We start from the raw sequence: 82,329 nt of genomic DNA on the forward strand, positions 1-82,329 counted from the left end.
ATTTCTTAACGGCGTTTATTATAAAAAAAGGACCAGAGAATACCTGATCCTTACCTGCAATCGATTCGTTTCACGAAGTTTGTTTAGGAAACGACTTGGGTTTTCTGTTGGCCAGTTCGGTAGAGGTAAATCCCAGCCACAACAAGGCAAACAATCCCTATGGCATAGTAGGCCCATCCCACATCAAAGTAACCCAAAACCAAAAACCCGAAGAGTAATCTGGTGATTTCCATGGCTCCCGCCCAAGATTTGTTTTCAATTAAGGCATTGATGGCAACAAGAGAGAGTGTCACCCAAACCGTCACAAGGATTTGTGATACCAAACTGAATTTTGGAACAAAGAGTAAAAAGGCAAAGGAGAGAAGTAAAACCAAAACAAACCAAGTGGTCGTATAGGTTTTCACTTCCGATGCAGGTTTTGGGTCATACTTTTGGAACGTTGTGGGACTCACTTCAGGGATTGGTAAAAATCCGGCGGGTTTTTGCCCTTGCCTTGGGATCCAACCTGGAGGTTTGAAAAACACAAGGATTTTGTCTAAGAAATATTCTGCTTGGAAAGACTGTTTCAGAAGTTCCCAGTAATAATGGAAATTGGCATATACTGGATTAAAACTCCGAAGGGGTTTTACGGTTCCATACACACATGGTTCGGTCTCTTCTCGGAACGTGCCAAACATCCGATCAAAGATGATAAAGATTCCCCCATGGTTTTTGTCGATGTAGATCGGATTGATCGCATGGTGCACCCGGTGGTGGGACGGAGTGGAAAGGATGTATTCTCCAATCTTTCCGATTTTGCCAACGGCCTTGGTATGGACCCAAAATTGGTAAATCAAATTGATTTGTCCACTGGCAAGGTACATCCAAGGGTGAAACCCGATGAGTGCCAAAGGCACGTAAAAGATCCAAGAAACAAGTCCGCCAAGACCCGTTTGTCTAAGAGCAACCACTAAGTTGTACTCTTCGCTGTGGTGGTGGATGACGTGCCCTGCCCAAAGGAAATTCACTTCGTGAGCCAAACGGTGGGACCAGTAGTAACAAAAGTCCTGACCAACAATGCAAAGCACCCAAGCCCAAGGGTTCGTCATAGCGAATTCAAAAACACGAAAGTGTTCGTAGATATAAAAATAGGCGAAGAGTCCAATCCCTTTTTGGAAGAGGCCCCAGATCTGTGAGATGATCCCTGTACTTAGGTCAGCAATGGAATCATTCAACCGGTATAAGTCTTTGTTTTTTCGGTAACCAATGTATACCTCAATCCCAATCAATAAAAAGAAAACTGGTATGGCGAAGGTAACAATTTTGGGAGCTGTGAAATTCTCGAACATGGCGGTATAGATTTGACATCATTTTGACAAAATGTCAAGCAAATGTTGACCGAGATTCAGAAATTGTTCTTGGTTCAATTCTTCTGGTCGTTTGGTTGGAGGTATGGCAGACAGGGAGATCGCTTCCGCCAATGCCTCCCGAAATTTCGGGTCATCAGAAAACGGAGATTCTCGTAAACTGACTTGGATTTGCTTTCGTTTCCCCCAAAAAAGGGTTCGTAACATCCGAGACCAGATTGCCACTTCTTCCTCAGATTGCGGGGACCAATGGTTCTTGCTTTTTTCTGATTTGGGTGTGAGTAAAATCAAAGCGGAGTGGATTTTTGGAATCGGGAAAAAACAATTTTTGTGAACAGTTTTGAGGTATTTTACATCACAAAACGCAGATAAAAAAACAGATAAGGAGGATGTTTCTTTCGCGAGGCGTTCGGCAAATTCCTTTTGCACCATAAAAATTCCACCTTGGAACATCCGGCAGTGGATGAGAAGGGTACTGATGATTTCCGTTGTCAAGTGGTAGGGTAAATTTCCAAAAACAAATACTCGTTTGGGAAAGATATGGAATAAATTCTCTAAAGCATCTCCTGCATAAAGATGGGCATTTGGAAATTTTGGTAAAATTTCTTCCTTTGCCAGTTGGATGTATGCAAAATCAATTTCGAAGAGATCGGTTTCTTTTTGTAGGCTTAAGATAGGATAGGTTAATGTCCCAAGTCCAATTCCAATCTCTGCCAGTGTAATCTCTGGTTCAGTAAACAAAGGTTTTGCGATATTGACAATGTAATCCACAATGTTTTGGTCGATAAGGAAATTTTGACCAAATTTTTTTTGGGCACGGATTCCTTTTGATTCAAAGAAGGTTTGGATTTGTGAGATTGTGGAGTAAGGGGATTTCAAAATGATCCTCAACGATGAAGATTTCCCAGGCGTTAGAAATCCCAAGTAGTTTTTGGTAGGTGATCCATTCTTTCGCTTCCTTTTTTTTCCATGGAGGGAAATCCAAAACCAAGATTCCCTTCCAGTTTTCTTTCATATTTTTTCTTTTGATTTCGTGTAAAGAACGTAATAGGGATTGAATTTCCTTGGGATTGCCATCAAAGCGAAGCAGGCTAAGTTCACTTGTGATGGTGTGCCCAAGTGGGAGTGAAGATTGGATTTGGATTCCATCTTTTTCCAAAACTGGCTGAAACGGGGAAGTGAGTTTGTCATACCAAATGGTGTTTTGGATTCCATGTTTCTTTTTTAGCCTAAGGACAGTTTGTAAACAGGATTCGGATTCAAATAAAATTGTTTGAATTTTATCTTTGGTGTTTGGAAGTTCCAAACGTTTGTATGTAGAACAATTTCCGTATAAGAAAAATTGATCTCGTATCGTAATCGAAAAATAACCTTTCCCTTTTTGGATAAAAACTGGTAAATTTCCTGAATGCGGATAAAAATAAACCAAGGGAAAAAATGAAATGAGTAGGATGGGCAGAATCCACTTTACAATTGTTTTTTGGTGTAAATTGTATCGATATACGGACCATGTGAAAAAAATAAGAATCAAAGAATACAGAACAAACGAATCTGTAAACTCTTCCCAAAATCGAAAACCTCTCCCTCGAGTTGATAGGAATTGAAAGAATTGTAAAAATAAAGAGAGGAAATACGAAGTTGGTGTCCAAATCCAATCAGAAACGAATCCTTCCAATTGATCTGGAAGGATTGATTGGATAAAAATTGTCATATAAATACAAGGAAGTAAAATTCCAGCCAAAGGTACCAAACAAAAATTGATCCATATCCCTCCAAAAGAATAGGAATGGAAATAATAAACAAGGACGGGAAAGCTGCAAAGGGAACAAACGATTGTTAGTGTAAAATTTTCTTTAATGAATGAATGAGAATTTGGCATCAAAATTTGATCTAAACATGGTTTGAGATAAAAAATTCCAAATACAGCTCCAAACGAGAGTAAAAATCCTATACTTAAGAAATCTGAAAATAAATAAAAAGCAATTCCCGCCGATGAGATGATGAGTAAATCACTAACAGCGATTTTGCGATAGAAAATGGAGGACAATAAGGTAAAAAACGCAAAACAATATGCCCGGACAAAAGAAACGGGGAAATTTAAAAGATACAAATAATACCATCCGAGGGCCAAAGATAGGAGAATTGAAATCCATCTTCTTTTGGCAAAGATAAGATTTCCAAAAAATTGAATGCTACCAATAAAAATACCTAAGTGCAATCCAGAAGCGGCAAAGAGGTGAAGGATTCCTGATTCTTTGGCAATTTCTTTAAAGTCTTTCGGAATTTCTTTTGTGGAACCAGTTACTAAACCAATGACAATTCTCTGTTCTAACGGGGAAAGAGGGGACTGTTTGCAAGTATCGATGAGAATCGATCGAAACCATGGTTTGGGTTGTCTTGGCAAAGAAACTTGTCCCGTATCCGCAAATAAAATAAAAACAAACGAGGCAATGGCAAAGGAACGAATTCGCCTCTCCCATCTTTTGGGGAAAAGTGGAGGGAAAACAAAGATGATGGAAAGGCAGAGAACCGAAACTGAAAATGCGATGAGATAAAATCCAGGGATGAATGAACCAAATTTAAAAAGAGAAGCTGAGGCACAGATGCCAAAACAAAACCAACCAAACGAAGAACTCGGTAGAAGTTTTGCGTTCACTTTCACAAGTGAATGAGGTTGTAAATTTAAGTTTTGGTCTCTTAGAATTTAGAAAGGGTAGATGCCGAGTGTGTTACGCACTTCGTTTAATTTTTTTTCGGCTACTTCTTTTGCTTTTTCCTTTCCGGATTTCAAAACAGAATGCACATAATCTAAGTTTTGTGTGAGTTCTTCTCGTTTGGATCGGAAAGGGGCAAAATGTGAAAGGACCGATTCTAAAAGGTCTTTTTTTAGGTCCCCATATCCAATTCCACCGTTTGTGTATTTTAGTTTTTGGGATTCTTTTTCTGTCTCAGATAAAAACAAGGAATGGATTTGGAAGATCACTGATTCTAAGGGATTTTTTGGTTCTTCGATGGCCTTCGAATCACTCACAATCGACATCACTTTCTTTTTGATTTCTTTTTCTGTCCCAAAAAAGTCGATGGTATTGTTGTAAGACTTAGACATCTTAGCTCCATCCACTCCAGGAACCGTTGCAGTGTTTTCGTCAATATCAGGTTCTGGGATGGTTAAAACGGAACCGAATTGTGTATTGAACCTTTCGGCAATATCACGTGCAAATTCTAAATGTTGTTTTTGGTCTCTTCCCACAGGGATTTTTTCTGCCGAAAACAGTAAGATGTCACTTGCCATCAGGATGGGATACGTAAAAAGTCCAGCTCCCGGAACAAACCCTTTTGCCACTTTGTCTTTAAAGGAATGGGCAAGTTGTAATTGTGAGACAGTGATCGATTGAGATAAGTACCAGGTGAGTTCTGTGACTTGAGGCACATCACTTTGTACCCAAAACACAGTTTTGTTTGGATCAACACCAAGCGCCAGTAAGTCGATTGCACATCCTAAAGTGTATTCCTTTAATTCTTCTTTGGAACGAAAAGTAGTGAGAGCATGAAGGTTTGCTATAAAAAGGAATAACTCTTCTTTGGATTGGTAATCCAATATTTTTTTGATCGCTGAAAAATAATTTCCTAAATGTAATTTCCCAGAAGGTTGTAAACCAGTAAGGACTCTCATCATTCTCCTTTCGTATCAGAAAGATCAATAGGATCTGAAGTATTTTTATTTTCAACTGATTCGTCTTTTTTATCTTCTTCATTTCCCTCGCCATTAAAAGTAGAATAAGTTAGTCTCTCATATTCTTTGTTTAATTTGATGAGCTCTTGTTCTATTTTTCTATGAGCAGTGAGTTTGGATGTTGTGGTTGGATCTTTAAAGATCACAGCATAATTATACAAATACTTTGTAAATTGCATAAACACATCTTCCACTTTCATGCCATTGATTCGCTCTTTTGCAACTACTGCCTTGTCATAATGAGGAATGAATCGTTGTGCAATTTTTACTTCTTCAATGACTTTGTCTTTTGTAGAAGCGATTTTATCATTCGCCTTACCTTTAGATTCGGTGACTTTGGCCATCAAATGGTTTTCGATGATGATATTGAGTTTTCCAGCAAAACTTCCAAAAAATTCGGAAGCTTCTTGGAGAGCCTGCACGATGGGCCCAGCAATTTGGTCACTCGCAGCATTGCCAGTGCTATAATCCATTCCATATTGTTGGAAACTGTATTGGAAACTTGGGAATTTTTTGTTAAAATTATCAATGGTCCTAACGAGGGTATTGAGTTCGTCGATTTCATTGCGAAACAAACCCGGTTGGATGATGAGGAGTTCTTGGTTTTGGTTTTTATCACCTAACCGCACGTATCCTTCAATTAAATTCACATAAACTGTTTGTAAGTCACGGAGTAATAAATAAACAAGCCTGTGTGGTTGTGATTTATAACTATTTTTTACCGTTTGGCTTTTTGCCGATTCTGGCATGTGGTGTGCCATGTAGTCGTCAACCACTTGGTTTAAAAAATCAAAACTAATTTTACCTTTATCATCAATTGAAAAGTAACGTGATCTTAAGTTTTGCAGTTCTTCTTTTTTAAACGTTCTTGTATTGATGTCGTCAGAAATTTTTGCTACGGTGATTTCCACTTCCTTTTGGATTTCACGAGCTGCTTGGAACTTGTGTTCTTGGATGGGTGGAACACGTAAGTCTGTTACAATCTCAGGCCAAGTAAACATTTTCTTTTTGGCAACAATGTAAAACGCTGTAATTGCATCGGATAACTTTGGTTTGTTGTTTTCTAAACCTAGAGCATAGTTCACACCTTCCATGATTTTGTTTAGTTTTGGTGTGAGTTTATCATCCATTTTAACGATGTCTGGTAAATTGGATAAAATAATATCTTTCGCATCATCTCTCTGCAAAAAACGTACGTAAAACATCTGCATCTTAAGTGATCGTTCTAAAAAGATGTCTGCTGAAATTTTATCCAAGATAAGTGCATCGAGTGATGCAAATGCATTAAAGAATTTATTAAAATTATTGATGATATTGTAAACGAGTGGAGTCCAAATCCTCCAACCTTGTTGTTCTGAAACACGAAGGGCTTGGATGGTAGGTATGAGGACATCTTCTTTGAGCCCACGGAAAATCTTTTCTACATTATTAGAAATGGATGGATTACGACCGAACAATCCTATGTCAATGGTTCCGGTTTCTTTCGCAAATTTTGCAATCGAACTATTGGCATTGTTCCCTCCACCAAATAAACCAGCAAGAAGACCACCACCTTGTTTTTGTTCGTTGCCTTTTTTTCGTCCAGGATTTTGTTTTTGTTTGGCGCTGTCGATGGTAACGAGGTCACTCGAACGTTTGGGTTTTGGTTCGGGTGTAGAGGGCCTAGAGATCACTTCCCTTCGGGGTTGTTCCTTTTCTGGTAAACCTCGATCGCGGTTTTCTTCTTTTTTAGGTTTGTTTTTGTTTTCGTAGTCTTCGTCAACTTTACGAATGAGATCAATACGGATGAAGACATCATTCGATTTTAAGATCGCTTCATCGATGAGCTGTTGGTGTTCGGGTGTCCGGGTTTTACGGTACAAATCCGCAAACACGCGGTGGGCTTCTGTACGCGAGACTGGTGTCACAATCACTCCTTTTGGTTGAGAGGGTTCTCAACAATCTGTGAGCTTGTGGGTGGTTGGAAGTTAAAAAGTCCTGTTCCGAGACCAATATTGGTCGCTATGCCAGAAAAAGCAATTTCAGTGATTTCATCGTCGGAACGTTTCATTTTGAGTACACGAGGGAGGTCGTTATCTGAGACGACCAAAATGATTTCATTATAACGTTTGGTAGTCGATGTGAGGCGAAATGTTCTGCCACTCACCGTTACATTTTCATACCCGGAAAGGAGTCCACCAAGTCCCCCTGAAACACCTTTTAGGTCTTGTTTCCCTGCAATGGAGGAATCGGGATTGTAAAACCATAAAATACGGCCATTGGAAGAAATGATCCTTCCGTCGCTGAACCGAACATGGAGTTGGTTTGGGCTTTTGTAAGAAACGACACCGGTTAGGCCACCATTTAAGGTCACAGAAGCGCGAAAACTTTCAAGGGAGTTCATTCTGCCGATGACGGCGTTAAGACGGTCTCGTCCATCCTCTGCCCAAAGGGAAACCATTGGGGCAGAGAAAAGGAGAACAATCTGGATTTTGAGAAGGAAATTTCTCAAAGTAAGATGGTTCGTATTGGGAATTAACCCAATACTTTTTTGAATTCAGAAGTGAGTGCAGGCACTACTTCAAACAAATCAGCGACAACACCATAGGTTGCTACTTTAAAGATCGGAGCATCTCCATCTTTGTTGATCGCAACGATGTATTTGGAAGATCCCATACCCGCTAAGTGTTGGATGGCTCCGGAAATTCCGCAAGCGATGTAACAGTTAGGGGAGACAGTTTTACCTGTTTGGCCCACTTGGTGGGAGTGAGAAATCCATCCCGCATCTACTGTTGCACGAGAAGCACCGAGTGCTGCACCGAGAGTGTCTGCTAAGTCTTGGATGATAGGCCAGTTTTCTGGTCCTTTGATCCCACGACCACCAGATACGATGATGGAAGCATCCGCTAACTGCACTTTGTTTCCACCGGAAAGGTCTTTGGAAAGTGATTTTGTTCTCACTTCACCAGCAGAAGCTCCCGATTTTTCAACAGCACCAGCTCCGTCTTTTGGAGTTACTTCTTGTGAGTTTGCACGCACAGTGAACATTTGGATGTCAGAAGAAACTTTAAAGTTTGCGTAAGCTTTACCAGAGTAAATTGGTTTTTTTGCTACTACTTTTCCACCGTCTACAGAAAGAGCCACTGCATCCGCAACGATTCCCGCATTTGCTTTGATCGCCACTCTTGCAGAGTATTCTTTTCCTTGCGCGGAGTGTGGCATAAGGACCACTGCAGGTTTTTTCTCTTGGATTACGGCAAAAATTCCGTTTGCATAACCTTCTGGTGAAAATTCACCGAGGTTTGCACCAATCACTGCATCAGCACCAACTGCTTTCAAATCACCAGCAAACGCGTCAACGTTGTCAGTGATGATGAGAGTATGAACTTTACCACCGATTGCATCCGCAATTTTACGAGCTGCAGAAGTGAGTTCTTTTGAGATTTTTTTAAGTTCGCCGTTTTTTAATTCACCAACTACTAAAACATCAGCCATGTTCGTCTCCTTAGATGACCTTCGCTTCTTCGCGAAGAGCTTTTACAAGTTGAGATGCAAAACCTTGTGCATCTGCTGCTTCCAGTTTTCGACCAGCGATACGTGGAGGAGGTGGTTCGAGAGATACTACTTCGAGTTTGGAACCAGTAGCACCGAGTTCTTCTGGTTTTTTCACATCGACTGGTTTTTTCTTCGCAGACATGATTCCTTTTAAACTTGGGTATCTTGGTTCGTTCAAACCTTTTTGTGCAGTCACTGCAAGAGGAGCAGAAGTTTCAACAACTTCAGTTCCACCTTCGATTTCGCGAGTGGCAGTTACTTTTTTACCGTCAAACTCAAGTTTGAGGGCCATAGCTACGTGAGGGACATTCAATCTCTCTGCAATTTGAACCACAACTTGTGAGCTGTCAGTATCGATTGATTGACGACCACCAATGATTACATCTGCATTTTCTGCTTTGATGAAATTAGCAAGGAGTTCGGAAGTGTATGTAGAATCAAACGTTACATAGTCATCCACTTTTACATGAACGGCTCTGTCGACTCCCATAGCGTAGGCAGTGCGAAGTGCTTCTACGACACGGTCCGGACCGAGGGAGACAGCGATGACTTCTCCACCGCTTTTTTCACGAATTCTAATTCCCTCTTCGATAGCGAATTCATCATAAGGAGAGATGATCCATTTTACGCCAGCTTCGTTGATCGATTTGTCACCGACCTTGATATTGGTTTCCGTATCCGGAACCTGCTTTACTAGAACAACAATTTTCATTCCTTAACCCCGTTTTCGTGGATTACCTTAAGACCAGAAAACGAGAGGGAAGTCATAAGGGAAGTAATTTATTCTCGAAAGAAGCTGTATTTGGACCAATTATAAGCCCAAATGATGCCAACGATGACCACAAGGACGTTTGCATCGGACCTGAGGTAAAACTGAAACCCGACAGTGAGAGGGAGGAGTAAAAACAAGAGAAACGCGATGAGGAGGACTTGGTGGGGTGTTTTTTTCCAATCTTTACTGGCATTTTGAACTTCTAGGAGGAGATTCCCTTTTGGTCCCTCCGCAAGCGAACGAAACCGGAACCAGTAGAGCGAGCTAAAGAGTAGAAATAGGAAAAGATGCAAGAAAAGAAAGAACATAAACCCAAGCTTATTTTTTAGGGGAGTCCAGAGAAGAAAAAAATGATCTGAGGTAAAAACATCGGAAGGTAGGAAAGCTCGGCCAAGGATTTAAGGGTGGTGGTTTTGTATGGAAGGAAGGTCGTAACGAAAAGCCAAACATAAGAAGTACCCAGTGCCAATCCAAAGGGATATGAGATTGTCTTCGAGAATGCAGTGAAGCATAGGAAAAAAAATCCCAAGATGAGGCAAATCCGTAACAAAATGTTCATTCCGTTGTATGAGAGAAATCGGCTAAAAACCATTGTGTTTTGCCTTCGATCCAGGTCTCGGTCTAAGTTGTAAGTGAACAAAACATTGGCAAATACATGAAGGAAAAAGAGGAAGGTGATTTCTCTGTGGTTGTTTTCAAAGGGAAAGGGGAGGAGAATCCCCCAAGTATAAAAAAAGGAAACCAAGAGTTCCTTTGGGACCGGCGAAATTCCTTTCACAACCAAAAGGAGGATGGCTCCAAACGAAAGGAAAAACATTAGGTTTTCGAATACAAAATCCCTTACCCAGAAGATTCCAAGTGAACTCGAAACAAAAAATGAGATTCCAATCAACCACTCGATCTTTGTTTGGTGGCGCAGGAAAAACTTGGACCTTTCTCTGATTGGATCCATTTCTTTTTTGGCATCCCAAAGGTGGTCCAAAAGATACAACACCCATACCGAAACTAAATAATAAAGAAGCAGTGGAATCCGAAATGGGATTTGGTAGAGGGTAGAAAAAAAACAAAAGTTGGCAAAAACAGAACTGACCACATCCAATGATGCATATGAAATCAAAAGGAGAGAATGGGACGTTCCACTTGTTTGCCTTGATTGGAACATAGTTCATTTATCCTGTTTCGGAATCCTTTGGCAAAAAGAAAATTCCCTTGCCACAAAAACTTTTACAGTCTGAATTGTATGCCAATGTTCCGCTCCATTCGTAATGCCGTCCAATCTGTCTATTGTATCCGTGACCAATTTCCCAAATACATGTCGGAACTCCTTTTCGAAGAAGAGGCGATGGGCGCATTATTTGCAGTTCGGTTTCGCTATGTAATCGGATTTGCTCTGATTGCGAGTGCGATTGCGAATGTGAGTCATATTGAAACGATATGGGGTCATTTAGTCAACTTCATTGCAATTGCAGTATATTTTACCAATACATTTATACATTTGCATATTCTGAAAAAGAAACAAAGTAAATGGAAAACAAAATATGACTACATAAGTCTCCTTGTGGACAATGTATTGATTACCATGACTATTCTCAATTGGTATTGGATCAAGGGAGATGGAAATCCCAATTTTTTAGTGAAAACTCCACTCATGATCTTTTATTTATTACCTTTGTCTTTGTGTCTCTTTCAATACCGATTTTCACTCGTTGTGTTTTCTTTTGTTTGTTTTTTGATTAGTTATTATGGATTTATCGCCGCAGCATTACATGATCCTGATGCCATTGTCAGTTTGGATTGGCATAGTTATGTATTAGGTGATGAAATCATCCTTTTAGATGCCCTTGTTTCCAAACCTGTCATTTATTTGATCCTTGTGTTTGCGATCTCATATGCCATCTTCCGTTCCTTAAGGATGTTACTTAAATTTGCGGCCTCCGAGACACAGAAAACCACTCTATCTCGTTATTTTTCTCCTGATTTGGTGTCTGAAATTGTTTCGGACCCAGAGGTGTTAGGTAAAGGCAAACGACAAAAAGTGACAGTGCTCTTTAGTGATATCCGTGGTTTCACTCAGTTTTCAGAACTTCTTGATCCTGAAGAATTATCAATTTTTTTAACAGAGTTTCGAAGGCGTATGGTTCGTGTGATTTTCCAAAACAAAGGTAGTTTGGATAAATTCATTGGGGATGCTGTCATGGTGACATTTGGAACACCGCTGCCTTCAGAAATTTTAGGAGAAGATTCGCGAAATGCAGTGGTTGCCGCCAAGTCGATGTTAGAGGAACTTAAATCTTGGAATGAGGAACGAAAAACTTTAGGACAGGTGGAAATCAAAATTGGAATCGGTATCCATTCTGGTGAAGTGTTTTGCGGTAGCATTGGTTCTGAAGAAAGAATGGAATACACAGTGATTGGTGATACAGTGAACACTGCTTCACGAATTGAATCAGCTTGTAAAACCATAGGTTCTCCACTTTTAATTTCCGAGACTGTGTGGAATGAGATAGGAAAACCAAACGAGTGGGTAAAAAACGAAGGGATTTTGTTACCAGGAAGGGAACAAAAAATCAATTTGTATTCGGTTAAGAACCACCCATAATTAAGAATTGAGATTTAATTTATACACGGCTTCGTGTAAGGCGGGGTTTAACTCTGGATCAATCGTATAAATCACACGAGTGGTTCCTGCTTGTAAGGCTAAATCCATAATTGCTTTTCTTCGATCAATTTTGATACTCTTCAAATCGAAATCTGCAATTTTGAATTTGATCCCTTTTTGGAACACAGGATTGATGCTACAGATCCTTTGGAGTTTGGGTCTTGTTTGGTAACGACCCACATCAAGGACAAGGCAAATATCAAAATGGGCACGTCTCTCCGAGTCTACTGAAGCCGTGATCACAAAATCCCCAAAGTTGATGATGTTTTCATTATTTGTAAGGGAACTTCCAACATAATCGAGGAGGTGGCGGATATTTTTATTACTATAGGAGAAAAATGAATCGTTTAAAATCATTTTAAGAGCGGTTGATGATTTAAACGCAGGCCTCCAAGGTTGGTTTGACGTGAGGGATGCGTATTCACTTGCCAAAGACAAAATTGCAATATCTTCTTCGAAACTGGATGAAGTAACATTGTTTTCTTGTAAGTGCAATTGTAACTCGATGTCTTGTGTGATCCTTTCTTTTCCCACTTCACGATTGTATTTATCTCGAACTGACATGAGTTTGGTGAAGAGAGACCTTGGGTCTGGGAAATTATTATTCACCCCATTGCCACGATAAGGTCTGTGATGATTTAAGATGAGAGTTCTAACATGAGATTCCACTTCTGGCGCAGGGAGTGTCATTAAGTAACTGATGATCGGATGTTGTTGTACAACGGCGTATTCTTCTTTAGTGAGTTTCGGAGTTTGTTTGACTTCAAGTCTTGAGTAACCAACATCCATCAAATAACTTGCCATCATAAGACTTAGATGGTCTTTTTTGTTGGATTCTTCTTTACCTTCGTTAACGATCTTTCGTGTTCGCACTTTCATTCCCATTGCTACTACAGTTCGTTTTGTCATAAGTTCTGATTCTACAGAAACTCCAGCAACACTTAAGATTTCTAAGATATTAAAGATCCCAAGTTCAAAATCTGGGTTACTAGTAAAATCGGTTAGCAGTTCATTTACGGAGTTTTGTACAAAAACTGCCTGGTCAGAGGAAAAGGAAGTTTTTCGTAAATCTTCGATAAGCGCCTGAGATTGTTTGGCGAAACGAGCTGTTTTTTCTACATCAAATAATTTTGTAGTTCGTCCAGGTTCTAAGTACTGTTTTTCATTTCCGTTGGGTTTATTTTTTTTCAGTTCTGAGATGAGAAAGTAAACCCCTTGCATTTCAAATTTAAGGAGTTTACCGAAGTCTGCTTCGGTGGGATTTCTTTTTTTATGAATTAAAATTTGGCCGTCTTTATTGTACAAATCAAGAGGAATGTTTTGGTTTTTCCGAAAACTATTTAATGATTCTTCGGTTAACTCAAATTTGGCGAGCTTTTCTCTGGGTACTATATTTGTATCGTTTATGCTCATGATTCTACACTCATTCGACTGGAAAAAACTTTCTGAATGTTTAAGCGATATTGGTGTTTCTTCTTTAAATTGTAAATTCATTCCTAAATTTTTAATTTCATTTTTATGTTTTAGGGAATTGCCGTAGGTAGTAATCCTAAACTATAGTAGTAGATGTTTCCTTTCGTGAATGAAATGTAATATGTTTTGAAAAGATGTGTCAGGATCTAAATATCTACTAATATACGTTAGTTTATCTCCTAAAAAAAATGAGAGAGTGTCCATTGGATCAGAATGGTAGCGTTCGTTTTTGAAACAAAATGATGCCAACGAGTGCATTTCTCTCTGATTTTTTCGTTTACAGTTTCAGGAAAAGTACGAGAAAATCTTCCTCATGAGTATTGTTACGACCAAAAAATCCTCTTATGATTTATTCAATCCAACAGAAGACCACTTAAGCTTAAGACAATCCGTTGCTTCTTTTGCAGAACGTGAACTCGATGACCAAGCGAAAGAAAATGATGAAACAGAATCCTTTAATGAAATTTTATTCAAACGTTTGGGTTCGGAACTTGGAATTTTTGGTATCACTGTACCGGAAGAAGACGGTGGGCATGGACTCGATCCTCTTGCTTCAGTGATCATCCATGAGGAGATGAGTCGTTTTGATCCAGGTTTTACTTTATCTTATTTGGCTCACGAAGTTCTATTTGTGAATAATTTCTTTTATAGTTCCAATCCTTCACAGAGAAGTCGTTATCTAAGCAAAGTGATCACCGGTGAATGGATAGGTGGAATGGGGATGACAGAACCTGGAGCTGGGACTGATGTTTTGGGTATGGCGACCCACGCCGTGAAAAAAGGAGATCGATATATCATCAATGGAGTGAAACAATACATCACCAATGGTTCCGTTGGACAGGTATTTGTATTGTATACGAAATTAGAAAAAAACGCAAAGAAAATGACATCCTTTGTCATAGAGTCGTCTTACAAAGGTTTTTCGGTAGGGAAAAAAGAAGAAAAAATGGGAATGCGTTCCTCTCCGACAACACAACTTGTATTTGAAGATATGGAAGTCCCCGAAGAAAATTTGTTGGGCGAAGAAAATGGAGCCATCACACACATGATGCGGAATTTGGAGATTGAACGTGTAACACTTGCTGCACAATCACTTGGCATCGCACGCCGCTGTGTGGATATTATGTGTGATTATACTGTTCGCCATAGAGAAGCTTTTGGGAAAAAGCTAATGGAATTTGGCCAAATCCAAAGGTTGGTCGCAGAGTCGTATGCAGACTACCAAGCAGCGAGGGCACTGGTTTACCAAGTGGCAAGTGAACTCGGTCCTGATGTCCGCAATTCACTGGGTGCTGCTTCTGCAAAACTTGTTGCCACTCAAATGGCAGAACGAGTGTCTAGAAATGCCATACAGGTATTAGGTGGATATGGTTACTGCCGTGAGTATCCAGTGGAAAGGTTGCACAGGGATGCGATCCTTTTGAGCATAGGTGGAGGAACCAATGAAGCCATGCAAAAAAAACATCGCGAGTGATTTAAAAAAACTTTGGTCCGAGTGATTTTTACATAAACTCTTAACAAAACGTTTCCCATTCGATTTTCAATAACAGTCTACAGGTTACATGGAAAAAGAATGGGATGTAATTGTCCTTGGTTCGGGACTTGGGGGGCTAAGTGCCGCTCTTTCGTTTGCAAAAAAAGGCAAACGAGTATTAGTCCTGGAAAAAGGAATTTCACCTGGCGGGTCTGCCTCTAGTTTTCTAAAAAAGGGATTTGTGTTTGAATCAGGTGCCACCACCCTTGTGGGCTTTGAAAAAGGTTACCCAATGGATCGGCTTACAAAAGAATTTGAGGTCCAGTTTCCCATCCTTCCCATCAAACGTTCCATGATCGTCCACCTGAATGGTAAAACCATTGAAAGGTACAAAGATAGAGAGTTGTGGACAAGAGAAGCCTTACGCGTATTTGGTGGTGGAATTCGTATGGTTTTCTTTTGGAAAATCTGTTTTTTTATAGCGGATAAACTTTGGGATTTGTCAGGCCGATACAAATTTTTTCCTTTTCGTAATCTTCGAGATGTCTGGCAGGGTTTCAAAAATTTTCGTCCATCTGATATTCTTGTTTTTTGTTTTTCATTGGTATCTGTCCGTTTTGTGCAAAAGATTTTGTTTTTGCATCGAAATGAGGAATGGAATCGGTTTTTAGATGAACAACTTCTCATCACAAACCAAACTATTGCAAAGGAATCTCCTTTCGCCATGGCCGCGGCAGGTCTTACGTATCCAAACTTACAAAATTATATCGTTGTAGGTGGGATGGTGGAACTTTCAAATGTTCTAATTACCAGATTACGAGAGTTTGGTGGTGAGTTTTTAACGAAACAGGAAGTTAGTAAAATTACCAAAAAGGACCATACGAACAAAGTTGAATTTACCAACTCACAATCGATAGATGGGAATGGATATCAACTCTCAGTTGGATCTTCTCATTGGGAAGTGACTTCCAAAAATCGAGACAATTCTGTTTTCATCGCTCCCATCCTTGTATCAAACCTTCCGATTTGGAACCTTGTCGAACTTACAGATGCCTTACCACAACTGCAAACAAAAGCAAAATCTATGGAAGTGGGCATTTGGGGTGCATTTACAATGGGAATTGCCATCGAAGTGGAGATGGACCAAAGCACATGGAAGGATGGATGCCTCCACCACCAAATCCATTTGGAACAAGCACTCCCTTATGGTGGTGGTCATTCTGTGTTTGTCTCTCTGTCTCATCCCGAAGATTTGATTCGGACCAAGAACCGAACAAGGATCCTATCTATTTCGACTCATATTGCGAATCCTGAAACTTGGAAACGAGATACAAGTTACCCCAAACGTAAAAAAGATATTGAATCCATTATCATTTCTGCTTTGGAAAAAACCTTTCCTTGGTTTTTACGAGAAAAGATTGTTTTTACTCACTCTGCAACACCTGTTACGTGGCGGACATGGACAGGGCGAAAATGGGGGAGAGTGGGAGGTATCCCTTCCTCCTATTTTTTCAATCCTTTTCGGATGGTATCCAATCGTTCCGAAGATCCCAATCTTTTATTAACTGGTGACACCGTGTATCCAGGGCAAGGGATCCCTGCCGTTGTGCTTGGGGGTTTGCATGCAGTGGAACAATTCTATATGAGAAAGAGAGGTTGATTTTCGAACCGAATCTAAGAGCCTGGGCGAAACGATGGTTCGCCTACCTAAGATTCTCATCCAAGTTCCAGGAACATCCGCCAATTTAGGACCTGGTTTTGACCTAATGGGCCTTGCCCTTGGCATTCATAATGAATTTGAATTCCAATTTTCCAAAGAAATTACGGAAACCAAAACAGAAATGAAAAATGGTGATCTTCTGCCCTTCACCAAAAAAGAAAATTTAGTGGAAGAGGCATATCGTTCTTATTTTTCAAAATTTGCACCAAAATTGATTCCTCCACCTTATCATTGTAAAATGACACTTTCCTTACCTTTAAAAGGGGGACTTGGATCGAGTGCCTCAGCCATCGTGGCGGGTCTTTCTCTTGCGAGGGAAGTTCATAAACGAATGGAAAAAGAATCTTTGCCTTCGGAACAAGAGTTTACTCAATTTTTAGCTGAGTTTGAAGGCCATCCCGATAATACATTGCCTGCATACCTCGGTGGTTTTGTTTTTGCATATTCCACATTCGGTGAACCAATTCGTTACTTTCGTAAAAAATTCCCATCATCAGTTGCTATTTTTGTTCTCACACCGGAATTTGCAGTTTCAACAGAAGAGTCGAGAAAAACCCTCCCCAAGAATTATGTGACATCCGATGTAATTTTTAATTTATCTCGAATTGGGGCCTGGATGCATTTTTTAGACAAACGTAAGTTTGGTGATCTTTTGGTTGGGCTCGAAGATAAAATGCATACTCCTTACAGAATCCCAAATTCTTCACCACTGTTTCCCTTAGCAGACACTTTAAAACAAGAAGGGATTGGGTATTGTTTATCCGGATCGGGACCAAGTTTACTCATATTTTTAGAGAGAAAATCTTTAAAAACCAAATTAAACGAATTGGAAAAGAAGGTAGCGAGTGTTATGTTGGATGCTGGAATCAGTTACAAATTTCGTCGGGTGAAACCAGACGGACTTGGAGTTAGGATCCAAATTAAATAAAATTGGATATAAGGAACGAATGGAGTGAAAAGAAGTTTCCGCTTCGTTCAATCTTCATCAGCTCCTTCCTCTTTTCCAAATCCGTATACATCTCCGCGAAAGCGAACCTTTCGGTTGATCCCTGGTTGGATTTTTCCCACTTCAAATGTAAACTTCATCCTTTCCTTACCGGAACGATTGAAGTAAAAAGAAGAAGTAAGTGATATTTCGATAAAGTTTACCATACGATCTTTGGTAATTTTATCGGAAATTCGAAATTCAGCTGGATGGCCAATGATTTCATAAGAATCAAAACTTTCCTTTGATTCCATTTTACCATAATGTTCCATACGAGGAGGTTTGTAGAAACTTGGTCCATTTTTTAAAACTGTAATCGTATAATCTTCGCTATCTCTACTTTTTTTAAACTGAAAGATCAGATGGTCTTCGGTAATCGCATTGCAACGAGTCGCCAAATTTCCTGTTTTGCAACCTACATGAAAACTGGCAAATCGAGAGAGTTCATCGACTACTAAATCGTATTTATCACCTGTTTGTACTGGGATAAACCGATCCGATTCCTTTCTCATAAAAATGGGATGGATGAATTGGTTGTATACAACAAATCCCAGTCCAATCAGGGAGATGGTTAATACCCCACTTAGGACCAGGACAAAACTATCTAAGATGGCAATGCTTAAATACAAAATTACCTTTTTGTATCAACCTTATGGGATTTAGATTCCGGAAGAGGGGTCCTTGTCACAAGGGAAAGTAGGTCTTTCACTTCTTCGGGGGAAATGATTTGGTTTAGTTTTTCCTCCAAGGACGCAGGTGTTGGTTTTAAGACCAAATCCTCTGGTTTTACCTTTGGTTCCGATTTGAGTTTGGAAACTTGGTTTGTCACATCTTGGTTTGATTTGTGGGGGAGAGAATCCTTTCCATCCTCCGACTGTTTCCCTGTTTGGGTGGGCAAAGTGGGGGGAATCGATTGGTGGAAATTCCCTTGGGTATTGATTGTATTCATAATTCCCAAACCTCCGTGTTCAGGATCGATCTCTTGGGAAAAAACTTTCCTTTTCCCTCCTTCAGATTTTCGGTTTTTTCCTGGTTCGCTTTAGCGAAAATCGAAGAATTTTTTAGGATTTTTCCGTTTGATTGCCCGCTTTATGGGCGGGAAGCTGGCAGAGATGGAAAATTATTTTAAATCTTGGATGGCTCACCCCATCTCCAAAATCTTCATGGCAACCAATTTTATCTTTGCCGTGTTATTCATTGTCAGTGTACCTTCCTTCGTGAAAGAACACATCACTCAGGATGCAGTTAGCATCGGTGGTAAAAAATATGACTTAAGTGATGTCAAAGAGTCCTCTCCCATTGCGTATTCCAAATTCCAATCAGAATACAAATCCCTTCTCAAAAATACCTATGGAGAGTTTGCCCAAGACAAGTTATTCGAATTGGTTGCCAAAGAAAAGAATTTAAAACCATCTGAGGTATTAACACAAGGATTGGTGGTAAAAGAGCCATCAGAAGAAGATATAATCAATGTGTATATGGCAAACAAAGATCAGTTAGGTGGAAAATCACTTGCTGAAACCAGAGACAAAATTGTTGGATTTTTGAAAAACCAACAAGAACAAGAATTTAGCAGAAATCGATATAAAGAAATCATTACTAAATACCCAGTAGATTTTTTAATCAAAGAACCAGATATTGTTCGTGTGACAGTCGCAGAAAAAAACAATCCAAGTATTGGACCAAAAGATGCAAAAATCACAATCATTGAATTTTCAGATTTTGAATGTCCATTTTGTAAAAGAAGCCAAGATGTGAATCGGCAACTCCGTGAAAAATACAAAGGTCAAATCCGTTGGGTTTTCCGTGATTTCCCTCTTCCTTTCCACCAAGATGCTATGTATGCTCATATGGCGGCCAATTGTTCGATCGAAGAAGGAAAGTATTGGGATGTATTCAATGTATTATTTGAGAACACTGGAAACTTAAGTAAGTCCAATGTTGATTCATTAGTTTTGAATACTGGTGTTTCCAAAACCAAATACCAAAGTTGTATGAAAAACCAAAACAAACTCAAAGCCGAAATTGAATCCGATATCCAAGATGGTCAAAAAGTTGGGGTAAGTGGAACACCTGCCTTTTTTATCAATGGGATCTTCGTTTCAGGAGCATTGCCTTTTGAAAACTTTGATGAGATCATCCAAAAAGAACTTAAACAATAAAGATTTATAAATCAAAAAAGGAAAAATATTATGAGCAAAAAAGTAAAAGTTGCTGTCACAGGTGCTGCCGGACAAATCGGATACGCACTCCTATTTCGTATCGCTTCAGGACAAATGTTTGGACCTGACACAGCCGTAGAACTCCAATTATTGGAATTGGAACAAGCACTTCCAGCAGCAAAAGGTGTCATTATGGAATTGGACGACTGTGCATTTCCATTACTTGAAAAAGTAACTGTATCATCTAATATTGATGAAGCGTTTCGTGATATCAACTGGGCTCTGTTAGTTGGTTCTGTTCCAAGAAAGGCAGGAATGGAACGAGGAGACCTTTTAAAAATCAACGGTGGTATCTTCACAACACAAGGCAAGGCAATCGAAAAAAATGCAGCAAGTGATGTAAGAGTTTTAGTAGTTGGTAACCCTTGTAATACAAACGCTCTCATTGCAATGAACAATGCAAAAGGTGTTCCATCTGACAGATGGTTTGCGATGACAGGACTAGATGAAAATCGTGCCAAAACTCAGTTAGCACAAAAAGCTGGAGTTCTTGTAAAAGATGTATCCAACGTTGCAATTTGGGGAAATCACTCTGCAACCCAATACCCTGACTTTTTTAATGCAAAAATCAAAGGAAAACCTGCAACAGATGTGATCAGCGACCATGATTGGTTAAAAGGTGACTTTATCTCAACTGTGCAAAAACGTGGTGCAGCGATCATTGCTGCTAGAGGTGCATCTTCTGCTGCATCCGCTGCGAATGCTGTTGTGGATACAGTGCGTAACATTGTGACTCCAACGAAACCAGGGGATTGGTTCAGTGCTGCATGCCATTCTAATGGTGAGTATGGTGTGGACAAAGGACTTATCTTTGGTTACCCTCTTAAGTCCGATGGGAAAAAAGTAGAGATCGTAACAGGTCTTGAAATCAATGCATTCGGTAAGGAAAAATTTGACATCACTCATAATGAGTTAAAAGAAGAAAGAAACGAAGTCAAAGACATGTTAGGTTAAAAACAAAACATCTCCTCCTAAATCAGTTTAGGAGGTTTGGTATTTCTGCAAAAGCTCGTATCCATTTGGATTCGGGCTTTTTTCATGGGATTGCTGAAACGAATTCCTCGGGCCTTTCGTAAAATGGCAAATGCCCACAGTGGTCCATCACTCGTTTTTTCACACCAGGGAATCGTTGTAAGATGGGATCCCAAGTATAGTGGGGTGCCACTTGGAAGTCATACCTTCCTAACACCAATGTGATTGGACATTTGATTTCGGAAAGGTAGTCATCTACCTTGATATCGACAAACACTTTGCCAAACAAAAAATCGAATGCGAGTTTGTTGGTTTTCACACCTTCCCAAAGTGTGGTTGAATCAATCGACAAATCATAAAAACCTAAAGCGTCTTGGCTTACACAGTACAAATTGAAAAAATCCACCAATCCTTCGGGGTTTGATTGTATTTGCGTTTGGAATTTGGATTGGAGTAACCGGTGTTTTTCTTTCCTTTCAACACTTGCCAATGCTTCAAAATAAGATTCCCTCTCTTGCAAAGGCGCTCCGTGGCTTGGGCCGGTGGCAACGAGTAGAAGTTTTGTCACAAGATCTGGGTATTTTTTGGCATATGCTAATGCCATATAACCGTGCCCAGAATGGCCAAGGACGAGGCAGGGTGGAATTTCTAATAGGTTTTGGAAAAAGTGAAAATCATTGAGTACAGTTTCCAAATCATAAGTGGATTCACTTTCCGGAGTTGAGAGATTGCGTTTGGCAAACCCTCTATGGTCGACAATTGTCATCTTAAATTCTTTTGCCAATGTTTCGGGGATGACCCTTGGGTAATAAAGGGCACTGCCCAACCAAAATAGATGTGGTCCATCCGAATCGTTTTCTGCAATAAGGAAGGAAAATCCTTCCCTTTCGATTGTTTTGTATTTCCATTCCATACCATTCCCTCGTTTTTTATCTCTGTTTTTATATTTCAGATTAGGATTTAGTTGCAATATGCAACAATATGGTTGTATATTGCAACTAAAAAACTTGCCAAAAAAGAAACAAAATTTAAATTTGAAGGATGTTAGAGATCACATCACTGCTCGGAATCCATTTTAGCCAAACTTTACTCTTGATGAGGAGGTATCTTTCCAATCAATTCGAGATTCAAAAAATAGGGATGAAATTTGAGGAATGGATCCAACTCCTTCCCTTACAATCGAAAGAAAGTACCAACCAAAAACAATTAAGTGAATTGTTAGCAAAAGACAAAACCACCATATCGAGATTAGTGGATGGTTGGGTGAAAAAAGGTTGGGTGAAACGAATCCAAGTGGCAGAGGATAAACGAGTTTATGTTCTAAAACTTAGCACAAAAGGTAAAAACATCTGGGAAAAAGGTATTCCAGTCGTGATCGCCGCAGACAAAGTGTTTAAACAAAATTTGAATGAAGGAATGGAAAAGGAACTATTTCTGACTTTATTTAAGATTCAAACTGCGATTCAGTTTTCAGAAACAAAAAACGTTCTTTCATAGAGCTATCAAGAATTCGTTTCGCGGAAACAAATCCAAGTGATAAGGCCAAACTTTCTAATTCTTGGATATAACCTGGATGTGTTTCCATTAAAAACCAACCACCTGGTTTTAATCTTTGTTTGGCGGAAAAAAACAAAGCCTTATGGAATTCGAGGATATCTTCTACGAATAAAGCTAGATGAGGTTCGTAATCCAAAACATCTGGCATAATTTCTTTTTTTTCTGTCTCTGGGATATAAGGTGGGTTGGAGACAATGATTTCAAATTGTAAATCGGTTGGGAGTGAGTTGTCTAAATTGGAAACAAAAAAGGAAACATCTTGGAGTTGGTATTTCTCTGCATTCCGTTTGCTTATGTCGATTGCCTTTTCTGAAATGTCCGATAAAACTACTTTTTGGGGACTGAGTAATTGGGCAAGGCTTAGGCCAATACAACCGCTACCAGAACACAAATCCCAAATGTGAAATCCAGTTGGAAACTCTTTGGTGAGAGTATCTTTTTGTTTGAACAAATAATCAACTAACTCCTCCGTTTCTGGTCTTGGGATGAGCACATCTTCGGAAACAAAGTATTCAAATTGGTGAAACCCCTTTTTTCCGATGATGTAAGCAACTGGTTTTCGTTTGCTTCGCTCAACGATGCGTTCCCGGTACAAATCAATTTCCTTTGGAGAAAGAGGCATTTCAAATTGAGAGTAGAGTTTGATGCGAGGGAGATTTAAAAGATCGGAAAGGATCCACTCGGCGTCAACACGAGGGTTTGGAATTTCCTTTTTTTCCAGAAATTCTGTGGAACGTTTGAGATAAAAAAGTAAGGTTCCTGGTTGTTCCGCCATAATCTTTGCCCCCAACAGGATTCGAACCTGTGTCCCCAGTTTAGGAAACTAGTGCTCTATCCACCTGAGCTATGGGAGCTTTACGTAGGTTTACGTTTCTGATTCACTATCCTTTGGAAATCGGAGATATTGTGAATAACAATTTTATCTGGATAGAGGTCAAGTTTGCCTGTTTTTACATATTGCATCAGGACTTTTTGGACTTCACCCACTGGTTGGGCACACCAATTGGCAATGTCATCCACGGTGGCAGAAAGTATGATTTCATTATAAACATCATTATTATACTGTTTTTCGTATAACATCACAAAGACGTCACAGACCTTCCCAACGATATCATCCATTAGTAGGATCATAAGCCTTCTTTTTTGGTCATAAATCCGAAAGGAAAAAATATGGAGTAATTTCATCGCAAGTGCAGGGTTTTTCGTCATCAACATTTCAAAATTGGCACGATTGAAATTGAGGGCTTTGACTTCTGTAACGGCGATGGCTGTCGCAGATCTGGGTTGTTCTTCTAAGATTGCCATCTCACCTAAAATGTCTCCCGCTTCCAAAACATCTAATGTTTTGATACTGGTCCCAATTGTTTTTGTGATTTTGACTTTTCCTTCTTTGATGAGGTAAAAATCATTTCCAGGTTCGTATTCACAAAATAAAACTTCGTTTGGTTGGAATACCTTTCCAAACTTCCCAAACATTGCTTCTAACATTTGGTCGTTCACTATCTACCTCCTTTGAGTTTGGATTTGGCATCTTCGGAAATGCTGTCATCCATCGGAGGCATTTGGGTTACCTTTTGGAAGAGTTGTTTTGCTTTTTCCTTATCCCCTGAGGCTTCTGTCGCAAGGGCTAAATGGTAAAGGTTTTCTTTTAGTAACAAACCTTTTGGGTAACGTTTGATAAAATTGGAAAAATGAGAAATGGCACTTGGATAGTCTTTGGCCTTGAAACTCGATTTCCCCATATAGAAGAGTGAGTTTTCCACAAATTGTTCTTCTTCTTGGGTGACTGAGTCAGTACGGTCTGATACGGTTTTGAACATATCAATGGCTTCAGCATACTTTCCTGCATTCATGAGAGTTGATGCTTTGTCATACTGAGAAAGGATCGAATTCGGATCTACACTGGAAGTAGGGTTGGAAGCGGGCACTGCCATTGTTTTTAACATTTCTTGCAGTTTACCAGTTTGGGATCCAGGTTCTGGTTTATAAACTAACTCTTGTATGGTGAGAGGGAAAGGAGTTTTTTTACGAGCTAAATCAATGAGTTGTTTGGCACGGTCAATGTACATTCCGTCCGGATAATGTTGGATGTATTTTTCGAATGCATAGGCTGCATGTTCAAAGTTACCGTTTTTGTAAAATACTTCGGCAACATTCATCAGTTCAAATGCTGGGTTTTTTGCCTCGCCTTGTCCGAGGATTTCCCTAACCTGTCTGTGGACTTGCCGCAGTTGGCTTGAGAATACTTTTAACATTTTGATGATGAGATGGGTTTTGTCTGAGACAAATTTTTCAAATTCAGGGACTTTGAAGACAAGAACGGTTGCGGCACCAATGACTTGAGCCGTTTCTTCTCTGGGATAGCGACCAATGGCACTCTTTACACCAAAGAACTCACCAAGTTTGACATCCTCTTTGAGTTCTAAGCCGTTGATATTCGTGTAAGTTAGTACAACTCTTCCTTTTTGTAGTACAAAGATATCCTCTGCCTTATCTTTTTCGAAATAGACAATGGAACCACCTTTGTAATTGCGTACTATAGGACCTGACAACTCATGCCTCGCTTGGGCTTCATTTTCAAAAATTAGGTAAAAAAGCCAAACTCTTTTTGTAACCGACACTGTCAGAAACTTGTTTCATGAGTTTTTTTGGAGAACCGGCAACCAACATGTTTTTCCCTTCGATCGAAAATTCTTCTGTACCCAAACCAAACTCTTGGAAGAGTGACAAAAATTCACTCGATCCATAAATGGGATAACCATCGATTACAACCAAATCAATATGTTTCCAATGTAAATCTGATACATTTAGTTCGGAAGATTTTTTCCCATCATTTACAACAACAAAATCACATTTAAGTCCAGGCATCAGTGCATTTGGATTCCCCATTCGAAATGCCTTTCTTGGATTTTCTGTGATCATCTTAAGTATTGTTTCTTCTGGAAGTTCTTCTCCATACAATCCAAAATAAATGGATTTTGTTGTCCTAAGTTCTTCTAATAAATGATTGGAACCACTTGGAGATGAGTCTGTCCCCAAACAAACGTTAATTCCTCTTTCTAAAAAGAGTTTGATATTGGTAGTTTTTCCAAAGACATGTAAGTTGGAAGTAGGGCACCAAACGACTGAAGCTCCTTTTTCTGCAATTTTATCTGCTTCTTTTGGGCCAAATGGCAAACAATGGACAAGCACGGAATGTGGGCCTAGTGCATCCATTTTTTCTAAATAACGTAAGGATTGTTTGGAATCATCATCCAATCCTTCAGCTAAGTGTGTGACAAAAGGAAGGCCTGCATGTTCTGCCATTCGGTATTCTAGTGCTGGGCCTTCTCCCCAATCCAAACTATAATTACCAACGGAATGGGCTAAGGTATAATCCGAGATCAATTTGACAGGTAATATCCCACGGAATGGGTTTTGCACAAAATGTGGGATGTGATCAAAAACCGAGGTAACTCCCGCAAACAAATTTTTATATGCGCCAAGGTAATATAAAATTTCAGGATCAATTTGTTGGCGTTCTGCAAACACACCTGAACTTTTATACAAGTTATCATAAGACAGCCAAGATAAATGTTTTTCCCCGCCACCAACTTTTGGTAGGTAACTTGCGAGTAAATGATCGTGTGAATTGATAAAACCAGGATAGAGTTTTTTCCCTTGTAAGGAAATGGTAAACAAATCTTTGTTAGATGGAATGGTAGGTTCTATCTTTGCGATTTTTTCACCTGAAAAAAGAAGGTCCATGGTTTCCATTTTCCCATTATGAAAGAGAGACGCTGATTGTAATAGAATGGGTTTTGTCATTCGGCCCCTCTTTCTAAAATAAATTCTGGATTCAAAATGGTTTTGTTTTGGTTGATTTGAAAATACAATCCTTTGTCTTTTGCTAGGATTCCCAATCGGTCTTTTGCGTTCACTTGTTGCCCTTCTGTGACTTGGATCCGTTCCAAATTCCCATAAACCGAATACAGTCCGTTACTATGCTCTAAAATCACAAAATTTTCGTAACCATCCATATAATCCACATGTACGACCTTTCCCCCAGCACTTGCTCTCACCAGAGAAGAATTCCCCCGTTTGAATTGTACTCCCTTATAAGGATCGTAGGTGAGTTCCGAGAATTTTTTTTGGACTTTTTCCCTTTGTGTGAGTGGAAAGAGAAACCGTTCTGTTAACTTCGTTTCTTGTGTTAGGGATTTGCTTTCATTCCCATTGGGGATTCGTAATTTTTCGTTTTCGTATAAATTTTCGTGAATGGTGCGGCCATTCAACTTGGCCAAACTTTCTGGTGATACCTTCATTTTCCGCGCAATTCCATACCAAGAATCACCTTTGGTGACCCGGTATGTGGTGGTTTGGTTTTCTTTACCTTTGGGTTTGGGGTTTTGTTTCGAAAGGAGAGGGGAAAAAAGAAGGAAAAGTCCCAAAGAAAGGATGATACCATGATTTCGCATAAATTCCCTAAGGCAAGTATCGACCAGAAAAAGGGAGAGGGCAATAAAAAAGGCGGGAGAACCCGCCTTTTCCAAAATCAATCCGATGCAAACCGAAGTTTTAATCTTCTTCTTTGTTATTGACTTTGTATTTTTTCATCAATTCTTCTGCCACGTTTCTCGGAACGGGAGCATACTTGGAGAATTCCATCGCAAACTCTGCTTTTCCTTGTGTCGAAGAACGAAGCACAGTAGAGTATCCAAACATATCAGCAAGAGGGACTTCTGCTTCAATTTTTGCATATCCATTCTCTTCGGTTGTATTTAGGATCATACCACGTCTTTGGTTCACAGAAGCAAGGATGGCTCCTTGGAATTCGGTTGGTCCTTCTACTTCCACACGCATGATCGGCTCAAGGATGATCGGAGCTGCTTTCGCAAATCCTTGGCGGAATCCATAACGAGCACCAATTTGGAACGCCATATCGGATGAATCCACATCATGGTAAGCACCATCGTTGATCACACAACGAACTCCAATGATAGGGAATCCAATGAGGGATCCTCTTTCCAAACAAGAACGAAAACCCTTATCACAAGATCCGATGTATTCGCGAGGGATGGAACCACCCACGATTTTATCCACGAATTCGTAGTCTTTTCCTTCTTCTTGTGGGATTGGTTCAATGTATCCTGCCACACGAGAGAACTGACCTTGACCACCCGTTTGTTTTTTATGCGTGTAATCAAATTCTGCCGACTTGGTAATCGTTTCTCGGTAAGCTACCTGAGGTGCACCGGTTACAAGATCCACACCGTACTCTCGTTTCATACGTTCGATGTACACTTCGAGGTGGAGTTCTCCCATCCCTTTGATGATGGTTTGACCAGACTCTTTATCAATTTCTGTTTGGAAGGTTGGATCTTCTTTTGTGAATCGGTTAAGGGCCTTTGCAAGGTTTGGAAGTTGTTTTGATTCTTTACATTCAATTGTAAGCGAGATCACAGGGTTTGGAACAAACATAGACTCCATTGTGAGTTTTGTTTTTCCATCAGTAAACGTATCCCCTGATGCACAATCGATACCGAAAAGAGCAACAATGTCACCCGCTTCTGCTTTGGAAATATCTTCCATTTCGTTTGAGTGCATACGAACCAAACGTCCAATGTTATGGCGTTTGTTATTGGATGAGTTATAGATCGTCATCCCTTTTTCCAGTCTACCTTGGTAAACGCGAACGTATGTTAACTGGCCGTAACGACCGTCTTCCAGTTTGAAGGCAAGGCAAACGAGTGGTTTTTCAGGATCGGAATCCAAAACAAGTTCGTTTTCTTCGTTTCCAATTTCTTTTGCAGTGTTTTCAACGTCGTAAGGAGATGCGAGGTAATCAGCAACTCCATCAAGAAGTCTTTGCACTCCTTTGTTTTTGAACGCAGAACCCATAAACACAGGAACAAATTTAAGTGCAAGAACACCACGGCGAATTGCTTCTTTCACGCGAGCTTCCGATGGAGTTCCCTCTAACATCTCTTCTGTGAGTTCGTCACTGAAAAGGGAAACTGCATCAAGGAGTGCCTCACGTTTTTCGTTTGCTTGGTCTTTTAACTCATCTGGAATGTCAGTGATTTTGATGTCTTGTCCGTTTGGACCTTCAAAGTAATATGCCTTCATTTCCACAAGGTCAACAACCCCTTTCAGGTCGTTTTCAAGACCGATGGGTAGTTGCACTGCATGTGCATTGAGGTGGAGTTTTTCACGGAGTTGTTCGATCACTCTCCATGGGTTTGCTCCCGTTCTGTCGAGTTTGTTGATAAAGGCAACACGGGGAACGTTGTAACGTTTCATCTGACGGTCAACCGTGATGGACTGAGACTGAACTCCTGCCACACCACAGAGAACCATAATCGCAGAGTCAAGGACACGTAAGGAACGTTCTACTTCGATCGTGAAGTCAACGTGGCCCGGAGTATCGATGATATTGATGGTGATGTCTTTCCAAGTCGCGTAGGTAGCCGCTGATTGGATTGTGATCCCTCTTTCTCTTTCGAGGTCCATACTATCCATAGTGGCACCCACACCGTCTTTTCCACGTACTTCATGGATGGCATGGATTTTGTTCGTATAAAATAAAATACGTTCTGTAAGGGTAGTTTTCCCTGAGTCAATGTGTGCGGAAATCCCGATGTTACGGATTCTTTCCAATTTTGGATCACGTTTAGTTGCTTGCGTCGCAGAGGTCATATTTTCCTCAAAAATAAGGTTAAAGTTGAATTGATTCTACCAAAATCTGAAATGGACTGCGTTTGTAAAGTACTTGGGATTTTTGGTTAGAGGGAAAATCCTGGAGAAAGTAGAGAATCAGAAAATATGCCACTTGCTCGTTTCAAACGATTTTTTCGGACCCTGTCATTTGCCAGAGTGGTTTGCCTGGGGTTTTTTGCGGCAATTTTCCTTGGTTCCTTTGCCCTCTATATTTCGGAAAGTGGGGAACTGTCCTATGTGGATACCCTTTACCTCTCGGCTTCCTCGATCTGTGTCACAGGCCTTTCTCCGATCCCCCTTTCAGGACTCAGCCCAAGCACCCATTGGATCATGTTATTCCTCATCCAACTCGGGGGCCTTGGGATCATCAGTTTTACTGTGATTGTGGGATTTCTCATCACGAAAGGGATTTCTCGGAATGCTCGATTCAATGCCTTTGTGGGTGCCGCCATTGATACCCAAACCGAAACCGAATCGCTCGAAACAAGTGAGGTAAATCGCATTTTACTTTCGGTCATCAATATTTCCTTTTCCATTGAAATTTTGGGAGCGATTGGATTGTACCTCCATATGCCAGAGGGAGTGGAGGGAGAGAATACAAGATGGTTTTATTCCCTTTTTACTGCTGTCTCTTCTTTTAATAACGCTGGTTTTTCGATCACAGATGACCTAAGTGCCCTAAGGCTCGATCCGTTTTCTCTCTACATTGTTTCAGGCCTTGTGATCTTTGGTGGGATTGGATTTCCCGTGATCATCTTACTGGAAAAAGTTTTACTTACAGTTTTTGTTCGAATTGTTTATCGCATCGAGGTATTGGCGGAAACTCTGATGATGGAGAAGGCTTTAAAAACAGGAAATGTTCCTAGGTTTTTGTTATTACCAGCACAGTTTTCTGCCATTTTAGAAAATCGAATTGAAGAATATAATAAACACTTACGCGGAGAAACAACAAGGATCCAATCCAAACTTTTGGTGTACGGATCGTTCGCATTGTTACTTTTTGGTTTTGTTGGAATTTATTTTTTAGAACGCTCCAATCCCCATACCTTTCATAATTTAGAATTTGTAGATAAAATCTCAAATGCATTTTTTATGTCGGTCTGTTCGAGGACAGCTGGTTTTTCTACAATGGATCTCGGACATTTGAATGATGCCACTGTGATCATCATCACCGTACTCATGTTTATTGGTGGAGGTCCCCAAGGAACTGCCGGTGGTATCAAAATCACTACATTCGTTTTGTTACTCGCTTATTTAAAAAATGTAATCCAACCTGCGAAACCCGTAATGTTATTTGGGGAAACTGTATCTAAAAATTCCGTTGCTGTTGCCATTCGAGTTTACTTTTTAGCGACGGTTGCCCTTGCTTTTGTTTTCATTTTACTCGGTATTTTAGACCAAAACCAACATTCCCTCCATGTAATCTTCTTTGAATTGATATCCTCTTTTTCGACAGTTGGTTTCAGTTTGAACCTTACTTCTCAATTGGGTGATATTGAAAAAATATTATATGCCGCTGTGATGTATGTGGGTCGTGTGGGAATCTTTACAGTTCTCATCGCAGCAACAGGCCATTCCGGTGTTCCAAAAATGGGAACTGTAGACGATGGTGTAAAAATCCAAGTTGGTTAAAATGGATCAAAAAATCAGTTTTAGTAATTTTAGGTACAAGAAGGATTGGTAGTTGTGAATATGTCGTTCAAAGAAATATTGTTTTCGACTTGGAAATCCCCTAAAATAAGCGCAGAAGAATCTCAGTTTGAGGAAATCAAAAAAGAGAAAAAACAAAAATTAAACCAAATGGAATCTCGGTTGGAATCACTTGAGATTCTGATTTCCAATGACAAGTTAGAAGATGCCAATATTTTGATGAAATACCTAATTTATGATTTGGTGAATTTTTACCAATCACTCTCTGGAAACAAAACCATTCCCTTTGAAGGGGATTTGAGTTTGTTTTCCATCCCTGAATCCAAAACGAAGGCATTTCAATTCCTTTCCCAAGTTTCAAAAGAAGGGACAACCGATGAAACTAAGTTAAACGATCTATTTGAGTCTTGCCTCATTACGTATGATTTTTTATTAGGTGAATCCAAAAAACAATTTCGAACGAAGTGGTTCACAACGTTGGATCAGTTCAAAGCCATTCGTAAAATCAGGATCATCCTCATCACATCCATCCTATCCTTTTCAGTTTTTGGCGTTTTGTATTACCAATACAAATTCCCAGTGATGAAAGACCAGAACATCAAATTGTATAGTTTTGCCGACAGAGAACACCCACAAACATCTGAATCACAAATGGTGTCCATGCCTGTTTCCAAACAAAAGATTGGGGAATGGAATGAGTATGTTTTTGTCTTACCTGATTCGATGGCAAAATTTGGTGGTCTCAGAATTGATCCATTAGAACAAAGAGGGATTCATTTTGTATTGGATGAATTCCAAGTTTTGGATGGGAAAGGAAAACCTCTCTATTCCAAAAAAATCGTCGTAAGCCAAAACCTCCTCCCAGAAGATTACCAGGACTTCTTAAAAATCTCTGATATCAAAACTGCAGGCAAACAACTACCTGGTGAACTTGTGGAAATGGTGACAACAGGAAGAGACCCACAAATCCTTTTGGTTTTCCCACCAGTGGATGGAGCAAAAACAATTAAAATCAAAATGAAATACATCGAAGCACATAAGTTAAAGAAAAAATGATAAAACTATACTTAAAACTCATGCGGATCCCTCAGTGGATCAAAAACATCATTCTATTTGCGGGACTCATTTTTTCAAAACGAATCTTTGACCTTCCTTCATTTACAAAAGTATGTTTGGCGTTTTTGTTTTTTTCACTTGTTGCTAGCTGTCAGTATGTTTTCAACGACTTCCTTGACCAAAAAGAAGACGCTACCCATCCGGAAAAAAAACACAGACCGCTAGCGAGTGGTGATTTGGATTCGGGCATCGCACTAGCAATCACAGGTGTGATCTTACCAGTTGCGCTCATCGGATCTTATAAACTCTCACCTGTTTTCTTTTACCTAACAATCTTTTATCTTCTGTTCAATATGTTATACAGTAAGGTCTTAAAACACATTGTGATTTTAGATGTAATGAGTATTTCCATTGGGTTTGTACTACGAGCGATAGCAGGAGCTGTTGTCATTGGTGTTGAGTTTTCCCATTGGTTATTACTTTGTACGTTTATGTTGGCTCTCTTTTGGGGATTTTCCAAAAGAAGAGGGGAGATCAATATCCTCAAAACCGATGCAGGCAAACACCGTAAAATTTTGGAAGAATACTCAATCGAATTTCTTGATTTGATGATGGCTGTTGTTGCAACGTTAACGCTTGTTAGTTATGTGATGTATACAGTTAGCCCAGAAACAGCAAAAAGTTTAGGTACACCATATATGGTGTACACTGTGCCCATCGTTGTGTATGCGATTTTTCGGTCTCTTTACATCATCTACATCAAAAACATGGGCCATAATCCCACGCGGGCGATTCTCACGGATGTGAGTGTGCTTGTTTCCGGTTTCATTTGGTTATTACTCATCTTATTTTTAATGTTTGGGAACTTATCAGGCCAACCACCAGTCTACCAATAGAGATGATGAAATTCTGGAAACACTTGCCGTATGGTTGGAAGGTCGTTTTTGCCTTTGTTTTCTTTTTTTCAACGACCTTGGGCTTTGCCTATTTCAAAGCCCGAGATACAAATCCTGCGATCCCCATTGAGGCCCTGGCCACTACGCCAACCGAGGCCAATTCTTGGAAGGGACACCCCAAGGTTGTTTACTTCTGGGCAACTTGGTGCACCGTTTGTAAGGCGTACGCTCCCATCCTAGAGGCAAATTTGAAGTTTTTGCCAAAGGGAACCTTATTTTTGTCGGTTTTAGAATCCGAAGATTCAGAAGAAACGAAAGAGTTACTCGAAAGACAAACAAAAGAAAACCTTCGTCCCCTTTACACAGCAGACTATCGGATGTTAAAGGAATGGAGGGTTTCGGCCTATCCTACCACTTTATTTTTGAATGGAGAGGGGAAAGTGGTTTTTGCCGATTCAGGAATTGTCAGTCCCATTGGATTTTGGATCCGCACTTTTCTTTTGCGTTTTTTTTAAAATGTCGATAGTATAACATGGACTCGAGCTTCAAACCCAAACCGCTTTTGAATAAGTCGGAACTTCGCCAAATCAAACGAAGTAAAACAAGGGTGGAAGGGAAAAAAGTCATCACTGATGACGTAAAAAAACTAAAGTCCCTTAAAGTCACACCGGAACTCAGTTTCCAAGAATCGATCGATTACTACAAAGAACCGATTTGGATCGAATACTACATCCCCAAAGAATCCAGGTTTGCGTTTGAGACCAAATACCTATTCATTTACCTCGTGGATCCTATAATCACAGATGAAACTTGTGATCTAGCACGAAAAGAAGCAAAAGAAAAGGGCGAGATCGTTGACATCTTTGCTTACATGGAATCACACCCTGAATCCATACGCCTCATCGAAGATTCATACCATTCCACCATGTCCATGCATGAGACAATCCACCATATCTACCGCAATTATAAAGAAACTGGTGCGACAGAAGATTTAAAAACAGCTTGTTATTTGACAGAAGCCCTACTGAAATATGAACCCACCATTGCAGGGCTCACGTATTTCCGAGATTATAGTATCTATAATTTAAATTATTGGATCCGAACACTCAATCGTTTAAAAATTGATTTTGCATTAGAAGATGCCACTGTATCGCTTCTCATCAAACGTAGGAATGAAATTTGGGAATTGGAAAATAGGCAAGAAGATGAGGATTTTGATTTACTTGCGGCTTTATTTTTCGAACAAGCATTTCCGAATCGGGGAGCAGGAGAACTTTCGAGTGATGATATGTTGTTATTTGAATGAAGTGAAAACTATCATTTTTGCAACACAAAACAATCGTTAAGAATCAATTTGATACCGAGGATAACCAACGAAACAAATCAATACGATGGACATGGTCTTCTTGGATTGGATTTGCTTTTAGAATCGTTGTTTCCGTTTGTTTCATGGAAACAGGGATTCGTTTTTCTTGGAAACTAAAACTAAGTTTTGTAATGGCGTAGGATGATTCTTTCCATTGTTTTATTTCTGCAAACTCTTCGGAAAGTGGGAAACTTTCTAAAAAAATATTCCAAAACTCTTTCATTCCAACGAGCACTTCCGAAATTACGCTGATCCCCATCTTTAGATCTCGATACAAATGTTCTTTGTCAAAGTCTTTGATTCCAAGAGAAAGGAATGGTTTTTCCCTTTTGATTTTTTGTAAGGATGGGACAAGAGTTTTGGCATCCAAATTGTCCCAATCCAAAATTAAAAAATGACATGGACCAACTAACAATCTTTTGATTAGATATTCTGGATTGACTTCTATAAATACTTGGTACCCCAAAGATTTTAAAAATGTGGAAATGTTTTGGTCAAAGTTAGGATTTTTTGTACAAACAATCCAAGTTAATTTTTTTTCAGGTAATTTGTGGATGGGAAAGCTATTGATTTGGGAAAAGGGTTTGTCCCAAAGTAAAGATACTCCTGCACTTTGATAATACACTTTTTCTTCTTGAGAGAATTTTCCGCATAAGATTGGTTCGATGCTCCAATCTAATAGTTCTTTTGTAAGTTCAGGTGATGGTTTCGAAAACAATCGGATGGAATCGGGAAAGTCTTTCCAGTTTTTGTATGTACATTCTTTCACTACGGACCCATTTACTTGTAACCAAGAAATCAAAAGATTTTTTTCAAGATCTGGAAGTTGTGTCAAAACGGCACCGAATAGTGAGTCCATACGATTGTATTTTAGTTGACCCCCTAGGCTTGAAAGTCATTTTAAAAAGCATCTCCAATGAAGCTCCTCAAGCGATACGCAAACCGCAGGCTGTATGATCCGGAAACCAGCTCCACCATCACTCTAGAAGATGTGGCAAAGATGATCATCGGCGGTGAAGAGATCAAAGTCCAAGACAATCTTTCGGGAGAAGACATCACACCCAAAATTTTGGGGCAAACATTTTTGAAGGTGAGCCTTGGACAAAGGAACGAAGATTTTTCCAATTTTATGTTAACCTCCCTCATCCGGGAAACAGGCAGGGATGTCTCCGGCCTATTTGAACGATTGGTTTTGGGAGGAATCGGCGCCAACTACCTGACCCGCGAACGATTGGAAAAAATTGTCAATTCCATGGTCGAACTTGGGGAATTAAAAGAAGTGGATTTTAGCCTCTACCGAGAGGATTTACTCCGTAAAATGGCTTCTCGTGCGAGTGAAAAAAAGGAACAAATCCAAAAGGATTTGGAAAAATTCAGCCAATCCATTTTGGAAGAGGATAAGGCAACCCTCGGCGACCTTTCTGAAAAATTAAAAGAAGTCGCAGAAAAATTAAAAGAAAATTAAACAAAATCGGTTATGATGTCCTCCTATTTCAGGGGGAGTGAATGAAATTCCACTATGTTCTGTTACTCTTAATTTTGGGTAACATTGGATTGTTTTCCGAATCAGAAGAAGTCTTTTTTGAAACACAAAGAAAACGACTCAACTCGTCTGATATTTTTGAAATCAGGGATGCAATCGATCGACTAACATTTATTAAATCAAGTCGAGGTGTAAGAGACATCCTTACGGTTTTGGAGGGTAATCCCAATTTTCCTACGAGTGAAGCCAACGCCCCTGCTGTAAAATTTTATGCTAGTAAAGCGATGGCCAAAAAAGGGGACAAAATTGCAGTTCCTGTTCTCATCAAAACTTTCCAAAAAGAATCCGAGAAGTTAGTCGAACACAATCCACCCAAACAAAGAAAGATTAGCGATGGAGTCGCTGACAGGCATTCCAATTCCAGTCCCTATTTTTATGAAGATGGTGAAATTTCTATGGTTTTGGCATGTGGTGAAATCTTACGGGCATTAGGTTCTTTGCCATTTTCGGAGGCATCGGAGGGAACGATCAAACAAGCATTGGCACACCCTAATTTTTATATCCGCAGTTCGGCGGCAGATGCCATGTTTGAGTCGAAACGTAAGGAATTTTTGCCTTCACTCTCAGAAGCCCTCGGAAAAGAACAAATTCCTTACGCAAAAATTGCAATTTTGGCGGGGATTGTTGGGATCGAAAGACTTCCCAATCAAAATTTTAAATCTGTCACCGAGTTCCTTTCCGATAAGGATCCAGAGGTGCGAAAAAAAGCATCCGAGGCTTTACGTCGTTTGGACCTACGGATTGCAGCACCTTACTTAGAAAAGGCGATTCAAGTGGAAAACCATCCAATTGTTTTATCACAGATGAAAGAAGATCACTCTTACCTAATTTCATTTCGTAGCCCGTAGGGACTAGTGAATTCATTGTGGACAAATCTAGATTTTTTTTAAAAATGTGATCTAAACGGAGAAATTATGAAATTTAATAGTATTTTAGATGCCATTGGCAACACACCTCACGTAAAATTGTCTCGTTTGTTTGGAACCGATCATGAAGTTTATATGAAACTAGAAAGACAAAATCCAGGTGGGTCCATCAAGGATCGGATTGCTCTTGCTATGATCGAAGATGCAGAAAAATCAGGAAAACTTAAAAAAGACTCCATCATCGTGGAGCCAACCTCTGGGAATACAGGGATTGGACTTGCTATGGTTGCAGCTGTGAAAGGTTATGCGATCACTCTGGTGATGCCAGAACATATGTCTGTAGAAAGACGACGAATTATGGCAGCTTATGGTGCAAAATTTGAACTCACTCCGAGAGAAAAAGGAATGCCTGGTGCCATTGCCAAAGCACAAGAAATGGTAGCTGCCAATCCAAATGCTTGGATGCCACAACAGTTTGAAAATGAAGCAAACATCCAAGTCCATAGAGAGAAAACAGCAGAAGAAATTGCAAAAGATTTTCCGGATGGATTGGATTATATCATCACGGGAGTTGGTACTGGTGGGCATATCTCAGGTTGCGCTGAAAATTTGAAAAAACGTTTTCCAAAACTCAAAGTATTTGCCGTAGAACCAGAAGGTTCACCTGTTCTCAGCGGAGGAAAACCAGGCCCACACCCATTACAAGGGATAGGCGCAGGTTTCATTCCTAAAAACTGTAAAACAGAACTTTTAGACGGAATCATCACTGTAGGAAAAGAAGAATCTTTTACAATGGCTGTGCTTGCTGCTAAAAAAGAAGGTATTTTCATTGGAACTTCCTCAGGTGCAAGCCTAGCTGCTGTTTCCAAAAAATTAAAAGAAATCCCTGCTGGTTCCAAAGTGTTAACTTTCTGTTATGACACAGGAGAAAGATACTTATCAGTAGAAGGTCTATTCGTATAATTATTGTTTAGTGAGATTTTAAAATCACCAATCTATTAATTGTCGAATCCCCAACAAAAGCAGCTACCATCACTTCTTATTTAGGTAAGGATTGGGTGGTGGTTGCCACAAAAGGTCATATCAAAGACCTACCACCCAAATCCTATGGAGTGGACTTCTCCAATTCTTTTGAACCTGAATACGAATGGCTAAAAGGTAAAAAAAGTCTTTTTCAGTCAATCCACACAAAGGCAAAAAAATCAACGGCGATTTATATCGCAAGTGACCCAGATCGTGAAGGTGAAATAATCGCCAAACATTGTTTTGATGAACTTAAAAAGTTAAAAAAACCAATGTATCGATTGCGATTAAAAGAGATCACAAAAGTTGAATTAAAACTTCAATTACAAAAAAAAATGGGACTGGATTTGCAATCCATAGAATCTCAAATTGCAAGGCGTGTGGTAGACCGGATTTTTGGATTTGAAGTGTCTCCAGATTTATGGAGAAAATTAAAAATTCCAACCCTTTCTGCCGGTAGAGTTCAATCCACTGTATTACATTGGATATGCGAAAGAGAAAAAGAGATTCAACGATTTTCCAAAGAAACGTATTACCAACTAAAATTGATTGGGACTTTTTTAAATCAGAATATTGAACTCAAATACCATTCGAAAGATAAATTGAACTTTCAGGATACCAATCAAGTTTTAAAAGATCTACAAATTCTTCCAGAACCTTCCAAGTTAAAAGAATTGGTTTTAACTCACATCAAAACTAAAAAAATCAATCGGAATCCTCCGAAGGCCTTTTCCACAGCCAGTTTACTTGAATCTAGTTTTCGTAGTCTTAAATTTGATTCAAAAAAAACAATGAGGATAGCTCAAAGTTTATTTGAAGGTAAAAAATTACAATCAGGGGAAACAGTCGGTCTTATCACTTACATGCGAACTGACAGCACTCGTATATCTGACTCAAAACGTGAGTTAGGTGAAGTTTTTCTAAAAACAAATTACCCAAATCTTTTATTAGAAGGGAATCGTAAAAACCAGAAACAAAAAAAGTTTTCACAAGACGCCCATGAAGCAGTCGTACCGATTGATCCCAATCTGCGACCTGAATTGATTAGATCTTATTTAACTGCTGATGAATGGAAATTATACCAATTGATTTGGGAACGTTTTTTAATCTCCCTTATGAAACCCGAAATCGGTGAAGAGGTGATTTATGAATTTCCAATTGGGAAACATATGTTTTTGTATTCCTTTGAAACTATATTTGATTTTGGTTTTAAAAATTTTTATGGTACAAACGAAAAACGAGATCAAAAGAATCCGTTAGGAAAAGTTGGGGATCAATTTTTTTATCAATCGTATGCCATAGAAGAAAAAGAAACAGAACCACCGACTCGATACACCCAAGGCAAATTGATCCAAAAAATGGAAGACACGGGAGTGGGAAGGCCCTCCACCTATTCAAGTATTCTGGAAACTTTGTTAAAGAGAAAATACATTGTAGAATACCAAAAAAACATTGGGCCATCTGCTCTAGGTATGAAAGTGGACAACTATTTATCTTTGAACTTTCAGGAAATGATTGGAGAGTCATTTACAAAAGATTTAGAAACTAAACTCGATCAAATCACAGAAAAAAAAGAATCAAGAGTCCAATTGGTCTCATCTTTTTACCATCAACTGCAATCGATTTTAAAATCACCGAGAAAAAAGAACGATGAAGCCATTGGAAAAAGTCCAAACCAATCGGAAGATGAAAAAAAGAGTCAACCAAAGTCACATCAAAAATCAAATGATTCAATTCATACAAAGATTGAAAACAATAGGGCACCAAGTAAGTCCAAGTTAAGTCTAAATCAAGGAATGAGCCAAACTTGCCCAAATTGTTTGGAAGGTTTTGTGAAAACCAAACTCGGGAAAAATGGAAAAACCATTTATTTTTGCTCGCGATACCCACATTGTGACTACATCACTTATGACAAATAAAGAAGAGAAAACATTGATATTAGTAAACTTAGGTGGGCCTAGGTCATCTAGTGAAATTGAAATTTTTTTAAGAGATTTATTTTCTGATCCCTTTGTATTTGATTTGCCACTGCCTGAATTTTTAAGGATCAGACTTGCTCGTTTCATCGCCAAAAAAAGAGCTCCTAAGGTAAAAAAAACATACGAATCGATGGGTTTTGGTGGTGGTTCACCTCTTGTTACCGAAACAGAAAAACAAGCAAAGGTATTGGAGGGAATCTTAACCAAATGTTCTGGCACACCGTGGAAGGTAAAGGTGGCGATGGCATGTGGTTTTCCTAATATTAGAGATTCTGAATTTACAAAACCAAATCCCAATACATTGTATTTACCATTATACCCGCAGTTTTCACGATCAACGGTTTTATCCGCCCTTGCTATATTAGAAGAGAAGTTTGGTGAATGCCCAGTGGGAAGTGGAGGGTATGTACCTCATTTTGGATTAACGTCTAAATTCCACGAACTCACGGCTCAATTTATTTATGAATTTTTTACAGACCAACTTAAAAAATTTCAATTTCTACATTATCCTGAGGATAAACCGAATTGTGATTGGAAAGAATTGGATATCGTCTTTTCAGCTCATGGGGTTCCGATGCGACTCATACAAAAAGGTGATCGTTACATGGATGAAGTGGAAGTATCGGTAAATGGAATTGTAGCCGAACTTCGTAAATATGGTTTTAACGGATCAGTACATATCTCCTATCAAAGTAAAGTAGGGCCCGCAAAGTGGACAGAGCCAAGTACGATTCAAAAAATTTCAGAACTTGCAAGCAATGGCAAACACATCGCTGTGTATCCAATCAGTTTTGTGAGTGATCATTTGGAAACCTTAGAAGAAATTGGAGAACAATTCAAAGAACTAACTTTGGAAAAAGGTGGGAAGTCTTTTGTTCGAATCCCTGCGTTGGGAGTGTATGAACCATTTTTACAATTTTTAGCAGAACAGACATTAGCTGCTGATAATTCCTTGCAACATTGTATCTGTAAGGAAAGAGGAGGAGAATCCTTAAGGCATTGTCGTTTCAAAAATTGATCTAAGACCAATACCTCTTCTGTAATTACCTAAAAATTGAATGTCCAATCCATTTTTTTTCCAATTGGTTTCCATTTGATCGAATTTTTGGTTACATAAAAATAGATTTCGGTCGTAAGCGGGGAAAACACCTTCCCAAGTGGTTTTGTAAATTGCTTTTGCTTTTTCCTTTTTTTTGGTGATCATAGCTCTGTCTGATTCGAGAATGAATTCGATTTCTTTCTCTGAAGAAAAACCGTCTAACTTCGGATAAATCCAAGTTTCAGAATGGGAACTGTCTTTCACTCTTCCATCAAATATATCAGAATTACATAGAACTCCAAGTGCTCTTACCCCTTCTTCTTTTCCGAAAAGGACTCCAAAACATGGTTTTTTGGTTAGTCTTGTCTCACCAAACCTTGTGATGGTGGAAATTGTAAGTAAATTTGGTGTTTCTTCTGGGTTAAGTGAGTTTCCTAAGATTGGAACTAGATTTTTTAAAGAGATACAAATCCGAACTGAACCTTTTAGATTCTCCATCTGCGAAATACTCGAAAGAGAAACTCCTGTTTGGATCTTGATTTTTGGCTTTAGATAGGATACCAAATGTGAGACCAAGTCTCCCATTCCATTTGCAAAGGATACAGTCCCATACGATTTTTTTTTATTTTTAATGATTTCTTTGAAAATGGTACTCGTCCCACTCCCATCCCACTTAGAAAAAATAGTGTCTGCATGTAATTCGTTTAATCGTGTTCCGTAAATTCCACCTAATGCCGGTTCAATAATATTTTTCGTTACAGATATACCAAATGTATCATTACTCCATTCTTCAAAATTTAGATTGGGATTAAATTTTAGTTTTTTTAGGAAAATGGTGTATATTAGTTTGGTTCCATCTAAAATTGAAATTGGAAATTGAGATAATTTCTTATTGATAAAAAAATACCTACGTTTGGATGCTTTTTTAGGATATAAAGGAGTTAGGCCTATTTCATCTAACATAGATTTAATGTCGTTTGTGAGAAGGATTCCGTTGGCAGCCTGCTCTACCAAACCTTCCTTTACTGTTTTTGTTCCAATAACACCACCTAGTGTATTGTTTTCTTCATAGAGAGTGACCAGGTCACCACGTTTTACATGATGGTATGCTAAAAATAAACCAGTGATTCCTGCTCCAAAAATATGAATTTCTTCTTTCATATCGCTTTAGAGAATACTGGGCCTGTAGGTTTTGTATTTTGTAATTTTTCGTCGAAAGCCATTGCTACGATTCTTAGGTAAGGTTTACCAAGTTCCGTTACCGTTAACGTTCCATTTTGCCAAGTTACAAGTTGATCGTTTTCCATTTCGGATAAAAATTCTTTGGTATGAGTATGCAATTCGTTTGGAACCTTTACTTGCCATGTTGTCATCAGTTCTAAAATTAATTGTTTTCTCAATCGGTCAGAATGAGTGAGTTTGTGACCTCGGAAAATTGGTAAGTTGTTTTCTGTAAGTGACTTACGATATTTCATTTCAAGTTTGATGTTTTGGAAAAAGAGATTCGGTGTTTCTGAAATTGCAGAAGAACCTAATCCTAACATTACATCTGTTTTGGAATCGCTATATCCCATGAAATTACGGTGTAATCCTCTGTTATGGAAAGCCTTCCATAATTTATCATGAGGGAGAGCAAAATGATCCATTCCGATTTCTCGGTAACCTTCTTTTTCTAAAATGGACCTTCCCATTTCATATAACTCACGTTTGACTGTTGGTGCCGGTAAATCTTCTTCTGTGAAAAGTCGTTGGGATGCCTTAATCCACGGTAAATGGGCATAAGAATAAAACGCAATGCGATCTGGTTTTAGTTCCAAGGTTTTGTCCATCGTGTATTTCATCGAATCTAAGGATTGTTTGGGAAGGCCATAAATTAAATCAAAATTAACAGAATCAAAACCAAGACTCCTTGCTTCCAATGTGATATTCTCTGTGAGTTCGAAAGGTTGGATTCGATTAACGAGTCTTTGGACTTCAGGGTCAAAATCTTGCACGCCGAGGCTGATTCGTTTGAACCCTAATTGGTGTAAAAGTTTGAGTTGAGAGACTCTTGTCCTTCTTGGATCGACTTCAATGGAATACTGTGGTTCTTTGGATGAGGATAACTGATTTAAAATGAACTCAATTGTAGATTGAAGGTTGTAGTCAGATAAGTAGGTTGGGCTTCCTCCACCTAAATGAAGTTCACTTAACTCTTTACCTTTTAAATTGGGTACATTTTGGATGTACAATGTAAGTTCTTTTTGGATGGCACTCACATAGGGCTCTTCGACTGAATGATTTTTGGTGATTGATGTATTACACCCACAAAACGTACAAAGAGTCTCACAGAATGGAATGTGTAAATAAAGGGCAAGTTTCGATTCTTTTGGAGCAAGGAATGTGTTTAAGGATTCAATACAATCTTCTGTAGAAGGTGAGTCTGTCCAATAAGGGACAGTTGGGTAGCTGGTATACCTTGGTGCCGGTGTGTCATATTTTTCGAGTAAGTGTTTCATGTGCCAAACACCTTTCTTGTTGTTTCGATGAGTAAGTGAACGGATGTTTCTGGAGTGAATTGTAATACACCGTGACCAAGTCCCGCTACCCAACCCACTCGGTCTTCAGGATCCAAATCTTTCATCGGTGCAAGATACTCATTTATTTTTTGTTTTAAAGTGGAAGTGTCCGCAAATAATAGTTCTTGGTCAAAGTTCCCTTGTAGAAATCCCTTCCCTCCAAATTCCTTAAGCACTGTTTGCATGGAAAAGCGATGGTCCACACCAAACCCAACTAAATGAGGGATCGAATGGATTTGAGTCATTTGATTTTCTGTTGAATTTTTTGCATAATAACCAATTTGGTTTGGAAATGTTTTAGTGAGCTCCGTGATCGGATCTGTTACATAACGACGGAAATTATTTGGATCTAACATTCCTGCGGCTGTGTCAAATACCATCACAACTTCCGCGCCACCTTGCAATTGTAATTCGATGTTTTGTTTTAAAAGTGGTAACAGGATTTTGTAAAATTCATCTACAAAGTTTTGATTGGTTTTGATAAAGGATAAATTTCCATCATGTTTCCCGATACTTGCATACGTCATTAGCGTAAATGGCCCACCAACAAATCCAATAAGAGAAACATCTTTTGGTAAAACTTCTCTAGTTTGTTTTACCGCTTCTTTTTGGAAATACAATCCTTCAATTGCATCATCAACCGGTTTTAGTTTGTTTAAATCTGTAATTGACCTCAGTGAAAAGGATAATTTGGGACCAGGATCATATGTTAATCCCATACCGAGAGCTTCTAAAGGAAAGAGAAGATCTGAAAATAAAATACTTACATCAAATCCAAATTCTTTCACTGGACCCAATGCTACTTCTGCTGCTAGATCTGGATTTTTACATAATTCCATAAAACTGTAAGATTCTTTCAGTTTACGGTAATGAGAATGGTATCTTCCCGCTTGGCGCATAAACCAAATGGGAGGAATGTTTTGAGGCACTAAATTTATCGCGTTTGCAAATCGTTCGTTGTGGTATTTTGTTGAAATCAAGTGTTGGCCTCTAATGCTTTTTTTGTTTTTTCAAGTGTTAGATCGATGATGTCTTGGGTGTGAGCTGTTGATAGAAAGCCCACCTCATAACCGCTAGGTGCCAAGTATACACCTTGTTTGAGGAGTTTATGGAAAAGGATTGCAAAGTTAGATTTATGTGTCGCTGGAATTTCAGAAATGGTTCGTAAGGGTTTGTCTGTTTTTCCTTTCAGCCAAAATAAACTTCCAAAGTTGACAGCTTCCCAATGCGAATCTCCATATTGGGATAAAAGATTCAAAATTCCATCAGTTAAATGTTTGGTGGTTTTCTCTAAACTTGGATAAGGATTTTCCGTCCAAGCTTTGGTAAGGGTTTTCAGTCCCGCTCGCATCCCAATTGGATTCGCTGATAAAGTTCCTGCTTGGTAAACAGGTCCACTTGGAGCAACAAGATCCATGTACTCTCGTTTTCCAGCATAAGCTCCAACAGGGAATCCACCTCCAATGATTTTTCCATAACAGACTAAATCAGGTTCGATACCGGTGATACCAGCCATTCCTTGAAAGGAAACACGAAAACCAGAGATCACTTCATCAAATAATAATAACACTCCATACTTTGTTGTTAACTCGCGGCATTTTTTTAAAAATTCAATTCGTTGTGGTAGTAATCCATAATTTGCAGGTAATGGTTCAATCGCCAAACAAGCGATATTTGAACCTTCTCTTTGGAATAACTCTTCCATTTTTGTTTCATCGTCAAGTGGGAGGACAAGAGTGTTTTGGATGATTTCTGGACCGATTCCTTTACTATCACTTGAACTAAGTCCAGCAAGTCCAGATCCGGATTTTACTAAAAGTTGGTCGAGGTGACCATGGTAACAACCATCAAATTTTAAAATTTTATTTCGTCCTGTAGCGGCTCTTGCAACGCGAAGTGCACTCATCACCGCTTCTGTGCCAGAATTCACAAAACGAATTTTTTCTACCCATGGGATTCGTTCGGTGATAAATTCGGCAAGTTCTAAAGAGTAAGGTTCACAAGCACCAAAAGACCAAGCTTTTTTCACCGTATCTTCTACCACTTCTTGTATCTCTGGATGACGATGTCCAAATAATAAGGGACCAAAACTCAAACAATAATCTATGTAGTGATTTCCTTCAACTGACGTGAGATAGGCGCCGTTTGCTTCTTTGAAAAAAATAGGAGTGCCACCAACAGAAGAGAAGGAACGAACAGGGCTGTGCACTCCACCAGGTACAACTGATTTTGATCTTTGGAATAGATCTTCCGAATTCATGAATACATCCTTTGTGCAATCCTTGCACCATATGTGATGAGAAAAGAGGATCCAGCTCTACGAAACACATCCCATGTTTCTTTTAATCCATCTTCAAAATTTAAAAATCCTTCTTTGGCTAAGTACACTAAACTTGCATATTCACCACTCACTTGGTATGCTCCAGTGGGTAAGTTTGTTTTTTCTTTGATGGGCCCAATGAGATCAATCGCTGTCATACCTGGTTTTACCATTAACAAATCAGCACCTTCTTCTTTATCACGGATTGAAGTGTGAATGGCAGTGTCTCTATCTCTCACATCCAATTGGTATCCACTTCTATCACCAAACTGTGGTGAGGAATCCGCAGCACCTCGGAAAGGTCCATAAAAATTACTTTTGAATTTCGTTGAATAACTCATGATGGGAACATGAGAATGACTGTTTTCATCTAGGATCTTACGGTGTGATGCGACTCTGCCATCCATCATATCACTTGGTGCGATACCATCGGCTCCTGCATCTGCATAAATCAACGCAAGTTCTGAGAGACGACTTAAGGTTAATTGTAAATCAATGGTTCCTTGTGGATGGAAATGGCAACAATGCCCTGTAGTTGTGACTGAACAAATGCAAGTATCTAACCATAAAAACATTTCTGGAAATGCTTTTTTAATAGCACTGATATTGGTTTGGTAAAATTCTTTTGAGAAATTTGTATCTGACTTGGCACTCGGTACCATGAATAATAGAAATTGAGATACACCTGATTTTAAATCAGATTCAATCTGAGTGAATATGGATTTATTAGTTTCGCGATATACATCTGGTAAACCTTTAATTGGTTCTTTTTCTGTGAGTCCTTCCACAAGAAAAAGTGGTTGGATCATTTTGTTTGCATTTAAGGAACCAGACTCACTCAAATTACGAAGGAATTGATTGGAGCGTAAACGAAGTGTATGTTTTTTCATGGTTTGATGTACCTCTCCACCCAAGATTCAAAAGATAAAGAAACAAAAACTTTGTTTTTTGATCCTTCTTCACCTAGCGCATGTTTGATTTTTCTAAATGTCGAGCCAGGTCCTACAAAATGGATCACATTTAAAAGTTCTGGATATCTTTTGGTTACGATATCAAATTCCGACCCGCTCCTCCAGTATGCTGCTTTGATTTTGGATGGATCAAATGGGATTGGAATTTCAGGTGCGGATACAAAATAAGTAGGTACCACAGGATATACACTTGAATTTTTATCCGAATCCATATGAGTGAGTTTCACAAAATTTGGTTTTCGGCCAAGGATGGAGTCAATTTCAGGTGGTTCACTTTCTCCAAGTCCATCACAAGTTCCGTTCACCCAAAAACCACGAAGTGCTAAGTCCTTCCAAGTGGATAATCCCGCCGACCAAAGGATTTGGTTACTTGGGTTGACAGATAAATCCAATGGAAATGCGTAACCTCGAGATACAAATACATCTACGTCTTTTGGAATGGAATAGGTTAGTCTTTCTCGTTGCCTAGCAGCCATTTTAGCGTTAGGTGGCCATACTTCTTCTTTTGTAAAAGAAAGGTTTGGACTTCCCGAAAGTTCTTTTGTTTGTAAAACCTTTCCATCTTCAGTAATGCCACGAACAAATGTGATTTTGCCATAATCCCGTTCTAAAACAGTAACACCAATTTTTTGATGACAACCTCCGCCGTACTCTGACAAAATTTTTCTCTCTTCTGTAGCAGTGAAAACTGATTCCTCGTCGGATATTTCCCTTAATAAGGCTTCGAGGTGTATGTCTTCTTTCCTGATTTCAGCGCATAACGCTCCTTGTGCGGGAGCACTTGGAAAAATGGATGAAGGTAATACCATAAACAAAGATAAATTTAAAGTGTCACGGATGAGTTGTTTGATTTCCTTTAGTTCAGGTAATTGGTTTTCTTTGTCTTGAAAATTTAGAATTCGATCTAATGCGGCCTTTGCCACAAGGATTCCACCCGATTCATGGTCTAAATACTTTCGAAGTCTAGTTTGGATATTCCCACGAACAGATTCGATTTTGATTTCAAAATTACTGATAGGGGTTGGAAAATAATTTTTTAGAAATTCTTTGATATGATATTCTCTTCTAGGTGAAGATGTTAAGATTGTGATTTCGTTTGGTAAATTGATCCATTTGTTTTTTTTAAATAGTAATACGTCTCTTACATCTTCTCTTGGCAAAACTGGAATCAGAATTGTATCTTTTCTTTCCTTTAGATCCATATCTTTAAAGGAATGGATTACGATATCTACTTTATGATTCAGAAGGTCTTCTTGTAAATCTTTGGTAAAAATCCCTTGTCCCGCAAATTGCCAGAGTGGAGTCGTTAGATCCTTATCTCCTGATGATTCTCGAAAAAAAGGTTCAAATTGAAGGTTTTTGTTTTTTTCTTTTAAAGCATTGGTGACGGTATGAATTTGAATGCGAGAGAGTAGGGAGGACCTACCTCCTATTTTAATTGCTTCAGACAAGTAAGTCTTCCCATCCATTGATAATATGCAACTGTTCTTCCTCCCTTTCCCTTGTGAGTTCCGTAAGAAAGTATTGTAAGTCCATTTTTACTGACTGGATTTGTTCATCTGTTTCTTGAAGATCGTTTAAGATTTGGGACAGTGGAACGTAATGACTGTATCCATTATTTGTTCCCGAGTTTTCTCTAAAGTCGAGTATGATGGATGCTGATCGGATCATCTCATCCCAGTTAAAAGGTAAAAAGCTAGAGGCAATGACAATCGCTTCGTTTTTAGGTTGGTAATCTTCCCAATGGTAGGTAGTAATGTTTGGATAGAGTTGGTTAAGTTCCAATAACCGGTTTTGATTTCTACCAATGAGCTTAACTTGTTTTTGTTTGGAAACAAGGTATGGCAAAATGGAATCCACAAGTTTTCCAGTTCCGAGGAGCGTGACTTCTTTGTGATTTTGTAAATAGGACTCGGTGACACTGCCATAAGTTTGCCTTCCAATTCCTGTGAGGTATTTGGAGCGAATTTGTTTGGTCTGCTCTAAGATTTGGTCGCGAAGGCGGAGGAGGGAAAGTGCAAAGTTGGAACCATTTGTATTTTCTTCGCGAAAACGATCCCGAAATTGTGCTTGGATTTCAGATTCCCCAAAAAGTTTCGAACGTAAACCAGATACCACTTCCAACAAAAAGCGGTATGCATCATACCCTTGGTGTACTTCCCAACCATCAAAAAACCGTTCGTTTCCCTCTTCCATGGGAAAGATCCTCTTGTCCGTGAAGACAAGTGTTCTCTGGCATGTTTGCCAAACCTCAACGCGAGAATCGTCTAAGATTTGCGTTTTGGGATCAGTTGCATGGAGTAGAATCAGGTTTGACCACATAATTTTATTCTATCAAATACAATCTCGTAACTGTCACAAGATTGTCAGTTCCTAAAAAAATAAAATGCGATATTGATACTAAATCTCAATTACTTACAGGAGAATGAGGATGGAAAAACAAAATTGGAAAGAAACTCTCACACCATTACAATACCAAGTGACAAGGGAAAAGGGCACCGAACGTCCGTTCACTGGCGAATACTATGCACACAAAGAAAAGGGAACTTATCTTTGTGTTTGTTGTGGTGAAGCATTGTTTTCTTCTGATTCCAAATATGATTCTGGAAGTGGTTGGCCAAGTTATTATGAGCCAGTGAGATCGGATGTGATTGCCACCGAAACAGACCAATCTCATGGGATGGTACGAACCGAAATCATGTGCCAAAATTGTGGGGCTCATTTAGGCCATGTTTTCCCTGATGGACCGAAACCTACAGGACTACGTTACTGTGTGAATTCTGCTTCCCTTAAATTTCAAAAATCAGAATGAACCAAATGGAAAGAACGTTTCGGATCAGGAAATTTGATTCAAAGTGTAAAATTACAGATCATAAACAATTGGATTTTCTGTTCCCAAACATCTGAGGCCAATTTACAAATCATCCCCAAATCAGAATACCGAGGGTTCCATACTGATCCAAAAGAAAGGTCCACTCGGTTGTTCTTATCCACACACGGCAGAATGAAACCGGTTGTACTGGAATGCCACATTTTTGGATACCAAGTAGGATGTTCCCTACGATGAAAATTGACCCATGGTGTTTTTTTCCTGCAATGGAAATTTACATTGCGATGTGATTTTCCTACGATGGAAATTGTCCCGAAGTGTTTTTTTTCCTGTAATGGAAATTTACATTGGGATGCATTTTTCATTCAATGGAAAATGACACTACAGGAAACGTTTTCGTTATCCTTTTTTACGGATCAATCTCTCAATCTTGCAACCAAGAAACTTCTTCACAAGATTCCCATTTTCCAACACCAGCAGAACCTCCGCGGTTTTGAGAAATTTGTGTAAATTCTGAACGTAGGCTTACCTTTTTGACAATTTGTTTGGCTAAGGATGTGTAATGGAGGGCTTCACAACTATGGCCTAATTTTGTTTCCAGATTTGCCATTTGGAACAATAACTGGGCATTGCCTTCGGATTCTTTCATGCCAATGGATTGTTTGAGTAAAATTGCTTTTTTCAAATCCTCTCTTGCGCCGAGGAAGTCTCCTGATTCCACTTTTTTGTGGGAACGTTCTTCTAATTGAGAAATGACCGTTGGGATCCGGGATAAGCGAGTTTGGTCAAGGATTTCTGCCACTGATTGGTCCAAACTTGGTTCTGCCCACAAACCACTGGAAATGATTAAAAATAATGCAAAATAGGTAGTCTTCATACGTTGGATCCTTGCGGTTTTCAATTCACAGATGAAGATGCATAAATTGTGCCAATCTTTCGAAATACTCCTCGACGTTTCGAGATTCTAAGATTCCATGAAAGAGACTCTGGCCGAGCGATCGCCTTTCTTGTTCCCACTGGAAGAAGAGGGGAGGAAAGTCCGGACACTAGGGGACAATCGGACCAAGTAATGCTTGGGCTTTTCCTTGTTAGCAATGGCAAGGAAGGGACGGAAAGTGCAACAGAAAGGATACCGCCTACTGTGTGGGTAAGGGTGAAATGGTGGGGTAAGAGCCCACCGCTTTGTTTGTAAAAACAATGGCCGGTAAACCCTCCGATGTGCAATCTCAAGTAAACAACCGTTATGAGCTTGTCCCGCCAGGTTGTGGGTAGAGAGCATTAGATAAATGATCGCCTAAAACAGAATCCGGCTTACGGGCCAGAGTCACCTTTTTTTAAAATCCGTTGGATCACATCTTCTTCGTTGGGTGGGTAAAAAACACAGACCAGGCTTCTAATCTTTAGAATGGTTTCAGCCAATATCGTTTTGGTTTCCGTTAAGTTCCAGTTTTCAAATCCTATCAAAATCCCACATGTTTCTTCCATTCCTGCAAAATTTTCACAAGAGTAATGGCGCATTTGATTTTCTTCTAAAAATTGTTTTAATCCATTTTTTTGAATCGTTTCATCAGATTTGTACAATACAACAATTTCATCATTTTCGATCTCCAATACTTTTTTTGCATATCCATAACACCATCGAATTTGGTCTGTTAGGTCTTCATCAGATTTGATGAATTGGATGTCCGATAAATTGTTTTGCACAGATGATTCTGAAAAATCATTGAGTAAGGTATTTGCAAATGCAACAATCTCTGGAGAATTACGAATATTCCTTTTGATGTCCCAAATGTGGACAGGTAATGATTGTAAGTAGTTTAAAAATGGAGTGGGTGTATACTTCAACCTTCTCGAAACAAAAAGAATCCATTCTTTTCCCTCCCAAAATAGGGGAGAGAGATACAACGTAATTTCCGAAAGAACTGCTTCACAAAGAATTTCTTCGATTCCGTCAGCAATTAAAATATCGATATGATTATGATTGATTTCATTCAATTGGGAGATCAGTTGAATATTGTTTTTTTCAGGGATTTGAGAGAGTTCATCTTTCCAAATTTCATATAAGGCTTTCGCACCTTGCCATAATAAAACTTTTTTCCCTTTCCTTGCATATTGTAAGGCAAGTTCTCCACATAAAATTGATTTTCCTGAACCTGGACTTCCGTAAATTAAATTATGTGAATATTTGGTAATGCCTTGTACGAGGGAAAATTGTTCTTTTGTAAAAAACAATAAATTCTCTTCTTCTTTTTCTTTGTGAGAACGAAAGGTTTGGAAAAAGTTTAGATTTTTTTTGATGATTTCGTGTGCTTTGACAAGAACAGATTCTGGTAATGGTTCTCTTCCACTACGATAAAAGATAGATTCTAGAATATCGTTTAAACTTGTTTCATCTCCTACTTCTTTGCCGCCAAAAACATATAAGTTTTGGTCATTGGGTAGGTGGAATTCTTTTCGTTCATTTTTTAAAAAGAAAATTGCACTATCGTAATATTCTTTTGGAAACAGATCCACTAATTGGTTGTGGTTCTTGAAAAATTCCCTTATGATTTGTCTTTGTGTGGTGACTTGTTCAATTGGATTTTTATAAGACTTACCAGTAACAGGTTCCCAGTCTCTGGCCCGAACATTATAAAATTCCCATTCTCCTTTTTTTTGCCTCCACTTTCCATTTTTTAATTCAATGGTAATCACACCGTAAGGAGATACCACAAGGAAATCAATTTCTCGCATCGGTACATCGGGGGTGATGAGGGTGAGGGAGTAATAGATGTTACAGGGAAGTTGGATTTCTTTAGAAAAACGATGGTAATAATGGGATTCAAGGGAGATGTCTCTCGTTTTTCCGTGGAACTGTTTTGGATAAATCATTTTTTTGTTCTGTAAACTTCGCTTTGTATGATGTAATGGCGATATGAAACGGATACCACAAACCTTATTATTCTGCCTATTGTTTTGTGCCTGTGCAGGTGGGAATATCAAAATAAAGATCAAACCTGACCTATCAGGTGACTTGCTCATTTACCAAAAAACAATCACGAAGAAACCAAAAGGGAGTTTTTTGGGTTCAGGGATTAAGGATAAAGGTGAGGTTGTCATCACTTTAAAAGAAAGATCGTATCAATTTGGAAACTTTACCCAGATGTTGCCACCTGGATTTCGTTTCATTGAGTTCCGTGACGAAGAAAATAAAGAGATCCAACTTGCCATAGATACAAGTAAAAACTCTCCACTTTTAAAAGCCCTCGAAATCAACCCAGAAGAGATCAGTTCGATTTTGGCGGAAGCGAAATTACGCGATGACTTATTACGATTCAATACCCTCGTGGAATTCATTCAATTCGAAATCCAATTCCCTTATTCCATAAAAGAAGTAAAATTTTTTGAGCCAAGAACAGCGGGTGAGTGGACTGTGCGCCTTGATAGTAAGGACAAAATGGTTGTGAACATTCCTTTACATTCAATTTGGGCAGGTGAACATGCGTTAACGATTGTTCAAATTTATCCGGAATGATGTTTAAGGTTTGTGGAAGTATTCAGAATTTAATTTTTGGATGATACCTTTTAAGACCTTTCGTCTTTCTTCTTGGTTTGGGAGTAATTCCTTTAATTTCCTTCTCATGATAAAAATGGTTTCCAAAAGTTCGTGGTCTTCTTCTGGTAACACTTCTTCAAATAGTTTTCGAAGTGTTGAGGAAACACCAGCAAACATTCCATCGGTGGAAATTGCAAATTGGATGGGACCAACTGTCACCGTGGAAGAAGAATAAAAATCACAATTTTTGGGATCATCTACAGAATTCACCCAAATCCCTTTGTTTTTAGCTAAAGTCCGAAACCTTTTATTGGTTTCTGTATCACTTGTTGCTAAAAAAATAATGTCTCTATGATTTAAATCTTCCTCGATTACCGCGCGAGTTTCCCTTTTGATTTGTGGGTATCTTTCTAAAAATGAAATCACATCCTCACTATAGTCTAAAGAAATCAAATGGAGGTTCGCCCCTGTGTATTCCAATCCCATTAATTTTTCAAGGCATGCACTTCCCCCGCCCACGATTAGTATATTCCTTCCTTCTAAATTGAGAAAGATTGGGTATTTTTTGGGGTTCATAAAGATTCCAAAATAGAGGATGGTGACATGACTTTGTTTTGGATAACCCTTTCCCTATGTAAAAGGGAACGAAACACCTCACCAACATATAAAATGCCAGGTCCTTTCGATTCTTTTTTTAAACCGTTTAACACTGTAATTGCGAGAGTGGAAACCGTATAGCTGGCATTGATGTTCCCAGCATTTTCTAAAAGAACAATAGGTGTGTTTTCCGAAACTCCTTTCTGGATGAGTCTTGCGGCAAGTTCTTTTGTTTTTTCGCTTCCCATAAGGATAACGATTGTTCCGGGGAAATTTTCCATTCCCATCCAACTACGTTCATCTTCTAATATCGTATGGCCATCAAGGATGATGATTTGGCGAGCTAACCCTCGTACGGTGAGTGAAATTTTTAGGTTTGCAGCTCCCGCTGTCACCGAACTCACACCAGGAACAACTTCATAGGATATGCCAAAGGATTCTAAACTTTGGATTTCTTCGGATAACCGACCAAAGATGGAAGCATCGCCTCCTTTCAGTCTCACAACCCGTTTTCCTTGGGTCGCAAATTCTACGAGGAGAGAATTGATTTCGGACTGTGTCCGGTAGTGTTCTTTGGCACGTTTCCCCACATATAGGATTTGGGCAGACACAGGGAAGATGTCTAAAAAACTAGGATCCAAAAGGGCATCATACAAAATGACTTCGGCGGATTCGATTCGAGATTTTCCGCGGAGTGTCAATAGGTCAACGGGTCCTGGCCCACCACTCACGAAACTCACGAAGCCCTGTTCTGTCTTATTGGAGGACATATCTGCTATACCTTGCAATTCTGCTAGAAATAGTCAAGTGATTGGCTAATTATTTCTACAAAATCTCCAGTTTTTTAGTTTACTCGTCTCTAACCTTAGGAAAAGATTCAATTTATAAGACTTTTTGGATGTTTTACTGGAATCCAACACAAGCATAGGTTTTTATGTTATCCGATGAGAAACGCAATCGATTTTTACAATTACTAAAAGAATCCACAAAAGACGAATGGGTATGGATGTCGGGATACCTTTCTGCCCTCACACAGGCTAGTATTGGCGGTAGTGTGGATGTCTCCTTAAGCCCACCTGTTAGCATCTCTTCCAATGATCCTTCCCATGGAAACCTAAAAGCCGCACCCATCCAATGCAGTGTGGTGTATGGTACAGAAACGGGAAATTCTAAAAAACTAGGAACCGAACTGGTTAAAAAATTAAAAGAACTTGGTGTACAAGCCAAATTAAAAAGTACAGATACCTACAAAGCGAAAGATTTAAAAGAAGAAGAGTATTTATTTGTTGTTGTTTCCACTCATGGAGATGGAGAACCACCCCAAGCAGCAAAACCATTTATCCAAATTTTATCGGAATCTAAAGATTCATTATCAAAAGTAAAATTCGCCGTACTTGGATTAGGTGATACGAGTTACCCATTGTTTTGCCAAACTGGAATCGATGTGGACTCTATGCTTGAAAAACTGGGCGCAGAACGAATCCATGAACTTGGAAAATGTGATGTGGATTTTGAAATTGTCTCTAAACCGTGGATGACAGAACTCATTTCCAAATTAAACGCGATTTCAAAAACTGCTACCACACAAGTTTCTAAACAATCACAAACCACAACATCGAAACCGAGTTCTGGTGGAAAGGTTGTTTATGAAGGAACCATTGTCACCAACCTTGTGTTAAATGACATTGGAGCAACTAAGTCAACGAGGCATATTGAAATCAAATCCCCCATTCCTGTCGATTATTTGCCTGGAGATAGCGCTGGATTTCTCGCATACAACAGAGAAGATGAAGTAAATCGAATTTTAGGATTATTGGAAGCAGACCGAGAAACACGTGTTTCATACAAAGGGGAAACTTGGATGTTATATGATTTGCTCCAAAAAAAAGTTTCCATTCGGTTTTTACCAGATCGTGTGATCCAAAAGTATGTTGCACTCTCTAAAAAAGAAATTCCTTCAGGAAAATTGGATTTAGATGTGCTTTTAACGTTATACCCTGCGGATTCCAAATTAGAAGTACAATCCCTCATCGATATTTTAGAACCAATCGTTCCAAGGTATTATTCCATTGCTTCTAGTCCTTCGGCTCATGGGGAAGAGGAAGTCCACCTAACGGTAGCAGAGGTAGAAATTGAAACCTTTACAGGTTTAAAATCAGGTTTTTGTTCAGGTTACCTTGCAACACTAAAAGAAGGGGATAAAGTTCCATTTTTCATCCAACGAAACAATTCGTTTCGATTGCCAAGTCCCGATACTGATATCATTATGATTGGTCCAGGAACGGGTATTGCTCCATTCCGAAGTTTTTTATTTGAAAGAGAACAGTCTGGTGGGAATGGAAAAAATTGGTTATTCTTTGGGGAGCGAAACTTTGTTTCCGATTTCTATTACCAAACTGAGTTATTGGAACTCATGGATACTGGTGTATTACATAAATTGAATACAGCATTTTCTCGTGACACCAAACAGAAGGTATACGTCCAAGACCGTTTAGGTGAAAATGCTTTGGAACTTTTGAAATGGATTGAAAATGGTGCGGTCATTTACCTCTGTGGGTCAAAAGATCCAATGAGTAAGGACGTTGATCGCAAATTAATTGAAATTTTAGCGGAAAGAACTTTTGACACTGGAAAAGAGGCTTCTGAATATTTAAAAGAATTAGAAGAATCTGGCCGTTATATCAAGGACGTTTACTGAGGAAATCATGGCAGAAACTAAAAAAGAAACACTCGCTGAAAAAGTAAAAAGACTAAGCCGTGGCCTTCGTGGGACACTTGCAGATAGTTTAAAAGACGAACACACTGGTTCTTTACGATCCGATGACCAATTATTACTTAAATTCCACGGTATGTACCAACAAGATGATCGTGATAGAAGGGATGAACGAGCGTTAAAGAAACTAGAAAGATTATATTCCTTTATGATCCGCCTCCGAATACCTGGTGGTATGATTGGACCTGTCCATTGGGAAGCACTACATAATGTTGCTGGTGAGAATTCGACGGGAACGATCAAAATCACAACAAGACAAACTGTCCAACTCCACGGGATATTAAAATCCAAAATCAAACCTACGATTAAGGCCTTTGATTCTGTATTTTTAGATTCCATTGCTGCATGTGGTGATGTGAATCGAAACGTAACTTGTACATCAAATCCAGCGGCTAGTCCACTTCACAAGGAAGTGTTTGGTTATGCGGGGGAAATTAGTCGATCACTTCTTCCCAAAACGAGAGCTTATTATGAAATTTGGTTGGATGAAAATCTATTAGCTGAAAAAGAGGAACCAGAAGATCCCTTGTATAAGGACGTATATCTACCTCGTAAATTCAAAATTGCGATTGCAATCCCACCTTACAATGATGTGGATCTCTTTACCAATGATATAGGTCTCATTGCCATCATTGAAAACGGGCAACTATTAGGTTTTAATGTAGCAGTTGGGGGAGGACTCGGAACCACTCATGGGAATCCTGATACTTACCCGAGAGTCGGAACTGTTTTTGGTTTTATCCCTAAAAAAGACATTCTAAAAGTTGTGTATGAAATTGTAACTGTCCAAAGGGATTTTGGAAATCGTGAAGACCGAAAGTTGTCTCGTTTAAAATACACATTAGACCGGTTAGGTGTCGAGTTTTACAAACGAGAAGTGGAAAAACGAGCCGGAATTAGTTTTGAACCAGCAAAGGATTTCCAATTCACACAAAGGTCAGATGATTTTGGTTGGAAACAAGATGCTGTCGGTAACTGGCATTACACTGTCTTCGTTGAAAATGGAAGGGTTTGTGATGAACACGGATACAACCTAAAAACAGCCTTACTTGAAGTTTCAAAAACAAGACGAGCAACGTTCCGATTCACGTGTAACCAAAACTTGATTTTGTCTGATATCTTTCCTAAAGACAAAGACTTAATTGAATCCATTCTTGTGAAATTCGGTGTTCATAGAAAAACAGCAGAAGTATCTCCGATTAGAAAAAACTCGATCGCTTGTGTGGCATTAAACACTTGTTCGTTGGCACTTGCAGAGGCGCAGCGTTACCTACCAAGTTTAATCGATAAAATTGAACCCATTCTTACCAAACATGGTCTGGCTTCGGAACCGATATCCATACGTATGACAGGTTGTCCCAATGGATGTGCAAGGCCATACATTTCAGAAATAGGACTTGTAGGTACATCTTATGGAAAGTATAACCTCCATTTAGGAGCCGATGCGGAAGGTTACAGATTGAACAAAAAATTCAAAGAAGATTTGGATGAATCTGCTATCTTAAATGAGTTAGATGGACTTTTTGGTAAATTTTCCAAAGAAAGAAATGGAAAAGAATCTTTTGGAGATTATATCAATCGAATTGGGATACTGAATTAGGATCCCAATTTGGAAGTTTGATTCCAATATGTAGCAATAGCGGCACCTGCAAGTAGGTGCCATATTCCCCACCATGCGCAAATCATTGCCATTCCACCTAAACCATCAAAGAAACTAAAAACAATGGCAAGACCTAAACTAGAATTTTGAATTCCGGTTTCGATTGAGATTGTTTTCCGATCGCTCATCGGTAACTGAAATAATTTTGCTATGTAATATCCGATCGAAAGTCCTGCTAAATTCATAAGGAATACAAGTCCGAATAGCAGGTGGATGTATTCTTTGAAAAATTTCCAATTTGTAACCAAGGCACCGATGATAAAGAATGCAAGTAACAAAATGGATATTCTTTGCACTACACGTTTCACTGAATGAGTGAGTTTAGAAAATCGTATTTGAAAAAAAATTCCAAGTAGTAGGGGAACAACAAGCAGTATTGTAATGGAAACTAAAATCTCAATTGGACTGACAGAGATCGATTTAAGATAACTCCGAGTGATCGGAAGAATATTTCCCCAAAAGAAAAATCCGATAGGAGTCAATAGAAAGGCAAAGGTCGAAGAAAAAGTTGTAAGACTCACAGAAAGTGCCAAATTACCTTTCGCCAAATGTGTGAAAAAATTCGACATTTTCCCACCTGGGCAAGAGGCCACAAGGACCATTCCCAATGCATTGATAAGATAAACGGATTCTTTGTTAAAATTGAGTCGAACTCCATTGATATCCATTTAATCAGACCATCCTACTAAGATACGACGTGGTCCTGTGAAGGGAAGCCGTCCATGCGAAACGGAAAAATTATCAATGATGAGTACGTCACCTGTTTGCCAAGGGAAGGCAACCATATGTTTCCAAAACACATCTGAAATCGATTTCATTTCATTCACAGAAATTTCTTCTCCATTCCCGTAAGTCACATGTACATCATGTGATTTTTGACCTGCTAATCTTTTTAATATCGTCAGTAAAGTAAGTAGTATCGCAACACCGAGAGAACGAATCGTTTTTTGTCGTTTCACAATTTTCCATACCTCGCTAACAGCAGCTTGGTGGTGAAATGTTTGTGAATGGTTATGCCATGCTATGGTATTTGCTTGTGGATGGATTCGAAACCCTGATTGTTCATTGGTGATGGTTAACGAATCTTTGCCAAACCATTCCAATTGAAATCTATTTTGGTCAGCAATTTTTTTCACTTCCTCCAAGTTTGTGGTTCCAAACATTTCATCCCAACGTTTCGTTTTCCAAAGTGAAAATCTGGATTTTTTCGAAGGACCATCATAACGCCTTCGATATCGTATCCCAAATGTTTCAATTTTCTTTATGAGCTTGGGATCAATTTCTTTGTACACTTCGCGCAGGTCTGTGAGTGGGGTCTCTCCGCCAAATTCAGATGCTTTTTCCGCATAAAAAAATAATAATTTCGGTGGGTTGTCGAGAAAACTCATCTCCGCATGTTGCATGATTGGATAATGCGGAGGAAGTTCACTGGCTGTGAACACGTGTTTTACGACCTGGTCTCTCGGCGATGTCCCTAAGTAAAACTCTCCCAAATTTTTTTCTTCTGTTGCATACAGGATCGATTGGAAGTCGAGAGCTTCATGAACCGGGAAACCTCGCAATAAAATGGCGCCATGATTTTTTAAATCTTCACGCCATTCTTTTTGGTGGGTGCGAATCCAGTCGGTAAAGTTCTCAATTGGTTTCTCATGGACTGGTTCATAGACAATTGGTAGTTTTGTCCCAAAAAGGAAACGTTTGCTGATCCATTGGTTTTCGACAGTTGTTGATTGGCTCGCCATACTGCCAGGTTAACGAAATTGTTATCTATTATTCAAGCTAAATTTCTGCTATATTGAATAAAAAAATCACAATAACATACCTGCTGCAACGGTTTGGTTCGTACCTTCGTCCACCAAGACAAAACTCCCTGTGCCCCTGATTTTATTATATGGGTCGTATGCGACGGGTTTCGCCGTGCGAAGGGTGACTTTCCCAATTTCATTCAAAGCTAGATACGGTTGTTCTTTTTTTTCGTGGGTGCTTGTTTCCACTCTGTATTCCAGGGAACGAACAGAAACCTTCACTGCATTCGTGGTTTGACGAAGGAGGTATTTGGATCCTGGTGCCATTACCTTTTGGTCCATCCAACAAATATATGCTTCTAAATCTTGAGAGACAATAGGTTCTTTTCCAGTGACAACTAACATATCCCCACGGCTCACATCAATTTCATCCTGCAAGCGAATGGTCACAGACATAGGAGCATACGCTGTATTTAAAGGACCATCATAGGTATCAATGGCTTTGATTTTTGAGGTGAGACCACTTGGCAGAACCGTAATGGAATCTCCCACTGTGAAGTGACCACTTCTGATTTGTCCCGCATAACCTCTGTAATCATGGTATTCAGTCGTTTGAGGACGAATCACATTTTGAACTGGGAATCGTGGAGCAGGGGACTCCTCTTCTGTATGGATTTCGATTTCTTCTAAAAACTGGAGTAAAGATTTCCCATTCCACCATGGCATGGATGCAGATGGCTCAACAACATTATCTCCATTTAAAGCGGAGATCGGTAGGAAGTGGATGGATTTTAGGTCTAAGTCTTTTGCAAATTCTAAATACTGTTTTTGTATATTTAAAAATACTTCTTCCGAAAAATCCACTAAGTCCATTTTGTTCACACAAACGACGACATAGGGCAATCGTAACAAGGATACGATGTAAGAATGTCTGTAGGTTTGTTCGATCACACCTTTTCTTGCATCGATGAGAATGATGGCAAGGTCCGAGTTAGACGCACCCGTTACCATATTTCTGGTATATTGCACATGACCCGGTGCATCGGCGATGATGAATTTACGTTTTGGTGTGGAGAAGTATTTATATGCCACATCAATGGTTATTCCTTGTTCTCTTTCGGCTTTCAGTCCGTCTGTGAGAAGGGCTAAGTTGATTTGGCCATTTACTTGTCCTGCACGTTCTATAGCTTCGAGTTGGTCTTGAAAAATGGATTTACTATCGTATAACAAACGTCCAATGAGAGTTGATTTACCATCGTCCACACTTCCTGCTGTAATAAATCGTAAAATATCCATTAAAAATACCCACCCTTTTTTCTTTCTTCCATCGCCGCTTCGGAACGTTTGTCATCCAAACGCGAACCTCTTTCTGTGGTGCGTGAAACTTGGATTTCGCGAATGATATCGTCTACGGAATTTGCTTCTGATTCCACTGCTGCTGTGCAAGTCATATCACCAACTGTACGAAACCGAACGGTCCTTGTTTCCACTTTATCGGTATTGTCTAAACTAATAAATTTTGAAACCGGGAAAACCAGTTCCTCTCGCCAAACAATTTCTCTTTGGTGTGAGAAGTATAAAGAAGGAAGGTCAATCTTTTCTTTTCGAATGTATTCCCATACATCAAGTTCTGTCCAGTTGCTAATGGGAAACACTCGGACGTTTTCCCCTACATGGATTTTTCCATTATAAATATTCCAAAGTTCCGGACGTTGGAGTTTTGGATCCCAAGATCCAAACTCATCTCGAACAGAAAAAATTCGTTCCTTAGCTCTTGCTTTTTCTTCATCCCGACGAGCCCCACCGATACAGGCATCAAATTTAAATTCGGCGATTGTATCAAGTAACGTCACTGCTTGGATGGCATTGCGACTGGGGAACTTTCCTTTTTCTTCAACGGCCTTTCCTTGGTCGATGGAGTCTTGTACATAACGAACAATTAATTTTTCGCCAATTTTTTCAGCTAAGTTATCTCGGAATTTTAGCGCCTCATCAAAGTTATGCCCCGTGTCAATGTGAACGAGGGGAAAAGGAAATTTACCTGGACGAAATGCTTTGAGAGCAAGGTGAACCAAACAGATGGAATCCTTTCCACCAGAAAATAATAAAGCAGGCCTTTCAAATTGAGCTGCCACTTCACGTAAAATGTAAATGGCTTCTGATTCTAACTGGTCCAAATGTGAGAGACGATGAGTGCTATTCATACGATATTATCCTTTTTTTGGTGTGAGTTTTCCATCTACCCAATGTAACCCACATTCCTTTTTTGATTCTTGTTCCCACCACCACCTACCAGCTCGAAAATCTTCCCCTGGTTCAATGGCTCGAGTACAAGGGGCACAACCAATACTTGGAAACCCTTTGTCATGTAATACATTATAGGGTACATTGTGTTCGCGAATGTATTGCCACGTAGATTCAAAACTCCAATCTAAGAGGGGTTGGTATTTGATTAAATTCCTTCCGGGATCGGATTCAAATAAAGACATCTCGGTTCGGAAACCCGATTGCTCTTTTCGTAGTCCTGTCACCCAAACTTCCATGCCTTGTAAGATGGAATCAAGTGGAACTAGTTTGCGTATCCGACAACATTCCTTTCTTAAATCTTGTGAATCGTAAAAGGCGTTCGGACCATTTTCGTTGATAAAACTTTGGATCTCTTTGGCATTTGGAAAAAAAGTTTCGATTTTTGCCCCATAACGGATGTTTGTTTTTTGCCATACATCATAGGTTTCTTGGAAAAGTCGACCCGTATCCAAAGTAGCAATGCGGATCGGGATGGATTCGCTTAAAATGGCATGGGTAATGGCTTGGTCTTCGAGTCCAAAACTAGTGGTGAACACGACTTTACCCGGGAAATCGGCACTTAATTTTTTGAGGCCGTCGGCAATCGATAGATTGGCATAAGATTCTGTCAAAACTTCCAAATTTCCCATTTTTATCCCGTCCTAGCATCCAATGTTTTGTATATTGGACGATTTGTAAAGTATATTAGCGGAAATTATTAGATAGAGAAGTCTTCTACGTAAACTTTTGCTTTTTTGATCCGTAGGTAAACAGTCTCCCCTGGCAATAAATTGAGGTACTTATAGGTTTCCTGTTCGAGTACAGACTCAATGAGGGTCCCTGTATCCACTCGTTTCAGTTCCACACGCACATTCCTTCCTGTCGAATGGATGTATTGGATCTCTGCTGCTATCCCTTGGTCTTTTTCCCGAACGATTTCCACATCATAAGGCCGGACATAGGCAACAGCATCGGACTCCTTGACGTTTTGGTGTTCCGATGTTTCGAGAGCCAAATTCCCAATTTTGGTTTTTCCTTCTTCAATTCGGCCATGGAATAGATTCACATCACCTAAGAAGTGAAAGACAAATGGAGACTTTGGTTTGTTGTACACTTCATCCGGACTTCCTACTTGTTCCAATTGGCCTTGGTTTAGGATCACAATCCGATCACTCACCTCAAGTGCTTCTTCTTGGTCATGGGTGACAAAAACACTTGTGATATGGATCTCATCGTGAAGCCTTCGCAACCAATTGCGTAATTCCTTCCTTACTTTTGCATCAAGTGCTCCAAATGGTTCATCGAGCAGGAGAAACTTAGGTTCGATGGCAAGGGCTCGGGCAAGTGCCACCCTTTGCCTCTGTCCACCTGAAAGTTCGTGTGGGTAACGGTTGTGAAATTTTTCCAGTTGGATGAGTGTGAGGAGTTTTGCGATTTTTTCTTGGATTTCCTTTTTGGAGGGCCGAGTTTTTTTGGGACGCACTTCCAAACCAAATGCAATGTTTTCAGCGATTGTCATATGGCGAAAGAGGGCATAGTGTTGGAATACAAAACCAACTTCTCCATTTTGGATTTTGGAAGATGACAGCTGTTCGCCGACAAAATTGACAGAACCCGAAGAAGGTTCTTCGAGACCAGCAATGATCCTGAGTAAGGTGGTTTTTCCAGAACCTGAAGGACCAAGTAGTGCCACAAGTTCTCCATCCGGGATGGATAAGTTTACATCTTTTAAAGCAGTAAAGGATCCAAAGTTTTTATGTACATTTTGTATTTCGATTGGCATATTAGGATCTCTCGGTTCGTTTTTCCAAAATCAATTTGAAGATTAAAGTGAGTAGCGATAAAAACACAAGTAAGGTGGCACAAGCAAAAGCACCCACTGAATCAAATTCATTGTACAACATTTCTATATAAAGGGGAAGGGTGGTGGTTTTTCCTCTGATGTGTCCACTGAGTACGGACACAGCTCCAAATTCTCCCATGGCTCTTGCATTGCAGAGTATGATCCCATACAAAAGTCCCCATTTGATATTGGGTAAAATAATCCGACGAAACAATTGGCCAAAACTTGCACCAAGTAACATTCCAGCTTCTTCTTCTTCCCGGCCTTGGCTTTGCATGAGGGGGATGAGTTCTCTTGCCACAAATGGAAAGGTGATAAAAACTGTGGCCATGATGAGACCTGGTGTATTGAACACAATTTTGATATTGTGTTCTGCTAAAAAATCTCCAAATGCACCTTGCCTACCAAATAACAATAAGAAGATGAGACCTGAGACTACCGGGGAAACCGCAAAAGGAGAATCAATGATTGTAATGAGTAGGTTTTTTCCAGGAAAAGAAAACCTGGTGATGGTAAAGGCTGCCGTGATACCAAAAACGGTATTTAAAACCACAGATACAAATGATACTTTGATGGTTAGTCCTATGGCAAAAAGTGCATATTCACTTGTGATCGCAGTGTAGTATTTTTCCCAACCTTCAGAAAAAGCCTCAGTAAATACTGTATATATGGGCAAAATCAAAAGGATACCAAACAATGCATAAGCGATTAGAATTAAAAAAATGGGCAAAAGTTTCAATTTCATGTGAGTTTTTTTGATGCCCTTTCTTGGAAAAAATTGATGAGGAACATAAAGAAAAACGAAGTGAGTAACATCACGAGGGCGATGGAAGTTGCCTTTTCAAATTCGTATTGTTCGAGTTTGGTGACGATGAGGAGAGGTAAAATCTCAGTTTTCCCAGGTAGGTTACCTGAAATGAAAACCACAGATCCATATTCGCCGATGCTACGAGCAAACGCCATGCCAGTACCTGCAAGTAAAGAAGGCCAAAGCTCTGGTAATAAAACTTTTCGGAAAGTTTGGAAGGGGGTTGCTCCTAGGCAACGTGCACTTTCTTCTAACTCTTTCGGTAGTTCTTCAATGACTGGTTGCACGGTTCTCACAACAAAAGGAAACCCGATAAAAACAAGGGCAATCACGATACCAATGGGAGTGTAGGCAATTTTGATCCCCCATTTGTCAAAAAAAGATCCAATGATGCCTGTTTGCGAATAAATTGTAGTGAGTGCAATTCCTGCCACCGCTGTGGGAAGGGTAAACGGTAAATCAATTAAAGTATCAAAGAATTTTTTGAATGGGAACTGGTAACGAACGAGGACCCAAGCAAATAAAAATCCGATGAAGAGATTGATGATGGCAGAAATGAAGCCAACGCTAAAACTTAAAATGAGCGCACCTCGGATGCGCTCATCAGTGAATACTTCAAAAATTCCGGTAAAACCAATCCCAAGGGAATGATAAAATAACCCGAGTAGTGGTATGATCACCACTGCGGACGAATAAAAAACTGTGAATCCTAAACTGATTCCTAAATGGACTTTTTTATACGGCCGCGTTTCAATTTGCATCATTTATTTGGTTTTGTAGATGGCATCAAAGACCCCTCCATCTGCAAAATGTTTTTTCTGAGCAGTCTCCCAAGTTTCACCTAAATCGGATAGAGAAAATAATGTGAGTTTGGGAAATTCTTTGGCAGAGGATTTTGCTGTCGCAGGGTCAATCGGTCTAAAAAAATGTTTCGCAATGATGGCCTGACCTTCTTTGGTAAAAAGGAATTCCAAATAGGCATTTGCTTTTTCTAAATTGCCTTTTTCGGTGGCAGTTTTTGTCACAACAGCAACCGGAGTTTCTGCTTTGATGGACTCAGATGGGTAAACCACTTCTAAACTATTATTTCCTGAACGTTTCACTTCATCTAACGCTAGTTTTGCTTCGTTTTCCCAAGTGATGAGAACATCGCCAATTTTACGATTCACAAATGTAGTGGTTGAACCTCTCGCTCCCGTATCCAGAACAGAGGTATTTTGGAACAGGGCTTTGACAAATTCAGTGGCTTTTTCATCAGACTTAAATTTCCGTTTTGCATAACCGTAAGCCGCTAAATAATTCCATCGAGCCCCACCACTGGTTTTTGGGTTAGGAGTGATCACGGAAACACCAGGTTTGACAATATCATCCCAATTTTTGATTTTTTTGGGATTGGATTTACGGACAAGGAAAATGATTGTTGAGTAGTAAGGTGTACTTTTATTAGGGTGTTTTGTTTGCCAATCTACATCGATTAACTTTGATTTTGTGGCAATGCTATCAATGTCGTAAGAAAGTGCAAGGCTAACAACATCAGCATCCAACCCATCGATGACAGCGCGGGCTTGTTTTCCAGATCCACCGTGAGATTGTTGGATCGTAAATTCTGTACCTTTTTTCTCCTTCCATGATTTTAAGAAGGTTTTGTTGATTTCTTCATAGAGTTCCCGCGTTGGATCAAAGGAAACATGGAGAAAACTGGATTCGGCAAGGAGAGAGGGCATAATCCCAAATCCTAAAAAAATGAACAATATGGCAGAAAAACTGGGTTTAAATGGGAGAAATTTGGTAAATTTTTTCATTTTTTTGTCCTTTTGGCTAATAAAACAAACTCATCCTCCAATTTAGTGAATATTTGTCAATGGAAAAATCTTTCCATTTTTGGGTCCAAAACCCTTTCCCGACATAAACAAGGAAAGGAAGAAGATAATTCTCTCAAGGAAATCTGGGGAAGTTCGATCCTTAAGGGAGAAGGCACCCCAATGAATGTAAACGTTGACAAACAAAACTTAATTCCTTTTCCCCAAGCAGAATTGAGACCGGGCAAACGTGACGGTGCCGATAACAACTATTTTGCGGTGAAAGAAAGTTTTGGGGAGATTTTGGAACGTGAATTCCAAATCCATTCCGAAACTCCGAAGTCACATTCAGAGTGGAAACCACTCAGTGCTGAATCAAATTCATACGATGTGTCCTCTGACCGAGTCAGTCCTCGGGAAACAGAAACCAAAACAAATCCAAGTTTGGATGCAAACCAATCCTCTTACGAAACTCCTTCGCATACAAAAGTAAAAGAAGATGGCAGTGATGAATCAGCAGAGGAAGAAGATTTAGATCGTGATGCATTGGAATACAGCATTGGCATTTTATCCAATCATAACCTTTTTGAAAAAAGTTTCCTTCCTGCAAATGAAGGAAACGAATCCTTATTAAAAGAAAAATCAATTGCTTCAGCCTTACAAAAATCAGCTGAAAAAAATCCATTATACGCTAATAAGGAATCCAAAAGTTTTTTAGAAGAAACTAAAAAATTAGCAGAGAGTTTATTGAAAATGGGACAAACAGATCCCAAACTGCTTTCGCAAAACTCCAAAGCTTCTCTATCCGAAACCATAGGTTCTAACTTGGTGGTGTTTCCAAATGCCCCAAAAAAAATGCAAACGGAAGGAAAAGAGAAAGAAGTAAAACCAAGTTCTATTACGATTTCGAAGAATGTAGAGAACATGCCGAACGGGATGGCATTAGCAAATTCCTTGTTACAAAAAGAGAAAGGGGTTCGCGGACTTGAAAATGAAACCCAATCAGAACCAACAATGCGTAAATTGGAGCAAAAAAGTAAATTTTCCAAAAATCATAAAACAGAATCTAATTTTGTAGATTCATCCACTGAAAAAGAAAATGCCGTCATCACATCTGACAAAATGATCCGTTCCCTTGGTTTTAAAGATAAAGAATTCCAAAAACAAAATGAAAACAAAAACCAAGTCCAAAACGAAAAACTTAAATCGGACTCTTCGTTTGTGAATCAGATTGTAAATGTATCGTCCTCCAAAATGGGTGATGAAAATGGTAAGTCGAGTGATGACAAAGGTTCTTCCAAACAAGGATTTAACTTCCAATTGGTGGAAAACAAACTCCATTCCAAAACCGAGTCAGTCAGACAAACAGAGAGAACAGAAAAACCAAAAGAAGCCAATATAAAACAAAATTTGGATGAGCTCATCAAACAAGCGAAGTTTGACATCATTCAAAATGGAAAGTCAAGTGCTGAGATCATCATGAATCCAAAAGAATATGGACGCCTTACCTTAAAAGTGACTGTGGATGGAGAAAAGGTAGAGGGACGAATTTTGGTTGAATCAGAAGAATTACAAAAATCTCTTCAAAACGAAATCCAATCCATTAGAGATAACTTGAAAGAATCTGGTCTCGACTTACAGGCGCTTATCATTGATTTATGGGATGATGGAAGCCAACTTGCAGAAAGGCAAAACCAAAACGAACTTTACCAAACCCTAATGGAAACGGCAAAAAATCGCACAAAATTGCAATCTGAAGTGAAGGATGAAGGTTTAGACTTAGATGGAATCAGAGAAAGAGAAGATTCCAAAGTATTAGAATTTTTCGCATAAAGAAAGAAAATCCAAAGAAATCGAGGACAATATGCCAGACGGAATGTTAGATATTTCTACACAAAATTCAGCAAGAACCAAATATTTTGAAGGGGATAGAAGTTTTAATATCCGCAAACATTTGGACCAATTGGAAAAAGAAGAAAAAAGTGGTTTGAAAGGAATTGAAATTCGAGAAAAACAAAAAGAGTTAGGGAAAGATGATTTCCTAAAACTTCTGTTAACTCAACTTTCTCACCAAGATCCAACAAACCCAGTACAAGACAAAGACTTCATCGCACAGATGGCACAGTTTTCTTCATTGGAACAAATGAAAAACATTTCATCTGGAATCGCCAGAATGGAATCAAAACAAAGTTATTCGGTCGTAGGTAAAATAGTATCAGGACCAGATTTAGTGACTGGAGAAGATGTCACAGGTTTAGCAGGTGCTATTCTTTTTGATAACGAAGGGAAAACATATGTAAGGGTAAATGGTAGAATGCTCGATGTTTCTAAAATTAATTTAATCTCTGATCCAGAGTTATTAAAATCAGAAACACAATTCCAACGCCAACCAAACATTCCAGAGATTCCTAACAATACGTTAAAAAAACAAGAAGCTTATCAGGATTAATTGAAAAAGGTCGATAAAAAAAGAGAGGAAAGAACGTTATGATGAGATCACTTTACTCCGGTGTTTCCGGATTGAAAAACCACCAAGTTAGAATGGATGTTATTGGTAACAACATATCTAACGTGAATACACATGGATTTAAAACAGAACGTGTTACGTTCCAAGATATGATCTCACAAGAATTACAAGGTGCTTCTGAGCCAAATGAAAGGATTGGGGGAACAAACCCAAAACAAGTGGGTCTTGGATCACTCATTGCTGCCATAGATAAAATCATGACACAAGGTGCTTTACAAACAACTGGAAAAAATACAGACCTTGCCGTATCAGGAGAAGGATTTTTTGTCGTTAAAGATGGAGACAAACAATTTTATACTCGTGCTGGTGCTTTTAACGTAGATAAAAATGGTTTTTATGTAAATCCTGCGAACGGACTTAAAGTACAAGGTTGGAATTCCAGACTTGATGAATCAGGAAACAAATACATTAACTCTGCAGGATCTCTTGAAGACATCGTGATCCCTCTTTATTCCAAAGAACCTGCTCGTGCTACACAAAATGTTGACTTCCAATCAAACCTGAATGCAAGTGTTGCCGCCGTTCCTCCTGATGCAACAGAAGAAGACATCCAACGTTATATCAATGATCCAGATCCTCGACAAAGAAGAGGCCATCTAACATCCATTAATGTATATGATGAACTTGGAAACACTCGCCAAATGGGTGTTGAATTTTACAAAATGCGAGATAACGTTTGGAAAATGCGTTTTAAATTGGAAGACGCAAGCCAAGTTTCGGTTGATGTGAATGGAACGGGTGGGGAAAACACAAGTGTATCTGGGAATACAGAACTTGAAGTTTCCTTCACACCAGATGGTAAAATCATCAGTGTATCTGACGGAGTGGATTCACAAACCACTGGCAAACTAAAAGCGGATATTTCATTTAGAATTCCTGGCAATCCAACTGCTCAAAAATTTAGTTTGAACCTTGGAGAAGCTGGACTTGTTGGTGGGATCACTCAGTTCTCATCTGACTTCACAACAAAAGCTGTGAAACAAGATGGATACCCAATGGGTTATATGGAATCCTTTTCTATCGATAACACGGGAACTGTCACTGGAGTTTTCTCAAATGGTGTGCGCCAACCTCTTGCCCGCGTTGCCCTTGCCAACTTCACAAACCCAGCCGGTCTTAATAAAGAAGGGGATACAATGTATAGTTTCTCTCTCAACTCTGGAGAAGCAAACATTGGGGAAGCAGGAAGCCAAGGTCGTGGAAAGATCAATGCTGGCCTTCTCGAGATGTCAAACGTTGACCTTTCTGACCAATTCACCGATATGATTGTGACCCAAAGAGGTTTCCAAGCAAACTCAAGAACCATTGTGACATCTGACCAGATGATCCAAGAAGTACTCGGACTCAAACGATAAGAGTAGTTGGAGAACGGGGGTAACCCCGTTTTTTCCTTGAATTCTGCAAAATTCTAAGAAAACTAGGTCAAACCAAACCATTTAGAATTTTGTCCATTGTCACGTTTTCAAAAAAATACCCTTCTCGTTTTCACACTCCTTGCGGCGATCGCCTATGCGCCGTTATACTATTCTGTCAAACATCTCATTAAAAAAGAATCATTACCCATTACCTTAGAAACTCCGGAGACGGTAGTGTTTTTTAGTTTGGGAGAATTTGAAACAAAAGGGGATGGTTTCGACCTCAAAACCATTCAGGTATCCAAACTGATTTTGGATTACCAACTGCAAAAAACTTCGGACGGAGTGTACTTAGGCATTCAATCTGAGATTTCCCTTGCGAAACAAAATCGTTCCGAAATGATTTTGGGAGGTATATGGGAGTTTAAAGAAAAAGGAATTTCTTTTACACCAAAACTTCGTTATGTGGAATCAAAATCCACAGTAGAAGGAAAATCAGTTTTTGTCAATTATGAGGAGCGCGGCTCTTTATCAATTGAAATCCAAAATTCTCTTACGAATCTTGTCGAAGAAACGATTCGATTGAACCGACTTATCAAACGGATTCCCGATTGGAATTTTGTCACTCAGGAAGACATTCTTTCCGAATCTGAATTCGTAAAACTTTCCGAATGGGAACCAAGTAGAATTTGGGAAGAACGAAAGAGTTGGATTCAGTCTTTGCCATTTAAGAACGAATTTACCGAAGCATTGTATTACAAACTTCGTTTGGAAAAACAAACGGAAGAGAATTTAAAAGACATTTGGAAAGAAGTGGGATCGAATCCCCGCATTCCCTCTGACTTAAAATTCCAAATCGCAAAAAACATTGCCGAATATTACTTCGGAAAATCAGAATATCCAAAAGCTCTCGAATACGCGAATGCTGCCAAACGCGAAAAAGAAACGAACAAACTTGTTTTCCAAAGTGAATATGCGGATGTAATTTCTCTGATTGGAAAATGTTTAGTATTGGATGGAAAAAAAGAAGAAGCAATTTTCTATTTAACTTCAGCCAAAAAGATTTATGAAACTTTAGGATTGTCTTTTGATCCAATGGGAATCCTAAATTCTTACTTTTATGGTTTATTACTGCATGATTTGTCCCAACTTGAACTTTCGGCTTACGAACTCTCGGCAATTCAAGGAAAGTTAGGTGATGTTTATCAGTCCATCTATTTAGATTATAATTTAGCACTGATATTATATAAATTGGGTCGATACGAAGGTGCTATCTCACTACTAAAAGAACAAAGAAAGAAAATTTTTGAAACTTCAATTTCTAATTTTGATATTGCCTTACAATCTTTATTATTGTATGGAGCTTCCAAATACCAGGAAGGTAATTGGAGCGTAGCCAAATCCGTTTGGGAATCCATCTTAAACGCGAAAACTACTTATGCAATTGAAGACAAACCATATTACCGATATACAGTTTTTAATTTGAGTATTTTGTCTTTGCAAAGGAATAATGTAGAACAATCAGAACAATATTACAAACAATATGTGAAACTTTCTCCTTATGGCCAAATCCAACCACTACCTTCGAATGTAAGTTTTGAAATCGGTAGGGTAATTTATCCTTATACTTGGACCGATCCAACCTCCAGTTTATTTTCTGACTTAGAAGAAAAAACCATCCGTTCTTATACGGGTCGTTATTTGTTCCAAACCCAAGATGAAGAAATTCGAGCAAGAACCTATGAAAATCGGTTGGAAGATACCAACTTATTTTTAGATGATTTACTAAATCCAAAGGCATATTTATCCAAATCGATGATGATTCTTAGAAAATCATTATTTGGTGATCTTAAACTTTATGAACGAGGGAACCAAGTTGTCTTTTTGGATATCGGACCTGGTTTGAACCATCCTGAATCTCCTGGAGTTACTTCGCAAGCTGTTGCAAAACATTTTCCAAAAATGGAGGTTGTACTTTGGGAATTACCAGGTGAAGTAGATTTGTTTTTGAAAAAGGTAAAAACAGAACTAAAAGAGAAGTTATATGGATTTTCAAATATTCGTATTTTATCTGCCGATGGGGTTGGCGATTTTAATTCAGAATACAATGACCCAAATCACTGGATCCTTAGAAACAGACCAATTCCAAGTTTGAAACACAAAACTATTGTCATACGTGCGGCAAACTCAATTGATATTTACGAACCTTATACAAAAATCCAACCTCATTTTCAAAATATTGGTAAGGAATTAAAAGACAATCCTGTATTGTATTTTTTTAATCGAAGTATCCTTCTCAAACCTAAAGGAAAAGAGAAGTTCATCCTGATTGGAAACCAATCTATACGTGGGTTCCATCATAATTTCCAAAGCTTAGATCGAAATGGAGAACCACCATATTCCATCCTTTCGTATGCCATCAGTGATGAGGTGATGCCATGATTTCATTAGAAATAGACTTTATCTTCTTTTTTGCTTCTTTGTTTTTTTTCTACCACTGTATTCAATCTGTTTACCATTCAGAAAAAAAGAATTTGTTACTAATTTACTGGTTTTCCCTTTCTCTGTTTACTGTTTTAATCATCCTTGGTTTAGTTAGATGGGGGATTTCAATTCCTGGTTGGGAAACCAAGTCTATATTTCGAATCCTAACTCTTGGCAATTTGGTAATGTTTTTCACCTACACTGCGTTAGAGGATCGAATTTTTACTTTTGGTAAGGCAATTGGATTTTTCTTCTTTTTTGTGTTGTATGTATTTTTTTCTAGCTTCTTTTTTTGGACAAATTTATTCCAATCAATACTCCATGCAGATGACCAATCCTTAATCCTACCATTCTCAATTGGAATTGGGGCATTTGTATGGTCGCGGGAAATGTTTTGGACAAATCCAAACTCTCTTGAATCAAAGTTAGAGGGTGAAACGTCCCCACAGTTGACCTTTTTGTTTTTACCGAGTTTTCTTTTTATTTTGTCTCCTTTCACTACCGATTACGGATTTGTGGAAATTTTATCTTCTGCAGTTGTTTTAGGCATTTCTTCTTTTGTAGGTTTTAGTTTGATCTCCCAACTACAAAAGAAAGCCATCCCAAAAGAGGCAGAATTAGGAATGTGGGTGGGTTGCATCAGCTTTTCCTCCGTTTTAGGAGTGGATTTATTCGTAAGCCTTCCGATTTCCTTTTTTGTAGGGATGTTAGGTCGCGGACTGTATTCGTATTTAGAATCCCTTCAGTGGTCAGAGTCAGGGAAACGCGGAGTGGTGTCTTTTTTGTATCCTTCTCTTTTGGGAATATTTTTGCCATTTTTGATTCTGGAACCAAAAGATTGGAACCATGCACCCTATGTCATGTTAGGAGTCCAAGTCCTATATTTTTTAAGTTTTTATCTGGTTTCTAGTTTGGTTTTTGGAATTCTTTTACTCTTCAAACCAAAGACAGATTAAATTTTTCAAAAAACAATCGACAGTGAATTTTTTGCTGTCGATAGTATTTCTGTGAACCAATCTTTGGATTCGAAATACATCATTACGGATGACCCCTTTTTTGAAGGTAAAATTGCCGATTATTCTAAAAAACTCAAAACCAAGGTTCTCACTCTAGCCGAATTACTAACCACAGATTTTGATTCCCAAGGGAAAATCATAAAAGTATTGTTTTACATCTCACGTTACGAGTTGGAAAACAAACACGAACAAATCCACCAATTTTTAAAAGAACATCCAACAGTGATGTCCAATATCATAGTTCGAGCCCCTATCGACTACACTGGTTATATGGCATTGTCCATTGAAGAAGATTTGTTTTTTACCAATGTCCCTGATGATGCGCCATTGATTTTTCTTATCAAAAACCTGGTCAATGCCTTCACCAGCTTACAAATGATTGTTGATAAGTTTGAACTTCAAAAACGTATCAACGTTTCTACTAATGAAATTTCAAAATTGACTAAGATTGGGATTAGTCTTGCTAACGAAAAAGATTTCACTAAACTACTTCGTGATATTTTGAATTCTGCGCGGGAGATATCCAATTCCGATTCAGGTTCCTTGTATTTGGTGGAAAAAGATGAAAGGGGTAACCCTCGCAATTTGCGATTCAAAATATCAGCCTTAGATTTGAATAGTGATGAATTCATTTTACCTATCAATAAAAAAAGTATCGCAGGTTATGTAGCGTTTACAGGAAAACAACTCAACATACCGAATGTGTACGAGCTCTCAGGCAAAGAAGAGTACAAATTCAATAGCGACTTTGATCGCATGAGTAATTATTATTCAAAATCGATGTTGGTGGTTCCGATGAAGGACCATCATGATGAAGTCGTTGGAGTGATACAACTCATCAATCGCAAAAAAAATTTTCAAACCAAACTAACATTAGAGGAAATGAAAACCAATTCTGTTTTAGAATATGATAAATATTCTGAAGAACTTGTGATGGCGGTGGCAGGACAAGCGGCTGTAGCCATACAAAACAATAATTTGGTTCATGATATTGAAACTCTATTCGAAGGATTTGTCACTGCTAGTGTATCTGCTATTGAATCTAGGGATCCGACAACATCAGGTCATTCGTTTCGGGTCGCACAATATACTGTTGGTCTTGCTGAATCTGTCAACGGAGTGCAAGTTGGTCGTTTCAAAGATGTTAATTTCAACGAATCCCAAATCAAAGAAATACGTTATGCATCCTTGTTACATGATTTTGGCAAGGTTGGAGTTCGAGAAAAAGTATTAGTCAAAGCAAAAAAATTGGAAGACTATGAATTGGATCTCATTCGTTGGAGATTCCAATTTATTTTGAAAGATGTCGAAGCAAAACTTGCACAAAAGAAAATTGAATACCTAAAAAAACATGGTAACAATGGTTATCTGCAGTTTGAAAAATCAATTCAATTGGAATATGCACTTGAAAAAGAAAAGTTGGAAGAAATGGTGCGTGTTATTACCGACTCCAATGAACCCACAATTTTAGAAGAGGGGAATTCTAACTTTTTAGAAGAGATTTCTAAAATGAGTTATCATACAACGGACGGTAACCAATTAAGTTTACTACTTCCAAAAGAATTTAATTTTTTATCCATTCGTCGTGGTTCTTTAGATTTTGAAGAACGCCGAGAAATTGAATCTCACGTAGAACATACCTTTCAGTTTTTATCCAAAATTCCATGGACTAGGGAACTCAAAATGGTTCCAAGCATTGCCCATGGCCACCATGAAAAATTAAATGGTTCGGGGTACCCTCGTGGATTGTCAGCGGTTGAGATCCCGGTACAGGCGAAAATGATGGCAATTGCCGATATTTTCGATGCCTTAACCGATCAGGATAGGCCATACAAAAAGGCAGTTCCGCTTGAGAGGGCGTTTGATATTTTAAAAATGGAAGTCCGAGACCAACACATTGATGGAGACCTATTGGATCTTTTTATCGAGAGCCGGGCGTACGAAAAAATTCATCATAAACATTAGAAAAAACAGGAAAAAAAGTTCGTCTTTTAAGGCACCTCCGAAACTTCTGTGTCTAAGCATTAGGAGGAGACATGAACCAAACTTTAAAGGGTCGCACGGTGATCATCACTGGGATTACTGATGCGTCCTCTCTCGCACTCGTTATCGCAAAAGAATGTAAAGACCAAGGTGCCAAACTGATTTGCACCGGACTTGGAAAAACTCCATTTCATAAAAATTTATCAGAAAACAGTATTAATTTTTTAGACCGCACCTATTCTGATTTTCAAAATACCGTCAAAAAGGAGTTAGGTGACGATGTGATCACTTTCCCACTTGATGTAACAATCCAAGAAAGTATTGATTCTTTTGCAGATTTCCTTAAAGAAAAAAAGGAATCCGTCCATTCCCTTTTACATTCCATAGCGATGGACAAAACCATCCGCCAAGGGAAAGTAAAACCAATTATGTCAGTATCAAGAGAAGAGTTTATGGATGCGATGAATGTATCTTCTTTTTCCTTACTTGCCATTGTCCAAAGTCTTTACAACAGAGAACTTTTGGTGAAAGGCGCATCCATCGTTGCACTCAGTTATTTGGGTGCTGAAAAAGTTGTGGTTCATCCATATAAAAACATTGGTGTTGCCAAAGCTGCGCTTGAACGTCTTGTGAAAGAAATGGCGATGGAACTAGGAAAGGAAAAAGAAATCCAAGTGAATGCTATTCGATTTTCTCCTTACCGAGCAAGTAAAGCAGGTTCTGCGATTGAAGGTTTGGAAGAGGCAGAAATCCATTGCAATGAGTCTTCTCCTTTAGGAAACGCTAAAGCAAAAGATTTGGCAGAAGAAGTCTGTTATTTGTTTCGACCCTCAAATCGCATCACGGGGGAAATACGTCATGTGGATGGTGGTTACCACATTCGAGGATAAAACTTTTCACACCTGTTAACCAAAGTTAGCTTGTACCAAGTGAACAAAATGGTTTCCACGTTCCTCGAAATTTTTGTACAAATCAAAACTTGCCCCTGCTGGTGAAAAAATCACTGTCAGGGGTAAGTTTTGCGATTTTCTATCTCTTTCCACGATCCATTGGGTTACATCAATTTTGACTTTTTCCAAAACTGAAGGAAGGTCATCAAAATAAAAAACAGGCAAACCCACATGGTTTAACTCCTCTTTCCATACTTCTATTGCCTTTCCAAATACATACAAGGGACATTCCAATTCTTTCCAACGGTGAAGAAATGGTTCTAGTGGTTCTACTTTGGGGATGCCACCTAATATCAGGTAAAGTGGATTCCCTTTTTGGAATCCCGAAATACCAGATAACATGGAGTGAAGGTTAGTGGATTTTGAGTCGTTGATAAATCGAATGTGTTTGTACTTTGGATTTAAACTTTCGGTTGGAATGGATTGGAACCGATGTGGCAATCCTTGGAAAGTTTCCAGTTGGGACTCGATATCATCTTTATTCATTCCCACTGATTCGCAAAGGGCAATGGCAAAACATAAATTCATTAAATTATGTTTTCCTTTGAGTGGGAAATTTTTTGCATCATATACATTTGTTTTTGTAAGGATTTGATTTGGATTTTGGCTTATAAAATAAGATTCTCCTTCACCAATCAAATGTAATTGATCCGAGATTGGTTTCGGAAATGGTGTATAGTTAAAAAAGTTTGGATTTACAAAACAATTGTGATGGGTATCATCTAGATTTTGGATTTTCCATTTGGCAAGGGCATAATTTCCCATCGTTTTGTGTCTTTCTAAATGATCGGATGCTAAATTTAAAATTGCAGATGACGTCAATTTTAAGTTAGGTGAGTCCTCAAGTTGGTAACTTGATAATTCCAAAACCACAATTTCAATGTCCTCACGACAAAACGATGTGAAAGGAACTCCAATGTTTCCTCCCATTTTGGCATTTGGGAATTTTTTTTGTAAGAGGTGGAAAGTTAGTGCCGTTGTCGTTGATTTGCCATCGGTTCCTGTAATGCCAATGATCTTTCCTTTAAAAAAGATTCTACCTAAACTGATTTCACTTAAAATGGGAATCTGTTTATTCTTTGCCATTTCTAAGATGGGATGATTGGGAAGGATTCCTGGGCTTTTGATCAGGCAATCGATACCTTGTAAAGACTCATGTGGCACATTGTCTGACAAAACATTTGTGTACAATTCTCGATTGGCTTTTTCAGGGCTACGATCGGCGAGGTTTACTTTTTTACCGAGTGAGCGGAGAAGTTTTGCTGCGGAATCACCTGATGATCCACCCCCTAGAATCAGGAAAGAGTGAAGGTTTTGTAGGTCAGAAGGACTTGGAATGGAATCAGAAAACATTGATTGACACTCCGCTAAAATACGATGATTTTGTAAAATCATATCAGGTTGGGTAAATCGGTGCTGAAACACGAAGTGAAAGACGGAAAACTAGTCGTTTATTTGGAAGGTCGATTGGACGTTTCTGTGGCAAATGAAGTGGAAGAGGGACTTACAGAACTCATTGATTCTTTGGGTCATAGAAAGGTTCTCCTCAACATGAAAGACGTGGAGTATATGTCTTCTTCTGGGTTTCGCGCTTGTATCTCTACCTTACGTAAACTCAACTCCAAAGAGGGATCTCTCAAGATCTCCAATATCAAACCAGCTGTGAAACGGATTTTTGATGTCATTGAACTCACTTCTTTATTCGATATCCATGATACAGAAGAAGCTGCGTTAAAATCATTTTAACCAATCGATTTGAATCCTATTTTACATAAAATTGTAGAAACAAAACATTCTGAAATCCAAGGAAGTCGTGGGAAATCTTTGCCCACGAGATCGATTCCCATCCGAGATTGGAAATCTCACCTCAAAACAAGCTCTGTTTCCGTAATTGCCGAGTGCAAAAAAGGAAGTCCAAGTGCCGGAGTCTTAAGGCCCAATTATGACCCAGTGATGATTGCCAAAGATTATGAGGCAGCCGGAGCTCGTGCAATCTCTGTACTCACAGACCAATTGTATTTTTTTGGATCCTTGGGAGATTTAGAATCAGTTGCTAATTCTGTTTCGCTCCCGGTCATTCGAAAGGATTTTATTTTAGATCCCATCCAGATTGATGAAGCGTATGCTTATGGAGCTTCTGCAATTTTACTCATTGTTCGCATCCTAACACCGGATCAACTTCGATCCTTACTTGCACATGCAAATGGTTTAGGACTTTCTGTGCTTGTGGAAACTCATAACGAAAGGGAAGTGAACATTGCCCTCGATGCAGGTGCAACTACAATCGGAATCAATACAAGGGATTTAGATACATTTGAGATCCATAAAAATTTAATCGAAGAAATTGCCCCGAAACTAGATCCTTCCATCATTCGTGTGGCTGAATCTGGAATCGAATGTTATGAGGATTGGCAAAAATATAAAGGAATGATCGATTCGATGTTAGTTGGTACATTTTTCATGAAAAGCCAAAACATCAAACTAGATTTCCATAACTTATTGCATGGAACAAAATAAACTGTTCGGAACAGTATATTAAATTTTAAATTTATCATTCTTAAGAAATCAAAGATTTTAAGGTTGTATTTTCTTTTTTTTCCCAATTCATTTGGAAGTGGGTAGAGCCAATTATGCGTTGGAAGTCAATATTTCAGGCCATATTCCTATTTAGTATCTATATTGCCACGGCGAAATTAGGAATGTCTTATTTTGCCTTCCATCCAATGAATTTAGCTGTCCTATGGATTCCATCTGGCATTGGTCTCATCGGATGTTTGTTTTTTGGTTATAAATTCATTCCCGTTGTATGGCTTGCTAGTTTTCTTGCTAATAAAGATGGTCTCATCAGTAGCCAACATAATCTTACAAGTTTCCAATTGTATTTAAGTATTTGGTTAACATCTGCCGTTGACGCATTCCAATCCACACTTGCTTATTATTTTTGGAACAAAAAGATTCGCAAAAATCTCACATCATCGAAAGATAATTTTTATTTCATTGTATATGTTGCCTTTTTATCAAGTTTGATTTCAATCTTAATTATAGGTGTTATCTTAAATTCGTTTGGTTATTTTTATAAACTATCCGATTCTGAAATTTTTAGAACCTTACTAGTGATCACCTTTGGAGATACCATCGGAATTTTTATCACAGTCCCTTTGTTTATGGCTTGGAGGAAGGTTGTCTGGAAGGAAATTTCTCCAAAGCTAATTCTGTGGATAGTTGTTTTTGTATTCATTCAAGGAATCATTGTATTTCAATTTCCATTTTTATTCTTTTTATCATTTTTGATTTTGATTTACATTGGATATAAATTCCAAATCAAAGGAGTCACTCTCGGCGTTTTGTTTTTATACTTATCAAGTGTGATTATGACCAAGATGGGAGTTGGTCCCTTCATCCAACCGGGGACATTTGATTCTTATATTTATCTCATTTCATTTCTGATCCCATTTGCAATCCTTGCTGAATTTATTACCCTACAATACCAAAGGCTCCTTGCCAATCGGTTTGAACTCGAAAAAAAAGTTTTGGATCGTACCAAATTGTTAAGAGCTCAAGTCTACGAAAAAAACCAAGCCATCGACGCCTTACATAAATCAGAAACTTTGTTAAGTGAATCGAATCGTACAAAAGATATCTTTTTTTCTATCATTGCTCATGATTTACGAAATCCGCTTGGTTCCTTCAAACAAATTACTGAACTATTGTATTCAGAATTTGATACATATTCTAATTCCGAAAAAAAAGAAATTATATTTGAAATCCAAAATGCGGCCTCTCGGGTATATAGTCTTCTTGTTCAGCTGTTAGATTGGGCACGGACCCAAACAGGAAATATGCCCTTCCGACCCAAGGAAATTAATTTACGATCCATTGTATCCAAAATCACCGAGCAGATGTTAGCATCAGTTCAAAAAAAAGGAATTCGATTAGCAATTGAAATCCCTGAAAAGTTTTCATTTATTTATGCTGACTCTGAAATGATCCAAGCAGTGCTTCGGAACTTGATTTCGAATTCGATCAAGTTTACAAGTGAAAATGGTTTCATTCAAATTTCTGCTTCTGAAGAAGAAGATGGAGTGAGGATTGAATGTAAAGACAATGGAATTGGTATGGACAGTGCTGATTTGGAAAAATTATTCCGTTTGGACGCTCAATTGACAAGTATTGGTTTGGAAGGAGAAAAAGGCACAGGACTTGGTCTCATATTATGCCATGAATTTATCAAATTGCATGGGGGAGAGATTTGGGCTACCAGTGAAAAAGGGAAAGGAACAACTGTTAGTTTTCGATTACCAGATCCGAAATAAGTTTAATTTGCGCCATCATTAATGAAATTCGATTTATCAAGATATGGCAGATATACGATAAATTTTGTATTTCCTTTTTGCGATTTGACATCAATGATTCCTTTGTGTTTTTCGATGATTTGTTTTGAAATATACAAACCAAGTCCAGTGCCTTGTCCTATAGGTTTTGTGGTGAAAAAAGGATCAAAAATTTTATCCAAAATTTCTTTTGGAACTCCAGGACCTGAATCCTCAATACTCACATAGGCAAATTGATTATTTTTAAGAATGGTTTGGTTGATTTCAATTGTTAGTTTTCCTTTCCCATTCATGGATTGTATTGCATTTTGAATCATGTTAGTCCAAACTTGGTTGAGTTCATCCGGATAACAATCTATAGGTGGTATGTTAACAAAATTAGTTTTTAATTCTATACCGTGTTTAATCGAACCTTGCAGAATTGTCAAAATTTGTTGTAGGGAATCAGACAAATTGATGGTTTTGAGTTCAGCTTTTGGATCAAAATGTGTGAAGTTTTTTAAAGCTTGTGCAATTTTAATAGCACGGTTTGCGGAAGTTTGGATTGCATTGGTTCCTTGTAAAATGCTTACAATTTTTTCTGCCAACAGTACGAGAGAAATCGAATTATGTTTGCTTAAAATTTGAATCCATTCACTAGGAATTTCTTTGATTCCTACGTTTGTAAATAAGTCTGCATATTGGTCTCCATAAGAAATTTGTTTCTCTTGGAAAAGTTGCATGAACTCAGATTTTCGGTGACGGTATTCAGTTCCCGAGGGTAAATCATTTTCTAAAATTGCGTGTTCTACAAGTGATAAAATGAAAGGATAACTGTTTTTGGAAATAGACTCAAGGTTGGGAATTTGTCTAAAAAAATCGGTTATATTTTCTTTGATTGAGTCACTCGTTAAGATAACAGCACTGAGTGGTGAATTGATTTCGTGTGCAACACTCGTGACTGTCATTCCAATGGATGAAAGTTTTTCGGATTGGATCAATTGGAATAAAACATCTTTAAATTTGATTTCTGCAGAAACGATTTCTCCCGAAATATGTTTTGATAAAAAGAGGGATTGGAAAAAAACGAATAACAATAACCCGATATTTAAATACAAGGTCCCTTGTTTGTGGAGCAAAGTTAAAATGATATCATTGGTGGCGGCAATGATGAGTAAGATTACTGATAAACCTAGGTAGGTTGAACCTGATCGAATGTCTTTTATATAACGAAAGATCAAGTAAAAAAGGATCACGAGAGCAATTATAATCAAACATAATACATAAAAATGATAACTGCTGATGGATTGGATGCTTCCGAAAATTGTATTCAATATCGGGATTAGGATTACAAGTGAATACCCATAAATTATATTTTGGTGTATGTATTCCTTAGTCAAACAGTGGATGTACAT

The 82,329-nt window shown here is 38.8% G+C and carries 72 protein-coding genes, 1 tRNA gene, 1 other RNA gene and 3 pseudogenes (1 of these 77 cut by a window edge); 33 read left to right on the forward strand and 44 right to left on the reverse strand.

Annotated elements, in window-relative coordinates; all coding sequences use genetic code 11:
• Positions 1 to 83 precede the first annotated feature (83 nt).
• From LEP1GSC202_RS11265 to LEP1GSC202_RS11310, 10 genes are all read right to left on the reverse strand, one after another.
• Positions 84 to 1,328: a sterol desaturase family protein gene (locus LEP1GSC202_RS11265; RefSeq protein WP_015677854.1), complete on the reverse strand. Its 1,245-nt coding sequence runs from the start codon at positions 1,326 to 1,328 to the stop codon at positions 84 to 86.
• Between the two features lie 18 nt (positions 1,329 to 1,346).
• Positions 1,347 to 2,225 (reverse strand): 16S rRNA (adenine(1518)-N(6)/adenine(1519)-N(6))-dimethyltransferase RsmA, encoded by an 879-nt coding sequence (gene rsmA, locus LEP1GSC202_RS11270; protein ID WP_015677900.1) that lies wholly within the window; start codon positions 2,223 to 2,225, stop codon positions 1,347 to 1,349.
• The gene (locus LEP1GSC202_RS11275; protein WP_244147716.1) at positions 2,179 to 4,002 is read right to left on the reverse strand and encodes a ComEC/Rec2 family competence protein; all 1,824 of its coding nucleotides are present in this window, start codon (positions 4,000 to 4,002) and stop codon (positions 2,179 to 2,181) included. Before LEP1GSC202_RS11275 ends, rsmA begins: the two co-directional genes overlap by 47 nt.
• A 48-nt stretch (positions 4,003 to 4,050) precedes the next feature.
• Entirely contained in the window at positions 4,051 to 5,019 is a 969-nt protein-coding gene (trpS, locus tag LEP1GSC202_RS11280) for a tryptophan--tRNA ligase (RefSeq protein ID WP_015677923.1), read from the reverse strand.
• Positions 5,019 to 6,986, reverse strand: coding sequence for a hypothetical protein (locus LEP1GSC202_RS11285; protein WP_015677925.1), 1,968 nt, complete (start codon positions 6,984 to 6,986; stop codon positions 5,019 to 5,021). Before LEP1GSC202_RS11285 ends, trpS begins: the two co-directional genes overlap by 1 nt.
• 2 nt (positions 6,987 to 6,988) lie before the next feature.
• Positions 6,989 to 7,519, reverse strand: a complete 531-nt coding sequence (locus tag LEP1GSC202_RS11290) for a LolA family protein (protein WP_051125344.1) — start codon at positions 7,517 to 7,519, stop codon at positions 6,989 to 6,991.
• 74 nt (positions 7,520 to 7,593) lie between these two features.
• Positions 7,594 to 8,553, reverse strand: a complete 960-nt coding sequence (locus LEP1GSC202_RS11295) for an electron transfer flavoprotein subunit alpha/FixB family protein (RefSeq protein WP_015677931.1) — start codon at positions 8,551 to 8,553, stop codon at positions 7,594 to 7,596.
• A 10-nt stretch (positions 8,554 to 8,563) separates the two neighbouring features.
• Complete coding sequence (locus LEP1GSC202_RS11300; RefSeq protein WP_015677893.1) at positions 8,564 to 9,325, reverse strand: electron transfer flavoprotein subunit beta/FixA family protein; 762 nt, start codon at positions 9,323 to 9,325, stop codon at positions 8,564 to 8,566.
• Between the two features lie 68 nt (positions 9,326 to 9,393).
• Complete coding sequence (locus tag LEP1GSC202_RS11305; protein WP_039928908.1) at positions 9,394 to 9,693, reverse strand: LIC10362 family protein; 300 nt, start codon at positions 9,691 to 9,693, stop codon at positions 9,394 to 9,396.
• Between the two features lie 17 nt (positions 9,694 to 9,710).
• Positions 9,711 to 10,547 (reverse strand): hypothetical protein, encoded by an 837-nt coding sequence (locus tag LEP1GSC202_RS11310; RefSeq protein WP_039928909.1) that lies wholly within the window; start codon positions 10,545 to 10,547, stop codon positions 9,711 to 9,713.
• Between the two features lie 84 nt (positions 10,548 to 10,631).
• Between LEP1GSC202_RS11310 and LEP1GSC202_RS11315 the strand changes: the two genes are divergently transcribed.
• Positions 10,632 to 11,984 carry an adenylate/guanylate cyclase domain-containing protein gene (locus LEP1GSC202_RS11315; protein ID WP_015677859.1) on the forward strand — a complete coding sequence of 451 codons (1,353 nt, stop codon included), beginning with the start codon at positions 10,632 to 10,634 and terminating at the stop codon, positions 11,982 to 11,984.
• Here LEP1GSC202_RS11315 and LEP1GSC202_RS11320 read toward each other — a convergent pair whose 3' ends face one another.
• Positions 11,985 to 13,457: an HD domain-containing phosphohydrolase gene (locus LEP1GSC202_RS11320; protein WP_039928952.1), complete on the reverse strand. Its 1,473-nt coding sequence runs from the start codon at positions 13,455 to 13,457 to the stop codon at positions 11,985 to 11,987.
• A gap of 373 nt (positions 13,458 to 13,830) precedes the next feature.
• Here LEP1GSC202_RS11320 and LEP1GSC202_RS11325 point away from each other — a divergent pair.
• The 3 genes and pseudogenes from LEP1GSC202_RS11325 to thrB all read left to right on the forward strand — a co-directional run bounded on the left by LEP1GSC202_RS11325 (position 13,831) and on the right by thrB (position 17,639).
• A pseudogene (locus LEP1GSC202_RS11325) lies at positions 13,831 to 15,016 on the forward strand (acyl-CoA dehydrogenase family protein).
• Positions 15,017 to 15,079: 63 nt separating this feature from the next.
• Positions 15,080 to 16,651 (forward strand): phytoene desaturase family protein, encoded by a 1,572-nt coding sequence (locus LEP1GSC202_RS11330; RefSeq protein WP_015677920.1) that lies wholly within the window; start codon positions 15,080 to 15,082, stop codon positions 16,649 to 16,651.
• Positions 16,652 to 16,685: 34 nt separating this feature from the next.
• On the forward strand, positions 16,686 to 17,639 hold the full coding sequence (thrB, locus tag LEP1GSC202_RS11335; RefSeq protein WP_015677907.1) for a homoserine kinase: 954 nt from the start codon (positions 16,686 to 16,688) through the stop codon (positions 17,637 to 17,639).
• Between the two features lie 47 nt (positions 17,640 to 17,686).
• Here the strand turns inward: thrB and LEP1GSC202_RS11340 are convergent, their stop codons facing one another.
• Both LEP1GSC202_RS11340 and LEP1GSC202_RS11345 read right to left on the reverse strand, forming a co-directional pair.
• Positions 17,687 to 18,325 carry a hypothetical protein gene (locus LEP1GSC202_RS11340; protein ID WP_015677942.1) on the reverse strand — a complete coding sequence of 213 codons (639 nt, stop codon included), beginning with the start codon at positions 18,323 to 18,325 and terminating at the stop codon, positions 17,687 to 17,689.
• Between the two features lie 2 nt (positions 18,326 to 18,327).
• Positions 18,328 to 18,645 (reverse strand): hypothetical protein, encoded by a 318-nt coding sequence (locus LEP1GSC202_RS11345; RefSeq protein WP_015677862.1) that lies wholly within the window; start codon positions 18,643 to 18,645, stop codon positions 18,328 to 18,330.
• A gap of 163 nt (positions 18,646 to 18,808) precedes the next feature.
• On the opposite strand from LEP1GSC202_RS11345, the gene LEP1GSC202_RS11350 reads away from it, so the two are divergent.
• Both LEP1GSC202_RS11350 and LEP1GSC202_RS11355 read left to right on the forward strand, forming a co-directional pair.
• Entirely contained in the window at positions 18,809 to 19,858 is a 1,050-nt protein-coding gene (locus LEP1GSC202_RS11350; protein ID WP_015677868.1) for a DsbA family protein, read from the forward strand.
• Between the two features lie 30 nt (positions 19,859 to 19,888).
• Positions 19,889 to 20,872: a malate dehydrogenase gene (locus tag LEP1GSC202_RS11355; RefSeq protein WP_015677874.1), complete on the forward strand. Its 984-nt coding sequence runs from the start codon at positions 19,889 to 19,891 to the stop codon at positions 20,870 to 20,872.
• Positions 20,873 to 20,954: 82 nt separating this feature from the next.
• On the opposite strand, the gene LEP1GSC202_RS11360 is transcribed toward LEP1GSC202_RS11355, so the two are convergent.
• Entirely contained in the window at positions 20,955 to 21,860 is a 906-nt protein-coding gene (locus tag LEP1GSC202_RS11360) for an alpha/beta fold hydrolase (protein WP_244147717.1), read from the reverse strand.
• Positions 21,861 to 21,931: 71 nt separating this feature from the next.
• Here LEP1GSC202_RS11360 and LEP1GSC202_RS11365 point away from each other — a divergent pair, with 71 nt between their 5' ends.
• Positions 21,932 to 22,387, forward strand: coding sequence for a MarR family winged helix-turn-helix transcriptional regulator (locus tag LEP1GSC202_RS11365; protein ID WP_039928911.1), 456 nt, complete (start codon positions 21,932 to 21,934; stop codon positions 22,385 to 22,387).
• On the opposite strand, the gene prmC is transcribed toward LEP1GSC202_RS11365, so the two are convergent.
• The 7 genes from prmC to fusA all read right to left on the reverse strand — a co-directional run bounded on the left by prmC (position 22,335) and on the right by fusA (position 29,125).
• Positions 22,335 to 23,222: a peptide chain release factor N(5)-glutamine methyltransferase gene (gene prmC / locus LEP1GSC202_RS11370; protein WP_015677947.1), complete on the reverse strand. Its 888-nt coding sequence runs from the start codon at positions 23,220 to 23,222 to the stop codon at positions 22,335 to 22,337. The two genes, LEP1GSC202_RS11365 and prmC, sit on opposite strands and share 53 nt — an antisense overlap.
• A 6-nt stretch (positions 23,223 to 23,228) precedes the next feature.
• Positions 23,229 to 23,301: transfer RNA gene (locus tag LEP1GSC202_RS11375), tRNA-Arg, on the reverse strand.
• A gap of 1 nt (position 23,302) precedes the next feature.
• Positions 23,303 to 23,935: a Crp/Fnr family transcriptional regulator gene (locus tag LEP1GSC202_RS11380; RefSeq protein ID WP_039928954.1), complete on the reverse strand. Its 633-nt coding sequence runs from the start codon at positions 23,933 to 23,935 to the stop codon at positions 23,303 to 23,305.
• A gap of 11 nt (positions 23,936 to 23,946) precedes the next feature.
• Entirely contained in the window at positions 23,947 to 24,999 is a 1,053-nt protein-coding gene (locus LEP1GSC202_RS11385) for a tetratricopeptide repeat protein (protein WP_015677870.1), read from the reverse strand.
• A gap of 25 nt (positions 25,000 to 25,024) precedes the next feature.
• A complete protein-coding gene (locus tag LEP1GSC202_RS11390) occupies positions 25,025 to 26,254 on the reverse strand; it encodes an amidohydrolase family protein (RefSeq protein ID WP_015677861.1) in 1,230 nt (409 codons plus the stop codon).
• Positions 26,251 to 26,904, reverse strand: coding sequence for an LIC_10271 family cell wall hydrolase (locus LEP1GSC202_RS11395; RefSeq protein WP_039928914.1), 654 nt, complete (start codon positions 26,902 to 26,904; stop codon positions 26,251 to 26,253). Before LEP1GSC202_RS11395 ends, LEP1GSC202_RS11390 begins: the two co-directional genes overlap by 4 nt.
• 100 nt (positions 26,905 to 27,004) lie before the next feature.
• A complete protein-coding gene (gene fusA / locus LEP1GSC202_RS11400; protein WP_015677895.1) occupies positions 27,005 to 29,125 on the reverse strand; it encodes an elongation factor G in 2,121 nt (706 codons plus the stop codon).
• 126 nt (positions 29,126 to 29,251) lie between these two features.
• Between fusA and LEP1GSC202_RS11405 the strand changes: the two genes are divergently transcribed.
• Genes LEP1GSC202_RS11405 through LEP1GSC202_RS11425 form a run of 5 tightly spaced genes read left to right on the forward strand, consistent with a single transcriptional unit; the run spans position 29,252 to position 34,054 of the window.
• Positions 29,252 to 30,778: a TrkH family potassium uptake protein gene (locus LEP1GSC202_RS11405; RefSeq protein ID WP_015677936.1), complete on the forward strand. Its 1,527-nt coding sequence runs from the start codon at positions 29,252 to 29,254 to the stop codon at positions 30,776 to 30,778.
• Between the two features lie 60 nt (positions 30,779 to 30,838).
• The gene (locus LEP1GSC202_RS11410) at positions 30,839 to 31,852 is read left to right on the forward strand and encodes a hypothetical protein (RefSeq protein ID WP_015677838.1); all 1,014 of its coding nucleotides are present in this window, start codon (positions 30,839 to 30,841) and stop codon (positions 31,850 to 31,852) included.
• Positions 31,849 to 32,748 carry a decaprenyl-phosphate phosphoribosyltransferase gene (locus LEP1GSC202_RS11415; RefSeq protein ID WP_015677904.1) on the forward strand — a complete coding sequence of 300 codons (900 nt, stop codon included), beginning with the start codon at positions 31,849 to 31,851 and terminating at the stop codon, positions 32,746 to 32,748. The genes LEP1GSC202_RS11410 and LEP1GSC202_RS11415 overlap by 4 nt, the downstream gene beginning before the upstream one ends.
• 2 nt (positions 32,749 to 32,750) lie before the next feature.
• Positions 32,751 to 33,263, forward strand: coding sequence for a TlpA family protein disulfide reductase (locus LEP1GSC202_RS11420; RefSeq protein WP_244147718.1), 513 nt, complete (start codon positions 32,751 to 32,753; stop codon positions 33,261 to 33,263).
• 17 nt (positions 33,264 to 33,280) lie between these two features.
• Positions 33,281 to 34,054 carry a hypothetical protein gene (locus tag LEP1GSC202_RS11425; protein WP_015677873.1) on the forward strand — a complete coding sequence of 258 codons (774 nt, stop codon included), beginning with the start codon at positions 33,281 to 33,283 and terminating at the stop codon, positions 34,052 to 34,054.
• 43 nt (positions 34,055 to 34,097) lie between these two features.
• Here LEP1GSC202_RS11425 and LEP1GSC202_RS11430 read toward each other — a convergent pair whose 3' ends face one another.
• The gene (locus LEP1GSC202_RS11430) at positions 34,098 to 34,973 is read right to left on the reverse strand and encodes a hypothetical protein (protein WP_015677856.1); all 876 of its coding nucleotides are present in this window, start codon (positions 34,971 to 34,973) and stop codon (positions 34,098 to 34,100) included.
• A gap of 57 nt (positions 34,974 to 35,030) precedes the next feature.
• Between LEP1GSC202_RS11430 and LEP1GSC202_RS11435 the strand changes: the two genes are divergently transcribed.
• The 5 genes from LEP1GSC202_RS11435 to hemH all read left to right on the forward strand — a co-directional run bounded on the left by LEP1GSC202_RS11435 (position 35,031) and on the right by hemH (position 40,543).
• Positions 35,031 to 35,579, forward strand: a complete 549-nt coding sequence (locus LEP1GSC202_RS11435) for a polyhydroxyalkanoate synthesis regulator DNA-binding domain-containing protein (protein ID WP_012388157.1) — start codon at positions 35,031 to 35,033, stop codon at positions 35,577 to 35,579.
• Between the two features lie 41 nt (positions 35,580 to 35,620).
• Positions 35,621 to 36,505, forward strand: coding sequence for a HEAT repeat domain-containing protein (locus LEP1GSC202_RS11440; RefSeq protein ID WP_015677872.1), 885 nt, complete (start codon positions 35,621 to 35,623; stop codon positions 36,503 to 36,505).
• A 66-nt stretch (positions 36,506 to 36,571) separates the two neighbouring features.
• Positions 36,572 to 37,486 (forward strand): cysteine synthase A, encoded by a 915-nt coding sequence (gene cysK / locus LEP1GSC202_RS11445; RefSeq protein WP_015677941.1) that lies wholly within the window; start codon positions 36,572 to 36,574, stop codon positions 37,484 to 37,486.
• A 38-nt stretch (positions 37,487 to 37,524) separates the two neighbouring features.
• The gene (topA, locus tag LEP1GSC202_RS11450) at positions 37,525 to 39,465 is read left to right on the forward strand and encodes a type I DNA topoisomerase (RefSeq protein ID WP_083930016.1); all 1,941 of its coding nucleotides are present in this window, start codon (positions 37,525 to 37,527) and stop codon (positions 39,463 to 39,465) included.
• Positions 39,455 to 40,543 (forward strand): ferrochelatase, encoded by a 1,089-nt coding sequence (hemH, locus tag LEP1GSC202_RS11455; protein ID WP_015677951.1) that lies wholly within the window; start codon positions 39,455 to 39,457, stop codon positions 40,541 to 40,543. Before topA ends, hemH begins: the two co-directional genes overlap by 11 nt.
• Here hemH and LEP1GSC202_RS11460 read toward each other — a convergent pair.
• From LEP1GSC202_RS11460 to LEP1GSC202_RS11490, 7 genes are read right to left on the reverse strand one after another with little or no spacing between them, the layout of a single operon-like run.
• Positions 40,517 to 41,725, reverse strand: coding sequence for a protoporphyrinogen/coproporphyrinogen oxidase (locus tag LEP1GSC202_RS11460; RefSeq protein WP_015677932.1), 1,209 nt, complete (start codon positions 41,723 to 41,725; stop codon positions 40,517 to 40,519). The genes hemH and LEP1GSC202_RS11460 overlap by 27 nt on opposite strands.
• Positions 41,722 to 43,062, reverse strand: coding sequence for an oxygen-independent coproporphyrinogen III oxidase (gene hemN / locus LEP1GSC202_RS11465; protein WP_015677927.1), 1,341 nt, complete (start codon positions 43,060 to 43,062; stop codon positions 41,722 to 41,724). The genes LEP1GSC202_RS11460 and hemN overlap by 4 nt, the downstream gene beginning before the upstream one ends.
• Entirely contained in the window at positions 43,059 to 44,102 is a 1,044-nt protein-coding gene (locus LEP1GSC202_RS11470) for a uroporphyrinogen decarboxylase family protein (RefSeq protein ID WP_015677919.1), read from the reverse strand. The genes hemN and LEP1GSC202_RS11470 overlap by 4 nt, the downstream gene beginning before the upstream one ends.
• The gene (gene hemL / locus LEP1GSC202_RS11475) at positions 44,099 to 45,382 is read right to left on the reverse strand and encodes a glutamate-1-semialdehyde 2,1-aminomutase (RefSeq protein ID WP_015677888.1); all 1,284 of its coding nucleotides are present in this window, start codon (positions 45,380 to 45,382) and stop codon (positions 44,099 to 44,101) included. The genes LEP1GSC202_RS11470 and hemL overlap by 4 nt, the downstream gene beginning before the upstream one ends.
• Positions 45,379 to 46,332 carry a porphobilinogen synthase gene (gene hemB / locus LEP1GSC202_RS11480; protein WP_015677866.1) on the reverse strand — a complete coding sequence of 318 codons (954 nt, stop codon included), beginning with the start codon at positions 46,330 to 46,332 and terminating at the stop codon, positions 45,379 to 45,381. The genes hemL and hemB overlap by 4 nt, the downstream gene beginning before the upstream one ends.
• Entirely contained in the window at positions 46,329 to 47,864 is a 1,536-nt protein-coding gene (hemC, locus tag LEP1GSC202_RS11485) for a hydroxymethylbilane synthase (protein WP_015677883.1), read from the reverse strand. The genes hemB and hemC overlap by 4 nt, the downstream gene beginning before the upstream one ends.
• A complete protein-coding gene (locus LEP1GSC202_RS11490) occupies positions 47,857 to 48,735 on the reverse strand; it encodes a Rossmann-fold NAD(P)-binding domain-containing protein (RefSeq protein WP_015677894.1) in 879 nt (292 codons plus the stop codon). Before LEP1GSC202_RS11490 ends, hemC begins: the two co-directional genes overlap by 8 nt.
• A 109-nt stretch (positions 48,736 to 48,844) precedes the next feature.
• Here LEP1GSC202_RS11490 and msrB point away from each other — a divergent pair, with 109 nt between their 5' ends.
• On the forward strand, positions 48,845 to 49,225 hold the full coding sequence (gene msrB / locus LEP1GSC202_RS11495) for a peptide-methionine (R)-S-oxide reductase MsrB (RefSeq protein ID WP_015677849.1): 381 nt from the start codon (positions 48,845 to 48,847) through the stop codon (positions 49,223 to 49,225).
• 33 nt (positions 49,226 to 49,258) lie between these two features.
• Positions 49,259 to 49,480: a hypothetical protein gene (locus LEP1GSC202_RS19900; RefSeq protein WP_156825383.1), complete on the forward strand. Its 222-nt coding sequence runs from the start codon at positions 49,259 to 49,261 to the stop codon at positions 49,478 to 49,480.
• Between the two features lie 187 nt (positions 49,481 to 49,667).
• On the opposite strand, the gene LEP1GSC202_RS11505 is transcribed toward LEP1GSC202_RS19900, so the two are convergent.
• Entirely contained in the window at positions 49,668 to 50,120 is a 453-nt protein-coding gene (locus LEP1GSC202_RS11505) for an LEPBI_I1174 family sigma 54-regulated protein (protein ID WP_015677945.1), read from the reverse strand.
• Between the two features lie 105 nt (positions 50,121 to 50,225).
• Between LEP1GSC202_RS11505 and rnpB the strand changes: the two genes are divergently transcribed.
• An RNA gene (gene rnpB, locus LEP1GSC202_RS19475) (RNase P RNA component class A) lies at positions 50,226 to 50,573 on the forward strand.
• Between the two features lie 1,151 nt (positions 50,574 to 51,724).
• Here rnpB and LEP1GSC202_RS20500 read toward each other — a convergent pair.
• Positions 51,725 to 52,264: pseudogene (locus LEP1GSC202_RS20500) on the reverse strand (nuclease-related domain-containing protein); the annotation flags it as partial.
• On the opposite strand from LEP1GSC202_RS20500, the gene LEP1GSC202_RS11520 reads away from it, so the two are divergent.
• Positions 52,158 to 52,757, forward strand: a complete 600-nt coding sequence (locus LEP1GSC202_RS11520; RefSeq protein WP_015677906.1) for an LBF_1134 family protein — start codon at positions 52,158 to 52,160, stop codon at positions 52,755 to 52,757. The pseudogene LEP1GSC202_RS20500 and the gene LEP1GSC202_RS11520 sit on opposite strands and share 107 nt — an antisense overlap.
• A gap of 3 nt (positions 52,758 to 52,760) precedes the next feature.
• Here the strand turns inward: LEP1GSC202_RS11520 and LEP1GSC202_RS11525 are convergent, their stop codons facing one another.
• Positions 52,761 to 53,354: a precorrin-2 dehydrogenase/sirohydrochlorin ferrochelatase family protein gene (locus tag LEP1GSC202_RS11525; protein WP_015677930.1), complete on the reverse strand. Its 594-nt coding sequence runs from the start codon at positions 53,352 to 53,354 to the stop codon at positions 52,761 to 52,763.
• Positions 53,351 to 54,145, reverse strand: coding sequence for a uroporphyrinogen-III C-methyltransferase (cobA, locus tag LEP1GSC202_RS11530; protein ID WP_039928924.1), 795 nt, complete (start codon positions 54,143 to 54,145; stop codon positions 53,351 to 53,353). Before cobA ends, LEP1GSC202_RS11525 begins: the two co-directional genes overlap by 4 nt.
• 164 nt (positions 54,146 to 54,309) lie before the next feature.
• On the opposite strand from cobA, the gene LEP1GSC202_RS11535 reads away from it, so the two are divergent.
• Both LEP1GSC202_RS11535 and LEP1GSC202_RS11540 read left to right on the forward strand, forming a co-directional pair.
• A complete protein-coding gene (locus tag LEP1GSC202_RS11535) occupies positions 54,310 to 56,073 on the forward strand; it encodes a diflavin oxidoreductase (protein WP_015677830.1) in 1,764 nt (587 codons plus the stop codon).
• 7 nt (positions 56,074 to 56,080) lie between these two features.
• Positions 56,081 to 57,748 carry an NADPH-dependent assimilatory sulfite reductase hemoprotein subunit gene (locus LEP1GSC202_RS11540; RefSeq protein ID WP_015677837.1) on the forward strand — a complete coding sequence of 556 codons (1,668 nt, stop codon included), beginning with the start codon at positions 56,081 to 56,083 and terminating at the stop codon, positions 57,746 to 57,748.
• Here the strand turns inward: LEP1GSC202_RS11540 and LEP1GSC202_RS11545 are convergent.
• The 9 genes from LEP1GSC202_RS11545 to LEP1GSC202_RS11585 form a co-directional block, all read right to left on the reverse strand.
• A complete protein-coding gene (locus LEP1GSC202_RS11545; protein ID WP_015677954.1) occupies positions 57,745 to 58,476 on the reverse strand; it encodes a bile acid:sodium symporter family protein in 732 nt (243 codons plus the stop codon). The two genes, LEP1GSC202_RS11540 and LEP1GSC202_RS11545, sit on opposite strands and share 4 nt — an antisense overlap.
• Positions 58,477 to 59,550: a TauD/TfdA family dioxygenase gene (locus LEP1GSC202_RS11550; protein ID WP_015677913.1), complete on the reverse strand. Its 1,074-nt coding sequence runs from the start codon at positions 59,548 to 59,550 to the stop codon at positions 58,477 to 58,479.
• A gap of 66 nt (positions 59,551 to 59,616) precedes the next feature.
• Positions 59,617 to 60,849: a sulfate adenylyltransferase subunit 1 gene (locus LEP1GSC202_RS11555; RefSeq protein WP_015677914.1), complete on the reverse strand. Its 1,233-nt coding sequence runs from the start codon at positions 60,847 to 60,849 to the stop codon at positions 59,617 to 59,619.
• Positions 60,849 to 61,757 carry a sulfate adenylyltransferase subunit CysD gene (cysD, locus tag LEP1GSC202_RS11560; protein WP_015677926.1) on the reverse strand — a complete coding sequence of 303 codons (909 nt, stop codon included), beginning with the start codon at positions 61,755 to 61,757 and terminating at the stop codon, positions 60,849 to 60,851. The genes LEP1GSC202_RS11555 and cysD overlap by 1 nt, the downstream gene beginning before the upstream one ends.
• Positions 61,758 to 61,763: 6 nt before the next feature.
• Positions 61,764 to 62,489, reverse strand: coding sequence for a phosphoadenylyl-sulfate reductase (locus LEP1GSC202_RS11565; protein WP_015677860.1), 726 nt, complete (start codon positions 62,487 to 62,489; stop codon positions 61,764 to 61,766).
• Positions 62,490 to 62,557: 68 nt separating this feature from the next.
• Positions 62,558 to 63,622 (reverse strand): sulfate/molybdate ABC transporter ATP-binding protein, encoded by a 1,065-nt coding sequence (locus LEP1GSC202_RS11570; RefSeq protein ID WP_015677858.1) that lies wholly within the window; start codon positions 63,620 to 63,622, stop codon positions 62,558 to 62,560.
• Between the two features lies 1 nt (position 63,623).
• Entirely contained in the window at positions 63,624 to 64,427 is an 804-nt protein-coding gene (cysW, locus tag LEP1GSC202_RS11575) for a sulfate ABC transporter permease subunit CysW (protein ID WP_015677836.1), read from the reverse strand.
• Positions 64,424 to 65,251 carry a sulfate ABC transporter permease subunit CysT gene (gene cysT, locus LEP1GSC202_RS11580; protein ID WP_015677845.1) on the reverse strand — a complete coding sequence of 276 codons (828 nt, stop codon included), beginning with the start codon at positions 65,249 to 65,251 and terminating at the stop codon, positions 64,424 to 64,426. Before cysT ends, cysW begins: the two co-directional genes overlap by 4 nt.
• Before the next feature lie 3 nt (positions 65,252 to 65,254).
• Positions 65,255 to 66,292 carry a sulfate ABC transporter substrate-binding protein gene (locus LEP1GSC202_RS11585; RefSeq protein ID WP_015677848.1) on the reverse strand — a complete coding sequence of 346 codons (1,038 nt, stop codon included), beginning with the start codon at positions 66,290 to 66,292 and terminating at the stop codon, positions 65,255 to 65,257.
• Between the two features lie 180 nt (positions 66,293 to 66,472).
• Between LEP1GSC202_RS11585 and LEP1GSC202_RS11590 the strand changes: the two genes are divergently transcribed.
• The 7 genes and pseudogenes from LEP1GSC202_RS11590 to LEP1GSC202_RS11620 all read left to right on the forward strand — a co-directional run bounded on the left by LEP1GSC202_RS11590 (position 66,473) and on the right by LEP1GSC202_RS11620 (position 76,544).
• The gene (locus tag LEP1GSC202_RS11590; RefSeq protein WP_015677842.1) at positions 66,473 to 68,122 is read left to right on the forward strand and encodes a flagellar hook-length control protein FliK; all 1,650 of its coding nucleotides are present in this window, start codon (positions 66,473 to 66,475) and stop codon (positions 68,120 to 68,122) included.
• A 43-nt stretch (positions 68,123 to 68,165) separates the two neighbouring features.
• Positions 68,166 to 68,693: pseudogene (locus LEP1GSC202_RS11595) on the forward strand (flagellar hook capping FlgD N-terminal domain-containing protein); the annotation flags it as partial.
• 83 nt (positions 68,694 to 68,776) lie between these two features.
• Positions 68,777 to 70,171: a flagellar hook protein FlgE gene (flgE, locus tag LEP1GSC202_RS11600; RefSeq protein ID WP_039928926.1), complete on the forward strand. Its 1,395-nt coding sequence runs from the start codon at positions 68,777 to 68,779 to the stop codon at positions 70,169 to 70,171.
• Between the two features lie 96 nt (positions 70,172 to 70,267).
• Positions 70,268 to 72,613, forward strand: a complete 2,346-nt coding sequence (locus LEP1GSC202_RS11605; protein WP_015677952.1) for a tetratricopeptide repeat protein — start codon at positions 70,268 to 70,270, stop codon at positions 72,611 to 72,613.
• Entirely contained in the window at positions 72,610 to 73,611 is a 1,002-nt protein-coding gene (locus LEP1GSC202_RS11610; protein WP_015677905.1) for a hypothetical protein, read from the forward strand. Before LEP1GSC202_RS11605 ends, LEP1GSC202_RS11610 begins: the two co-directional genes overlap by 4 nt.
• Positions 73,612 to 73,662: 51 nt before the next feature.
• Positions 73,663 to 75,636: an HD family phosphohydrolase gene (locus LEP1GSC202_RS11615; RefSeq protein WP_015677940.1), complete on the forward strand. Its 1,974-nt coding sequence runs from the start codon at positions 73,663 to 73,665 to the stop codon at positions 75,634 to 75,636.
• Positions 75,637 to 75,707: 71 nt separating this feature from the next.
• On the forward strand, positions 75,708 to 76,544 hold the full coding sequence (locus tag LEP1GSC202_RS11620) for an enoyl-ACP reductase FabI (RefSeq protein ID WP_015677899.1): 837 nt from the start codon (positions 75,708 to 75,710) through the stop codon (positions 76,542 to 76,544).
• Positions 76,545 to 76,559: 15 nt separating this feature from the next.
• Here the strand turns inward: LEP1GSC202_RS11620 and murD are convergent, their stop codons facing one another.
• Positions 76,560 to 77,957: a UDP-N-acetylmuramoyl-L-alanine--D-glutamate ligase gene (gene murD / locus LEP1GSC202_RS11625; RefSeq protein ID WP_015677891.1), complete on the reverse strand. Its 1,398-nt coding sequence runs from the start codon at positions 77,955 to 77,957 to the stop codon at positions 76,560 to 76,562.
• 60 nt (positions 77,958 to 78,017) lie between these two features.
• Here murD and LEP1GSC202_RS11630 point away from each other — a divergent pair, with 60 nt between their 5' ends.
• From LEP1GSC202_RS11630 to LEP1GSC202_RS11640, 3 genes are all read left to right on the forward strand, one after another.
• The gene (locus LEP1GSC202_RS11630; protein ID WP_015677850.1) at positions 78,018 to 78,350 is read left to right on the forward strand and encodes an STAS domain-containing protein; all 333 of its coding nucleotides are present in this window, start codon (positions 78,018 to 78,020) and stop codon (positions 78,348 to 78,350) included.
• A 9-nt stretch (positions 78,351 to 78,359) separates the two neighbouring features.
• Positions 78,360 to 79,121: an indole-3-glycerol-phosphate synthase gene (locus LEP1GSC202_RS11635; RefSeq protein ID WP_015677915.1), complete on the forward strand. Its 762-nt coding sequence runs from the start codon at positions 78,360 to 78,362 to the stop codon at positions 79,119 to 79,121.
• A 113-nt stretch (positions 79,122 to 79,234) separates the two neighbouring features.
• Positions 79,235 to 80,917 (forward strand): sensor histidine kinase, encoded by a 1,683-nt coding sequence (locus LEP1GSC202_RS11640; protein ID WP_039928931.1) that lies wholly within the window; start codon positions 79,235 to 79,237, stop codon positions 80,915 to 80,917.
• Positions 80,918 to 80,919: 2 nt separating this feature from the next.
• On the opposite strand, the gene LEP1GSC202_RS11645 is transcribed toward LEP1GSC202_RS11640, so the two are convergent.
• A protein-coding gene (locus tag LEP1GSC202_RS11645; protein WP_015677877.1) for a sensor histidine kinase crosses the window boundary here: on the reverse strand, positions 80,920 to 82,329 show its 3' portion. It continues 831 nt past the right edge of the window; the window shows 1,410 of its 2,241 coding nt (coding positions 832–2,241); its start codon lies off the right edge, out of view; the stop codon is at positions 80,920 to 80,922.

The sequence above is a fragment of the Leptospira yanagawae serovar Saopaulo str. Sao Paulo = ATCC 700523 genome, from assembly GCF_000332475.2.
Taxonomy (GTDB): Bacteria; Spirochaetota; Leptospiria; order Leptospirales; family Leptospiraceae; genus Leptospira_A; species Leptospira_A yanagawae.

What these genes read in the sequence shown, in the direction of transcription:
- LEP1GSC202_RS11300 (WP_015677893.1), bottom strand. Translation starts at nt 9,325, where the DNA reads ATGAAAATTGTTGTTCTAGTAAAGCAGGTTCCGGATACGGAAACCAAT.
- LEP1GSC202_RS11395 (WP_039928914.1), bottom strand. Translation starts at nt 26,904, where the DNA reads ATGCGAAATCATGGTATCATCCTTTCTTTGGGACTTTTCCTTCTTTTT.
- LEP1GSC202_RS11305 (WP_039928908.1), bottom strand. Translation starts at nt 9,693, where the DNA reads ATGTTCTTTCTTTTCTTGCATCTTTTCCTATTTCTACTCTTTAGCTCG.
- LEP1GSC202_RS11315 (WP_015677859.1), top strand. Translation starts at nt 10,632, where the DNA reads ATGTTCCGCTCCATTCGTAATGCCGTCCAATCTGTCTATTGTATCCGT.
- LEP1GSC202_RS11345 (WP_015677862.1), bottom strand. Translation starts at nt 18,645, where the DNA reads ATGAATACAATCAATACCCAAGGGAATTTCCACCAATCGATTCCCCCC.
- cobA (WP_039928924.1), bottom strand. Translation starts at nt 54,145, where the DNA reads ATGTCCTCCAATAAGACAGAACAGGGCTTCGTGAGTTTCGTGAGTGGT.
- LEP1GSC202_RS11555 (WP_015677914.1), bottom strand. Translation starts at nt 60,849, where the DNA reads ATGGATATTTTACGATTTATTACAGCAGGAAGTGTGGACGATGGTAAA.
- LEP1GSC202_RS11490 (WP_015677894.1), bottom strand. Translation starts at nt 48,735, where the DNA reads ATGTGGTCAAACCTGATTCTACTCCATGCAACTGATCCCAAAACGCAA.
- LEP1GSC202_RS11410 (WP_015677838.1), top strand. Translation starts at nt 30,839, where the DNA reads ATGTCGTTCAAAGAAATATTGTTTTCGACTTGGAAATCCCCTAAAATA.
- LEP1GSC202_RS11585 (WP_015677848.1), bottom strand. Translation starts at nt 66,292, where the DNA reads ATGAAAAAATTTACCAAATTTCTCCCATTTAAACCCAGTTTTTCTGCC.
- prmC (WP_015677947.1), bottom strand. Translation starts at nt 23,222, where the DNA reads ATGGCGGAACAACCAGGAACCTTACTTTTTTATCTCAAACGTTCCACA.
- LEP1GSC202_RS11540 (WP_015677837.1), top strand. Translation starts at nt 56,081, where the DNA reads ATGGCAGAAACTAAAAAAGAAACACTCGCTGAAAAAGTAAAAAGACTA.
- LEP1GSC202_RS11425 (WP_015677873.1), top strand. Translation starts at nt 33,281, where the DNA reads ATGGACTCGAGCTTCAAACCCAAACCGCTTTTGAATAAGTCGGAACTT.
- LEP1GSC202_RS11435 (WP_012388157.1), top strand. Translation starts at nt 35,031, where the DNA reads ATGAAGCTCCTCAAGCGATACGCAAACCGCAGGCTGTATGATCCGGAA.
- LEP1GSC202_RS11330 (WP_015677920.1), top strand. Translation starts at nt 15,080, where the DNA reads ATGGAAAAAGAATGGGATGTAATTGTCCTTGGTTCGGGACTTGGGGGG.
- LEP1GSC202_RS11545 (WP_015677954.1), bottom strand. Translation starts at nt 58,476, where the DNA reads ATGGATATCAATGGAGTTCGACTCAATTTTAACAAAGAATCCGTTTAT.
- LEP1GSC202_RS11350 (WP_015677868.1), top strand. Translation starts at nt 18,809, where the DNA reads ATGGAAAATTATTTTAAATCTTGGATGGCTCACCCCATCTCCAAAATC.
- LEP1GSC202_RS11295 (WP_015677931.1), bottom strand. Translation starts at nt 8,553, where the DNA reads ATGGCTGATGTTTTAGTAGTTGGTGAATTAAAAAACGGCGAACTTAAA.
- LEP1GSC202_RS11505 (WP_015677945.1), bottom strand. Translation starts at nt 50,120, where the DNA reads ATGAAGACTACCTATTTTGCATTATTTTTAATCATTTCCAGTGGTTTG.
- LEP1GSC202_RS11440 (WP_015677872.1), top strand. Translation starts at nt 35,621, where the DNA reads ATGAAATTCCACTATGTTCTGTTACTCTTAATTTTGGGTAACATTGGA.
- fusA (WP_015677895.1), bottom strand. Translation starts at nt 29,125, where the DNA reads ATGACCTCTGCGACGCAAGCAACTAAACGTGATCCAAAATTGGAAAGA.
- cysD (WP_015677926.1), bottom strand. Translation starts at nt 61,757, where the DNA reads ATGAATAGCACTCATCGTCTCTCACATTTGGACCAGTTAGAATCAGAA.
- LEP1GSC202_RS11390 (WP_015677861.1), bottom strand. Translation starts at nt 26,254, where the DNA reads ATGACAAAACCCATTCTATTACAATCAGCGTCTCTCTTTCATAATGGG.
- LEP1GSC202_RS11590 (WP_015677842.1), top strand. Translation starts at nt 66,473, where the DNA reads ATGAATGTAAACGTTGACAAACAAAACTTAATTCCTTTTCCCCAAGCA.
- LEP1GSC202_RS11535 (WP_015677830.1), top strand. Translation starts at nt 54,310, where the DNA reads ATGTTATCCGATGAGAAACGCAATCGATTTTTACAATTACTAAAAGAA.
- LEP1GSC202_RS11265 (WP_015677854.1), bottom strand. Translation starts at nt 1,328, where the DNA reads ATGTTCGAGAATTTCACAGCTCCCAAAATTGTTACCTTCGCCATACCA.
- LEP1GSC202_RS11290 (WP_051125344.1), bottom strand. Translation starts at nt 7,519, where the DNA reads ATGGTTTCCCTTTGGGCAGAGGATGGACGAGACCGTCTTAACGCCGTC.
- LEP1GSC202_RS11620 (WP_015677899.1), top strand. Translation starts at nt 75,708, where the DNA reads ATGAACCAAACTTTAAAGGGTCGCACGGTGATCATCACTGGGATTACT.
- LEP1GSC202_RS11405 (WP_015677936.1), top strand. Translation starts at nt 29,252, where the DNA reads ATGCCACTTGCTCGTTTCAAACGATTTTTTCGGACCCTGTCATTTGCC.
- msrB (WP_015677849.1), top strand. Translation starts at nt 48,845, where the DNA reads ATGGAAAAACAAAATTGGAAAGAAACTCTCACACCATTACAATACCAA.
- cysW (WP_015677836.1), bottom strand. Translation starts at nt 64,427, where the DNA reads ATGAAATTGAAACTTTTGCCCATTTTTTTAATTCTAATCGCTTATGCA.
- LEP1GSC202_RS11610 (WP_015677905.1), top strand. Translation starts at nt 72,610, where the DNA reads ATGATTTCATTAGAAATAGACTTTATCTTCTTTTTTGCTTCTTTGTTT.
- cysK (WP_015677941.1), top strand. Translation starts at nt 36,572, where the DNA reads ATGAAATTTAATAGTATTTTAGATGCCATTGGCAACACACCTCACGTA.
- LEP1GSC202_RS11380 (WP_039928954.1), bottom strand. Translation starts at nt 23,935, where the DNA reads ATGTTAGAAGCAATGTTTGGGAAGTTTGGAAAGGTATTCCAACCAAAC.
- LEP1GSC202_RS11365 (WP_039928911.1), top strand. Translation starts at nt 21,932, where the DNA reads ATGTTAGAGATCACATCACTGCTCGGAATCCATTTTAGCCAAACTTTA.
- LEP1GSC202_RS11310 (WP_039928909.1), bottom strand. Translation starts at nt 10,547, where the DNA reads ATGTTCCAATCAAGGCAAACAAGTGGAACGTCCCATTCTCTCCTTTTG.
- cysT (WP_015677845.1), bottom strand. Translation starts at nt 65,251, where the DNA reads ATGCAAATTGAAACGCGGCCGTATAAAAAAGTCCATTTAGGAATCAGT.
- hemN (WP_015677927.1), bottom strand. Translation starts at nt 43,062, where the DNA reads ATGAAACACTTACTCGAAAAATATGACACACCGGCACCAAGGTATACC.
- LEP1GSC202_RS11565 (WP_015677860.1), bottom strand. Translation starts at nt 62,489, where the DNA reads ATGGGAAATTTGGAAGTTTTGACAGAATCTTATGCCAATCTATCGATT.
- LEP1GSC202_RS11460 (WP_015677932.1), bottom strand. Translation starts at nt 41,725, where the DNA reads ATGAAAGAAGAAATTCATATTTTTGGAGCAGGAATCACTGGTTTATTT.
- LEP1GSC202_RS11415 (WP_015677904.1), top strand. Translation starts at nt 31,849, where the DNA reads ATGATAAAACTATACTTAAAACTCATGCGGATCCCTCAGTGGATCAAA.
- flgE (WP_039928926.1), top strand. Translation starts at nt 68,777, where the DNA reads ATGATGAGATCACTTTACTCCGGTGTTTCCGGATTGAAAAACCACCAA.
- trpS (WP_015677923.1), bottom strand. Translation starts at nt 5,019, where the DNA reads ATGAGAGTCCTTACTGGTTTACAACCTTCTGGGAAATTACATTTAGGA.
- LEP1GSC202_RS11640 (WP_039928931.1), top strand. Translation starts at nt 79,235, where the DNA reads ATGCGTTGGAAGTCAATATTTCAGGCCATATTCCTATTTAGTATCTAT.
- LEP1GSC202_RS11520 (WP_015677906.1), top strand. Translation starts at nt 52,158, where the DNA reads ATGAAACGGATACCACAAACCTTATTATTCTGCCTATTGTTTTGTGCC.
- LEP1GSC202_RS11355 (WP_015677874.1), top strand. Translation starts at nt 19,889, where the DNA reads ATGAGCAAAAAAGTAAAAGTTGCTGTCACAGGTGCTGCCGGACAAATC.
- LEP1GSC202_RS11525 (WP_015677930.1), bottom strand. Translation starts at nt 53,354, where the DNA reads ATGAACCCCAAAAAATACCCAATCTTTCTCAATTTAGAAGGAAGGAAT.
- LEP1GSC202_RS11550 (WP_015677913.1), bottom strand. Translation starts at nt 59,550, where the DNA reads ATGGCGAGCCAATCAACAACTGTCGAAAACCAATGGATCAGCAAACGT.
- LEP1GSC202_RS11570 (WP_015677858.1), bottom strand. Translation starts at nt 63,622, where the DNA reads ATGCCAATCGAAATACAAAATGTACATAAAAACTTTGGATCCTTTACT.
- thrB (WP_015677907.1), top strand. Translation starts at nt 16,686, where the DNA reads ATGGTTCGCCTACCTAAGATTCTCATCCAAGTTCCAGGAACATCCGCC.
- hemL (WP_015677888.1), bottom strand. Translation starts at nt 45,382, where the DNA reads ATGAATTCGGAAGATCTATTCCAAAGATCAAAATCAGTTGTACCTGGT.
- LEP1GSC202_RS11320 (WP_039928952.1), bottom strand. Translation starts at nt 13,457, where the DNA reads ATGAGCATAAACGATACAAATATAGTACCCAGAGAAAAGCTCGCCAAA.
- murD (WP_015677891.1), bottom strand. Translation starts at nt 77,957, where the DNA reads ATGTTTTCTGATTCCATTCCAAGTCCTTCTGACCTACAAAACCTTCAC.
- hemH (WP_015677951.1), top strand. Translation starts at nt 39,455, where the DNA reads ATGACAAATAAAGAAGAGAAAACATTGATATTAGTAAACTTAGGTGGG.
- LEP1GSC202_RS11430 (WP_015677856.1), bottom strand. Translation starts at nt 34,973, where the DNA reads ATGGACTCACTATTCGGTGCCGTTTTGACACAACTTCCAGATCTTGAA.
- hemB (WP_015677866.1), bottom strand. Translation starts at nt 46,332, where the DNA reads ATGAAAAAACATACACTTCGTTTACGCTCCAATCAATTCCTTCGTAAT.
- LEP1GSC202_RS11420 (WP_244147718.1), top strand. Translation starts at nt 32,751, where the DNA reads ATGATGAAATTCTGGAAACACTTGCCGTATGGTTGGAAGGTCGTTTTT.